This window comes from Pseudomonas sp. HMSC057H01 (assembly GCF_001836405.1).
GTDB classification, from domain to species: Bacteria; Pseudomonadota; Gammaproteobacteria; order Pseudomonadales; family Pseudomonadaceae; genus Pseudomonas; species Pseudomonas aeruginosa.
This window is the reverse complement of record NZ_KV828460.1, coordinates 27,850-138,277: the sequence shown is the minus strand read 5'-3', so window position 1 is coordinate 138,277 and position 110,428 is coordinate 27,850. Positions and strand designations below refer to the sequence as shown.

Genomic DNA, 110,428 nt, shown 5'->3' with positions numbered 1-110,428 from the left:
CCAGCCAGTTCGTCACCGAGAAGGTCACTGATGCCAAGGGCATCCCGGTACGCAAGCAACAGCAGTTCCGCAAGTTCGGCGTCGAGGTGGTGGAAGCGCGGATCACCAACGTCGATCCCAACCCGCAGTACAAGCAGCGCATGGTCAAGGTCCAGCAGGCGCTCGCCGAGCTGGCGGTGGCGCGGCAGAACCGCCTGAAGGAAGAAGAGGAAAAGCTGCTGGTCACCGCCCGCGGCGAGAAGGAAGTCGAGGCCAAGCGCCAGGAAACCCTGCGCGACCAGATCGAACGCACCACCCAGGCGGAAACCGACAAGCAATTGGCGGTGATCAACGCCGAGCGCGAGAAGCAGCGCGCCGAGATCGAGAAGCAGACCGCCGAACTGCTGCGCGACAAGGCCACGGTGACCGCCCAGGCCACCAAGATCACCGCCGACGCCGAGGCCTACGCCCGCGAAGCGGTGATCAAGGCGGACGGCGCGTTGCAGCCGAAGCTCGACGCGCTGATCGCGATCAACAAGGTCTGGGCCGAAGCCGCCGCCCAGGCCCCCGTCCCCAGCGTAATGATGGGCGCCGGCGCCAACGGCGCGGCGAGCCGCCAGGACGAGATCGGCCAGCTGATGGGCGTTCTGGCGACCAAGGCCGCCCGCGACCTGGCCCTCGACCTCAAGGTCAAGGACTGATTCAGGCAGCAAAAAAAGCGCCCCGCGGGGCGCTTTCTTGTTTCCGGCTCAGGCCACCAGGTCCACCGGGTGGCCGCTGTGGAAGCGGAATTCGTTGTCCGGACTGCTGATCAGCTCGGCCTCCTTGGCCCGCACCACCTCGATCGTCCGCTCCACGTCGGCCTCGTCGCCGTACTGGTAGGCCAGCTTCAGGTAGTCCTGGAAATGCCGCGACTCGGACTTCAGCAAACCGCCGTAGAATTTCGCCAGCTCCGCGTCCAGGTGCGGCACCAGGGCGGCGAAGCGCTCGCAGGAACGCGCCTCGATGAAGGCGCCGACCACCAGCGTATCAGTCAGCCGCTGCGGCTCCTGCTTGCGCACCAGGTCGCGCAGCGCCGAGGCGTAGCGGGAGGCGCTGACATTGACCACCGGGATGCCGCGTTTCTTCAGGATCGCCAGCACCTGCTCGAAGTGGCGCAGCTCCTCGCGCGCCAGGCGGCTCATCTTGTTCACCAGGTCCAGGCGGCCGGAGTACTTGCCGATCAGTTGCATCGCCGTCGCCGCGGCCTTCATCTCGCAGGCCTTGTGGTCCAGCAGCATGACGTCCTGGCGCTCCAGGGCCGCCTCAACCCAGGCGGCGGGAGTGGAACAGGCGAGGAATTGGTCGATCTCGGGCAACATGGCGCAGGTCACTCATTCTGGAAAGGGTCTGCCACGACGCTGGTCGGGGCAGGAAAGGCGGAGCATTATACGGAAGCTGCGGTGGTCGGGCAGGCCGACCCGTTTGATATGCATCAAGAGCAGCGGCTGGATTGCGTCTAGAGTTGTTTCAGCGATAACCACAAGCACTCAGGGAGACGATCATGCAAGCCATTCGCAGCATCCTCGTGGTGATTGAACCGGACCAGCTGGAAGGTCTCGCCCTGAAACGGGCACAACTGATCGCCGGCGTGACCCAGTCGCACCTGCACCTGCTGGTCTGCGAGAAGCGCCGCGACCACAGCGCCGCCCTCAACGACCTGGCCCAGGAACTGCGTGAGGAAGGCTACAGCGTCTCGACCAACCAGGCCTGGAAGGACTCCCTGCACCAGACCATCATCGCCGAGCAACAGGCCGAAGGCTGCGGCCTGATCATCAAGCAGCACTTTCCCGACAACCCGCTGAAAAAGGCCATCCTCACCCCGGACGACTGGAAACTGCTGCGCTTCGCGCCCTGCCCGGTACTGATGACCAAGACCGCCCGGCCCTGGACGGGCGGAAAGATCATCGCCGCGGTCGACGTCGGCAACAACGACGGCGAGCACCGCTCCCTGCACGCCGGGATCATCAGCCATGCCTACGACATCGCCGGCCTGGCCAAGGCCACGCTGCACGTGATCAGCGCCCACCCCTCGCCGATGCTCTCCTCCGCCGACCCGACCTTCCAGCTCAGCGAAACCATCGAGGCCCGCTATCGCGAGGCCTGCCGCACCTTCCAGGCCGAGTACGGTTTCAGCGACGAACAATTGCACATCGAGGAAGGTCCGGCCGACGTGCTGATCCCGCGCACCGCGCAGAAGCTCGACGCGGTGGTCACCGTGATCGGCACCGTGGCGCGCACCGGGTTGTCCGGCGCGCTGATCGGCAATACCGCGGAAGTGGTGCTGGATACCCTGGAAAGCGACGTGCTGGTGTTGAAGCCGGACGACATCATCGCCCACCTGGAGGAGCTGGCCAGCAAGGAGTGACCGCTGGTCGGACGAAAAAGCCGCCCAAGGGCGGCTTTTTCGCTGGAAACACCGCCTATCTGTCGATCGCCTGCAGGAACGAGGGCGCGATGTAGCGCTGGTAATGCGCTTCCGACAGCAGGAAGAATTCCCGGTCGATGGCATCGCGCAGGTCCGGCAGGCTCCAGTCGCGGAATTCCGGCAGCAGTGCCACGCCGTAGGCTTCGATCTGGTTGATCAGCCGGGAACCGCGGGCGATCAACTGGTAGGCCCAGCAATAGGGAGACTGCTCGGGGACGAAGCGGATCTGCCGCTGCTCCAGTTGCAGGCGCAGGCGCGCGGCGTCGAAGACTTCCAGCTTGGCGGCCATCACCTGGGCCAGCAACTGCTCAAGGCGACTCCAGACAGCCCGCTTTTCCTCGGCGTCGTAGAGGTTCCAGTTGACCACCTCATGGTGGAAACGCTTGCAGCCACGGCATACCAGGTCGCCGTATACCGTGGAGCAAAGCCCTACGCAGGGGGTTTTGATTCTTTGCGAAGACATGGCCGGGACAACGAAAACAAAGCGGCATCTTAGCCCTTTGTCTAATCAAGTTCACCCTGTGGTTCCTAGGGTTTCCGACTTAACTTTGCGTCGAGTTTCCATTAACATTGGTCCGCCTTTTTAGGCGCCAATGTCCGTTAGAAGCTGTTTTCAAAGCGTCACGAGCACAGTTTCCGGCAGGTACGCTGGCGACGGCGCCTCCCTCAAGCGTCTCGCCAGCCCCACCCCAGCCCGCCGGCGTAAAACTTTGAAAACAGCTTCTGTCTGGAACCTGCCGATGCCCTCGTAGGTTGGTGGATTACCGTCCACCTGGGCCTGACGAGCGGATCTGCGTCGGTTCCTGGATACGTGTCCCCCGGGACCACTGATGAGGGAAATACTGTGCTTGAAGCCTACCGCAAACACGTAGAAGAGCGTGCCGCCCAGGGTGTCGTGCCCCAACCGCTGAACGCCGAACAGACCGCAGGCCTGGTCGAGCTGCTGAAGAACCCGCCGGCCGGCGAAGAAGAATTCCTCCTTGACCTGATCACCAACCGCGTACCGCCGGGCGTCGACGAAGCCGCCTACGTCAAGGCCGGATTCCTTTCCGCCATCGTCAAGGGCGAAGCCACCTCCCCCCTTATCGACAAGCAACGTGCCGCCGAGCTGCTGGGCACCATGCAGGGCGGCTACAACATCGCCACCCTGGTCGAACTGCTGGACGACGCCGAACTGGCCAACACCGCCGCCGAACAGCTGAAGCACACCCTGCTGATGTTCGACGCCTTCCACGACGTCGCCGAGCGCGCCAAGAAGGGCAATGCCGCGGCCAAGTCCGTGCTGCAATCCTGGGCCGATGGCGAGTGGTTCAAGGCCAAGCCGGAAGTCCCGGAAAAGCTGACTCTCACCGTATTCAAGGTCCCCGGCGAAACCAACACCGACGACCTCTCCCCGGCCCCCGACGCCTGGTCGCGCCCGGACATCCCGCTGCACGCCCTGGCCATGCTGAAGATGGCTCGCGACGGCATCGAGCCGGTCCAGCCGGGTTCGGTCGGTCCGCTGAAGCAGATCGAAGCGGTCAAGGCCAAGGGCTTCCCGGTCGCCTACGTCGGCGACGTGGTCGGCACCGGTTCCTCGCGCAAATCCGCCACCAACTCGGTGCTGTGGTTCTTCGGCGACGACATTCCGTTCGTGCCGAACAAGCGTGCCGGCGGCTTCTGCTTCGGCACCAAGATCGCGCCGATCTTCTACAACACCATGGAAGATGCCGGCGCCCTGCCGATCGAGTTCGACTGCACCAACCTGGCCATGGGCGACGTCATCGACGTATACCCCTATGAAGGCAAGGTCGTTCGCCACGACAGCGGCGAAGTGGTCACCACCTTCGAGCTGAAGACCCCGGTCCTGCTCGACGAAGTCCGCGCCGGCGGCCGTATCCCGCTGATCGTCGGCCGTGGCCTGACCGAGAAGGCCCGCGCCGAGCTGGGCCTGGGCGCCTCCGACCTGTTCCGCAAGCCGGAAGCACCGGCCGATAGCGGCAAGGGCTTCACCCTGGCGCAGAAAATGGTCGGCCGCGCCTGCGGTCTGCCGGAAGGCCAGGGCGTGCGCCCGGGCACCTACTGCGAACCGAAGATGACCACCGTCGGTTCCCAGGACACCACCGGCCCGATGACCCGCGACGAACTGAAGGACCTCGCCTGCCTCGGCTTCTCCGCCGACCTGGTGATGCAGTCCTTCTGCCACACCGCGGCCTATCCGAAGCCGATCGACGTCAAGACCCACCACACCCTGCCCGACTTCATCATGACCCGTGGCGGCGTGTCGCTGCGCCCGGGCGACGGCATCATCCACAGCTGGCTGAACCGCATGCTGCTGCCCGATACCGTTGGTACCGGCGGCGACTCGCACACCCGCTTCCCGATCGGCATCTCGTTCCCGGCCGGCTCCGGCCTGGTGGCCTTCGCCGCCGCCACCGGCGTGATGCCGCTGGACATGCCGGAGTCGGTGCTGGTGCGCTTCAAGGGCAAGCTGCAACCGGGCATCACCCTGCGTGACCTGGTCCATGCGATCCCTTACTACGCGATCCAGCAGGGCCTGCTGACCGTCGAGAAGAAAGGCAAGAAGAACATCTTCTCCGGCCGCATCCTCGAGATCGAAGGCCTCAACGACCTGACCGTGGAACAGGCCTTCGAGCTGTCCGACGCCTCGGCCGAGCGTTCCGCCGCCGGCTGCACCATCAAGCTGCCGGAACAGGCGATCGCCGAGTACCTGAAGTCCAACATCACCCTGCTGCGCTGGATGATCGGCGAAGGCTACGGCGACCCGCGCACCCTGGAGCGTCGCGCCCAGGCGATGGAAGCCTGGCTGGCCAAGCCGGAGCTGCTGGAAGCCGACAAGGACGCCGAGTACGCCGCGGTGATCGAGATCGACCTGGCCGACGTCAAGGAGCCGGTGCTCTGCGCGCCGAACGATCCGGACGACGCGCGTCTGCTGTCGAGCGTACAGGGCCGCAAGATCGATGAAGTGTTCATCGGCTCCTGCATGACCAACATCGGTCACTTCCGCGCAGCCGGCAAGCTGCTGGACAAGGTCAAGGGCGGCATCCCGACCCGTCTGTGGCTGGCTCCGCCGACCAAGATGGACGCCCACCAGTTGACCGAGGAAGGCTACTACGGCATCTACGGCAAGGCTGGCGCGCGCATGGAAATGCCGGGCTGCTCGCTGTGCATGGGCAACCAGGCTCGCGTCCAGACCGGTTCCACCGTGGTCTCCACCTCGACCCGTAACTTCCCGAACCGTCTGGGCGATGCCACCGATGTGTTCCTGGCATCGGCCGAACTGGCGGCGGTCTCCTCGATCCTCGGCAAACTGCCGACCGTGGAGGAGTACATGGCCTACGCGAAGGACATCGACAGCATGGCTGCCGACGTCTACCGCTACCTGAGCTTCGACCAGATCGCCGAGTTCCGCGAAGCGGCTGCGAACGCCAAGATCCCGGTCGTTCAGGCCTGATCCAGCGACGCGTCGAACAAGCCCCGCCCCGTGCGGGGCTTTTTCTTGCCCGGCGAAAACCCCCGCGCCGCCTGGCATAGCGCTTGCTGTGGCAGCTATGGAAAAGCGCGCCGACGACGGCGCCTGCGCACTGGAAAACGGGACGGCCCGCGCCGCCCTCCCGCACTCGAGGTGGTGATGACAGACAGAGCGATACGCAGCCAGGCCTGGGCCGGCGGTTCCGACGCACCGGAAAAGAGCGCCCTGGACATCGGTTTCATGGCGCTGACCGATTCGGCCTCGCTGATCGTGGCCGCCACCCAGGGCTTCGCCCAGCCCTACGGCCTCACGCTCAATCTCAGGCGCCAACCGTCCTGGGCCACCTTGCGCGACAAGCTGCTCAGCGGCGAGCTGGATGCCGCGCAGTGCCTGTACGGGCTGGTCTACGGCGTCCAGCTCGGCCTCGGCGGCAGCGCGGCAAGCGAGATGGCGGTGCTCATGGGACTGTGCCAGAACGGCCAGGCGATCAATCTTTCCGAACCGCTGAAGCAGGCTGGCGTGACCAGTGCGGAGGCACTGCTCCGGCATCGGCGCCAGAATGGTGCACGCCTGACCCTGGCGCAGACCTTTCCCACCGGTACCCACGCGCTCTGGCTGAACTACTGGCTGGCGAGCATCGGTCTGCATCCGCTGCACGACGTGCACAGCGTGGTGGTTCCACCGGCGCAGATGGTCGGCCATCTCCAGGCCGGGCGCATCGACGGGTTCTGCGCCGGCGGTCCCTGGGGCGCCCTGGCCGTGGACCAGGGCCAGGGCTTCACCATCGCCACCAGCCAGGCGATCTGGCCGGACCACCCGGAAAAGGTCCTCGGCACTACCCGCGCCTTCGTCGACGCCTACCCGAACACCGCCCGCGCGCTGGTCATGGCGGTCCTCGACGCCAGCCGCTTCATCGAACAGAACGCCGAGAACCGCCTGGGCACCGCGCAACTGATCAGCGGCCGCGACTATGTCGACGCTCCGCTCGGCGCGATCCAGCCGCGCTTCTTCGGCCGCTACCAGGACGGCCTCGGCAACGCCTGGCAGGACCCGCATCCGCTGCGTTTCTACGCCGACGGCGAAGTCAACCGGCCCTGGCTCTCGGATGGCATGTGGTTCATGACCCAGTTCCGCCGCTGGGGCCTGCTGCGCGAAGACCCGGACTACCTGGGCATCGCCCGCAGGGTCCAGCAGACCGCGCTGTACCGCGATGCCGCGACGGCCCTTGGCCTGCGCCTGGACGGCGCCGACATGCGCCGCTCGACGCTGATCGACGGGCGCACCTGGGACGGCAGCGACCCCGCCGGCTACGCCCGCAGCTTCCCGATCCACGCCCTGGCCGAAACCGGCCAGGGCATCGACCTCTGACCCTGGTGCGCCCGCCATGCTGCGTATCCTGCTGATCGACGACACGCCGAAGAAAGTCGGACGCCTCAGGGCCGCCCTGCTCGAGAGCGGTTTCGAAGTGGTGGACGAGTCGGGGCTGACCATCGACCTGCCGGCGCGCGTCGAAGCGCTGCGTCCCGACGTGATCCTGATCGACACGGAGTCTCCCGGCCGCGACGTGATGGAGCAGGTCTGCCTGGTCAGCCGCGACCAGCCGCGCCCGATCGTGATGTTCACCGACGAGCACGATCCGGGAGTGATGCGCCGCGCCATCCAGTCCGGGGTCAGCGCCTACATCGTCGAAGGCATCCAGGCCAGCCGCCTGCAACCGATCCTCGACGTGGCCATGGCGCGCTTCGAGAGCGACCAGGCGCTGCGCGCTCAACTGCAGGCGCGCGAGGCGCAGCTGGCCGAGCGCAAGCGCATCGAGCTGGCCAAGGGCCTGCTGATGAAGATGAAGCATTGCGGCGAGGAGGAAGCCTACACGCTGATGCGACGCCAGGCCATGAGCCGCCAGCAGAAGCTGATCCAGGTCGCCGAGCAGATCATCGCCATGCACGACATGCTCGGCGGCTGAATCCGGCTGGGCAGCTGGCGATCATATCGCCAGCCACCCTGCTGGCCCCCGGCGCAGAGCGGCGCGGCTATGCTCGTGCGCCCGGAACGGCCCTATCCGTTCTGGGAGCTACCCCCTCGCCACCCTCGACTAGCATGACCAGGGAGGCCCGCAGTGGACGCCCAGGGCTAGGAGCCGCAGGCGTCCGCCCGAACCGCACCGCCGACTCAGCGGTCAGGAGATGCTCAGCATGATCGATCTCAGCACCTGGAACCTTACCATTCCCACCGAACCCACCCCGCAGGTGATCACCACCCAGCAACTCAACAACGGCTACCAGAGCCGGTACTTCCAGCAAGGCAACGATGGCGGCCTGGTCTTCTGGGTGCCCATCGACGGCTCGCACACCGAGGACAGCACCTATCCTCGCACCGAACTGCGCGAAACCCAGGCCGACGGCAGCCTCGACAACTGGTACTACTGGCAGGCCGACAACGAATTGCGGGTGACCATGAGCGTCGAGAAGGTCCCCTCGAAGAACAAGGTGATCATCGGCCAGATCCACAGCAAGTCGCCACAGACCGACGACGGCGAACCTCTGGTGAAGCTGCAGTACTACTACAAGCCCGAGGAAGGCCTCGGCCGGGTCGAGGCGCTGGTACGCAACCACCCGGACGATTCCTATAGCCGCAACGTGTCGATCCTCGAGCAGGTACGCCTGGGCGAGCGTTTCAACTACAGCCTGCGCGTCACCTCCAGCGGCGAGTTGGCGGTGCGCGCACGCAGCCAGGACGGCGAAGAGGACGCTTACTACCAGACCCTCGGCAGCGCCTGGAACGACCAGTTGCTCTATTTCAAGGCCGGCGCCTACGTGAACGACAACGCCGGCGACAGCGGCGAAGGCAGCCGCGTGACCATCTACCACCTGAACACCGCCCATCGCTGAACCGCCGACGGCGCACGGACGCGCCGCCCCAGCCCTGTGCAAGCCCCCGACGCCTGCCACCGCGGCGTGCACGCCGACGCCATGGTTGTCCCTGCAACCGCTCTACGCCGCGCTTTCGACAACTTGGCAAAGAGCTTGCTACGTCCTGCCTGACGGTAGCCAACGGCGGTTACCCATCCCCGACAAAGACGTCGCGCGGCCTCTCCTTCCCGGCAGAGGCCCGTGGCGTCTTCGTCGTTTCGCCCCAGCGTCGGGGCGGGTGGGTGGTCCGCTGTCGGACGCTCACCTTGTAGCGATGCAACTTCCGCCGGGCGGCCGTTCCGCCCCGATTCCGCTGGATACGAGGTGTTCGATGAACAACAGCTTCTGGAAGGCCGGCCATGCGCCGACCCTGTTCGCGGCGTTTCTCTATTTCGACCTGAGCTTCATGGTCTGGTACGTGCTCGGCCCGCTGGGGGTGCAGATTGCCGGCGACCTGCAACTGAGCACCCAACAGCGCGCGATGATGGTCGCCACGCCGATCCTCGCCGGCGCCGTACTGCGCTTCCTGCTCGGCCTGCTGGCCGATCGCTGGTCGCCGAAGAGCGCCGGCATCCTCGCCCAGGTCATCGTCATCGCCGCCCTGGCGGCCGCCTGGCTGCTGGGCGTGAACAGCTATGCGCAGGCACTGCTGCTGGGGTTGTTCCTCGGCTTCGCCGGGGCATCCTTCGCCGTGGCCCTGCCGCTCGCATCGCAATGGTACCCGCCGCAACACCAGGGCAAGGCCATGGGCATCGCCGGCGCGGGCAACTCCGGCACCGTGCTCGCCGCCCTCTTCGCCCCCGGCCTGGCCGCCGCGTTCGGCTGGAACAACGTGTTCGGCTTCGCCCTGCTGCCGCTCGTCCTGACCCTCCTGGTGTTCGCCATGGTCGCGCGCAACGCCCCGCAGCGGCCGGCGCCCAAGGCCATGGGCGATTACCTGAAAGCCCTCGGCGACCGCGACAGCTGGTGGTTCATGTTCTTCTACAGCGTCACCTTCGGCGGCTTCCTCGGCCTGGCCAGCACCCTGCCCGGCTATTTCCACGACCAGTACGGCCTGAACCCGGTGACCGCCGGCTACTACACCGCCGCCTGCGTCTTCGCCGGCAGCCTGATGCGCCCGCTCGGTGGCGCCCTCGCCGATCGCATCGGCGGCATCCGCAGCCTGCTGATGGTGTACACCCTGGCCGCCATCTGCATCGCCGCGGTCGGTTTCCACTTGCCCAGCGCGATGGCCGCCCTCGGCCTGTTCGTGGTCGCCATGCTCAGTCTCGGTGCCGGCAATGGCGCGGTGTTCCAGTTGGTACCGCAGCGCTTCCACAAGGAAATCGGCGTGATGACCGGGCTGATCGGCATGGCCGGCGGCATCGGCGGCTTCTGCCTGACTGCCGGCCTCGGCGCGATCAAGCAAAGCACCGGCGACTACCAGCTCGGCCTGTGGCTGTTCGCCAGTCTCGGCGTGCTGGCCTGGTTCGGCCTCCACGGGGTGAAGCGGCGCTGGCGCACCACCTGGGGCTCGGCCGCGGTCACCGCCGCGCGGGTCTGAGCGTGGGGCTGCGACTGAGCATCGGCGAGGCCAGCGCCTGCGGGCCTCGCACGGAAAACCAGGACGCGCTGCGGGTAGTCACCCCGGCGCCGGCCCTGGCCGCCAGCAAGGGACACCTGCTGGCCATCGCCGACGGTGTCAGCCAGTGCGCCGATGGCGGCCTGGCGGCGCGCAGCAGCCTGCAAGCGCTGGCCCTGGATTACTATGCGACTCCGGAAACCTGGGCCATCGTGCAGTCCCTGGACCGCCTGCTGCTGGCGCAGAACCGCTGGCTACAGGCCAATGGCGGCGGCCAGCCGCTGCTCACCACCCTCACCGCCCTGGTGCTGCGCGGCACCCGCTACACCCTGGCCCATGTCGGCGATTGCCGGGCCTACCTGTGGCGCGACGGCGAGTTGCTCCGGCAGACCAGCGACCACGTCTGGGAACAGCCGCACATGCAACACGTGCTGACCCGCGCCCTGGGACTGGACCAGCATCTGGTGGTCGACTATCTGGAAGGCGATCTGGAGCCCGGCAGCCAGTGGCTACTGGTCAGCGACGGCGTCTGGGCGACGCTGGGCGACAGCGGCATCCGCAGCATCCTGCGCAACGCCGAAGAGCCGCAGCGCAGCGCCGAGGCTCTGGTTCGCGCCGCCCACCTGGCAGGCAGCCAGGACAACGCCAGCGCCCTGCTGGTGCGCGTGGAAGCCGTGCCCGCAGGCAGCCTCGGCGACGCCCTCGCGCAACTGGGCCACTGGCCACTGCCGCCACCGCTGAAGCCCGACCAGCTCTTCGAAGGCTGGCGGGTCCGGCAGTTGCTCGGCGAATCCCGCCAGTCCCTGCTCTACCGGGTCGAGGATGGCCAGGGCCAACCCTGGCTGCTGAAGACCCTTCCCGCCGCACGTGCCGACGATCCGCTGGCAACCCAGGCCCTGCTGCTCGAGGAATGGTTCCTGCGCCGCGTCCAGGGCCGGCATTTCCCCGAGCTGCACGGATTGGCGCAACGCCAGCATCTGTATTACCTGATGCGCGAGCACCCCGGAGAGACTCTCGCCGAGCGCTTGCGCAACCATGGCCCGCTGTCGCTGCCGGAGTGGCTGGGGCTGGCCAACCAGCTGCTGCGCGGGCTTGGCCAGTTGCATCGACGCAACCTGCTGCACCGCGACCTCAAGCCGGAAAATCTCCACCTCGGCCGCGACGGCGAGCTGCGCCTGCTGGATTTCGGCCTGGCCTGGTGTCCGGGATTGTCGCACGAAGACCCCCATCTGCTACCGGGTACGCCCAGCTACCTGGCGCCGGAGTGCTTCTCCGGCACCTCGCCCTCGGTGCGCCAGGATCTCTACGCCACCGGCGTCTGCCTCTACCAGGCGCTGACCGGGCGCTATCCCTATGGCGAGATCGAAGCCTTCCAGCACCCGCGCTTCGGTCGCCCCGTCCCGCCCAGCCGCTATCGCCCCGACCTGCCGGCCTGGATCGACGACCTGCTGCTGCGCGCCGTCGCCTGCGACCCCGCACAGCGCTTCGAGACCGCCGAGGAATGGCTGCTCTCGCTGCAACAGGGAGAAGCGTTGCCGGCCGCGGCACCCCGCCCATTGCTGGAGCGCGAACCGCTGCAGACCTGGCGCGCCATCGCCCTGCTGTCCCTGGCCGCCAACCTGGCGCTACTCCTGGTCTGGCTGAAGGGCTGAGTGGCACCAGCCCGGTGCGATACGCCCCGGCACGGAGCAGAAAGACCGCGGGGAGCCCCCGCGTTATCCCTGCAAGGCCATGGAGATAGGCAATAGCGCAAGTTGGCACGGCGCCTGCTTGGGTTCTCCCGACAATCGACAACAAAGCGCCTGCCTCAACGACGAGGCGGCGTTTCCCGACCGAACGGGACCTGGACAAAGGCGTCCTGCTGGCAACAGCGGGACGCCTTTTTTGTTTGCGCCAACCTTATGCAGGAGCTACTCCGCATGAAGAAGATCAAGCTGGTAATGGTCGGCAACGGCATGGCCGGGGTCCGTACCCTGGAAGAACTGCTCAAGCTCAACTCGGACTTCTACGACATCACGGTGTTCGGCGCCGAGCCCCATCCCAACTACAACCGCATCCTGCTGTCCCCGGTACTGGCCGGCGAGCAGACCTTCGAGGAAATCGTCCTCAACGACCTCAACTGGTATGCGGAAAACGGCATCAAGCTCCTCCTCGACCGCAAGGTGGTGCAGATCGACCGGGTCCGCCGCAGGGTGGTCGCCGCGGACGGCAGCGAGGCCGAGTACGACCGCCTGCTGCTGGCCACCGGCTCGGTCCCCTTCATCCTGCCGATACCCGGCAATCGGCTGCAGGGCGTGATCGGCTACCGCGACATCGCCGACACCCAGGCCATGATCGACTGCGCCCGGACCCACAGCCACGCGGTGGTGATCGGCGGCGGCCTGCTCGGCCTGGAGGCGGCCAACGGCCTCAAGCAACGCGGCATGGACGTGACCGTCGTGCACCTCTCCGACTGGCTGCTTGAACGCCAACTGGACCGCACCGCCGGCAAACTCCTGCAAGGCGCGCTGGAAGCCCGCGGCATCCGCTTCCGCCTGAACACCCAGACCCAGGAACTGATGGACAACGGCAGCGGCCGGGTCTGTGCCGTGCAGTTCAACGACGGCGACGTGATTCCCGCCGACCTGGTGGTAATGGCCGCCGGTATCCGCCCCAACACCGAGCTGGCCGAAAGCGCAGGCATCCCCTGCAACCGCGGCATCCTGGTCAACGACACCCTGCAGACCTACGACCCACGCATCTATGCGGTCGGCGAATGCGCCAACCACCGTGGCATCGCCTACGGCCTGGTTGCGCCGCTGTTCGAGCAGGCCAAGGTCTGCGCCAACCACCTGGCTCATCTCGGCTACGCCCGCTACCAGGGCTCGGTGACCTCGACCAAGCTCAAGGTGACCGGTATCGACCTGTTCTCCGCCGGCGACTTCATCGGCGGCGAAGGCAGCGAGACCATCACCCTTTCCGACCCCATCGGCGGCGTCTACAAGAAACTGGTGATCAAGGACGATGTACTGGTCGGCGCCTGTCTCTACGGCGACACCGCCGACGGCGGCTGGTACTTCCGGCAGATCCGCGAGAACCACAACGTCGCGCAGATCCGCGACCACCTGATGTTCGGCGAGAACGCCCTCGGCGATGTCGGCCACCAGGGCCAGAACAGCGCCGCGAGCATGCCCGACACGGCCGAAGTATGCGGCTGCAACGGCGTCTGCAAGGGCACCATCGTCAAGGCGATACAAGAACACGGCCTGTTCAGCGTCGACGAAGTCAAGAAACACACCAAGGCCGCCAGCTCCTGCGGCTCCTGCGCGGGATTGGTGGAACAGATCCTGATCAGCACCGTCGGCGGCGCCGCCGACGTCAAGCCGAAGAGCGAGAAGGCCATCTGCGGCTGCAGCGACCTCAACCACGGGCAGATCCGCAAGGCCATTCGCGAACACCGGCTGACCAGTCTCGACGCCGTCATGCGCTTCATGGACTGGAAGACCCCGAACGGCTGTGCCACCTGCCGCCCGGCCCTGAACTATTACCTGATCTCGACCTGGCCGGGAGAAGCCAAGGACGATCCGCAGTCGCGCCTGATCAACGAACGCGCCCACGCCAACATCCAGAAGGACGGCACCTACTCGGTGGTACCGCGGATGTGGGGCGGCGTGACCAACGCCGCCGAGTTGCGGCGCATCGCCGACGTCGCCGACAAGTACCAGGTGCCGATGGTCAAGGTCACCGGTGGCCAGCGCATCGACCTGCTGGGGGTGAAGAAGGACGACCTGCCGGCCATCTGGAAAGACCTCGACATGCCCTCCGGACATGCCTACGGCAAATCCATCCGCACCGTGAAGACCTGCGTCGGCAGCGAGTTCTGCCGCTTCGGCACGCAAAACTCGACGCAGCTGGGCATCGATCTGGAACACGACCTGTTCAACATGTGGTCGCCGCACAAGGTCAAGCTGGCGGTCTCCGGCTGCCCGCGCAACTGCGCCGAGGCCGGGATCAAGGACGTCGGCATCATCGGCGTGGACTCCGGCTGGGAGATGTACATCGGCGGCAACGGCGGGATCAAGACCGAGGTCGCGGAGTTCTTCGTCAAGCTCAAGACCGCCGAAGAAGTGCGCGAATACAACGGCGCCTTCCTCCAGCTCTACCGCGAGGAAGCCTTCTACCTGGAGCGCACGGTGCATTACCTGCAGCGGGTCGGCATGGAGCACATCCGCAAGGCGGTGGTCGAGGACGCGGAAAACCGCAAGGCGCTCAACGACCGCCTGCAATTCGCCCTGTCCTTCGAGCAGGACCCATGGAAGCAGCGCATCGAACAGCCGCAATTGAAGAAGGAGTTCGAACGGATTCCGCTCAAGCAACTGGAAAACGTCTGAATCCCTTGTCCGGGCCGTCCCACGGCGGCCCTCCCCCTACCGGAGTGAACCGATGAACTGGCTGGATATCTGCGCCCTCGATGAAATCAACCCGCTGGGCTCGCGCGTGGTCGCCGGCCCGAAAGGCGACATCGCCATCTTCCGCGCCTCCGACGACCAGGTCTTCGCCCTCGATGACCGCTGCCCGCACAAGGGCGGCCCGCTGTCCCAGGGCCTGATCTACGGCAAGCGAGTGGCCTGTCCGTTGCACAACTGGCAGATCGAACTGGAGAGCGGCGAAGCCGTGGCCCCGGACCAGGGCTGCGCCCATCGCCACCCGGTGCGGGTGGAGAACGGACGGGTGCTGCTCGGCCTGGACAGCGTGGCGCTGTGCGCCTGATCTCTCGCCGATAACAGGAGCCGAGCATGTCGACAGATTCCCCGCTGCGCACCACCGCTTCGACCTGCTGCTACTGCGGCGTGGGTTGTGGCGTCCTGATCGAACACGACGGCGAACGCATCCTCGGCGTGCAAGGCGATCCGCGGCACCCGGCCAACTTCGGCAGACTCTGCAGCAAAGGCGCCAGCCTGCACCTGACCGGCGACCTCCAGGCCCGCGCGCTGTACCCCCAACTGCGCCTCGGCAAGCAACTGGCGCGGGCTCGCAGCGACTGGGAGAGTGCCCTGGAACATGCCGCCGGGCGTTTCGCCGAGACCATTCGCGAACACGGGCCGGACAGCGTGGCCTTCTATATCTCCGGCCAGTTGCTGACCGAGGACTACTACGCCTTCAACAAGCTGGCGCGGGCCCTGGTCGGCACCAACAACATCGACAGCAATTCGCGCCTGTGCATGTCCTCGGCGGTGGTCGGCTACAAGCGCAGCCTGGGCGCCGACGCACCGCCGTGCAGCTACGAAGACCTCGACTGCGCCGATTGCGTGCTGATCGCCGGCAGCAACATGGCCTTCGCCCACCCGGTCCTGTTCCGTCGCCTGGAAGCCGCCAAGGCCGCTCGGCCGGAGATGCGCATCGTGGTGATCGACCCGCGGCGCACCGACACCTGCGAGCTGGCCGACCTGCACCTGGCGCTGCTGCCCGGTACCGACGTCGCACTGTTCCACGGCATCCTGCATATCCTGCTCTGGGAGGACTGGATCGACCGTTCGTTCATCGCCGAGCATACCGAGGGTTTCGCCGACCTGAAGGAACTGGTGCGCGACTACACCCCGGCCGCCGTCGCCGACATCTGCGGCATCGACCGCGCCGACCTGCAGCGCTGCGCTGAATGGATCGGCCGTTCGCCGCGCTTCCTTTCGCTCTGGTGCATGGGGCTCAACCAGTCCAGCGCCGGCAGCGCCAAGAACAGCGCACTGATCAACCTGCACCTGGCCACCGGCAAGATCGGCCGCGCCGGATGCGGACCGTTTTCCCTCACCGGCCAGCCGAACGCCATGGGCGGTCGCGAGACCGGCAGCCTGGCCACCCTGCTGCCCGGCCACCGCGAAGCCGCCGATCCCGGCCATCGCGCCGAGGTGGCGCACTACTGGGGTGTGGAACAGTTGCCCACGTCCCCCGGTCTCAGCGCCATCGAGCTGTTCGATGCGGTCCACGACGGCCGGATCAAGGCGCTCTGGATCGCCTGTACCAACCCCGCGCAATCGCTGCCGGACCAGCGCAAGATCCACGAGGCCCTTGCCCGCTGTCCCTTCGTGGTGGTCCAGGAAGCCTTCGCCGGCACGGAAACCTGCCAATACGCCGACCTTTTGCTTCCAGCCGCATCCTGGGGAGAAAAGGAAGGCTCCGTGACCAATTCGGAACGGCGGGTCAGTCATGTCCGTCGGGCCGTTCCGCCCCCCGGGGAAGCACGCCAGGACTGGAACATCGTCTGCGACTTCGCGCGCCGCCTGGAAGGGCACCTGCGACCCGCTAAACCCGGCCTGTTCGCCTTTGCCGACAGCCGCAGCCTGTTCGACGAATACAAGCTGCTTACCGCCGGCCGCGACCTCGATCTTTCCGGCCTCAGCTACGCACTGCTCGACCGCCTGGGGCCGCAGCAATGGCCATTTCCCAGTGGCGCGGAGCACGGCACCGCACGGCTCTATGCAGACGGCCGCTTCCCTACCGCCTCGGGACGCGCGCAACTGGTCGCCGAACCCTACCGCGCCGCCCAGGAAAAACGTGACGCGCGCTACCCGCTGACCCTCAATACCGGACGCTTGCGCGACCAGTGGCACGGCATGAGCCGGACCGGCACCTGCGCACGCCTGTTCGGCCATGAAGAGGAGGCCCTGGTGCACCTGCATCCCGAGGAACTGCGCCGCCGCCAACTGCGGGACGGGCAGCTCGTGCGCCTGAAGAGCCGGCGTGGCGCCCTGATCCTGCCAGTGAGTGCAGACGACTCGGTGCGCCCCGGCCAGGCCTTCCTGCCGATGCACTGGGGCGATCGCTTCCTCAAGGGCCTGGGCTGCAATGTCCTGACCCTGCCGGCGTTCGACCCCCTGTCGAAACAACCCGAACTCAAGCACGCCGGGGTTCAGGTCGAATCCGTCGAACTGCCCTGGCGCCTGTTCGCGCTGGTGGAAACCGATATCCAGGCGCGTTTCGAGGCCCTCCGTGCGCTGTGCGAAGTCTTCGACCACGCCAGCTTCAGTCTCGCCGGACGCGAGCGCCCCGCCCTGCTGGTCAGCGCCGCACACCATGAGGCACCTGGCGCAGACCTGCTGGAGCGGATAGATCGCCAACTCGAATTGCTCGACGGGCCGATCCTCGCCTACGACGACCCACGGCGCGCCATCGGCAAGCGCGTGCGCCTCGAAGACGGGCGCATCGTCGCCGTCCGGCTCGCCGGCGAAACCCTCGCCCGCGACTGGTTGAAAGAACTCTGGCTTACCGGCCGGGCCGATAGCGAGCTACGCCGCTGGCTGCTCGCCCCACTCGGCGCGGCACCGGGACGACCCAGCCAGGGTGCGGGCGGCAAGACCCTGTGCAGTTGCCAGAACGTCAGCCAGCAAACGGTGCTCGGCGGCATCGCCCGCGGATTGGACCTGGACGGATTGAAGCGCGAGTTCGGCTGCGGCACCGGCTGCGGCTCCTGCGTACCGGAAATCAAGAGACTGCTGGCGGCCCCCCGGCCCATGGCGGCGAATGCCTGAGGAGAACGACGATGAGCGGTAAGGTCTGGCTGGTGGGTGCGGGTCCCGGCGATCCGGAACTGTTGACCCTGAAGGCAGTTCGCGCCCTGCAGGACGCGGATGTGGTGATGGTCGACGATCTGGTCAACCCGAGCATACTGGAGCACTGTCCGTCCGCCCGGCTGGTCCGGGTCGGCAAACGCGGCGGCTGCCGCTCCACACCGCAGGACTTCATCCAGCGCCTGATGCTGCGGCATGCCCGCCAGGGACGCAGCGTGGTGCGCCTGAAAGGCGGCGATCCATGCATCTTCGGCCGCGCCGGCGAAGAAGCCGAATGGCTGGCCCGGCACGGGATAGACAGCGAGATAGTGAACGGCATCACCGCCGGGCTGGCTGGCGCCACTGCCTGCGGCATACCGCTGACCTACCGCGGCATCAGCCGCGGCGTGACCCTGGTGACCGCGCATACCCAGGACGACAGCCCGCTGGCCTGGGAAGCCCTGGCACGCAGCGGTACCACGCTGGTGGTCTACATGGGCGTCGCCCGACTCGCGGAGATCCAGGCCGGGCTGCTGGCTGGAGGCATGGCCGAGGATACGCCGCTGGCGATGATCGAGAACGCCACCTTGGGCAACCAGCGCGAATGCCGCAGCAACCTCGGCGAGCTACTGCGGGACGCCGGACGTTTCGCCTTGAAAAGCCCGGCGATCCTGGTGATCGGCGAAGTAACCCGCGACATCGTGTCGCAACCGATTTCCCTGAGCGCCTGACGAGCGGTCTTTTTCCAGGCAAAGAAAAACCCGGCCTGAGCCGGGTTTTTCCTTAGAGGCTCAGCCGATTACTTGGCTTCAGCTTCTACTTCGGCTTCAACGCGACGGTTGATAGCGCGGCCTTCAGCGGTGGCGTTGTCGGCAACCGGGCGGGACTCGCCGTAACCAACAGCGTTCACGCGACCACCTTCTACACCGTACTCGTTGACCAGTACGTCACGAACGGCGTTGGCACGACGCTCGGACAGCTTCTGGTTGTAAGCGTCGGTGCCGACGGAGTCGGTGTGACCTTCAACGGTGGTGGAAGTGGACGGGTACTGCTTCATGAAGTCAGCCAGGTTCTTGATGTCAGCGTAGCTATTCTCTTTGACCTTGGACTTGTCGAAGTCGAACTTCACGTCCAGCTGTACGCGTACGACTTCGGCGACAGCCGGGCAGCCGTTGGCGTCAACGGTGACGTTGGCCGGGGTATCCGGGCACTTGTCGACGTTGTCGCAAACGCCGTCGTTGTCGGAGTCGGAGCAAACGTCGGCAACCGGTTCCGGAGCCGGAGCGGCTTTCGAACCACCGAAGTTGAAGCCGACGCCCAGGCCAGCCATCCACTCGCCCTGGTGACCGTTGTCACGCTTCTCCAGACCGTACTGGCCGTCGAGGCTGGCCTTGGCGAAGAAGTTCTCAGTGAAGTAGTACTTCAGACCAGCGCCGATGTTGGCCATGGTCATCTGCTGACGGCCTTGGCTGTCGCTGTTGATGTTGGTGATGTTCTGGTGAGCCAGACCAGCCGACACGTACGGACGCAGACCTACGCCCGGGGTACCGAAGTGGTAGATGGCGTCCAGAGAGGTCAGGTTGCCGTGGACCTTCTTGTTGCCGGTTTCGTAGGTGCCACGAACGTCATGGTACTCACCGTAGGACAGCGCCAGCTCGACGTCGTCGGTCAGGAAGTAACCGATCGAGCCGCCGTACAGGTCCGCGTTCTTCATGTTGCGAACGCTGTCGGTGAAGTAGCGCTTGCCGAAGGCTTCGATCTCTACCGAGTTCTGGCCCTGGGCAAAGGCGTTCATTGCCGAAGCGGCAACCAGCGAGCCGATGACAACGCCTAAGGTGTTCTTCAGTTTCATCCGTTAAATCCCCATCTTGATGGTCAGTTAGTTGTCCAACAATCAGCCGCACAACTTGGGTGGCAAGTTTATCAGAACTTCCCGCATAGAGAGACAATATTTACCCAACTATGTTTCGGTCGCATCTGAAAACTTTTCGCGCAGGCGGTCCAGTGCCCGCTTGTAGCGCATTTTCGTCGCACTCAGACCCATGTGCATGATATCCGCTATCTCCTGAAACTCCAGTTCCGCTACGAAGCGAAGAACCAGAATCTCCCGATCTATCGGATTGACATGGACGAGCCAACGATCCAATCCGCCCCGCTCCTCAACCTTCGGCGACTTCTCCTCGGAAGCCTCCTCCAGCGGGTCGAGGCTGAGCGCATCCATCAATCGGCGCTTGCGGCGCTCCTTGCGGTACTGCGTGATGCACTCGTTGTACGTGATGCTATATAGCCATGTTTTGAACTTCGACTTGCCCTCAAAGTTCTTCAACCCGTACAAAACTTTCAGCATCACCTCCTGGCACACGTCGTCCGCGTCGCGGTCGTTGCCCAGGTAGCGGGCACAGACGTTGAACAGCGTGCGCTGGTAACGCCGCATCAATTCTTCATAGGCGCGCGTCACGTGGAACAGCTCCGAGTGCGCACGCTCGACCAGCTCTTCATCGGAAAGCTGGCGTGGGTCATACCGCTGTGACAGGGGGTGAGGCTTATTCAAGTGAGATCAGGCCAGTCATATCGTAAGCCGGGCCGCCCTGCAGAGCAGCCACGTCCATTATCTCTCCCGGATCAGCGGCTGGTAACTCGCTGATCGAGCAGTAGACGGTTGGCCAGCGACACAAGCTCTCCCTCTTCCGTCAGCAGGATGGTCTTGACCGTACCTATCTCTTCAATAGTGCCTTCAACGTCACCCACTTTCACCTGTTGTCCGACCTGATACAGCTCGCGGACGTAGATTCCTGCAATGATCTGCCCGGCGACCTCGCGGCTGCCCAGGCCCAGGGCCAGCGCAGCGGCCAGGCCGACGGTGATCAGGACGATGGCGATGATGTAGTTGAGCAGGTCGGTCTTGACCTCGAGCTGCCCCACCGCCACCGAGATGCTGATGATGATGACCAGCCACTGGGCGATCCGCCCCAGGCCGTTCGCGTATTCGAGGCCAACGCCGTCCGCCGCGCCGCGCACGACGCTGTTCACCAGTTGCGCCAGGAGCACGCCGACGATCAGCACCAGGGCCGCGCCGAACACCTTGGGCAGGTACAGGGCGAGGACGTCCAGCGTGGCGGATACCCGCTGCAGGCCGAGCGACTCGGCGGCGGATACGAGGAAGACGAGCAGCACGAACCAGTAGACGATCTTGCCGACCAGCGTCGAGACCGGAACCTGGATGCCGACCCGGGCCAGCAGCTTGGTCAGGCCGGTGCCACCCATCAGCCGGTCCAGGCCCAGCTTGGCCAGCAGCTTGGAAAGCAGCGCATCGAGCAGCTTGGCGATGACGAAGCCGAGCAGAACGACCACCAGGGCGCCGAGCAGGTTGGGAATGAAGCCTGCCAGCTTGCCCCACAGGGTGTTCATCGCGGTCAGCAAGCTCTGGGTCCAGATATCGAATTGCATGTTCACTCAGCCTTGTCAGCAGAAGATGCGTTTTTCGCGGAAATACGGGAAACCGGCGCCAGATGCGGCGAACCGTTGTTGATGCCGATCATCAGCGCCTGCAGCCAGTGCCCCATGAGGCTGAACAGGTCACCGGCGCCAACCTGGCGATTGGCGGTCTTCAGCACCCGTCCCAGACGCGCGTCGTCGTCCGGCTGGGGAGCCGAAGCCTTGAGCAGGTCCCGCAGGGACTCTTCGAACGGATCGTGCATGCACACCTCATGTCTGTACGAGGGAGTGACGCCCTCTCCTCACCCCAGGTCACGTCAGAGCCAGCGCAGCCGACGAAATACCCACCACTGGAAGGTGGCGACCCCGCCGATCAGCAGGCAGGCCAGCCAGAACCCATGCGGTGCATCCGCCCCCGGAATGCCGCCGACATTGATTCCCAGCAGGCCGGTGACGAAGCTCATCGGCAGGAAAAAGCCGGTGATTATACCAAGGAGATACATGGTGCGGTTCATCCGTTCGGTGATTCGCCGCGACTCGGCTTCCTGCAGGACGCTGATGCGCTCCCGTATCAACTCGAGCTCTTCGAGATTCCGCGTCAGCCGGTTGTTCAGCTCGTTCCAGTAATCGGCGTCGTCCTCGACGAACCAGGACAGCTTGTAGCGCGCCAGTTGCGAGTAGATATCCCGCTGCGGCGCCAGGTAGCGCCGCAACCCCGCCGACCGGCGGCGCAGGGTACGCAACTGGTGCTGGTCGGGACTGGCGCGCTCGTCCGCCTCGACCAGTTCCTCGACAGCATCGAGCTGGTCGGCTATCCCGCTGATCAGCGTGTCGACGCGATCGGTCAGGTAGTGCGCGAGGTAGTACACGACCTCGGATGCCGTCTTCGGCCCTTTCCCCGCCTCCAGGTCCTCGAGCAGATCGGCCACCGCCTTCAGCGGCCGCAGGCGCAGCGAGATCACCCGGCGCGCGTCGGCGAATACCCGCAGCGAAACCATGTCTTCCGGCTCCGCGCCCGGATTCAGGTTCACTCCACGGAGGAACACCAGCAGGCTTTCGGCCCCGAGATCGAGCAAACGGGGGCGAGTCGCCTCCTCCAGCAGCAGATCGCAGGCGAACTCGCTGAGCCCCGCGGAATCCCGCAGCCAGGCCTGCGCTTCCGGTACGCCGCGGTCCCAGTGCAGCCAAAGGCTCTCCTCCGGCAGCAGGTCGAGCACCGCTATCTGGTTGCGTCCGACACGGCGTCCGCCGCCGCGCCCGTTGAGGACGTAGCCATAGATCAAGCCGCGCTCGTCACCCGACTCGTACGCTTGCATTGCGCTTCCCTTGGTAAAACGACCATTTCGACAGTAAAAACACAAGTCCGGTACCAGTCAATTCATGGACTTGCGGCATAACCTTAAAGCCAGTCCTGAGACCCATATGCGCGCCTCGGGTTCATTCCAGCAAAAAGCCCCGGGACGCTGCCTGCGTCACCGGGGCCGGAACGGCTGTTAAAAAGCCCTATTCGGGCATCTTCAAGGCCTGCGGAGAAACGATGATGCCGTTGTTATCGGCATACACGAACTCGCCGGGGCGGAAGGTGACGCCGCCGAAGGTCACGGCGACGTTCAGATCGCCGATGCCGCGCTTGTCGGTCTTCAGCGGATGACTGGCCAGGGCCTGGACGCCGAGGTCGGTCTGGGCGATCACGTCGACGTCACGGATGCAGCCATATACGACGATCCCTTCCCAGCCGTTCTTCGCCGCTTTCTCGGCCAGCATGTCGCCCAGCAGGGCGCGGCGCAGCGAACCACCGCCATCGACGACCAGGACCTTGCCCTTGCCGTCCTTGTCGACCTGCTCCTTGACCAGCGAATTGTCTTCGAAGCACTTGATGGTGACGATCTCGCCGCCGAAGGAGTCGCGGCCGCCGAAGTTGCTGAACATGGGTTCGACGACCTGGACCAGCTCAGGATAGGCATCGCACAGATCGGGAGTGACGTAATGCATGGGAAGCTCCTGTGGGTGAAGGGATCGGCTCGGGCAGCTCCGGAGGATCATCGGCCGCCCGCCCCGGCGGCGCCGGCGTGACCGGAGCCGCCATTTGCGTCACATGTTAGCCGCTGATTCCGGCTTCCGATACGTCTAGCGCCTCACTCCACGCGGATTCGTCGCCCGCCGGCGATCGCTGGCGCAGCCAGCGCTCCACCAAGGGCCAGACCTCTAGCTGGGCCGCCTTGCCGATCAGCATCTCGATATGCCCGTAGTCCTCGGCGTAGCCAGCCTCGCGTCCGAGCAACAGGTATTCGCGCTCGGACGAGGCGAACTGCTCGAACAACTTGCGACAGGCCCAGGACGGGTCCTGCCGGTCCCCAGCCCCGGCGACCGCCAATAGCGGCACGTCGACTGCGGCGAGCCCCTTCCACCAGTCGTTGCCCGGCTCGCCGAAGCGGCCGAACAGCCCATGCCAACGCAGGACCTCCAGCGCCACGCCGACCGGCTCGTCTTCCGGGCCCTGCCGCCAACGGCTTCCGGATAGCGCGTCGACGCGGCGCAGCAGCAGGCGCGCGAGGATGCCTGCCATGGGCAACCTGAACAGCCAGTGCGCGGTGCTGACCTGGCTACCGAACAACGCCACGGAAGCGATCCGTGCCTGGTCCAGGTAGCCCCCGCCCAGCCCCGCCGCCAGCACCACCCCACCGAGGGAGTGGCCAATCCAGTGCGCCGGCTGCCCGCACTGCTCGTGGATGAAGGAGGCCAGCGCCGGCAGGTCGTAGCGCGCGTAGTCGGCGACCCGGTTGTCCCGGTAACCATCGTTGCGAATCGACAGGCCATGGCCGCGCATTTCCGGCAGCCAGACATCGAACCCCGCCCGCGCCAGGTAAGGACCTAATCCGAGCGCACGCGGCGAGTACCAGAAGCGGCGGTTGGAAAAACTCCCGTGCAGGAGGATCACAGGCGGTCCGCGCCGCTCGCCGGCGGCCTGCTGTCCGAGCCGGGTTACGACTAGCTCGACGCTGGCATCGGGGCTGTTGCCGGGCTTCAGGCGGTAGATGTCTTCGGTAAGGTCGGCGCGCAATTCGGCGCTGACCAGGGCGACAGGAAAGAGGCGACTACTGCTTTGCATGCTTGTCTTGTACAGGAGGCACGAAAAAGGGCGGTGTTACCCGCCCTTTCCGGATACAGCGAGGACCGATCAGGCCTGGTCTTGCCCCTCGGCGAGGAAGAACCAGGTATCCAGCACCGAGTCGGGGTTCAACGAGACGCTCTCGATGCCCTGCTCCATCAGCCAGCGGGCCAGGTCCGGGTGGTCCGACGGACCCTGGCCGCAGATGCCGATGTACTTGCCGGCCTTGTTGCAGGCAGCGATGGCGTTGGCCAGCAGCTTCTTCACCGCCGGATTGCGCTCGTCGAACAGGTGGGCAACGATGCCGGAATCGCGATCCAGGCCCAGGGTCAGCTGGGTCAGGTCGTTGGAACCGATGGAGAAGCCATCGAAGAACTCGAGGAACTCGTCGGCCAGCAGGGCGTTCGACGGCAGTTCGCACATCATGATGACCTTCAGTCCGTTCTCGCCGCGCTTCAGGCCGTTCCCGGCCAGCAGCTCGACCACCTGGCTCGCCTCGCCCAGGGTGCGCACGAAGGGCACCATGATCTCGACGTTGGTCAGGCCCATTTCGTTGCGGACCTTCTTCAGCGCACGACACTCCAGCTCGAAGCAGTCGCGGAACGACTCGCTGATGTAGCGCGAGGCGCCACGGAAGCCGAGCATCGGGTTCTCTTCTTCCGGCTCGTAGAGCTTGCCGCCGATCAGGTTGGCGTACTCATTGGACTTGAAGTCGGACAGGCGCACGATGACCTTCTTCGGCCAGAACGCCGCGGCCAGGGTGCTGATGCCCTCCACCAGCTTCTCGACGTAGAAGCCGACCGGATCGGGATAGCCGGCGATGCGCTTCTCCACGCTTTCCTTGATGTCCGCCGGCAGGCCGGCGAAGTTCAGCAACGCCTTGGGGTGCACGCCGATCATGCGGTTGATGATGAATTCGAGGCGGGCCAGGCCCACGCCTTCGTTCGGCAACTGGGCGAAATCGAAAGCGCGATCGGGATTGCCGACGTTCATCATGATCTTGAACGGAAGGTCGGGCATGGCGTCGACCGAGTTCTTGCGCACATCGAAACCGAGTTCGCCTTCGAAGATGAAGCCGGTATCGCCTTCGGCACAGGAAACGGTCACCCCCTGCCCATCCTGCAGGATCTGGGTGGCGTTGCCGCAACCGACCACCGCCGGGATGCCCAGTTCGCGAGCGATGATCGCCGCGTGGCAGGTACGCCCGCCGCGGTTGGTGACGATGGCGCTGGCGCGCTTCATCACCGGCTCCCAGTCCGGGTCGGTCATGTCGGAGACCAGGACGTCACCCGGTTGGACCTTGTCCATTTCCGACACGTCGTTGATCACCTTGACCGGACCGGCACCGATGCGCTGGCCGATGGCACGTCCTTCCACCAGGACGGTCCCCTTCTCTTTCAGCAGGTAGCGCTCCATGACCGTGGCGCTGGCGCGGCTCTTCACGGTTTCCGGGCGTGCCTGGACGATGTACAGCTTGCCGTCGTCACCGTCCTTGGCCCATTCGATGTCCATCGGGCGGCCATAGTGCTTCTCGATGATCATGGCCTGCTTGGCCAGCTCGGTGACCTCGGCGTCGCTCAGGGCGAAGCGGGCGCGATCGGCGCGATCGACGTCCACTACCTTGACCGAGCGACCGGCCTTGGCTTCGTCGCCGTAGATCATCTTGATCGCCTTGCTACCCAGGTTGCGGCGCAGGATGGCCGGACGCCCGGCTTCCAAGGTCGGCTTGTGGACGTAGAACTCGTCGGGGTTCACCGCGCCCTGAACCACGGTCTCGCCCAGGCCGTAGGCACCGGTGATGAAGACCACGTCGCGGAAGCCGGATTCGGTGTCCAGGGTGAACATCACCCCGGCGGTGCCGGTTTCCGAGCGGACCATGCGCTGCACGCCGGCGGACAAGGCGACCAGCTTGTGATCGAAGCCCTGGTGCACGCGGTAGGCGATGGCGCGGTCGTTGAACAGGGAGGCAAAGACCTCTTTTGCTGCGCGGATCACATTGTCCACGCCGCGGATATTGAGGAAGGTTTCCTGCTGGCCGGCGAACGAGGCGTCCGGAAGGTCTTCGGCGGTAGCGGAGGAACGCACTGCCACGGCGAGGTTGTCGTTGCCGTTGGCCAGGGCGGCGAAGGCCTGGCGGATCTCGCTGTCGAGACGGGCCGGGAACTCGGCTTCCATCACCCACTGGCGGATCTGCGCGCCGGTCTTGGCCAGGGCGTTGACGTCGTCGACGTCCAGGGCGTCCAGGGCCGCGTGGATACGGTCGTTGAGGCCACTCTGCTCGAGGAAGTCACGGTAGGCCTGGGCGGTGGTGGCAAATCCGCCGGGTACGGAAACGCCGGCACCGGCCAGGTTGCTGATCATCTCGCCGAGGGATGCGTTCTTGCCCCCCACATGCTCTACATCATGGACGCCGAGCTTATCGAGGGAAACTACGTACTCTACCAAGGTGATCTCTCCACTATTGAATTGGAAAAGCTCAAGCGGGGCCAGGAGCAGCTCCGCTGGATTCTGGCCTGGCCCTTAGAAATAAGTGACAATGCTGCGACAGAAAGGCCTCTGACAACGCGCGGCCTATCATAGCCAAGAATCGTTCCTACCTTAAGGCTTTCGGTGCAAATGAAACGAACCGCATTCTTCATCTCGGACGGCACCGGTATCACCGCCGAAACCCTGGGCCAAAGCCTTCTGGCACAGTTCGAGAACATCAGCTTCGTCAAACTGACGAGACCGTACATCGATACCGAAGAAAAAGCGCGCGCCATGGTACAGCAAATCAATAATGCTGCCGAGTCGGACGGGGCCCGCCCGATCATCTTCGATACCATCGTGAACCGCGACATCCGGGCGGTCCTGGCGCAATCCAACGGTTTCATGATCGATATCTTCGCCACCTTTCTTTCGCCTCTGGAACAGGAGCTTTCGGCCGACTCGTCCTATTCGGTCGGCAAGTCCCACTCCATCGGCCACAACTCCAACTACATGGATCGCATCGAGGCGGTGAACTTCGCCCTCGACAACGACGACGGCGCCCGCACCCACTACTACGACAAGGCCGACCTGATCCTGGTCGGCGTCTCGCGCTGCGGCAAGACGCCCACCTGCCTGTACATGGCCCTGCAGTATGGCATCCGCGCCGCCAACTACCCGTTGACGGAAGAGGACATGGAGCGCCTGCAACTGCCGAACGCCCTCAAGCAGTACAAGCACAAGCTGTTCGGCCTGACCATCGACCCCGACCGCCTCACCGCGATCCGCAACGAACGCAAGCCCAACAGTCGCTACGCCAGCTTCGCCCAGTGCGAATTCGAGGTACGCGAGGTCGAAAGCCTGTTCCGCCGCGAAAACATCGCCTACATCAACTCCACGCATTTCTCGGTGGAGGAGATTTCCGCAAAGATCCTCGTCGAAAAAGGCGTGGAACGGCGCTTCAAATAACCGCTCCGGGGCCAGCGGCTCGGCACCGCCAAGGTCCCTTGCCCGCTTCCGGTAACGCTTCGAGCCCCTGGATGGAATTTCGTTTCATCCCAGGGGCAAAACCCCGACCAAGTGGTATAAGCGGCTGTCGCTGCCGAAAAACCGCGTGATAGAATGCGGCCCGCATGCGCCTGGCGGGGCGCCCGGCATGCCCGGCCTGCCGAGCGCAGGTCGATGACGCAGGGTTTTCCGTCACGGACTGGACAGCGATCGCAAGATCGACCCGCCGAACGCGACACCAACCAGGACTTATGAAACTCAAGCCCTTAGCTCCCCTGCTCTGCCTATTCATCGCCGTACCAGGCCTGAGCGTAGCCGCCGAAAAGACGGTCTACGGCCTGAACGAATACGCGCGCATCAACGACCCGGACATCCAGCTGGCCGCCAAGCTCGACACCGGCGCCAAGACCGCCTCCCTCAGCGCCCGCGACATCAAGCGTTTCAAGCGCGACGGCGAAACCTGGGTGCGCTTCTACCTGGCCACCGACAACGCCGACGACACCCCGATCGAGAAGCCCCTGGCGCGGATCAGCAAGATCAAGCGCCGCCACGGCGACTTCAACCCCGACGAGGGCAAGGCCTATACCGCCCGTCCGGTGATCGAGCTGCAGGTCTGCATGGGCAAGGCGATTCGCACCATCGAAGTGAACCTGACCGACCGAAGTGCATTCCAATACCCGCTTTTGATCGGCTCGGAGGCCTTGAAGAAATTCGACGCACTGGTCGATCCGAGTTTGAAATACTCGGCCGGGAAACCCGGCTGCAAACCTGATGCAAAACCTGCTGAGTAAACGACATGCGCTCTCTCAACCTGCATCTGAAAGTCCTGATCGCCATCCTGCTGACCCTGGGTGTGGCGATCACCGCCTATCAGATTTTCGTCCAGGGTATTCCCGTTACCGAAGCCGAAACCGATGACCTCTGGAACATCGATGCCAAGGTCGACTTCGTCGCCACGCCGAAAACCCCGGTCAAGGTGCAGATGTTCGTTCCGCCGTTGAGCCAGGACTACGTCAGCCTCAACGAAAGCTTCGTCTCCAACAATTACGGCGTCAGCATCAATCGCGCCGACGGCAATCGCAAGGTGACCTGGTCCGCCCGCCGCGCCAACGGCAAGCAGACCCTGTACTACCGCCTGGTGCTGACCAAGCGCTACACCGGCGAGAAGACCAAGGAGAAAGGTCCGATCTTCCGCGACAGCCTGCCCCTGGAAGGCCCGGAGAAGATCGCCGCAGAAGCCCTGCTGGCCCCCATTCGCCAGCACTCGGCCGACGTCGAGACCTTCGTCAGCGAAGCCATCAAGCGCGCCAACAACGGCAACGACGACAACGTCAAGCTGCTGATGGCCGGCGACACCAGCCTGGAAAAGAAAGCGCATATCGTCGAGACCCTGCTGTCCATCGCCCACGTGCCGATGGAGCGGGTCCACACCATCCGCCTGGTCGCCGACCTGCAACAGAGCCCGGAACTGTGGCTGCGCAGCTTCAACGGCGAGAACTGGCTTTACTTCAACGTGGTCACCGGCGAACAGGGCCTGCCCTCCGATCGCCTGATCTGGTGGCTTGGCGATGAGCCGCTGATGACCATCGACGGCGGCAAGAAGGCCCAGGTCAGCTTCAGCCTGAACAGCAGCGAGATGAATGCCATCCGCCTGGCCAAGCTGTCCGACGAGAACACCGAGGCGGCCTTCCTCGAGTACTCCCTGTACGGCCTGCCGCTGTCCACCCAGCAGACCTTCCAGATCATGATCATGATCCCGATCGGCGTGCTGGTGATCCTGATCCTGCGCAACCTGATCGGCCTGCAGACCCTCGGCACCTTCACCCCGGTGCTGATCGCCCTGGCCTTCCGCGAGACCGGCCTGCAATGGGGTATCGCCCTGTTCACCGTGATCACCGCCCTGGGCCTGTCGCTGCGCTCCTATCTCGAGCACCTGAAGCTGCAGATGCTGCCGCGCCTCTCGGTGGTGCTGACCTTCGTGGTGGTGATGATCGCGGTGATCAGCCTGTTCAGCCACAAGCTCGGCTTCGAGAGCGGCCTGTCGATCGCCCTGTTCCCGATGGTGATCCTGACCATGACCATCGAACGCCTGTCGATCACCTGGGAAGAGCGCGGCGGCGGCCATGCGATGAAGGTGGCCATCGGCACCCTGTTCGCGGCATCGCTGGCGCACATCCTCATGCGCATCCCGGAACTGGTGTACTTCATCTTCACCTTCCCGGCCGTGCTGCTGATCCTGGTCGCCTTCATGCTCGCCATGGGCCGCTACCGCGGCTACCGCCTGACCGAGCTGTTCCGCTTCAAGGCCCTGCTCAAGGACTGAACCATGTCGATCTGGAAGACCTGGAAAGACCTGACCGCGAAAGGCGTGATGGGCATCAACCGACGCAATGCCGATTACGTCCTGAAGTACAACAAGCGGCACCTGTATCCGGTGGTGGACGACAAGATCATCACCAAGGAACGCGCGCTCGAGGCCGGCATCCACGTGCCGGAGATGTACGGCATCATCGAGACCGAGAAAGGCATCGACAAGCTCAACGAGATCATCGGCGAGCACAACGATTTCGTCATCAAGCCGGCGCAGGGCGCCGGCGGCGACGGCATCATGGTGATCGCCGACCGCTTCGAGGGCCGCTACAAGACCGTATCGGGGAAGATCGTCAGCCACGAGGAGATCGAGCACCACATCTCGAGCATCCTCTCCGGCCTCTACTCCCTCGGCGGCCATCGCGACCGCGTACTGATCGAGTACCGGGTGACCCCCGACCAGATCTTCAAGAGCATCAGCTACGAAGGTGTCCCGGACATCCGCATCATCGTACTGATGGGCTACCCGGTAATGGCCATGCTGCGCCTGCCGACCCGGCAGTCGGGCGGCAAGGCCAACCTGCACCAGGGCGCCATCGGCGTGGGCGTCGACCTGGCCACCGGCGTCACCCTGCGCGGCACCTGGCTGAACAACAAGATCGCCAAGCACCCGGACACCACCAACGCGGTGGACGGCGTGCAACTGCCGAACTGGGACGGCTTCATGAAGCTGGCGGCCGGTTGCTACGAGTTGTCGGGCCTCGGCTACATCGGCGTGGACATGGTTCTCGACCAGGAGAAAGGCCCGCTGATCCTCGAACTCAACGCCCGCCCGGGCCTGAACATCCAGATCGCCAACGACAGCGGCCTGGTGCACCGCTGCCACGCCGTCGAGGCGCGACTGGAAGAACTCAAGGCGAAAGGCATCGAAGAGTCCGCGGAAGAGCGCGTACGCTTCTCCCAGCAGTTGTTCGGCCACGTCCAGCAGCACCAGGGCTGACGTGCTTCCGGTATGAAGAAGCCCGGCTCCGGCCGGGCTTTTTCATGTCTCGGATTTCAACGCACCACGGCCAGCTCGAAGCCGCCCTGCCGGGCGTGCTCATGCACCTGCATGCCCGCCTCGTTCACCGCCAGGCCCTGTAGCGGACGCTTGAACGGCTTGTTGTCGAGGGTTTGCAGCGAGCGGTCCTCGTCGGTGGTCAGCAGCAGCACGTAGCGCTCGCCGCGATTGGCCCGCACCGGCACCGTACCCTCGATGAAAGCGTAGCGATACCAGGTTTCCGGGTTCAGCTTGTACACCGCGTCGCTGACCAGCCGGGTCGGCCGCTTGTGCTCGTCGAGGAACAGCAGCGACGGGTAGACCACCTGGCGGTTGGCGAAACTGCGGATGCGCAGGCCGTAGACACCCTGGGAGCGCGGCAGCCGGATCGCCGCGTAGAAGCTCCTGCCCATGGGAAAGTCGAAGCTCGGCGAGAAGCGGTTCAACTCCTCGTAGCGCGGCTCGTCGGCATCCAGTTCGGTGAAATCGCTCTCGGCGATCTGCTCGCAGCAGCGCCGTTGCAGGTCCTGGTAGAGATCGTCGATGGTCATCTCGGTGCCCTTGAGCAAAGCCTTCAGCGCATCGCTCTGCTGGCCGGCGCCATCCAGGCCGGGCAACGCCGTCGGACGTTGCTTGAACTCGATCTGCCGGCCCTCGGTGAAGGCGATCTGCGACGAAGGCGCGGCCTCCCGCTTGAAGCGCGCCGCGCGCTCCTCGGGCGGGATCTGCGAGTTGTGCATGCGGCCCTTCTCGTCCACCCAGGTGTAGTAGGGACTGCCGTTCTCGCTGCGAACGAAACCCTTGCCCTCGAAGGCCTCGGCATCGATGTATTCGGCGGAGTGCTCGCCGTTGGGCAGGACGTAGTCGGCGCGCTGGCCGGCGACCTGGGCGCCGGCATAGAAGCTGTTCTGCACGTTGCCGTTGGCATCGATCCAGGTGTAGTAGCGACGCTTGCTCTCCCCTCCGCTGCTGTTCCCCGGCCACTGCGTGGCGTTGTCCGCCTTGTTCAGCACCCGCGCCTGGTCGCTCTGGCCGATGCGCTGCCGTGCCTGGCGCTGCTGGCGGTCGAACTGGCCGTCGACGAAGGTGTTGTGCACCCCGCCATTGTCGTCCACCCAGGTCAGGTAGCGCCCGCCGGAGGCCCAGCCCGGCGAAGATGCCGGCAGCGCCAGGGAGAAGACGCAAAGTACGATGGATGCGCGCATCATGCTCCAGCCCTCAGAAGGTCGTACGGTAGGTCATGGCGAAAATATAGGCCTTCACCGTGGTGTCCACGTCCAGTCCCGCGTAGGGGTTGTACACCAGGTTGTCGAGCCCGGTGCAGTTCAGGTTGCAGCTGGTATCGGCCTTGACGCTCTGCTTGGTTACGAAGTAGTTGAAACCGACATCGATCACCGTGTCCTTGTCCCACTGGTAGCCCAGCCCCAGGCCGTAGAGATTGGCATCGCCGATCGGCACCAGGATGTCCGCCTGGCCCTTGGGGATCGCCGAAGGCCGGTATTCGTAGCCGGCGCGTAGCTGCAAACGGTCGTTGACGTCGTACTGCACGCCCATGGCCCAGCTCCAGGTATCGCGGTAGCCGCGGTCGAGGGTGATGCTGTGGCTGGTGGCGTCCTTCGAGTCGAGGTACTTGGCGATGCGCAGCAGGTCAAGCTCGCGGTCGAACTCGATCTTGAACTCGTTCCAGTCGCTGTAGCCGTTCCATTTCAGGTCGAAGTTGAATTGCCACTTCTTGAACGGGCGCAGCTTCACGCCGGTGGAGAAGGCATCCGGGTAGACCATGTTCATCGTGGCGTTGCCATGCTCTTCATCGACGTTCCCGTAGGGGAACATCTGGCCGAGGATCGCACCACCGAGCGACTTGTGCACCCCGGTCCAGAAACCCTGCCAGCCTTGGCCGTAGTCGACCCGGTACTTGCCCTTGAGCCTCATCCGCGACTCGCTCTGGTAGGTCGCGCCCCAGGCGAACCAGTCGGTGGGCTCCCAGAGCACGCCGAGGTTGAAGCTGGGCGACAGCGACTGCTGCATGTCCAGGTCGATATTGGCCAGGTTCTGGAACGGACCGATGTTGCCGCCGCAGACGTTGAAGAACACCTCGAGGATCTCCTGCATTCCCGGCAGGCAACCGATCTCCTTGGTCTGCTGCAACAGCCCGAGCAACTGGTTCGGCGCCCGGAAATCCTCGTTCAACGCTACTGCCTGGTGGGAAAAACCCACCGACAGGCCGACCGACAGCTCGTCGTTGACCTGGTAGGCCAGGGTCGGCGAGAAGTAGGTGAGCCGCTGCAACGACACCTCGCGTCCCTGGTAGCGCGCCGGATCGCTATCGGAATCGCGGCTGTAGCCCAGCGCTTGCGGGGTGTAGACGTTGGTGGCGAAGGTGAACTTGGAACCCGGCGGGTTGATCGAGATCCCGGCCAGCGGCGCCACCAGCAACGGCACGTCGGTCATGCCGCCGAGGCCGGGCAGGTACATGGTCGGGGTCAGGGTCCGGCTGTGGCTGTTGGCGACCGGGTCGTCGCGCAGGCCGAAGGTGCCTTCGCCGTAGTTCGGCGGCGCCTTGAAGCCGGCGCGGATGTCCATTACCCCGGTGAGCAGCTTCACGGTCGCCTGGCGGCCCTTCATCTTGGTCAGCGCCGCCGGGTTGTAGTGCACCGAATCGATGCCGGTCTCGTCGGCGGTCACGGCGTTGCCGAGGGCCATGGCTTTCGGGTTGCCGATGGTCAGGTCGTTGGCCATCTGCGCGCCGGCCGGCGGAATCCAGGCCAGGCACACCCCTGCCAGCGCCAGCCAGAGCGGCGCAATGCGCATCTTCATAACAGGCCTCGCTCGCGGGTTACTGGGCCTTCAGCCCTTTGATATCGAGGGGTACGGATAACCCCAGCAGTACATCCGGCGAGTCTTCCGTGAGGCCGAAACCGGCGTTGACGTTGACGATGTAGTCCGGTGACGTCCGCAAGCCGAGCGAGAAGTTCATGATGCTACTGGTCTGTTCGGACGACTCGAACGTACCGGCAGTGGTGTGGTAGCGGTTCTTCAGCGTGTAGGCCATCTGGTACGAAGTCGCCAGCGAGACGTCGTAGGACAGCGCGTAGGCCATGCCCATGTTGAAGTTGATCGTGTTGCCGGGCGAGACCTTCTCCAGCTGGGAGTTGTCGGCCAGGGTCTGGTGCACGTCGTCCACCGGCAGGTTCCAGGTGTAGCCGAGCGAGCCGTAGAGGACCACCGGGTCGATCACATAGGACATGTTCGCGCCGAAGCCCAGGCTGTAGTAGCCGTTGCCGGTGGAGATGTCCTTGTCCAGGTTGGTCTTGTAGGGACTGTCGCCGGTCGGCAGGCCGATGGTGGTATACAGCGTGGTGACCGGCCGCCCGCGCACCGCCGCCCAGGGCTGCCAGCGCAAGGTCGCGGAAACGTCGCCGAGGCTGTAGGCGTGGGTATCCATCTCGGTGTCGTACTTGGCTACCAGCGGCAGGCGGAAACTGAAGGTGAGGTTGTCCCAGATCCCGTAGTCGAAGGTGAAGGAGTTGGTGAAGGTGTGCTGGGACTGGCTCTGCCGGCCGGCGAGGCCGTAGATCTGCGTGCCGCCGCTGGTCTTGGTCAGCGGCACCAGGGTCAGCCGCTGGTCGCGCACCAGCGCGTAGTCGAAACCGTAGGTCAGGGTCCGCTCGCCCTTCTTCAGCAAGGTGTAGCTCTTCTCGGCGGCCTGGAAGACTTCCTCCAGCGCCTTGGCGCTGTCGGCATCGTCATTCTTCTTGGCCAGCGCGTCACGGGCCTGGTCGACCGAGGCTTCCTCGGCAACGGACAAACCGCTGATAGACAGCATCAGCGCCGCCGCGCATGTGTACCCCCTGATTCTCATGGCGCTATCCCCAGAGATTGTTCTTGTTTTTGGGTATCTGCTACTTGGTGCGCAGGTGTATGACGTCGCCACCAGTGCCCAGCTCACGGACCTGGTTTTCAGTGATCTTGTTGATCTGCGGAAACTCGCGGAACGCCAGCAGGCTGACGGTGCGGTCGTCCACCAGGCGCATGTCGCGATCGTTCAGCGCCAGCGCGTTGCGGGGCTCCTGCCCACTCGGGAAGATCACGAACAGGACGTTCTGGTCCCAGATTTCCTCGAAGCGCGTCCGGGTGAAGCTGATGTTGCCCAAGGCCGGATCGGCGACGAAGACGTGATCGTTGTAGACATCGCGCACCACCACGAAATGCTTGAAGCCGGCATAGTGGATGGGGACCAGCGCCGGATGCTCGAGAGCGTCCAGGTCGCTGAACTCGGCGCGAAAACCACCGCTCTTGTAGCCCAGCGCAGCGGCGTAGCGCTTCATGTCGAGCAGCGAGAAACCGCGGCGCTGCACGATCTTATCGGCCTCGCCATAGCGCAGCAGCCCTTCCATGACCTGGCGTTCCTCGAGGTTGCGCCCGAGGTAGTAGTCCAGCAGCGTGGTAAGCGCCGCCGAGCCGCAGCTGTAGTCATAGGCCTGGCGGATGACGTTGCGGAACTGCAACTGGCTCATCGGCTCCAGTTGCACCGATTCGCGGTAGGGTCCATTGGGGGTCAGAGGCTGGCTGAGGTTGACCGTGCCCTGCGGTTGCGGCTTGGTATCGACCGTCTGGGTGAACCCGAACAGTCCGATCAGACTTCCCAGCAAAATCTCGAACATCGCCCCGTCGTACCTCTTTCGGAGAAAGACCCCGCCGATGCCTCGGCGAGGTCTTCGCGTCTCGACTCGGTTCCTGGATCAGTGACCCCAGACCTTGATGGTGGAACCGGCCATGTTCAGCCCGGAGACGGTCAGCGAGCCGATGCTGGCGGCGCTGGTGTCGCCCACCTTGATGGCGCCAACGGTCACGTCGCCGGTGATGGCCGGCAGGCCGATGGCCAATTGCTGGGTCGACTTGCCGCCGATATCGGTGGTGACGACGTCGATGGTCAGCGGCTTGGTATCGTCGATGGTCAGCGCCGGCAGGCTGATGTTCTCCAGCCGCAGGGAGCCGCCGTTGGTGTCGGTATCGGTGTAGGTCACGGCCCCGACGGAGCCCTGGAAAGTACCGGAAATGCTGATGCCTGCCTGGCCGGTCACGTCGGACAGCGCGCCATCGTCCATGGCTTTCAGGTCGGCATGCGCCAGCAAGGGAGCAGCCAGAACAGCAGTTGCAAGGAACAGGTGCTTTTTCATTGTTATTTCTCCAGTGTTCAGGTGTGGTTTGCCCCAGGGCACTGCCGTTTGCATCCTGTCCCCGGCAGATCGACCGGCATCTCGCCGGTCTCCAGGTCCGGTACTGCTTCCCTAGGTGTCCCGGACATGGATTCGGTAGAGCCTCATGCTCTCTCGTCCTGGATTCCAAGCTACTGGGCCACCCCTTCCGCCGCCAGCCCATCCAAGGGATGGAGCGATGGCGGCTGCCGCTCACGCCTCGCTCAGCAGTCCCAGGCTTTTACCCTTTAGTACGGCTTGCGTTCTGCTCTTCACACCCAGCTTGGCGAACAGGTTGTGCAGGTGCCACTTGATGGTGGCTTCCGACAGGTGCACCGCCTGCGCGATATCGCGGTTCGACAAGCCCGCCGCCACCAGCCGCAGGATTTCCCGTTCGCGATGGCTAACATCCTGATTTTCATCGAAACTTTCCGGGTCCACGGAGAGCTTCCGGCACTGCTCGCGGAGCAGGTCGGCCAGCCCCTGCCAGGCCGCGGCACGCTTGGGCTCCGCTTCCCTCCAGCTTTCCCACATCGGCAACAGCCACAACGCGTCGTCCTGGAACAGCCGGCGATAGCCGAGATTCCAGGCTTCCTCGAGCGTGGCGAGGAACAGGCCGATGGCTTTTTCGCTGTTACCTTTCTGCCAATACGCCACAGAAAGTAACAAGGACAAACGCAGCCGCCGATCCCTCTGGTAAGCGGAAGAGTAGCCGGCCAGACAGCTTTCCAGCTTGCTCTGCGCGCGTTCCGCGTGACGCTCGGACAATGCCAGCCGAGCCTCCGCCAGGACCAGGGCGGTCTGTGCGTCGGCGTGCCGCTCGCCGGAGAGCCCGGCAAGATGCCGCTCCAGTTGCAGGCAGACCCGTTCGGCTTCGTTCGGACGGCGCAGCCACAGCAGGAACTGCACCTTGCAGCTCATGGCGTGAGCATAGACACGCTCGTAGCCGGGCGAGAGCAGACCGCTCAGCCATTCGTCGAGTTGCGCCAGCCCCTGCTCGGCGGCGCCGGAGAAGAAGCGCGCCTTGGCCATGACCAACTGGCCGCGACTGAGCAGTTCCACCGGCGTCGCGACATCCCGCCAGACCGTCGCCAGCGGTAGTTCGGCGAGCACGCCGGCATGCCGGTCCTGCTCGTAGAGCAGGTCGGCATAGGCCAGCGACAAGGGCCCGCCGACCCGGCTGCGCCGGCCGAATACCTGCTCGACCCGGTTGCGCGCCGACTCGGCGATCGCCCTGCCCCGCTCCAGGTCGCCACTCTCCTTGCAGATCAGGGATTCGATCAGGCTGGTCACCACCTGCAGGTACTCGCTGTCGGCGACTTTCAAGTCCTCCCGCGCGGAACCGATGGCGCCGGCGGCCTCGGCGTAGTCGCCGAGCAGCGCATGCGCCGAAGCCTGCACGCAGAGCAGGCTGGCGCGGAACACCGGCTGGTTGCTCGGAACCATGGACAGCCAGTGGCGGGCGACCTTCAGGCAGGCTTCGAGCTTGTCCTGGTAGAGCAACACCAGGGCCTTGAGCACCTGGGCGGCGGCGAGCAACTCGCCGAGCCCGAAGTGCATGACCTTGCCGCGCCCCTGCAAGAGGCGGTGGCTGACCTCCTCGATCAACGCCTCGGCCTCGGCGAAGCGTTGCTCGAACGCCAGTTGCCAGGCGTAGAAGATCTGGAACACCGGATGCTCGCGGATCACCTCGGCGGGAATGCCGTTGAGCATGCCGAGGATGCCGTACACCCGGTTACCGGCGATCAGGCGCGCGCCCTGGCGCTCCAGCAACTCGGCGGCGAACAGGTAGTCGCGGGCGCGAAGGGCGTACTTGATCGCCCGGTCGGCCAGGTCGCGCCCCTCGCACCAGCGCGCCGCCGCATGCAGCAACGGGGTCGGATCGGCATGCCGGGACAGCCGCCCCTGGAGGAACTCGGCGAACAGATGGTGGTAGCGGAACCATTCGCGCTGGTCGTCCAGGGCGATGACGAACAACTGCTCGTTCTGCAGGCGCATGAGCATGTCCAGGCCGTCGCGACGTCCGGTCAGCGCATTGCACAGTTCCGCATTGAACTCGTCGAGCACCGAGGTCTGGTCGAGGAACAGCTGCAGGTCGGCGGGCAGGCTGGCCAGCACGTCTTCCGCCAGGTAGTCGGCGATGTTCCGTTCGGTCCCGGAGAGCCCGCGGAGGAAACCTTCCCGGTCGGTATTGCGACTGAGGGCCAGGGCCGCCAGGTGCAACGCCGTGATCCAGCCTTCGGTGCGCTTGAACAGCAGCTTCAGCTCACGCTCGCCCAGCTCCAGCCCCTTGAGATCGAGGAGAAACGCATCGCTCTCCTCGCGCGAAAGTCGCAGGTCTTCCGCGCTCAGGCAGAAGGTCCAGGGCTTGAGGGTCGGCTCGTCGACCAGGAAGCGCGGGCGGAAGCGGGTCGAGGCCACCACCCGCACGTGATCGGGCAGGTTCTCGATCAGGTAGCGAACCCCATGCGGCAAGGCGGCGTGGCGGATGCGGTGGAAATCGTCGAGGAACAGGTACAAGGGGCCTTCCAGGCGACGCAGGTCGGCGAGGAAGGCATCCAGGATACCCTCCAGCGGCACCGCGACGTCGGTGCCGAGCAGATTGGCGGTATTGCCGCCGAATGCCGGGACCACTCGCTGGATGCTCGCCAGCAGGTACTGGATCAGACGCTGCGGTTCGCTGTCGGTCTCGTCGCAGGACAGCCATGCCACCGCCGCGCCCTGCTCCAGCAGGCGCAGGCGCAACTGGCAGAGGATGGTGCTCTTGCCGAAGCCGGCCGGCGCGCTGAGCACCATCGCGCGTCGCCCGCGGGCCTCGTACAGGCGGTCGATCAGCGCCTGGCGGGGCAGCAGCGGCAGCCCTCCGGCGCTTGGCGGGAACAGCTTGGTCTGCAACAGCGGAATGGTGCTGGCGGGAACCCCGTCGCGATGGCCCATGGTCAGAGCAGGCTCAGCTCGCGGGCTCGCCGGATCGCCTGGGTGCGATTGCGCACCTTGAGCTTTTCGTAGATGTTGTGCAGATGCCATTTGACGGTCCCCAGGGCCAGCGACAGGCGCTGGCCGATTTCTTCGTTGGATAGGCCCTGTGCGGCCAGGCAGACCACTTCGCGCTCGCGCTCCGTCAGGCCTTCCTCGAGCGCATCCTGGGGCTTGCGCACGCCCTGCCCGGGCCAGATGCCGAGCAGGCCGCGAATGAAGGTCTGTAGCGCCGGCTGGCGCTCGGTGGATTCGAGTTGCTGGAGCAACTGGCGAATGCCGTCGCCTTCCTCGATGAAGAGGCTGCGCACCCCTTCCCGTTCGGCATTGATCAGGCATTCGCCGAGCAGGCTGTTGGCCCGTTCCTGGTAGCCCAGGCGCTGATAGCTGAGCGCCGCCAGGATATCCAGGCGCAGGCGCTGCAGGCCGTGCCAACCGGGCTGCAAGGTGCCGCGCAACTGAGTGATCTCGTGCAGCGCCTCGCTGAAATGTCCTCGCCCCTGCAACAGGCGCACGCGGCTCACGCCCAGCGACCAGTTGACCGGGTTGAAGGCCATGTTGCGGTAGTGTGCCGCCATCTTGTTCCAGTCCACGCTCTTCAACCGCTGCTCGGCGCGCTTCAGGCGGTCGGGGCCGCTGTCCTGGAGGATCAGGTTGATCTCTTCGGCCATGGCCTGGGCGAAGAAGCGCCACGACTGATTGCGCGAGGCCAGGGCCTGCATCGCCGCCAGGCTGGCCAGCGCCTCCTTCGGCCGTCCCAGCAGGCGCTGGGTGCGCGCCAGGCAGATCTGCCCCTGGGCATAGAAATCGATCGGATTGATCACATCCACATGCCCGAGCGCCCAGCCCAGGCGCTCTTCCAGCCCGTCCAGCTCGATCCTGTAGTAGGCGGTCAGGGCCTCGGTGATGGTCGGCAGCGCCAGCGCGCTCCTGGACTTCTCGAACAGCGGCCGGGCACGCTGGCGGAGCCGCTCGATGAGCAGTTGCGCCTGCTTCACCTGGCCCTGCTCAAGTGCGAGGATCACCTCGACGTTGGCCAGTTGCATGTCCAGGTAGCGCCCTTCGAGGAAATGATTGCGCTGCTGCGCCAATCCCAGCAGGCGCCGCGCCTGGTCGCCCTGGCCACGGACCACCTGGGCCAGCGCGGCGGTGATCAACACCGCCACTTCGAGGAAGGCAGCGTTCTGCCCGAGCTGGACCTCGACCCGGCGAGCCAGGGCGATGCACAGTTCCAGATCGTCCTTCTGCAACGCCACCACCGCCTTCACCGCCAGCGCGGAGAGGTACTGGTCGCCCATCGGCCCGTCGCCGCGGCTCTCCCCCCAGCGCGCCAGCAGTTCGTCGATGATCCGGTTGGCCTCGCCCAGGCTGAGGTCGCTGGCCCGCGACCAGACATCGGTAAGGACCAGGATCGGATAGCGCTCGGCGATTTCGTCCGGCACATGCTTGCGCCAACGGTAGATCAGGCTGAGCTGGCCGCGGTTGATCAGCTCCAGTCCGCATCCGTCGACCAGCGCGGCGATCATCTCCGGGTCTTCCGCCGCACAGGCATGCTCGATGGCGAACGTCGGCATGTGGTGGTTGGTGAACCACAGGCTGGCGTTGAAATGCAGTTGCTTGAAACGGTCCGGATCGGAGTCGCGCAGGCGGTTGCGGAGGAAGTCGGCGAACAGCAGGTGGAAGCGATACCACTGGCGTTCGCGATCCAGCGGCAGGAGGAACAATTGCATGGACTCCAGGCGCTCCAGCAGCGCCTGGCCGTCCTGGCGCCCGGTCAGGGCGTTGGCCAGGTCGCCGCTCAATTGGCTGGCAACGCCAAGGGCCAGCAGCGCTTCCTGCAGGTCGCCAGGCAAGCGTTCGAAGACCGCCGCCAGCAGATAGGCGCTGACCGCCTGCTTGTCGCCGTCGAGCAGGGCCATTTCCTGCACCTGCGGTTGCTGGCGCAGCCACAGGCTGACGAGATGCACGCCCACCACCCAGCCTTCGGTCTGGCCATAGAGCGCCTTCAGGCAGGGCTCGTCCAGATAGAGACCGCTGCGTTCGAGGTATTCGCGGGTTTCCTCGAAGCCGAGGCGCAGCTCCTCGAGGCCGATTTCCAGCAACAGTCCCTTGGCCCGCCAGGTAGCCAGGCTCAGCGCCGGCTGCGAACGCGTGCCCAGGGCCAGGACCAGCCCGGGCGGTGCGTACTGCACCAGGCGGTTGAGGCCGGTGAAGATGTCCGGGTTGCTAACCAGGTGCAGGTCGTCCAGCACCAGCAGCAACGGCCGCGCATAGCGATCGAGATCGCCGAGCAGGCTTTCGATCACCGCCACCACCGGGACCCGCATGGTGTTCTGCAGGTAGGTCTGGGCGTCGTCGCCAAGCTGCGGCACGGCTTCGCCCAACGCCTCGATCAGCTGCCGGCAGAAACGGGCGGGGTCGTCGTCTTCTTCGGCCAGCGACAGCCAGGCCACCGCCTGGTCTGCTACAGTGCGCTCCCTGGCCAGGGCGGCGAGCGCGCAGGTCTTGCCGAAGCCGGCAGGTGCGGAAAACATCAGAACGCGTGAATGGGGATTGCGATCCAGCAGGTTGCGGATCGCGGGGCGAAGAGAATATTCGGCTGGCACCTGAGGCGGCACTATTCTGGAGCGCGAAAGGCTGCCGGCTGCTGGATCCTGTACTGCATCCACGGCCTGTATCCCTGTGTCATTATCATTGTGGTACGGAGCCAAATCTCCGTGGGATATTTCCATAATTAGCAGATCACCCTTCTTACGTAAACTGAAGAAATGGCTCTAGGATCGACGATTCCGGCGAACTAGAATTCCTGACTGTCCCACTACCCCCACTTTCCATGCCCAGTTGTCATGTTCACCCCCTGCCCTACCATAGCGACCCAAGCTGTCTCTTTGCCATCATCCATGAGGCGCCCGGTGCGGTGATGCTCGATTCGGGTCGCCCCATCGCTACCCGTGGACGCTATGACCTTATGAGCGCCTGGCCATTGGCAGAACTGGCGCCGCTGCCCGACGAATCGGCCAACCGCTTCTTCGCCCGCCTACGCGAAGCGGCCGGAAGCCTGGGCCCCGCGCAGCTGCCAGCGCCGTACGAACTGCCCTTCGCCGGCGGTCTGCTGGGCTATTTATCCTACGACCTGGGTCGGCGCATCGAGCGCATCGGCGAACACGCCCGCGATGACCTGGGCCTGCCGCTGGCCTCCGTCGGCCTGTATGCCTGGGCGCTGATCAGCGACCACCAGGCCGGCACCAGCCAACTGGTATTCCACCCGCGATTGGACGAGCGCGAACGCCAGCGCCTGATCGCCCTGTTCAGCGAGGAAACGCAAGGCACGGCCGGCAACTTCAAGCTTCTGGGAAAATTCCGACGGAGCATCAGCGCATCCGACTATCGGCAGGCGATCCGCCGCATCCAGGACTACATCCAGGCAGGCGACTGCTACCAGGTGAACTATAGCCAGCGCTTCCAGGCCGCTTGCAGCGGCTCGCCGTGGCCGGCCTATCGCGCCCTGCGCGAGGCCTGCCCGACGCCGTTCTCCGGCTACCTGCGACTGGCCGACGGCGCGATCCTCAGCCTGTCGCCGGAGCGCTTCCTCAAGCTCGGCAAGGGCAAGGTGGAAACCCGGCCGATCAAGGGCACCCGCCCGCGCGGCAAGACGCCCGAGGAGGACATGGCGCTGGCGGCGTCGCTGCTGGCCAGCCCCAAGGACCGCGCGGAAAACCTGATGATCGTCGACCTGCTGCGCAACGACATCGGACGCAGTTGCCAACCTGGCAGCGTACGGGTACCGGAGCTGTTTGCCCTGGAAAGCTATCCCAACGTGCATCACCTGGTGAGCAGCGTCACCGGCGAACTGGCGCCGGGCAAGGACGCCCTCGACCTGCTGGAAGGCAGCTTCCCCGGCGGCTCGATCACCGGCGCGCCGAAGATTCGCGCCATGCAGATCATCGACGAGCTGGAACCGAGCCGACGCGGCATCTACTGCGGCAGCCTGTTCTACCTCGACGTGCGCGGCGAGATGGACAGCTCGATCGCCATCCGCACCCTGCTGGTCAGGGACGGCCAGGTCAGTTGCTGGGGCGGCGGCGGCATCGTCGCCGACTCGCACTGGGAGGACGAGTACCAGGAAACCCTGGACAAGGTCCGGGTGCTGCTGGAAACCCTGGAAGGAATGGCCGGGACAGCGTCCCCGGAATAGAAAAGAGCCCGCGTTCCGCGGGCTCTTTCATCGGCGGCGCGGCTACAGGCTCAGCGAACGGCTGGAAGCCTTGAGGAACTCGCGCTTGAGGTCTTCGTAGGTATGCACCGCGGGGAACTGGGGAAACTCGCGGATCACGTTTTCCGGGGCATGGAACAGGATGCCGGCGTGGGCCTCGGAAAGCATGGTGGTGTCGTTGTAGGAGTCGCCTGCGGCGATCACCCGGTAGTAGAGGCTCTTGAAGGCGATCACCGACTGCCGCTTGGGATCCTTCTGGCGCAATCGATAGCCGACCACCCGGTCGCTGTCGTCGATCTCCAGCTTGTGGCACAACAGGGTCGGGAAGCCCAGCTGGCGCATCAGCGGCTGGGAGAACTCGTAGAAGGTGTCGGAGAGGATCACCACCTGGAAGCGCTCGCGCAGCCAGTCGACGAATTCCACCGCCCCCTCCAGCGGCTTCAGGGTGGCGATCACCTCCTGGATATCGCCCAGCTTCAGGCCATGTTCGTCGAGAATGCGCAGGCGCTGCTTCATCAGCACGTCGTAGTCCGGAATGTCCCGGGTGGTCGCCTTCAAGGCGTCGATACCGGTTTTTTCCGCGAACGCGATCCAGATTTCCGGAACCAGCACGCCTTCCAGGTCAAGACAGGCAATTTCCACAGGACTCTCCTCGAAATTCTCTGAACGATGGGGTGACGACGGACGCGGCACTCTAGCCCCTCGCCGAGGGCAAGGCAACGCCGGCTTATTCCTGGAATCAAGGTCGACAGGGGTAAATGGTTATTTAGGGCCATATGCCGCCCTTTGCTACCATTCCCGCCACAGAGCGCAACAGCGCCGCCCAGCACCAGGACCCCAGCCCGATGAGCCAGCCTTTCGACCTTCCCGCCCTCGCTTCCAGCCTTGCCGACAAATCCCCCCAGGACATCCTGAAAGCCGCCTTCGAGCACTTCGGCGACGAGCTGTGGATCTCCTTCAGCGGCGCCGAGGACGTCGTCCTGGTAGACATGGCCTGGAAGCTCAACCGCAACGTGAAGGTGTTCAGCCTCGACACCGGTCGCCTGCACCCGGAAACCTATCGTTTCATCGACCAGGTCCGCGAACACTACGGCATCGCCATCGACGTGCTTTCCCCCGACCCGCGCCTGCTCGAACCCCTGGTGAAGGAAAAGGGCCTGTTCAGCTTCTACCGGGACGGCCACGGCGAGTGCTGCGGCATCCGCAAGATCGAACCGCTCAAGCGCAAGCTCGCCGGCGTGCGCGCCTGGGCCACCGGCCAACGCCGCGACCAGAGCCCCGGCACGCGCAGCCAGGTGGCGGTGCTGGAAATCGACGGTGCCTTTTCCACGCCAGAAAAGCCGCTGTACAAGTTCAACCCGCTGTCGTCCATGACCAGCGAGGAAGTCTGGGGCTATATCCGCATGCTCGAACTGCCCTACAACAGCCTGCACGAACGCGGCTATATCAGCATCGGCTGCGAACCCTGCACCCGTCCGGTGCTGCCCAACCAGCACGAGCGCGAGGGCCGCTGGTGGTGGGAGGAAGCCACCCACAAGGAGTGCGGGCTGCACGCCGGCAACCTGATCAGCAAGGCCTGAAACCGTCGATAGAGCGTATGCAATCGGGGTAAAGTGCGGGTCGAACCCCGAGCGGAGACCCAGCATGCGCATCACCATGGTCAAGAAAGTCCTCGCCACCGGCGAGGACTGCCGCAAGTGCAAGGAAGTCCGGCAACGCCTGGAACAAGGCGGCTACCTGCCGCGCATCCATCGCACCCTGGTGGCCGACGAACGCGACCCGAACAGCGCAGGCTGGATGGTCGCCGCCCAATATGGCGTAGAGACCGCGCCGTTCTTCGTGGTTCGCCACGACGACGGGCGCGAACAGGTCTACACCGTGTTCATGAGCTTCCTCCATGAAGTCCTCGAACCGCGAGCCGAGCAGGCCGCGGACGCTGATCGTGAAGCGCTGGCCAGGCTGGCCGGACGCGACAATCTCGACATGCTCTGAGGGCCAGCCATGAAAAAGCCCGGCACCAGGCCGGGCTTTTTCATGGGCCGAGGCGATCAATAGACCGGCAGTTCGATGCCGTCGAACAACTCGTCCAGCTCGGCCTTGTTGTGGCATTGCACGGCCTTGGCCAGCAGCTCGCGGGTCAGGTGCGGAGCGAATTTCTCGATGAAGTCGCACATGAAGCCGCGCAGGAAGGTGCCGCGGCGGAAGCCGATCTTGGTCACGCTGGACTCGAACAGGTGGCTGGCGTCGAGGATCACCAGGTCGTTGTCGAGCTTCGGATCGACCGCCATGTGCGCCACGATGCCGACCCCCAGGCCCAACCGCACGTAGGTCTTGATCACGTCGGCATCGGCCGCGGTGAATACCACCTTGGGCACCAGGCCGCGCTGGCTGAAGGCTTCGTCGAGCTTGGAACGGCCAGTGAAGCCGAACACGTAGGTGACGATCGGCTGCTCGGCCAGGGCTTCCAGGGTCAGTTTCGGCAGCTTGGTCAGCGGATGCCCGTGGGGCACGATGACGCAGCGATTCCAGCGGTAGCAGGGCATCATGATCAGGTCGCCGAACAACTCCAGCGCCTCGGTGGCGATGGCGAAGTCGACGGTGCCGTCGGCCGCCATTTCGGCGATCTGCATCGGCGTGCCCTGGTGCATGTGCAGGGAGACGTCCGGGTACTGCTTGATGAAGCCGCTGATCACGTTGGGCAGCGCATAGCGCGCCTGGGTGTGGGTAGTGGCGATGGACAGCGTGCCCTTCTTCTCGTTGGAGAATTCCTGGGCGATCTGCTTGATGCTCTCGACCTTGCGCAGGATCTCGCCGGCGGTATGGATGATCCGCTCCCCCGCCGGCGTCACCCGGGTCAGGTGCTTGCCGCTGCGAGCGAACACCTCGACGCCCAGTTCGTCCTCCAGCAGGCGGATCTGCTTGCTGATGCCCGGCTGCGAAGTATAGAGGCTCTGCGCCGTGGCGGAGACGTTGAGGTCGTGGTGCGCAACCTCCCAGATATAGCGCAATTGCTGAAGCTTCATGGAGATTCCTCGAAAAGGTTGTCGCGACCGGCGATCAAGAACCGAAGGTATATAACCATATTAATGGTTTGAGGAATAAAATTAGACGTTTTTTTTGATTTTGCACGCTTTTTCACCAGCCGACCGCTGGCCTACAGGTCGCGACTACGGTGCTGCAACATCGGCACCAGGTACACCGGTACCTCCGCCAGTTGCACCAGACGCGCGGCAGTCCGGCCCAGCGGCGTGTCGAGCTGGGTGCCGTGGCTATGGCTGCCGGCGACGATCAGGTCCACGGCCAGCTTTTCCGCCTCATCGAGGATCATCTGCGGCGGGTCGCCCTGCACCACCCGCACGCTCTTGACCAGCGCCGCATCCTGGGGCAACTCGCCGAGTTCATCGCGAAACCCTTCCAGGACCCGCTTCTCGATGCTTTCCATGACGTTGTCCAGCCCTTGCGCCCGCAGGTCCTGGAGACGCTCGGTGTCAAGGTAGGTCTGCAGGACCGACTCGGCGAACAGCCCGAGGGGCTCCACCACATGGACGACATAGAGCTCGGCGTTGTAGGCGCGGGTCAGCGACAGGGCGTGTTGCAGGACATAGGGAGCATAGAGCCCCAGATCGGTGGCATAGAGAATCGAACGAATCATGCGGCCTCCTCGACAGCCTGCGCGGCGGGCCTCATTAGCAGATTAGCAGCAAGCATCCATTCTCCTAGCGTTCCCTGCTGTTTCGGGCTTTTTCCGGCCCGTTGGGGTAAATCCCTTTTCTCCCTGCGAGCGCGGCGCCGGCTGGTCGCCGCGCTCGGCCCTTCAGCGCGGTTGCGCTTCGAGGAAGCGCAACGCCTGGTGCAGCGCCTCGACCCTGGGCATCCGGTAGCCCGCAGCAGCAGCGCGGGCCAGGGGCGCGGCATAGATCGCCGCCAGCTCCAGTGGCCGCCCATGGGCGAAGTCGTGGTACATGCTCGGCCGATAGTCGGGCATCCGCTCGGTCGCCGCCAACAGTTGGTCCGCATAGCCCTCAGGCAGGATGAAGCCGCAGGCGCCGGCAGCACCGATGACTTCCTCCATGATCGCCTCGATCAGCGACCGACTGTCCGCGTTGGCCATCAGCGGCGCGGTGCTGCTCTTCAGCAATACCGACAGCCCGTTGTAGGGGATGTTCCAGACCAGCTTCTGCCAGCGCGCCTGCTCCAGGTCGGGCATCGCCGTGGACTCCAGCCCGGACTCGCGGAACAGCGCGGCACCCTCCTCGACGATCTCGCGCCGGCGTCGCTCGTCGGCCGGTCCGGAATGATAGCCGAGATTCACTCCGCCGTAGGCCTGGTGCTCGATCACGCCCGGTTCGCCGCGATGCACACAGATGAAGCAGAGGCCGCCCAGCAGATGCAGGCTTTCCGGCAGCAACGGCCGCAGCCGCTCCTCCACGCCCAGACCGTTCTGCAGCAGCAGAACCTTGGCACCCGGCGCCGCCGCTGCGCGGATCAGGGGTGCCAGTTCGTGATTGCCGGTGGTCTTGGCGCCCACCAGCAACCAGTCGCAGGGCGGCATGTCCTGCGCCGAATGGTAGGCCTGGACCGGCGCCAGGCGCCGGAAGCCATGCACCGCACTATTCAGGCTGAGTCCGGCGCGATTGACCGCCTCGAACTCGCTGCGCAGGAGAAAATGCACGTCGTGACCGGCATGCGCCAGCATCAATCCATAGAAGCCGCCGATGGCTCCCGTACCGATGACGCCGATCCGTTGCTGCTTTGAATCCATCAGGGCAACTCCTCAGGTAAAGCGGTCGACCCCGCCAGCACCGCACCCCGCAAGGCTTCCTGGTGCAGCGGAACGTTCAGTGCGCCATGGAGGCGGCCGTCGCGGACCATGAACAGGGCCGGCAGGTGAAAGACGCCGTAGCGTTCCACCAGGCCGCCATTGCGGCCGGCGTCCACCCAGCACAGGCGCTCGATGGGCAGGTCCATCGCGGGGAGATGGCGCCGGGCCCAGCGGCACGACGCGCAGCCTTCGCTGGTGAATACCAACAGCGAAACCCCTTCCAGGGCAAGCAACTGCCGGTCGGCGTCCAGATCGGTGAGTTCCAGGGACGGCACGCTGCTGACCTCGATAGAAAGGAAGAAATGGGGCCCGACCATCATCCGTATGCTTCGGCTCCTGCGATAGCGCTGGCGCCCTCCTCGGCCAGCGGATACGCGCAAGGCGCGCCCCTCCGCAGCACCTGCACAATATCGTCCGCGGCGGCCTCGCCTGCAACTCCGCTGGCAGCCTTGGCCCGGAGCAACGAAGAAAACGTGCGCAGAGCGGGGAAAACACCGGCGAACCGCGTCCCGCCCATTGTCTAGGCCCGGCCCGACACGTTAAGGTTCGTCTCCCCGTTTGCGAACTTCATGCCTGCGCCCTTTCGCAGGGGGCCTCCCGGCGGCCGGCGCCCGTGACCTGATTGAGTACCACGATGGCTGATTTACAGATCGACGACCTTAACGTTGCCTCCAACGAGACCCTGATCACGCCGGAGCAGCTCAAGCGTGAAATTCCCCTGACCGACAAGGCCCTGCAGACCGTGGCCCATGGTCGCCAGGTGGTGCGCGACATCCTGGATGGCAAGGACCACCGTCTGTTCGTGGTGATCGGCCCCTGCTCCATCCACGACATCAAGGCCGCCCACGAATACGCCGACCGCCTCAAGGCGCTCGCGGCCGAAGTGGCGGATACGCTGTTCCTGGTGATGCGCGTGTACTTCGAGAAGCCGCGTACCACGGTGGGCTGGAAAGGCCTGATCAACGATCCGTACCTGGACGACTCGTTCAAGATCCAGGATGGCCTGCACATCGGTCGCCAACTGCTCCGCGACCTCGCCGAGAAAGGCTTGCCCACCGCCACCGAAGCGCTCGACCCGATTTCCCCGCAGTACCTGCAGGACCTGATCAGCTGGTCGGCGATCGGCGCCCGTACCACCGAATCGCAGACCCACCGCGAGATGGCCTCCGGCCTGTCTTCCGCGGTCGGCTTCAAGAACGGCACCGATGGCAGCCTGACCGTGGCGATCAATGCCCTGCAGTCGGTCTCCAGCCCGCATCGCTTCCTCGGCATCAACCAGCAGGGCGGCGTATCCATCGTCACCACCAAGGGCAACCGCTACGGTCACGTGGTGTTGCGCGGCGGCAACGGCAAGCCGAACTACGATTCGGTCAGCGTCGCGCTCTGCGAGCAGGACCTGAACAAGGCGAAAATCCCGCTGAACATCATGGTCGACTGCAGCCACGCCAACTCCAACAAGGACCCGGCCCTGCAACCGCTGGTGATGGACAACGTCAGCAACCAGATCGTCGAAGGCAACAACTCGATCGTCGGCCTGATGGTGGAAAGCCACCTGGGCTGGGGCAGCCAGCCGATTCCGAAGGATCTCGACCAACTTCAGTACGGCGTCTCCATCACCGACGCCTGCATCGACTGGGCGACCACCGAGAAGAGCATCCGCAGCATGCACGCCAAGCTCAAGGACGTGCTGCCGAAACGCCAGCGCGGCTGAGCGAGGCGGAAACGAAAACGCCGGGCTGATGCCCGGCGTTTTTCATTGCGCGCCTGCTCAGGCGGCCGGATCGGCCTGACGCTGGCGACGCTCGATGTAACGCTCCACGTAGGAGCAGGACGGGATCACGCTGTAGCCCATGCGGTCGGCGTACTGCAGGGCGTGCTCGGTCAACGCGGCGGCGATACCGCGACCACGCAGCGAATCCGGTACGAAGGTCCGGTAGATATCCAGCGTCTGCTTGCCCAGGTCCATATAGGCCAGATAGGCACGATGGCCATCCACCGTTGTCTCGAATTGATGGCCGCCCACGTCATGATGGATGGACAGGGACTCGCTCACTTTGGATCTCCTCAACGGGTTCGTAACCCGACCCGCGCCTGATTGATAGGTTCCTCGCGAGGACGCCCCCGCGTACCGGCCTCCAGCGGACCGCCGGAGACCTTCGTCCGTTCTCGTCCCGGTGGCGGATCGCGCCTGGCGGACATCCTCGAAACGGCTGGCCTGCACCGCATGCAAGGCCGGACTAACGATAGGGCCCATATTGCTGTCTTCCCCGGTCAGACTCAACCGTTTCTTCTGGCAGGAACGCGCAGGCGTCGCTAGAGCCCTGGCCGGGAGGCCGCGCAAGCGCAATCGCGCATGACCCGCGGGTCAGCCAAAGCGCTTTACGCCGACGGCGGCCATCAGTAAGGTCTGCGCCACTCCACCAAAAGGAATCCTGCCATGAGCGAGTTGATCAGCTACCAGTTCGAAGACGGCATCGCCACCCTGACCCTCAACAACGGCAAGGTGAACGCCATCTCCCCGGCGGTGATCGACGCCTTCAACCAGGCTCTCGACCAGGCCTTGCAGGACAAGGCCGTGGTCATCGTCACCGGCCAGCCGGGCATCCTCTCCGGTGGCTACGACCTGAAGGTCATGACCTCCGGCCCGGAGAATGCCGTCAACCTGGTCGCTGCCGGCTCGACCCTGGCTCGCCGCCTGCTCTCCCATCCCTACCCGGTGATCGTCGCCTGCCCCGGGCACGCGGTAGCCAAGGGCGCCTTCCTGCTGCTCTCGGCCGACTACCGGATCGGCGTCGACGGGCCGTTCCAGATCGGCCTGAACGAAGTCGCCATCGGCATGACCATGCACCATGTCGGCATCGAACTGGCCCGCGATCGCCTGCGCAAGTCGGCGTTCACCCGCTCGGTCATCAATGCCGAGATGTTCAGTCCGGCCGCTGCGGTGGATGCCGGCTTCCTCGACACCCTGGTCAGCGCCGACCAGTTGCAGGAAAGCGCGCGTGCAGCGGCCCAGCAGTTGAAGAAACTCAACATGACCGCGCACCGCAATACCAAGCTCAAGGTGCGCAAGGCACTGCTGGAAACCCTCGACCAGGCGATCGAGCTGGACAAGAAGCACCTGGGCTAAGGCCCGCTCCAGCGAAAGCCCGGTTGATACCGGGCTTTTTTGCGCCCAATAATTACTTATTACGCAAAGGTAACTCTCCAGAACTGCTATTTTTAAAAAATTATTACGAATTATCCTGATGACATTCCCAAGGAAAACCGGAGGTCATCATGAAACGCAATGTCTTCGCCGCCATTCTCCTCGGCATGGCTACCACCCTCGCAGTGCAAGCCAGCTTCGCCGACGAATCCAGCCTGATGGAAAACCGCATGGTCCAACTGAACCAGCACGCCATCGAGCAGGCCCAGCAGCAACAGGCCACGGCGCCAACCGCGAGCGACACCGATGCGCAGGGTTGAACGCCGCCTGCCAGGAACGTTTTTCTTTTCCCCGCAACCCTGAAAAGCCCGGCTCACGCCGGGCTTTTCGTTCAGGCCAGCTTTTCCTCGGCCGCCACGCCCTTGCGATAGACCTCGTAGAGAATCACCGGGATCTCCAGGTCGCCCAGGTGGCGAACCACCAGCGGCTTGACCTCGGACCAGTCCAGCCCGCCCACTCCCGTCGCCACGCAGGGCAGAGCCAGGCTGCTCACCCCTTCGCTGCGCACATAGCGGGCCAGCTCGCGCAGGGCATGGCCGACATCCTCCAGGCTCGCCTTGCCCGGCTTGGCGCTACGACCGCTGTGCAGCATGCCCTGGGTGATCAGGTTGACGATGCACTGGGTCTTGCCCTGCTCGTCGACCCCGGCCCAGACCCAGATGCCGCCCGGCTCGGGCGCCCTGGCATGGGCGGCATGCCGGTAGTCGCGAACCATCGACGGCCAGCGTTCGCGCAAGGCGAGGGCCAGGCCGCTGTCGAAATGGTCCTGGGGCGCGATGCCGTGGGCGATCACCTGGGCCCCGGAAAGCAGAATGTCACCTTCAACTTCACGAATCATGAGCGTTTCCTTCTTGGCTTCGGGACAGGCGCTTCGTGCGCCGCCCTGCATCTTTCACCGTACGCCTTGCCCGCCGGCGCCAGTTGATGCGTATCAAGAACGGCCGGTCCCATCCGCTACGGGCCGACTAGACTGCATGCGAGGGAACCTTGGAGGCGCCTCGCCTCTCCATTGGATTCCAGCCTCGTGCCGTCTCATCCATGACAAGGAAACAACCGCCATGCCGAAATGGATTGCACTTTGCCTGATCCCGCTGTTGGCAAGCTGCGCCACCTGCCGCCAGGACAGCGACAGGGAAAAACTGCTGTACGAGAACGACATGCTGCAGGCGAAACTGATCATCGTCGCCAACGACCGCGATCGCCTGCCGCTGGCCCAGGCCCTGCTGGAGCGCGCGGCGCGCGACGACCGCAGCGGCGAGGCGGACTTCTACCAGGCCGTGCTGATCGCTCGCCGCGACGGCCAGGCCAGCGATTGCGAGCGCATCACCCGCCTCCTCGAACGTTCCGCCGAGCGACGCTACCCGCTGGCCAACGCGATGCTCTACAAGATCTACGCCGAGCCCTTCCTGTTGCCGCGCGCCGATATTCCCAAGGCCGAGACCTATCGCCAGGCCTACGCCGAGCTGCCGGTCGCGCGCAGCGGCTACCCCTCCTTCGAGCGAGCCCGGCAGGTGGTCGATCGCCTGCTCGCGCCGACTTCGTCCTGATCCATCGGGCCCGAACCCGGGCCCCGCAACCCGTACCGGTCGTTCGGCCAAAGCATCATTTCTGTCGATAGTTAATAGCGCGACAATTCGTTATCCAATCGAATTCTTCTCCGCGATCCTATGCCCATCCGAGGTATCGATCACGGAAGCCGCCATGAAACGTCGCAGCCCACGCCATTACGCCCGCAACACCGCCCTGGCCACCCTGGGTCTGTACGCCATCCTCATGCTGGTCGTGCTGAGCCTCGTCGCCGGCGCCGAAAGCGCCAGGAACGCCACACCGGACAACGACACCGCCACGACCTTCTCCAACCAGATCGGCCAGGCCCTGCCAGGCCTGCTCTCGGGGTTGAACAGTCGACGCGCCGGTTGAACGCCGGCTTCTTTCCCGGGAAACAGCATGAGAAGGCAAACACGGAAATTCTGGATCGTCGCCGCCCTGGCGATATTGACCAATGGCTACTCGCTACTCGGCCTCGCCCAAGGCTCGGCAGGCGCACTGGCGCGCACCATCGAATGCAACCAGGCGATGGTCCGCGCGCTGGCGGCCAACCTGGCGCTGAAGCTGCAGAGCGGCACCCCGCCGGCACGCCCGCAGCGCTGGATCCCGGAGCGCTTCATCCTCGACTGCCCGGCCTGAAACGAAAACGCCGCCAACCCCGGGAGGCTGGCGGCGCTCGCATGGCGCGGGGCCGGCTCAGGCGCCGGTCGGCTGGCGCGCGACGAAACGCATCATCCATTCGGCGACGACGGTGCCCTGGTGATCCCTCGCCAGGCTATCGACCCCCTTGCGATAGAGTTCCTCGCCCAGGTGCTGCTGGCGCAGTTCGAGCAGTTCGCGGGAATAGTCGTGGACGAACTCGGGATGCCCCTGGAAGCACAGCACCTGGTCGCCGATGGCGTAGGCGGCATAGGGACAGAAGTCGCTGGAAGCGATCACCCGCGCGTTTTCCGGCAGCCGGGTGACCTGGTCCTGGTGGCTGATCAACAGGGTCAGGTCCGGCAGCGCCGGGCTCATCCAGTCGGCCCGTTCGTTCAACTGGTACTGGTGGATGCCCATGCCCCAGCCCTGGCTGGCGCGCTCGGCCTTGCCACCGAGCAGCAGGGCCAGCAACTGGTGGCCGAAACACACGCCGAGGAGCTTGTCGCCGCGCTCGTAGCGGTCCAGGAGGAAGGTCTTCAGGGTCTGGATCCACGGGTCGGGACCGAAGGAGTCGGCCTTGCTGCCGGTCACCAGGTAGGCGTCGAAGCGCTCGTCGTCCGCCGGATAGCGCCCCTCCACCACGTTGTAGATGACGAATTCGGCGGCGATCGGTTGCTTGGCGAACAGTTGCTGGAACATCCGGCCGTAGCCTTCGTAGCGCTCGATCAGCTCGGGACGAAGGATATCGGTTTCCAGGATACAGATGCGGAGCGACATAAAGACTCTCTGAAGAAGTGGGGTTATTGTCGTTTTCGTTTGATTTAATTAACACAGGAGCGCGGGCAAGGGAACCGTCGCCCTGGCCTCGAAAGGAATATCCGGACGATTCGCCAAAAAACAAGCAGCCGGCAGAAAGATTCCCGAGACGCCCAGCCGTAAAGAAATCTGCACAGGAGACGGAAGGACTCCCCATGCCCGGAACCGCCACGTAAACTGGCGATTTTCCGCGAGGCACACGCCATGTTGCTCAAGGCAGTACGTAACGGACTGGGTCAGGCGATTATCCTCGCCGACTTCGTCAGCCGCCCCCGCAAGCTGCAGCGCAGCGCCGAGGCCCAGGCCGAGGTCGAGCGGGCGCTGCGGAACCTGTCGCTCTACCAGTTCCGCGCCTGTCCGTTCTGCGTGAAGACACGCCGCGCCATGCACCGGCTGAACCTGCCGATGCAACTCAAGGACGCCATGAACGATCCGCAGGCCCGCCAGGCTTTGCTGGAAGGCGGCGGCAAGGTCAAGGTGCCGTGCCTGCGCATCGAGGAAAACGGCCAGGTGCGCTGGATGTACGAATCCAGCGAGATCATCGCCTATCTGGAAGGCCGTTTCGCCAACGCCTGAGCGGCCGATCAACGGCCCCCGGCCGCATCCAGGGGCAGCCGATGGATCAGGAAATGCGCCGGCACCTCGCCCTCGCGCCCCGGCAACAGGCGGTGGCGAATGCGTGACTCGCTGACATAGGCGCAGCCCTGTCCGGTGACGGTCAGGTTGACCGGCGACTCCAGGCCCTCGCGTATCACTTCGATGCCGCGCCGCCCGGCGGCGAGCGGCTCGGCGATCCGCAGCACCTTGCCGGCGCCGCTGCGGATGGCGTTCTCCAGCACGATCAGCGAGCCGTCCGGAGCCAGCGCCATGCCGTCCGGATTCTCCAGCGTTCGGGGCAGCTCCATCTCGCGCAGCCGCGGACGCGTGGCGACCCCTTCGACGACATGGATCGCCCCGCTACCGAAGTTGCCGACCAGCAGGGTGTCGTCGTCCACCCGGACGATGCCCGCCGCGCCCAGCCCGCCGGGGCCGGCCAGGCGGCTGTCGCGCAGCAACACCTGGAACGCCGGTTCCCCGGGCCGCAGCCGCATCAGGCTGCCATCCCGGGTTTCGCTCAGGTAGACCGTTCCGTCCGGCGCCACCGCGAGATCGTTACCCATCCCGTCGCCGGGCAGGGTCAGATATCGGCGCACGGCACCGGTCGCGAGATCCAGGGCGAACACCCCATGCGGCCGGCGCCGGCCAGCGGGTAGGAAGTCCGGCGAATTGCCCCAGAGCAGGCCACGCGACTCGTCCAGCCGCAGCGCGGTGGCAGCGAAGATCGCCGGGCTGCCGGCGAAGAAGGTTTCCCACTCGCCCCCGGGAGGCTTGCGCAGGATGCGCCCGCTGGTGACCAGGCCGACGTACAGCGTTCCATCGGCGGCATGGGCGATGCCGTTGGGATACCGGGCCCCCGCTGGCAGAACGATGCTCGTCGCGGCGCAGGACGGTTCGCGCTCGCCCGGCGCACGGGCGAAAACCGGCAAGACGGTCGCCGATACCATGGATACCAGCAGCAACACGGAAGCCTGTCGTCTCATCATGCTTTCTCCGTCGATGTGCGCCCTACCAGCGCGGGGTCCGGGCGCGCACCGTGAGCGGCGCCTCCAGCGTGGCGCACTCCTCTTCGGCGAGGTCCAGCGTCAGCGCCGCGAGGGCATCCTCGAGGTGATGCGGCCTGGACAGGCCGACGATCGGCGCGGCGACACCGTTCCGGCCAAGCAGCCAGGCCAGGGCGAGTTGCGCCGGTGGAAGCCCGCGGGCTGCGGCGAGTTTCTCCAACGCGCCGAGGGTCGACTCGACTTCCTCCCTGCCGCCGTACCAGCGCGGGGCCTGTTCGTCCGTCCGGGTCCGCAGCGTGCCGGCGCTTCGCGCTCCGGCCAGCAGCCCACGCGCCAGCGGCGACCAGGGCGTCAACGCGATCCCCTCTTCCCGGCACAGCGGCATGAGGTCCTCCTCGTCCTCGCGAACGATCAGGTTGTACTGGCTCTGCATCGAGATGAATTGCGCCAGGCCGTGGTGGCGCTGGAAGGCGAGCATCTTCATGAAGCGCCAGGCCGGCATCGACGAGGCGCCGAGGTAACGGACCTTGCCGACACGCACCAGGCTGTCGAGGGTTTCGCAGGTTTCCGCGATCGGGGTGTCCGGATCGAAGCGATGGATCACGAAGAGATCCAGGTAGTCCGTACCCAACCGCCGCAGCGAGGCATCCACGCTGGCAAGCAGGTGCTTACGCGACAAGCCGCAGGCGTTGGGCCTGTCGCTCATGGGAAAGAACGCCTTGGTGGCGATTACCAGGTCCTCGCGCTGCGCGAAGTCCCTGAGCGCGCGCCCGAGGATCCGCTCGCTCTCGCCGGTGGAATAGATATCGGCACTGTCGAAGAAGTCGATCCCGGCTTCCAGCGCCTCGCGAATGAACGGACGCGCCCGTTCCTCGTCCAGCACCCACGGACGCCACGCCGGATCGCCATAGGTCATGCACCCCAGGCAGAGCCGGGAGACTTTCAGGCCGCTATTGCCAAGACGGACATGCTGCATCGTACGACCTCGTCGGAAGGCTCTGAAAAGAGCGGTTTCCCCGGTCCAGCCTGTTCATGAGCCAGGTTTCCCGACGATGCTATATTGCTGCCGAATAGCTAACTATCCTGGAAAAATCTCTTTCATTGATCGAGTTATCTTAATAATCCAATGAAAAAGCCCGATCTCGCCGGTCTCGCCGCCTTCGTCGCCATCGCTCGCGAACGCAGTTTCCGCCGCGCCGCCGCCACCCTCGGCGTAACCCCGCCGACGCTCAGCCACACCCTGCGCGAACTGGAAACCCAGCTCGGCATCCGCCTGCTCAACCGCACCACTCGCAACGTCTCGCCGACCGAGGCCGGCGAGCACCTGCTGGCACACCTGGACCCGGCGTTCGAAGACATCGCCGCCGCGCTGGACAGCCTTAACCGCTTTCGCGAAACGCCTCACGGCCTGGTACGAATCAACGCACCGCGAAACGCCATCGGTCTCGTCCTCGCGCCACGTTTCGGCGAACTGGCCCGCGACTATCCCGGCATCACCCTGGAAGTGGTGGCGGACGAGGGTTTCGCCAATATCGTCGAAGCCGGTTTCGACGCCGGCATCCGCCTCGGCGAAGACCTCCAGCACGGCATGCGCGCCGTGCGGGTCGGCCCGGACCTGCGCTTGGCCATCGTCGCGACCCCGGCTTACTTCCGACGGCAAGGCAGGCCGGGTAGCCCGGAGGAATTGCTCGGCCACCGTTGCATCGGCTGGCGCAAGGTGTCTTCCGGAGAGCTGTACAAATGGCAATTCAGCAAGGGCACGAAAGCGCTTTCGGTGGCCGTGAGCGGACCGCTGGTCCTCGACGACCCGCGCCTGATGCTACAGGCGGCGCTGGCCGATGTCGGGATTGCCTTCGCCATCGAGGAGGAAGTCGCCGAGCACCTCGCCGCCGGCCGCCTGGAACGGGTCCTGGCGGATTGGTGCGCCCCCTTTCCCGGTTTCCATCTCTATTATCCAAACCGCCGCAACCACCCGGCGGCGTTGAGCGCCGTGATCGACCTGCTGCGCTACCCCGGCGAGGAACACCCAGGTCCCGCGTAGGCACATCGGCGGAAGCGCCCGTGGCAGCCTGGAGGCAAGCATGGAGGCTGGCCCGTACCGACGCACGGCGTAGGGCGCATAACCGCATCGCGGTTATCCGCCGAATCTCGGCATATCGGCGGATAGCGCCTGTGGCGCTATTCGCCCTACCAATGGCGGCTGGAGGCAAGGGCCTGTACCGACGCGCGGCGTAGGGCGCATAACCGCATCGCGGTTATCCGCCAAACCTCGGCATATCGGCGGATAGCGCCCATGGCGCTATTCGCCCTACCCGTGGCGGCCTGGCTGGCAAGAACCAGGGGATACCGGGGTGGCGTCATCCGCCGCGGTACGCGACCACGAGAAAGCCGGCCCGAAGGCCGGCTCTCCATGCGACGTCAGGACTCAGAACAGCTCGCCCTTCGCCGCCTTCTCCAGCAACAGCGCCGGCGGCTCGAAGCGCTCGCCGTACTGTTCGACCAGGTATTGGGCGCGGGCGATGAAGTCCTTCAGGCCGTACTGGTTGATGAACTGCAAGGCGCCCCCGCTCCAGGCGGCGAAACCGATACCGAAGATCGAGCCGATGTTCGCGTCGGCGGTGGAGTGCAATACCCCCTCCTCCACGCAACGAACGGTCTCGATGGCCTGGATGAACAGCAGGCGGTCGCGTACGTCCTCGGCGGATATTTGCGCATCGGGCTTCTCGAAGCGGCTCTTGAGTTCCGCCCAGAGATGTTTCCTGCCGTTCGCCGGGTAGTCGTAGAAGCCGGCGCCGGCCGCCTTGCCCGGGCGCTTGTACTCATTGACCATCAGGTCGATCACGGCGAACGCGGGGTGCGTCGGCAGAGCCTTGCCCTCGGCCTCGAGGTCGCGGGCGGTCTGGTTGCGGATGTGGGTCATCAGGCTCAGCGAGACTTCGTCGGAAATCGCCAGCGGCCCCACCGGCATACCGGCCTGGCGCGCCTGGTTGTCGATCATCGCGGCGCTCACGCCTTCGCCGAGCATGGCGATGCCTTCGTTGGTGAAGGTGCCGAATACCCGCGAGGTGAAGAAGCCGCGGCTGTCGTTGACCACGATCGGCGTTTTCTTGATCTGCAGCACGTAGTCGAAACCGCGTGCCAGGGTTTCGTCGCTGGTCTTTTCGCCGCGGATGATCTCCACCAGCGGCATCTTGTCCACCGGGCTGAAGAAGTGCAGGCCGATGAACTTCTCCGGCCGCGCCACCGCCTGGGCCAGCCCGGTGATCGGCAGGGTCGAGGTATTGGACGCCACCACCGCATCGGCCAGGGCATGCTTCTCGGCCTCGGCGGTGACCTTGCCTTTCAGCGCGCGGTCCTCGAAGACCGCCTCGATGATCAGGTCGCAGCCTTCGAAATCGGCTTCGCTGACGCTCGGCACGATCCGCGCGAGGAAGGCGTCGCGCTTCTCGGCGGACAGGTGCCCGCGCGCAACTTTCTTGTCCAGCAGCCTGGCCGAATAGGCCTTGCCCTTCTCCGCCGCTTCCAGCGAGACGTCCTTGAGCACCACCTCGATGCCGGCCGCCGCCGATACGTAGGCGATGCCCGCGCCCATCATCCCGGCGCCGAGCACGCCGACCTTTTTCGTCGCCCGCACCGGATACCCCTGCGGCCGCGACTTGCCGGCGTTGATCTCGTTGAGCTGGAACCAGAAGGTGCCGATCATGTTCTTCGCCACCTGGCCGGTGGTCAGCTCGGTGAAATAGCGCGCCTCGATCAGTTGCGCGGTGTCGAAATCGACCTGGGCGCCCTCCACCGCCGCGCACATGATCTTCTCGGGCGCCGGGAAGCAACCCTTGGTCTTGTCGCGCAGCACCGACGGTGCGATGGCCAGCATCTGCGCCACGTTGGGACTGGCAGGCGTACCGCCGGGAATCTTGTAGCCGGCGCTGTCCCAGGGCTGCTTCGCCGCCGGGTTGGCGAGGATCCAGGCGCGGGCCTTCTCCAGCATTTCCTCGGGGCTGTCGGCCAGTTCGTGGATCAGCCCGGCCTTGAGCGCTTCCGCCGGACGCACCTTCTTGCCTTCGGCGAGGTACGGCAGGGCTTTCTCCAGACCAAGCAGGCGCACCATACGTACCACCCCGCCGCCGCCCGGCAACAGGCCGAGAGTCACCTCCGGCAGGCCGAGCTGCACGCCGGGATTGTCCAGGGCGATGCGGTGGTGGCAGGCCAGGCAGATCTCCCAGCCGCCGCCCAGCGCAGCGCCGTTGATCGCGGCGACCACCGGCTTGCCGAGGGTCTCCAGGCGCCGCAGTTGGCCCTTGAGTTCGAGGATGCCCTGGTAGAAGGCCGGGGCGTCGGCCTTGGTGACCTTGATCAGCTCGTTGAGATCGCCGCCGGCGAAGAAGGTCTTCTTCGCCGAGGTCAGCACCACGCCGGCGATCCCCTCTTTCTCCGCCTCCAGCCGCGCGATGGTCTTCGCCATCGCCTCGCGGTAGACACCGTTCATGGTGTTGGCGCTCTGCCCGGGCATGTCCATGGTCAGGACGACGACGTTGTCCTGGCCTTTTTCGTAACGGATAGCGTCAGTCATTCCGGTTCTCCCTTCACACGCGCTCGATGATGGTGGCGATGCCCATGCCGCCACCTACGCAGAGGGTGGCCAGGCCGTAGCGCAGGTTGCGCCGCTCCAGTTCGTCGAGCAGCGTGCCGAGGATGATGCAGCCGGTGGCGCCGAGCGGGTGGCCCATGGCGATGGCGCCGCCGTTGACGTTGACCTTGCTTTCCGCCACGCCCATGTCCTTCATGAATTTCATCACCACCGAAGCGAACGCCTCGTTGACTTCGAACAGGTCGATGTCTTCCACCTTCAGGCCGGCCTTGGCCAGGGCCTTGCGGGTCGCCGGCGCGGGGCCGGTAAGCATGATGGTGGGGTCGGTGGAGGTCACCGCGGTAGCGACGATCCGCGCCCGCGCCTTCAGGCCCAGTTCGCGGCCCTTGGCCTCGGAGCCGATGAGCATGGCGCTGGCGCCGTCGACGATCCCCGAGCTGTTGCCCGGCGTATGCACGTGCTCGATGCGCTCGACCTGGCTGTACTTGCGCAGCGCGGTGGCGTCGAAGCCCATCTGCCCCATCATCTCGAAACTCGGTTTGAGCGCGGCGAGCCCTTCCAGGGTGGAGTCGGCGCGAATGAACTCATCGTGGTCGAGCAGGACGATGCCGTTCTGGTCGGCGACCGGCACCAGCGACTTGCCGAACAGCCCTTCGGCGCGGGCCTTGGCAGCCTTCTGCTGGGAGCGCAGGGCGAAGGCATCGACATCGGCGCGACTGAAGCCTTCCAGAGTGGCGATCAGGTCGGCGCCGATCCCTTGCGGGACGAAGCTGGTGTGCAGGTTGGTTTCCGGATCCAGTGCCCAGGCGCCGCCGTCGGAGCCCATCGGCACGCGTGACATGGACTCGACGCCACCGACCAGGACCAGGTCCTCGAAGCCGGAGCGTACCTTCATCGCCCCCAGGTTCACCGCCTCCAGGCCGGAGGCGCAGAAACGGTTGATCTGCACGCCGGCAACCTGTTCGTCCCAGTCGGCCACCAGCGCCGCGGTCTTGGCGATATCGGCGCCCTGGTCGCCCACCGGCGTCACGCAGCCGAGCACGATATCGTCGACCTGGGCGGTATCCAGGTCGTTGCGCCGCTGGACCGCGCGCAACAGCCCGGCCATCAGGTTCACCGGCTTGACGCTGTGCAGCGCGCCATCCTTCTTGCCCTTGCCGCGGGGAGTACGCACGGCGTCGTAAATGAATGCGTCGGTCATGGCGGTCTCTCTTATCCTGTTCTCGTCCGGCCGAGCGGGCCTCCGCCTACCTTAAACAGGCTCGCCGGCGGGACAATGACCGAACCGCTCAGGCTGATTGACCGCCCAGCTCAGCCTGCAACGCCGGGAAGATAGCACCATGCCATCTTTCGACCGGAAACCCGGACACCGGACGAACGGTCGAGACGCACGCCAGAGCCGTCACCACGCTGTCATATAGAGGGAATATGTCTAGACCGGAGCAGCTTGTATCCAAGTGGTCTAAGCCCGCGCAGGCCGGGGCTTAGACTGATTCATGCAAGCGTTCGAAAGGGAGGTCGACGCCGGGGATGCCGGGCCGACCGAAGAGTACGCCACTGCGTGGCAAGCCGTTCCGCCGGGCCGTAGCGCGGAGCAGGCAGCCACCCGACAACAAGAAAGGCAGACAGGCCATGTTGAACGAGCAGCCAAAAAGATGGCGGCAAGCGAGCCTCATCGTCTTCGCCACCACAGTCATCCTGATCCTTCCCAACCTTAACAGTCTGATCCGCTAGGGCACCTGCTGCCTGCACGCTGCGCACCGCCTCGCGGTCAGCGCAGCGCAGGCAGCCACCAGGTCAGCAGCAGCGGAATGAAGGCGAACGACAGCAGGGTCGAACACAGCACCAGGCTGGCGACCTGATCCGGCGAACGATTGCCGCGCAAGGCGTAGAGATAGTTGAACACCGCCACCGGCATCGACGATTGCACCACCAGCACCCCCTGCGCCAGCGGCGGCAATTGCAACGCCAGCGCCACCGACCAGCCCACCAGCGCGCCCAGCAGAAGACGCAGGCCGCCATAGAAGAAGCCATTGCCCAGTTGCCGCGGACGGATGCTGGCCAGGGACACGCCGAGGGTGATCAGCATCAGCGGAATGGTCAGCCCGGCCATCAGGTCGACGGTATTCGCCATCCAGCGCGGCAGTTGCAGGTCGAGCCCCATCAACAACAAGGCCAGCAACACGCTGAGCAGGATCGGATTGCCCAGCAGCGAGCGCCAGGAGCGCTCGCCGCTCATCCAGAACACGCCGAGGCTGAAGTTGCCGATCGACATGATCAGGTAGAACGCCACCGCCAGGGTCATCCCCGCCTCGCCGAACGCATACAGGCACACCGGCAGGCCCATGTTGCCGACATTCGGGAAGCTGTAGGCCGGCACCAGCACCTGCCACTCCTGGCGCCCGAGGCGCGCCGCCGCCCAGCCCAGCGCAGCCATGCAGACGCAGATCAGCGCGCTGGCCAGGGCCATCCGGCCGAAGCTGTGCAGGTCCACCCGGGTATGCGCCAGGGTGGCGAGGATCAGGCATGGCGAACCGATGTTGAACACGATGCGCGAAACGAACTCGGTCGGATAGGCGTGTCCGAGACGGACCCAGACATAACCGACACCGGCGCCGAACAGCACGGGCGCCATCACGGCGAACAACTCGGCGAGCACGGGAACCCCTTGGTTAGCCAGCTATGCAATGGCCCGCATGCTACCGCGAGGCCCCCGTTCCGTGCCAATCTCTCGCTCCATGTCATAACCGGCGGATGCACGAGGAACCCGCATGCCTGTCACTCTCCCGCGCCTGGCGTTGCTAGGTGCCCTGCTCTTCCCTGTGGCTGCCGCCTGGGCCGCCGAGCTCCGCCTGGAACTGCCGGGGGGCACGCAGACCTGGAGCAGCGAAGAACTGCTCAGGCATCCGCAGGCCCGCGACCTGGACATCCCGGCCGACGTCGCCTACCGCCGGAACATGCGCTACCGCGCCGTGCCACTGGCGGCCTTGTTGAAAGGCGTGCATCCCGAAGACCATTTGCAGGCCGTGGCCAGCGATGGCTTCGCCGCCGAATTGCCGGCCGCCCCGCTGCTCGCCGAACAGGGCTCGCAAGCCTGGCTGGCGATAGAGGATCCGCAGCGCCCCTGGCCGCCGTTGGGCGCCGGCAAGCCGTCCGCCGGGCCGTTCTATCTGGTCTGGAGCAAACCCGAGGAAAAACGCATCGGTCCGGAGCAATGGCCCTTCCAGGTCGTCCGCATCCGCTATCAGCCCCCTCTGGCCGAACGCTTCCCGGCCCTGCTGCCGGCCGCCGACGCCAGCGCGGAAGTGCGCGCCGGCTTCGCCGTGTTCCAGAAGAACTGCCTGGCCTGCCACCGTCTCAACGGTGCCGGCGACGCCCAGTTCGGCCCGGACCTGAACCTGCCGTACAACCCCACCGAGTACTTCCAGCCGCAATTCCTCTCCCGCTACATCCGCGACCCGCAGGCGCTGCGGCAATGGCCACAGGCGAAAATGCCGGCGTTCCCGGAACGGGTGATCGACGACCAGGAGTTGCGCCAGCTGATCGGCTACCTGCGCCACATGGCCGGCCGCAAAGCGGGCGCGGCCGGCTGAAGCGGCGTCAGATGTTGTACGCCGAGGGCGGCGACGGCAGGCGCTCCAGCAAGTCGTGCAGGCCGGCGCTCCACTGGCGGCGGATGGCGCTGAAATAGGCGTCGTCCTCGGTGACCCGGTAGCCCTCCGGCAGGATCAGGCTGTCGCGGTGGTAGACCAGCAGGTCCAGCGGCATGCCCACCGAGAGGTTGCTGCGGATGGTCGAGTCGAACGACACCAGCGCGCAGCGCAGGGCCTGCTCCAGCGGCGTGTCGAAAGTCAGGTTGCGGTCGAGGATCGGCTTGCCGTACTTGCTTTCGCCCAGTTGCAGGAAAGGCGTGTCCGGCGTGGCCTGGATGAAGTTGCCCTGGGGGTAGATGCTGTACAGCGCCGGCGGTCCGCCGGCGATCTGCCCGCCGACCAGGAAGGAGCAGCTCAGGTCGGTATTGCCGGCCAGATTGCCGCCGTCGCGGGCCATCACCTCGCGGGTGGTCTCGGCGATCAGCGCCGTGGCGTCGTAGACCGAGGGCACGTTGAGCAGGCTGGCGCCGTCCCGGCGGATGCGCTGCTGCAGCAGGTTGATCACCGATTGCGAGGTCGCCAGGTTGCCGGCCGTCTGCACCACCAGCAGGCGCTCTCCGGGCGTGCCGAAGGTGAACAGCTTGCGGAAGGTGGCGATATGGTCGATCCCGGCGTTGGTCCGCGAATCGGAGGCGAACACCAAGCCGTCGGCCAGGTGCATCGCGACACAGTAGGTCATCTCGAATCTTCCTTATTCCGTCCGTCCCCGCCCCTCAAGCGTAAAGGCAATCGCCGATAACGCCAGGCGCGCAATGGATCGTCACTGTTGCTGCACCTGCAGCAGCGGCGCGCTGACCAGCACCCGCGCATGCATCTGCTCGCAACCGCCGCCACGGCGCAAGCCACGCACCGGGCAGGCATCCAGGTAGTCGAGGCCGACGGCCAGCTTGAGATGGCGCTCCGGACGGCCGAGCCGGTTGGTCACGTCGAAGCTGTACCAGCCGTCGCCGAGCCAGGCCTCGGCCCAGGCATGGCTGGCCAGGTGCGTGTCGTCCTCGGTGTAGAGGTAGCCGGAGACATAGCGCCCCGGCACACCCTGGCTGCGGATGCAGGCGAGGAAGGCATGGGCATGGTCCTGGCAGACCCCGGCGCGTGCGCCGAAGGCCTCGATGGCGGTGCTGTCGACGCGGGTCGCCCCCGGCTGGTAGAGGATATGCTCGTGCAGCGCATGCATCAGGTCGAGCAGGCCGCCGCGGTCCTTGCGGCCGCCCATGGCGCGTTCGGCGAAGGCGCGCATCTCGGCATCGGCGCCGGTCAGGCGGGTGCTGCGCAGGAACGGCAACGGCGACTGGCGATCGTGCTCCACCTCGCGCTCCTCGTCGATCTCGACCAGGCCGTGGGCGGCGATCAGGACCGACTCATGCGGTTCGTCCAGGGTCAGGACGTGCAGGATGTTGCCGTACGGATCGCGCAGCGGCCGCGCCGGGCGCGGCAGGTCCAGGCGCCAATCGACCACGTGCTGGCGCTCGCTGTCCTGCGGGGTCAGGCGCAGGTACTGGATGCTGGCGCGCACCCGGTCTTCGTAGCGATAGGTGGTGTCGTGGGTGATCGAGAGTCTCATGCGGCCTCCAGGTAGGAGCTGTGAATGGCGTTGGCCAACTGGCGAACCAGCAGGATGTAGTCGGTGATCCAGGTATGCAGGCCCTGTTCCAGCACCTCGTCGATGCCGGTGTAGCGCACCCGCGCCTCCAGCTCGGCGGCCAGGCGCTGCGCCGGCCGGCCGTTGACGCCGGGCAGGCCGGAAAGGATCTCGCTCAGTTCCTCGATGCAGGACAGCAGCGAACGTGGCACGTCCTCGCGCAACAGCAGCAATTCGGCGATGTTGCGCGCGTTGGGCGAGGCGCGGTACAGCTCGGTGTAGCCCTCGAAGGCGGATAGCGCCCGCAGCAGCGCGCTCCACTGGTAGTAGCCGCGCGCGGTGCCCTCGTCCGCCCCGGCGAGCGCCGCTTCGCCCTGGGTCTGGTAGCGCGCATCGAGCAGGCGCAAGGTATTGTCGGCGCGTTCGATGAAGGTTCCGAGACGGATGAAGCGGAACGCATCGTTGCGCATGCTGGTGGCGAAGGTCGCGCCGCGGAACAGGTGCGAGCGGTCCTTCACCCATTCGCAGAAACGACTGATGCCATAGCGCAGGATGCCCTCGGCGGCGATGCCGCGCATTTCCAGCCAGGTGGCGTTGATGTTCTCCCACATGTCCAGGGTGATCCGCCCGCGTACCGCATGGGCACTGGCGCGCGCTGCAGCCAGGCAGCTGTAGATGCTCGCCGGGTTGTCCGGGTCGAGGGCGAAGAAACTCAGCAGGCGCTCGGCGGCCAGTTCGCCGTGGCGCTCCAGGTAGGCGTCGAGGGTGCCGGTGATCAGCAGCGGCATGGCCAGTTCGTCCAGGCCGCCGCCGTTGCGGTCCTGCGGCAACAGCGACAGCGAGTAGCTGACGTCGAGCATGCGGGCGAGGTTCTCCGCGCGTTCCAGGTAGCGCGACATCCAGTACAGGTCGGAAGCGGTCCGGCTGAGCATGCTTATTCCTCCACCACCCAGGTGTCCTTGGTGCCGCCGCCCTGGGACGAATTGACCACCAGCGAGCCTTCGCGCAACGCCACCCGGGTCAGCCCGCCAGGCACCAGGCGAACCCGATCCGGCGCCGACAGGACGAACGGCCGCAGGTCGATATGGCGTGGCGCGACGCCGCTCTCGACGAAAGTCGGACAGGTCGACAGGGACAGCGTCGGTTGCGCGATATAGGCCTCCGGGCGAGCCTTCAGGCGCTCGCGGAACAGCTCGATTTCCTCCCGGCTGGCCGCCGGTCCGACCAGCATGCCGTAGCCGCCGGAACCCTGGGTCTCCTTCACCACCAGCTCCGGCAGGTGCGCCAGGACGTGCGCCAGTTCCTTCGGCTTGCGACATTGCCAGGTCGGCACGTTGTGCAGCAGCGGGTCTTCGCCGAGGTAGAAGCGGATCATGTCCGGCACGTAGGGGTAGATCGACTTGTCGTCGGCCACCCCGGTACCGATCGCGTTGGCCAGCACCAGGTTGCCGGCCCGGTAGGCGGCCAGCAGGCCGGGCACGCCGAGCAGCGAATCCGGGTTGAACGCCAGCGGGTCGAGGAAGGCGTCGTCGATCCTTCGGTAGATCACGTCCACCGGTTGCGGTCCGGCCGTCGTGCGCATGTAGACCCGCTCGTCGCGGACGAACAGATCGGCGCCTTCGACCAGTTCCACGCCCATCTCGCGGGCGAGGAAGGCGTGTTCGAAGTAGGCGCTGTTGAAACGTCCCGGCGTCAATACCACCACGCTCGGCGATTCGACGTCACTGGCCCGCTTGAGGGTGTCGAGCAGCAGGTCCGGGTAGTGGTCGATCGGCGCCACGCGCTGGCGGACGAACAGCTCGGGGAACAGGCGCATCATCATCTTGCGGTTTTCCAGCATGTAGGAAACACCGCTGGGCGTGCGCAGGTTGTCCTCCAGCACGTAGTAGTTGCCGCTGCCGTCGCGGACCAGGTCAACCCCGGCAATGTGCGCGTAGACGTTGCCCGGCAGGTCCAGTCCCTGCATCGCCAGTTGGTACTGGTCGTTGGCCAGGACCTGCTCGGCAGGAATCACGCCGGCCTTGAGGATGCGCTGTTCGTGGTAGAGATCGGCGAGGAACAGGTTCAGCGCCTGGACGCGCTGGATGCAGCCGGCCTCGATGTGCGCCCACTCCGCCGCGGGAATGCTGCGCGGGATGGTGTCGAAGGGGATCAGGCGCTCGGTGCCCTGCTCGTCGCCGTACAGGGTGAAGGTGATGCCGGCGCGGTGGAACAGCAGGTCGGCTTCGCGCCGGCGTTGCAGCAATTGCTCTTCAGGGGTGTCGGCCAGCCAGCGAGCGAATTCCCGATAATGCGAGCGGCATTCGCCGCCAGCATCGTGCATCTCGTCGTAAAACATGCGTGCCATGCCGGACTCCTTGTCGTCACGAACGATGGGGAACTCGCAAAGCCCGTGCCAGCGCGCGGATCACGGCTCGTCGGCGATTCGCAGGGTCGGCGCGGCGGGTTCGCCCCAGTCTGGTGCATCCTGCCCACAGGGAGAGGAAGGGCGCCCCGTTCGACGGCATGCGCGCCCCGCGGCCACGGACCGGCATCGACCTGCCGATCGCGAAGCGACCTGTGGGACCGATAAGTCTAGAACAGACCCGGAAGGGAGACGGCTTCTCCCCTCCCTTCCATGCAGACAGCCGTCTCGCTCGAACGAGCGATAAAGCGGACCGGCGGTAGTGCCAGGGAGGCGCCCGCGGCCGGGAAGGTCAATCGATCAGCGACAGCCAATGACGGTAGAAACCCTCGGCCACCCGATTCAGCCCGGCAACCTTGGCAGGCAACCCGGCCAGCATGTCCTCGGCGGATTGCTGGCTGGGCTGGGAGGGATCGAGCAGGTGCGGCCAGCCGGCGATCCAGCGCCGCACCAGTTCCTCGGTCATTTCCGGATGGCCTTGCAGGCCGAGTACGTGATCGCCCCAGGAAAACCCCTGGTTCTCGCACCACGGGCTGGACAGCAGGCGCTCGGCGCCCTGCGGCAGGTCGAAGGCATCGCCGTGCCACTGGAAGATCGAGAAGCGCTCCGGCAGCCCGGCCAGCCATGGACTGTCGCGGCTTTCCCGCTGCATGGGCTGCCAGCCCATTTCGGTGTAGGGCTGGTGCCGCACCGTCGCGCCCAGGGCGCGGGCCAGCAACTGGCCGCCGAGGCAATGGCCGATCAGCGGGATGCGCCGCTCGATGAAGCGACGCAGCAGCGCCAGTTCGTCGCGCAACCAGGGCAGGTCGTCGTTGACGCTCATCGGCCCACCCATGATCGCCACCGCTCGCGGGCGTTCGGCGTCGAGACCGGCGAGTTCGCCGAGGTCGGCGCGGATCACGCGGAAGTCCAGGCCGCGCGCCGCCAGCACGGCACCCAGATGGCCTGGCGGACAGAACTCGGCATGGGTCAGGATCAGAATATCGCTCATGGCTTACCTCCTTCCCCAGTCTGAAGGAAAGCCTTCGAGGAAGGAAAGCCCGACGCAGGAGCCCCGGCCCAGGATCGCGGCCGGGGTCCCGCCGCCGTCACGGACGCAGCGAAGTGACCTCCTGGGTCACGCCCCACCCGTCCAGCACGCCGCCCAGCGGCACCACGACTTCCTCCAGGTCGTGTTCGAAGGCACCGATGGCGGCATGGGTGGCGTACATCACCTTGCTGACCTGCAGGTTCCAGGAGCCATCGTCGCGAGCGACGACCTGGGCCCTGAGGGATTCGCCGCGAAACTGGCCCGCTGCCTGGCGGGCCTCCCGCTCACTGGGAAAGATGGCGAAGAAGTCGATGGGATGGATGCGCGCGAAGTCGAAGCCGCCTTCTTTCATGCGACGCAGGACATTCACGCTGACATCATCCGAGAAGGGCTTTTCCATGAGACGCACCTCCTGTCGAGACATTCAGAAAGTTCACCGATTCCCCATTCAGCTGAAGCCATCGTCGGCGATCATGAGAGTTTTTTGATCAAGCCAGAGGAAGATCGGACGACCATGGCTTCTTTCAGGGTAGCGTCAACCTGCCAGCGCTGCCGAGCTTTCCGCCGCCTGCCCCGGCGGGCGGCGACCGGCGGCAGACAAAGCGCTGTACAAAAGGCCCGGCCGTTGAGCAAGATTCCGCCTGCGCCGGCGACCGTTGGTCCTGCCCGATGGCATTGGCGAAAGCGACTCGTGCAATAATATCAGGTTGATATCAACCACTTCTCTCCCGCTATCCCGTTCGGACGCTTTCATGCTTATCAGCAGCTACAACCAGGTTCTTGTCGCCTTTTCCCTGATTGTGGCCATCCTGGCGTCCTACACCGCTCTCGACATGGCCGGCCGGGTGACCCTGGCGAAAGGCCGCGAGGCGCTCTCCTGGCTGATCGGCGGCGCTTTCGCCATGGGCTTCGGCATCTGGTCGATGCATTTCGTCGGCATGCTCGCCTTCAGCCTGCCGATCCCGCTCGGCTACGACCTGGGCCTGACCCTGCTGTCGCTGCTGCTGGCCGTCGGCAGTTCGGCCTTCGCCCTCTGGCTGGTGTGCCAGGCGGAACTCCCCTGGCAACGCCTGGCGCTGGGCGCCCTGCTGATGGGCAGCGGCATCGCCGCCATGCACTACACCGGGATGGCCGCCCTGCTGATGATGCCGGGGATCGTCTACGACCCGCTGTGGCTCGGCCTCTCCATCCTGATCGCGGTGATCGCCTCCGGCGCCGCGCTGTGGATCGCCTTCCGCCTGCGCCATGGCAGCCGGCGCATCGTCCTGGTCCGGGCCGGCGCCGCCCTGGTGATGGGCTGCGCCATCGTCGGCATGCACTACACCGGGATGGCCGCCGCGCAGTTCCCCCTGGGCAGCTTCTGCGGCGCCGCCGGCCGAGGCATCGACAACGGCTGGCTGGCGGTGCTGGTCATCGTGATCACCCTGGCGGTGATCGCCATCGCCCTGATCGTCTCGGTGCTGGACTCGCGCCTGGAGGCGCGTACCTCGGTGCTCGCCACCTCCCTCGCACGAGCCAACCGCGAGCTGATCCAGTTGGCCCTGCACGACAACCTGACCAAGCTGCCCAACCGCATGCTCCTCGACGACCGCCTGGAGCAGGCGATCCAGCAGGCGATCCGCGACGATCGCCGGTTCGCCGTGCTGTTCATGGACCTGGACGGCTTCAAGGCGGTCAACGATGCCTACGGCCATCACCTCGGCGACCTGTTGCTGATCGAAGTCGCCGAGCGTATCCGCGCCAACGTCCGCGCCCAGGACACCATCGCCCGCCTCGGCGGCGACGAGTTCGTCCTGCTGATCGAGGCCCGCGAGCCCGCCGACGCCGCGACCCTGGCCGAGAAGCTGGTGAAGCGGATCAGCCAGCCGTACCAGATATCCCGCCACGAGGTGCGGATCTCGGCGAGCATCGGCATCGCGCTCTACCCCGGCGACGGGCAGACCCGCCACGAACTGATGATCAATGCCGACGCGGCGATGTATCACGCCAAGGACCAGGGACGGAACGGCTACTGCTTCTTCGAGAGTTCGATGAACGCCAACGCCCAGGAACAGTTGCAACTGCTCCATGACCTGCGCCAGGCCCTGGAGCGCCGGCAGTTGGTCTTGCACTACCAACCCAAGGTACTGGCGCCGAACGGACCGATGGTCGGCGTGGAAGCGCTGCTGCGCTGGGAGCATCCGCAACACGGACTGATCCCCCCCGACCAGTTCCTGCCGCTGGCGGAAAAAACCGGCCTGATCGTGCAGATCGGCGAGTGGGTGCTCGACGAAGCCTGCCGGCAGATGCGCCTCTGGCTGGACGGCGGGCATGCGGAGTGGAACATCGCGGTGAACCTTTCGGCCCTGCAGTTCGCCCATGCCGGCCTGGTCGACTCGGTGCGCAACGCACTCCTGCGCCACAGCCTGGAGCCCAGCCACCTGATCCTCGAGGTGACCGAATCGACCGCCATGCGCGATGCCGATGCCAGCCTGGTGATCCTCGAGCAGTTGTCGGCGATGGGCGTCGGCATCTCCATCGACGACTTCGGCACCGGCTACTCCAGCCTGCTCTATCTCAAGCGCCTGCCGGCGAGCGAACTGAAGATCGACCGTGGCTTCATCAACGAGCTGGCCCACGACAGCGACGACGCCGCGATCGTCTCGGCGATCGTCGCCCTCGGCCGCACGCTGAACCTGAAGATCGTCGCCGAGGGCGTGGAAACCGAGGCCCAGCAGGAGTTCCTGACCCGCCTCGGCTGCAATTCGCTGCAAGGCTTCCTGCTCGGCAGGCCGATGCCGGCCGAGCAGTTGCTCGCCAGCGTCGCCTGAGCGCCGCCAGCGGCGCGCCACGTGACCTGTCAGAACCGGCAGATTCGCCCATCGCCGTCTCGTTGACTTCCGCCCGCGCTGCGAACACCTTATGTCGCGCCCGCCGGGCGGCATGCCGCGACATGTCACGCCGCCACGACGAGCGTCTATCCAATAACGAGAAAACATGCATGAACAGGCTGTGTGTACTGGGGCTTCTCATCGGGCTGAGCGGGAGCCCGGCACTGGCGGCTGGCCAGGGCGAATCCGGCAATCCACCGGCTACCGACAAGGAGCGTTTCATCGCCAGCCTGATGGCTCGCATGAGCAACGCGGAAAAGATCGGCCAGCTACGCCTGGTCAGCGTCGGCGCCGACCATCCCAAGGAAGCGCTGATGGCGGACATCCGCGCCGGCAAGGTCGGCGCCATCTTCAATACCGTGACCCGCCCGGACATTCGCGCCATGCAGGATCAGGTCCGCCATAGCCGCCTGAAGATCCCGCTGTTCCATGCCTACGACGTGGCCCACGGCCACCGCACCATCTTCCCCATCAGCCTCGGCCTCGCCGCCAGCTGGGACCCCGAGGTGGTCGCCCGCAGCGCGCGGATCTCCGCCCTCGAAGCCAGCGCCGACGGGCTCGACATGAGCTTCTCGCCGATGGTCGACATCACCCGCGACGCGCGCTGGGGGCGGGTCTCGGAAGGCTTCGGCGAAGATACCTACCTGACCTCGCTGCTGTCCGGCGTGATGGTCCGTGCCTACCAGGGCTCCAACCTGGCCGCCCCGGACAGCATCATGGCGGCGGTCAAGCACTTCGCCCTGTACGGCGCGGCCGAAGGCGGCCGCGACTACAACACCGTGGACATGAGCCTGCCGCGCATGTTCCAGGACTACCTGCCGCCCTACAAGGCCGCGGTGGACGCCGGCGCCGGCGCGGTGATGGTCTCGCTGAACACCATCAACGGCGTGCCCGCCACCGCCAACCGCTGGCTGCTGACCGACCTGCTGCGCCAGCAGTGGGGCTTCAAGGGGCTGACCATCAGCGACCATGGCGCGGTGAAGGAACTGATCAAGCACGGCCTCGCCGGCAACGAGCGGGACGCCACGCGCCTGGCGATCCAGGCCGGTGTCGACATGAACATGAACGACGATCTCTACTCGACCTGGCTGCCGAAGCTGCTGGCGGCCGGCGAGATCGACCAGGCCGACATCGATCGTGCCTGCCGCGACGTGCTGGCGGCGAAGTACGACCTCGGCCTGTTCGCCGATCCCTACCGGCGCCTGGGCAAGCCGGACGACCCGCCGTTCGACACCAACGCCGAGAGCCGCCTGCACCGCCAGGCCGCCCGCGAGGTGGCTCGCGAAGGACTGGTCCTGCTGAAGAACCGCGACGGTCTGCTGCCGCTGAAGAAACAGGGGCGGATCGCGGTGATCGGCCCCCTGGCCAAGAGCCAGCGCGACGTCATCGGCAGTTGGTCGGCAGCCGGCGTGCCACGCCAGGCGGTAACCGTCTACCAGGGCCTGGCCAATGCTGTCGGCGAGCGTGCCACCCTGCTCTACGCCAAGGGTGCCAACGTCAGTGGCGACCAGGCGATCCTCGACTACCTGAACAGCTACAACCCGGAAGTCGAGGTCGATCCGCGCTCCGCCGAGGCGATGCTCGAGGAGGCCTTGCGCACCGCGCGCGACGCCGACCTGGTGGTCGCCGTGGTCGGCGAATCGCAGGGCATGGCCCACGAGGCCTCCAGTCGCACCGACCTGCGCATCCCGGCCAGCCAGCGGCGGCTGCTGAAGGCACTGAAGGCCACCGGCAAGCCGCTGGTGCTGGTGCTGATGAACGGCCGACCGCTGTCGCTGGGCTGGGAGCAGGAAAACGCCGACGCGATCCTGGAAACCTGGTTCAGTGGCACCGAAGGCGGCAACGCCATCGCCGACGTGCTGTTCGGCGAGCACAACCCCAGCGGCAAGCTGACCATGTCCTTCCCGCGCTCGGTGGGCCAGGTACCGGTCTACTACAACCACCTGAACACCGGCCGGCCGATGGACCACGACAACCCCGGCAAATACACCTCGCGCTATTTCGACGAAGCCAACGGCCCGCTCTACCCGTTCGGCTACGGCCTCAGCTACACCGAGTTCAGTCTCTCGCCCCTGCGCCTGTCCAGCGAACGGCTGGCCCGCGGCGACACCCTGGAAGCGCGGGTCACGCTCAGCAACAGCGGCAAGCGCGCCGGCGCCACGGTGGTCCAGCTTTATCTGCAGGACCCGGTGGCCAGCCTCAGCCGTCCAGTGAAGGAACTGCGCGGGTTCCGCAAGGTGATGCTGGAGCCCGGCGAATCGCGGGAGATCGTCTTCCGCCTCGGCGAGGCGGACCTGAAGTTCTACGACAGCCAGCTCAGGCACACGGCCGAGCCAGGCGAGTTCAAGGTCTTCGTCGGCCTGGACTCGGCGCAAACCGAAAGCCGCAGCTTCACCCTGCTCTGAAGGCGCCGACCGCACCGCCAGCGTCGCCGCCGCGGGCGAACGGCAGCGCCTCAGCCCTCGGCCCGGAACCAACGCCCGGGCCGGGGGCGGCGCCTGGTTCCCTCAACCGGCGTCCCCTTCCTCCTCGCCGCTCCGCGCCACGCCCTCCGTCAATGCGGCCTGCAACGCCGCCAACTGGCTGTCGAGCGATGCGTCGATGATCCCGATCTCGGTTTCCAGGATGCAACCGCCCTGGTCCAGCCGGGCATCGCCGACCACTTCCAGGTAGCCCACCTCGGGGAAATCCTTGAGCACCCGGGCGACCTGCTCGCGCACCGCGACCAGCTGTTCCGGCTGGACGTGCAGGATCACCTGCTTCTGGTTGCTCACCAATGCCAGTGCCTCGCGCGTGGCCGCCAGGGTCAGCTCGACAGCGTCGTAGTGGCGCAACACCTTGCGCACCGCCTGCAGCACCACTTCGCCAAGCTGGCGATCGACCTGCCGGTAGTAGCGATTGCAGCGCAGTAGCGTTTCCTGGATCAGCCCGGCCTGGCGCAGACGCGCCTCCTCCAGTCCGGCCTCCCAGCCCAGGCGCTTCTGCTCCTGGTAAACCTCGTGGGCCTCGCGCTCGATTTCGGCGGCACGCTCGCGTGCCGCTTCCACCAGGCGGTTGGCGCTGAGGTAGTCCTGGTAGTCGCGGGCGCGCAACAGGGCCTGCCCGGGGGCCAGCCGTACGCGACTGGCGTCTAGTTCAACAAATGGAAGCATTCATCGCTCGCTTGTCGGGCGACCTTCAGGCACAGGGTCCGCGCCAGGGATCGCCGTTGTTCGTCGAAAGTCCAGTCCGCCGGGGCCGGCATGGCCTCCAGGCGCAGGCGCAGGCGCCGCGAGAAACCGCAGTCGGCATCGCTACAGGCGGCCAGCCAGAAAGCCAGGCCGCAGCGCCGGAAATAGCCGTCTTCCGGGTTTTCCGGCAAGGCCCGCTGCCAGCCGGGCGGCCAGCGACCGATGAGCAGGTCGAGCTGCTCCAGGCAGAAACGCTGGCCCTGTTCGCCGATCTGCGCGCGGATGCGCCGTACCCGCGCACCGTCCAGCACCTGCCGCAAGGCCTGGCCGTGCAGCAGCGCACCGAGCCAGCCCAGGGTCCGTTCCAGCGCCGCCTGCGGGTAAAGGGCCAGCCCGCCCAGTTGCGCGGGCATGCGGAACGCGCAGTCCAATTCCAGTTGCTCCAGCAGCCAGGCGTTGAGAACGCTCTGTCGCCGCCAGTCCGGCAGCGCCGGCAGCAACCGCAGCAATACCGCGGGCAGGTGCGACTCGTGGATGTAGCGGGCCGGGCAGAAGCGCAACTGGTAGGCCGTCAATGGCATCGCGCCGCTCAGCCCCGTTGCCGGTGCCAGAAGAACTGCGCCAGGTTGCTCGCCAGCAGCAACGCCAGCAGCAGGCCGAACAGACCGAGCAGGCGTCCGCGCGAGTGCTCCGCCACCTGGATCGAGAAGACACTCTCGAAGCGTGGCGCCAGCGGGACCTGGCGGACCCCGGCCGACGGCACCAGCACCACGCTGATGCGGTCGTAGCTGAGTCCTTCGATGCCGTTGTTCACCAGTTGCTTGATCTGCGGCACGTAGGCATCCAGTTGCACGTCGGCGGCGTGCTTGATGAACACCGAGGCCGATGCCGGCGAGGACTTCCTGCCCAGTCCGTCGCGCTCCTCGGGCAGCACCACATGGACCCGCGCCACCAGCACGCCATCGATCTCGGAAAGGGTATGGGAAATCTCCTGGGCCTTGGCGTAGTTGAGCCGCGCGCGCTCTTCGATGGGCGAGGAAATCAGCCCGTCCTTGGGAAACACATCCTTCAGCGTGGAGAAGTTCTCCCGCGGATAGCCCTTGCGCTTGAGCACCTCCACCGCCTCGGCGATATCCGACTCCTCCACCAGCAGGCGCACGGTGCCATCCTTGTCCGCCTGCTTGTCCGCGGAAACGCCCTCCGAACGCAACAGCGCCAGCATCTCGTTGCCTTCCTTCTGGCTGATCCCGGTATAGAGTTCGACCTTGCACCCGCCCAACGCCAGGACCAGCGCCAGGAGCGCCATGCGCGACAGACCTTTCACCGTTCGCCTCATTGGGTCTTCATCAGGGTTTCGACGTTCTGGCTCATGCGCCCGACGGTCTTGGCGATCAGCTCTTCCTGCATGGTGATGCGCATCAGCGACCACTGCATCTGCATCAGGCTGTTGGGATCGTCGCCGGGCGTCGACAGCTCCACCTGCAACTCCTGCTTGGCCTGGCTGAAACGCTCCCTGATCTGCCCCAGTTCGCTGAGCAGGTCGCCGCCCAGGCTGCCGGCACCGCCCATCGCCCGTTCGAACTCGGCGACGTGGGCCGCGCCGGCCGGGCCGCCGGAGAGTTCTTCGAGACTGGTGATCTGCGCCTGGGCGCCCATCCGAGAGATATCCATCATGACTCCAGGTCGAGTTTGTGGCTGTTGCGCACGAGGTTGTCGAGCATGCCGTTGAGCGGGATCAGCACCTGCAATTCGCGACGCGCCAGTTGCGCCAGGTATTCGCCGCCCGGCGCATGCTCGACTGCACCGAGCAACTGGAGGAGAAAGGTTTGCTGCTGGCGCCCCAGCGGCAGTTCCGCACGGAGCATCGCCTTCAGCTCCAGGCGGTCCGCCTCCAACCCTTGCAGCGGCTGGGCAAAGCGCTGCAGCAGGCGCTCGCCGAGAGCGCCGTTCTCCAACCCGGCCAGGCGGCGTCCGGCCGCCGGCGGCTCGCCGCCGAGGGCCTGCTCGAAAGCCAGCACCTGATCGACAGCCGGCAGGTTCGCCGCCTTTGGACTGGCCGACGGATAGACGGCGAATCCCGGCGGCGTGTCGATGCGGCTCATGTCCGCACCTGGGCGCGCATGCCGGCGGCGAAGTCGGCCAGGGCAGGATCGCTGCTGCCGCCCAGCCCGGCCAGCCTGCGGTCCAGCGCGGCGCCCAGCCCCAGGTGCCACTCGCACAAGGCGAACCAGGGCTCCAGCGCCGGCCAGGGATTGCCATGGGCGAAGACCAGGGCCTCCTGATAGCGCCCCTGGTTGGCCAGGCTGGAAATCCGGATCAGCCGTGCCGCTTCGTCCTGTCCGAGGCGCTCCAGCCACTCGGCGATGCACAGCGCCTCTTCGTGGCAGTGCTGCCCGCTGCCGGCCAGCGCCAGTTCCGCCAATTCGCGTATCAGTGGAGTGTCCATGTTCAGATCTTCTGCAGGATGCCTTGCATCAGGTCGCGCAGCGCCCGGGTCACCGTCGAGTTGATGTTGTAGATGACCGACCACTTGTTGATCTTGTGTTGCAGCTCGGCCAGCAGCGCCGGGTTGTCGGCATTGTCGGTCCCCTGCAAGGCCTTGATCGCGTCGTTGACGTCCTTGTTCGCTGCGTTGGCCTGCTCCTTCAGGGCATTGGCCACGGTATCGAGGGTATTCCCCGGGTTGGGGTTGAATATCTGCGCCATGCTTAGTCCTCTGTGAGCTGCGAAAGAATGCCGAGACCGCCTTCGAGGGCCCGGGCCTGCTGTTGCAGGAATTGAAAGCGCTCCGGGCCGGCGCCTCTGGCCAGTTCCCGGCGACACTCCGCCAGCGCCGCCTGCAGACGCTGCCGGAGCGCTGCGGCATGCGTGCCGTCAGCGACCGACAGTCGCGTTTCCAAGGCTGTCATCATGGAGCACCTCCCCTTTGAGATTGATGATGAAACGCTGCTTGCCGCGGGCCACCAGGATCGACTCCGGCTCGATGGCGAGGATTCGCACACCACGGGATGTCGAGGCGCCCACCGGGTATTTCTGGCCGTCGCCGAGCACTACATAGGGCACCCGCCCCAGCGACACCGAGCGCACCGTGAACTCCAGTTCGTCGCCGCTGGCGCGCTTGCCGCGACTGAGCAGCTCCAGGCTCGGGCGGTTGCCGAACTCCTGCTGGAACTCGCGCTGCAGGCGGTAGAAGGCGCTGAGCTGGACCTCGTCGAGCGTACCGCTCAACTCGATGCGCTCGCCGCGCTCGCGGAAACTCAGTTGCCGGTCGAGGCCGGCGTCCGCCAGCAGGCGTTCGAGGCGGCGCAGGTGCGAGCCGGCCACCCGGACCTGGTTTTCCACCCCGAGCAGGCCCGGCACCTCGGACTCCAGCAATGCGTCGATCCGCGCCCAGCGTTCGTCCTGTTCCGCCAGTTCGCCGTTGAGCCGGACCCAGCCAGGCTTGTCCGCGTTGCTGCTGAGGATCTGCCGATAGCCGAATTTCTGCAGGATGAAATCCACGCCCTGGCGAATGTCTTCCATGCTCCGTGCTTCCAGTCGGTAGTCCACGCCGCTGCCATCGAGGTAGCGCTGCAGCGCCAGGCGCCGGGCGTTGTCCTCCAGGTAGCCGCCGAGCAGGAGACTGTCGCCCTGGCGCTGCACATCCACCTCGCTCATGCCCTGCTCGCGCAGGTAGGCGCGCACCCTCGCCAGGGGCTCCTCGCCGGCCATGCCGTGCTGGCGGGCCGACCAGGGTTCGACGAGCATGCCCAGCAGGCACAGGGCCAGCGCCAGGCTGATGCCGAGCAGCCAGGCCCCGCCGGCACGGGCGGACGGCTTGCGGCGCACTGGCGCGGTCTGCGCCTCGACTTCGGGGAAACGCTCGGGAAAACTCCGCTGCGGGTCGCAGAATGCCCAGCGCAGCGGGCCGCAGGTCTGCCCGGCAAGCGCCTGCAGGATCGCTCCGGCGACTTGCGCCTGGCCGTCCTGGCGAGGCTCGCAGCCCTCCGCCCACTCCAGCAGGCGCACGCCCTGGGCATCGACCTCGAGCACCAGGTGGACTGCCGCGATGCCCTCGTCGAGCAACACCAGGTCGGCCTGCAACGGATCGCTGCCAAGCGCCACCCGGCCCTCTCCGAGCGAGACTTCGGCGCCCTGGTTCAGCCCGCTGTAGAAGCGGATCTTCCAGGCCATGCTAATTCCCGCGCTCCGCGCCGACGCACCAGGCGCCGTCCTTGGGACAGGCGCTGTCGGTCACCCGCCAGCCCTCCTGCGCACCCATCCGGCAGGGCGTGAGGAACGAACCCTGGCCGGCCTGGCGCAAGCGCTCCTGTTCGGCCCTGGCCGGCGCCAGCGCCTGGCAACGGGCGCTACCGAGCAGCTTGCGCAACGACAGGCTCTGGTTCGACAACTCGTCGACTTCAAGCAGGCCACCGCGCAGGTCGCGACGGTTGTTCAGCGCCAGGTAATGGCCGACGCCATCGTCGATCAGCCGCGGCTCGATGAGGAACAGCCGCACCGAGCGGCGCACGGTGTCCGCGGTAGTGCGGAACAGCGCGCCGAGATAGGGAATGTCGCCGAGCCAGGGTACCTTGCGCTGGCTCTGGCTCAGTTCGTCGCGGTAGATGCCGCCGATCAGCAGGCTCTGGCCATGGCCCACGCGGGCGATGGTATCGATCACCGTGCGGTTGATCGTGGGGATCTTGTCCAGGCCGGCGCTGTTGGGTTTCTGGCTGCCGTCCTCGATGTGCAGGCTGAGGCTGATCTCCGGCGTATCGCCGAGAGTCACCACTCGCGGCGTCATTTTCAGCATGGTGCCGTAGGTGATCGCCTTCAGCTCGGCCACCCGCTCGCCCGTGACCCGCACATAGTAGGTTTCGCTCTGGTCGAGCACCGCCTGGGTATTCTCCTGGGTCAGCAGGGTCGGCCGGGATCCGATCTGCGCCTGCCCCTGGCTCTGCAACAGGGTGACCTTGGCCAGCAGGAAATCCAGCCCGCGACTGTCCACCAGGCTGCCGACCGCGCCGTTACCGGCGCCGCCGCCCTCCTCGCTATCCTGGCCGGTGGTGCGGATCTGGATCGACTTGTTGTTGCCCAGGCGAATCCCGGCGCTCCAGTCGACGCCCAGCTGGGCGAGGTTCTCGGCATTGATGTCGATGATCGACAAGCCGACCTCGATCCGCGCCGAGGGCCGGTCGAGGGCTTCGATCAGGCGGCGATACATGGGCAACCGGTCCTTGTGGTCGCGCACCACCACCGCGTTCAGCGACGGTTCCGCCTGGACCACCGCATGGCTCGATTGCGGTCCCGGGCGCAGCTTGCCCGGCTCGTCGCCCACCGCAACCACGTTGGCATCGCTGAGCACCCGCGAGAGGATGCTGGCGATGCCCGGCGCCTCGATCTCGTCGTCGCGGTACTCGATCTTGCGGTCCTCGGCGACCGCATAGCGCAGCGGGAAGATCTCCACGCTGAGGTCGCCGGTCTTTTCGCTGCGCAGGGTGTATTGCTGCTCCAGCACCTGGGCGGTCTGCTCGACCAGTTCGAGATAGCGCCCCGGACCGGACACGTGCACCAGCCGCCCGGAAGGGTCGGCACGCCAGCCGAAGCGCGGTTCCCAGATGCCGGCGGCGGTCAGCGCGCGCTTCAGCTCGGCCTCGCCGACCTGCTCCAGCCTCACCAGCCGCGACTGCATCTCGGTGGTCTTGAATACGTACAGCACGGTGCCGTCGTAGTACCAGCCGAGGTTGTAGAGGGAGGCCATCAACTGCAGGAAGGCCTGCGGGCTTTCCAGGTCGAAGCGACCGCTGACCTGGTCGTTGACCTTGTCGCTGACGATCACCGAGGCATCGTAGTTGGCGCCGAAGTTGGCCAGCACGTCGCGCAGGCTTTCGCCCTGCGCCACATAGTCGTAAGGCAGGCTGGGCCAGTCCAGCGGCTGCGCGCGCAAGACCGCGCCAGGCAGCAGCGCCAGCAGTCCGCCGATCAGCAGGCGGCGCATCAGGGACGCCACACCGGAACCTGCGGCGGCAACCCGCGGGGCAGCGGCTCCAGCTCCGGCGCCAGCGCCTCGAGCAGCCCCACCTGGGCGGCCAGGGCCCGTTCGAGTCGCTCGGGATCGAGGCCGTCGAGGCCCAGCCGCGCCTGCAACAGCAGGCGCCCGTCCGCGTCCAGGACGATGGCCTGGGGATAGCGCCGGCTCCAACTGGCGACCCGCGACAACAGCGCCCGCAGCAACCCCTGCTGGTCGCGCTGCGGGTCCAGGGGGGCGTGCTCCAGCGGGCTTTCCAGCAGCAGGTCGTCGCCCTGGCGCAGCAACAGGACGCTCTGTCCGTCGATGCGCAGGTGGTACGAACCCGTCCGATCGGCAACAAAGGGCCCTTGGCCCAGGCGAGTGGCCAATCCGCTCAACAGATGATCCATGATTCCTCGGTAGGGCCGGCTTTCGCCGGCCGCTCAGCTCTGCCAGTAGAAGTGATCCTGTGCCTGGCACAGGTTGCGTTCGTGCAGCCAGGCCTGGACGGCGTCCGCCGCGCCGACGTCGTCGTCCAGCCGGCAGAGAGGTTGCCAGAGGCATTCGAGGACCTCGGGGATCGGCTCGAAGCCGGCCAGCCCGCCGCTGGCGAGCAGCGTCGCCATTCCCCGCTGCCAGTTCGGCCAGGCGCTCTTCGCCAATGCCGAAGCCGTCTCCAGCTTGCCGGCCAGTTCGGCCACCTGTTCCTGGGTGCGCGCCTGGCACTTGGCGACCCTGGCCAGTTCCTCGCGGGCCTGCTCCGGCTCCAGCTCGGCCACGCGGGACCAGAATTCGGACTTGATTCGCAGTTGCCGGGACTGGGTCTCCAGCTCCACCAGCGACAGGCGCCAGCCGGGGATCGCCTGGTCGAGCAGGCTTTCCCACCAGCCATAGACCGGCAGCAGGACCCAATCGATCATCGACTGCGGCACGGCGAGGTTGACCCGATCGCCCAGTTCGGCGCACCAGCCGTCGTCGTCCTGCGCCGCGCAGAGGAGAATCTGCCGCACCTCTTCGCGCCCCAGTGCCAGGCCGCGCGCCAGGCGCTGCTGCAACCATTCGCAGCGGAACAGTTGCTCCAGCCGCAGGCGCGGCAGCATCCGCTGCAGCAACGCCAGTTGCCGCGCACTGATGATTCCGGACTCACGATACAAACTGCTCGATGCGTAACCCGGCACCCGACCCCGCGAGCGGGCGTCCGAGCCCACCACGGATACCCGCCTGCCGGCGAACACCGCTTCTCGGGAGTACTGCTTATCGTCTTCCTGCTCCATTCTCTGCCTTGGCTTCCTCACTACATTGCGCGCTCGTCAGAGCCTGCAATTTGGGCCGATTCTACTCATGCAGCCGCTACCGGGCTTTCAAAAAACGTCAGTTATTTTTAGCCCGGCATTCGTCCTTCCCCTGCCGCGAGCGGCTCGGTGTGCAGCCGAAACGGCGGCGATAGCTCTGGGTGAAATAGGACTGACTGGAAAAGCCCGCCTCCATGGCGATGTCGACGATGCTCATGTCGCTGTTGAGCAGCAACTGATGGGCATAGAGGATTCTCCGCTCGCTGATCCAGGCGCGCGGCGAAACCCCGTAGACACTGCCGAACAGCTCCTTGAAGGTGGTCAGCCCCATGCCGAACTCGCGGGAGAAGTCGGACAGCTTCCACTCGTTGAGGTAGTGCTTCTCCATGAATAGCTGCAGACGCTCGACATGCCGGTTGCTCAGTTGCCGCAGGACCGACATCAGCAGCGGCCCCTGCGGACTGAACGCGAAGAGCATCAGCAACTCCTCGATCTTCAGGCAGGCGAGCATCGGCGGATGCTCATGCACAAGCAATTCCTTCAACCCCTTGACGCAACCGGCCAACAGAGGCGTGGCAGCGAACGCGATGATGCCCGGCACGGGCTCGTCGCAACGCTCGACTTCGCTCAACAGCGCGCCGAAGCGCTGGACGAAGCCTTGTAGAAACTGGGCAGATAATGGAATCCAGAGTATTCGGCTGTCCTTTCCCTTGGTACTTACGACATAGCTTCCGCGGCGGACGAAAAGCAACTCGCCAGGCGCCAGGCAAAAAGTGGAATCGATGTCCTGGACGGTCAGTTCGCCCTCGAGCAGAACATATACGCCCTCTTCCTTGTTTACCCTGTATTCGAAAGTTGGAATGTTCCAATGACAAGACGTTATCTGCTTTCGGCCAAGAGATTTGGCTCCTTGCATATTATAAGAACCCCAACACTTCCCGTCGTACCTTGAATGCCCCGCCTAGCGGAGAGGCATGAATACGCTCCGTTTTATTGATTTTCAAAGCCATGAGCACGGAGTCGATTTTATAATAATCAGGATTATCCGACGTGCGCTGATTCGCAGAGCGAGTCGGCTTCCGCCAATTAATCCAGCCTTCTTTAGAAGCGGAACAAAAGTACCAGTTTTATTATTCGAGGCCTTCCCTGACAACGAACGAGACTTGCACTTCTTTAATCTCCATACGCACTTTCCGAAACAGCAGGCAATGTATCAATCGTTGCCAGATCTTTCTTCCGGGCGAGCGGTCGTACAATTCGGAAAACAGTCGCGCCGAACCAGCCGGACCCGCTCATCGACGCCCGCCGCCACCCGCTGCCAGGCGCTCGCCTGGACCGCCGCGACGCCCACCCAGGAAAGCTCGGTGCGTAGGTACAATGCCTCGCCCTCCAACCTGTCGACCTCCAGATCGAACGCATAGCGCAACGGCAACCCGGACACCCGGTAGCGCCGCTCGGCAATCGTTTGCATCCCTCCCTGAACGACGGCATACAGGCGCAGCCTGAGTTGCGCCTGGCGCGCCTGCAGGGAAACGCCGCCCACCGAACCGCCCACCGTCACCTTCGGCGACATCGGCGCGGGCTGGCTGACGCAACCGCCGAGCAGCAACGCCAGCGGCAACAGCATCCAGCACCTCACCTGCGCCGGACCGTGCGCGCCTCCAGCGGCGTGCCGTCGCCGTCGGCGAGGCGCTGCAAGGCCTGCTCGCTGCGCGGATCGCCAGCCACGTTGCGCGCCAGCCAGCGCGCCAGCCCGGCCACGCTGGAACGGTCGTCGCCGCGAACGGCCGCGCGGGTCACCGAACGCCCCTCGAAATGCCCCACCGCCTCGGCTCCTGCGTCTTGGGACGGCTGCACCGGCGGAATCGATTCGATTTTCATGGAACCGCTCAAACCCTCATGCCGACCGCAGCGACCGCCTCGCGATCGCTGCCGCACGGCAGCAGGCGTTGCCAGAACTCGGCGTGGTCGAGCAGGTTGGCCAGGGTCGCCTCGAAGCATTCGAGGGTCAGTTGCGCTGCGAGAATCTGCGCATACAACTGGACCTTGCCGGTCAGCTCGTCGAAGCCGAAATGCAGATCGAAACGGTGCCAATGGCGGTTGAAGCTGGCGAGCTGGCGAAAGATCCCCTCGCCCAGCACATCGATGCCCGCCACATCGGCCTCCAGCAACAGACGCTCGCGCTCGGCGAGCAGCAACAGGGTGACGCCCACCTGTTCGTCGAACAGCAGGCTCGCCATGCCCTCTTCGTCGAGGGACAGGGAAGGCAAACCGATACGGCCTGCGAACTCGGCAAGCAGTCGGTTGACCTTGCTCGTTAAATCCATGGGGGCGCCTCCTAAAGCTCAGCGCATGCTAGCACCGGGCTATGCATCGCTTTTGTCACTGAGAGACTTTTCTTTTAAGAAAAAAGCCACATCGCTGTGGCCTTTTTCCTCCCGCGCGGAGACGGCTCAGACCACTCCGGCCGCCGCACGCCAGGCCTGGTTATGGCTCTGGGTGTACTGCTGGATGAGCTGCAGGACGTCCTTCATGAAGCCGGCATCGAAGCTCATCTGGTCCTCGACCTTCTGCTTCTGGCTCTGCCCGATGGTGGCGTTGACCTCCTCTTCCCGGGCGCTCGCCTGCGACTCGCCCTGGCGCACCTGGACCGAGGCGTTGGCCATCTGGACGAAGGACTGGATCACCGTGTTGGCCACCTGCAGGGCGCCGTTGCGGCTCTCGAAGGCACGGCCCGCCGCGCGCAACGCCACACTGTCCTGCGCCTGGTCCGCCGCCCAGACCTTGCCGACGATCTTGCGATCCTCATCGGAGGTCTTGCCCAGCGCCTGCATCTTCGCGTCGATCAGTTCGTTGCGCCCATCGATGTTCTTCTGCAGGGTCTTCTCCTGGCTGATGGCCTTGCCGTTCTTCAACGCGCCGAGACTGCCGACCACTGCCGAGGCCAACGCGCCGACGCCGGCGATCACCGCCATGGCGATCATCAGCGTGGCGCCGCTGCGCATCTCGTCCACCTGCGCCTTCTGCGCGTGGATGATCGCCTGGTTCTCGTTGTCGCGCTGGAGCACGCCCAGCTCGCGCGCCTTCTGCGCGATGCGGAAGAGAATCAGCAGAAGCTCGACGCTGCTGTCCAGCTCGCTGCCGGCCGCTTCCATGCGCACCGGGTCGAGCACCTGGCGCGGAGCGTTCAGTTCGACCCGGTCGGCCCGCGCGGCCGGCACCTGCGGCAGCTCCGCAGCCGCTTGCGGCGTGCCGACGGAACGCCCGGCGGCGCCGGGAGCGATCGGCTCGGAGGGGATCGCGGCCTGGGTAGCCGCCAGGGAATATTGCGTATCGATCATGTGACGTCTCCTCAGATCGCTGCCGGTCGGCTGGACAGGTTGTGCAGGGTTTCACCCTTGGCCTGGAGCATGGCGAAGATCCGCTCCATGATTTCCTGGAATGCTTCCAGCATGCGGCTCAGCTCTTCCTTCAGGCGCTCGATCACGCCCTGCAGGGTGGTCAGGTCGGCACGCGATTCCTGCACGTCGGCCTGGCGGTTCGCGGCCTTCGCCTGGAATCCCGAATGAGTGGCCTGGGCCGCGCCGTTGGCGACGTCCAGGGTCAGGTCGGAAACCTGCACGCCGAGTTTCAGCGAGTGCGACAGCGATTGGCCGGCCAAACTGCCGAACTTGCCGCCCAGGTCGGCGACCTTGCTCGCCAGGCTGGCGGTCATCTCGGCCGCCTTGCCGCCGATCTTCGCGCCCAGCTTGGCCAGCCCGCCGACCGCTGAGCCGCCGAAGCTGACCACCGCCGCCAGCAGCGCGACGGCGATCTCGATACCCATCAGTGCCGGGCCGAGCTTTTCCATCACTTCCTTGCTGATCAATCCGTCCGCGGCTGCCTGCTGTACCGACTGGGAGACCACTCCCATGACACCGCCCGCGATCATCAGTGCACCCGCGGCCGCGCCGACGCCGGTTGCCACCATGATTGCGCCGACGATGATCGAAGCTATTGCACTGATCCAACCAAAGATTTTGGCTGCCAGACCGGACTTCTGGGCTTCTTTCGCGGCTTCTTCCGATTCCCTGATCTTCTGCTGGTTGTCCTCCATCTTCTGCAGGTTCTGCTTTCGCGCCTGCTCGATTTCGGTCAGCTTGAGTTTCTTCTGCTGGTTCTCGACTTCGCCGGTGATTTTCGCCAGCTCGATCTCGAACGCCTGCGGCGACATCAGGCCAGCGGACAACAGCGTCGAAGCGCCGGCCAGCACAACCTGCCGCGCCAGTCCGGCATCCTCGCCCACTGCTTGCACCAGGCTGGCGATCTCCGCACGATTGGCGACCTCCAGGCGCTGCTGGCTGGCTGCGGACGGCGGCGTCAGCGCCACCCCCGTGCCGCTCGCGGAAGCCGCGGCCGGCGCCGCCAGGCGCTCCACCCGCAGACTCTCGACATCCCTCGCGACCGGCCTGCCGAGCGCCGGGATATCCCCGGCGTCGGCCACCCCGTAGGGCAGTCCGGCGCGTTCAAGCGTTATCGGATTCATATGTTCGATCCTTTCTCGCGGTTACGGCTTCCAACATGGCGCCGGCACGCGCGGCCAGGGCCTCGTGCGCCGGCTGTGCCGCGGCCAGGGCCCGGGCCGAGTAGAAGCCACTCTCGGCTCCGTCGAGATCACCCAGTTGCAGGTGGCACTCGGCGGCATGGAAGGGAAAGCGCGGCTCGTTGATGTCCATCAGCGCGCCGTAGCTGTAGCTCTGCAGGGCCTGTTCATAGAGACCGAGGGACTGGCGGCAGGCGCCCAGGCCGAGAAAGTAGCGGGCGTCGTAGTGGTCGAGCATGCACAGTGCCTGGAAGATCTTCTGCGCGTCGTCCCACTTGCCCGCCTGGTACTGGTTGAAGCCCAGCGCATAGAGCTGCTCCAGGGTGTCCTCGCTGAGTCCGCGAAGCATCGCCAGGGTGCCGCCGTCGCGCAGGAAGGCCTCCAGCGCCTGTTGCTGGTCGGTGTCGGAAGGGGTCGCTTGCTGGTTCATGGATACCTCTAGATCGCGCTGAGAATGTCGCGCAGGACGCTGTCGTATTTCTGGATGAAGCGGTTGAGCGCCTCGACCGCCGAGTTGTAGCGGGAGCTGGTGTCGTTGAGCAGGGTGGTCTTCTCGTTGACCTTGTCGTTCAGCGGACGCGAGCGGTCGCTCACCGTGGTGGCGAAATTGCCGACCGGGTTGTTGTCCTTCTCGAAGGGGTACTCATCCTTGAGGCCCTTGAGTTCCCCGCTCTGCTTCGGCGAGCCGCTGAGAAAATCCTTGATCGACAGCTTGCCGCTGAAGGTATCCAGATTGCTCAGCAGCGCATACTCGGGGCTGTCCTTCCACCTGGGATCGCCGACGGCATAGCCATAGAGCGTGGGGTCGACCAGATCGATACCGCCAGCGTCGATCCTGATGCCCTGCTTGGCCGACAGCGCGGCGTTGATCTGCGACTGGATCACGCTGTAGACCTTCAACTCCGCGGTCAGCGCCTTGAGCTCGTCGAGCAGCGCCTTGCGCTTGCCGTCCTGGGTCTGCAGGACATCCTTGTAGACACCGATGACATCCTCGTCGAGACGGCCGTGCAGGCTGAAATAGGCCGACACCAGGAACTCGCGCAAATCCCACTGCGCACCGGGCTGCCGACGTGCCTGCAGGACTTCGCGGAGTACCTCGAGGCCCTGCCCCGGAGGCGCGGACGGATTGGCCGCGAGCAACCAGGCGAGCGCCTTGAGCACTTGCGCCTCGCTCAGCGGCTGGCCGGCGTGGGCCAGCACGATCCGCTCGCTGCGCAACAAGGCCAGCAGTTCCTCCTGCTCGGCACTGGCAGGCGCCGCCGGCGCGGCCAGGAGTTCGTCCAGGAACAGCTCGCGAGCGGCATTAAAGTTTCTGACTTCCATCGTGATTCCTCAGATCAACAAGCCACGCATCGGCGTCGGACGCCGCGGCCGGGTACCCTGCTCGCCCTGCGTCGGCTGGGAACTGCGCATGCGCCGCAGTTCGGCCAGCAGCTCCTCTTCGGCGGCTCGCGCCAGCTCTCGCTCCGGCGCCAGGAACAGCAGCTCGCCGGCGTCCGCGGCAAGCCCCAGGCCTTGCCACATTTCCGCCAGCAGGCGGCCGCGTTCCTCGCTGTCGCGAATCGCCAGTTCGGCGGCCTGGACGGTCGCCCGCAGGGTGTCTTCGGTGTATTCGTTCATGTCGCCCATGGTAGGGATCGACGTCGCCGGAGCCTGTCAGGCACGGTCGGGTTTTTGTCGTTTTCGCAGGCTTCGCTGCGTCACCACCCGCCCGGCCTCCAGCTCGAACCAGCCGTCGGCGGGCTCGGCGGCGCCGGTCCAGCGGCGATAGAAGCGCGCCATGCGCTCGCCAGGCAGCGGGCTGCCGGCCAGCGCCAGGACCTTGCCGTAGAGACGCTGGCGCGGCCCCAGCGTATCGAGCGTGGCCTCCGCCAGCAGGTACAGCGCGGCGAATGGATTGGCCAATCCGCTGCGCGCCTGCCGCCGACGCAACATCACGATCCAGACCCGCTCGCCGTCGCAGCGCCAGGCCAGTTCGCAGCCATGGGCCAGGACCTGCCAACCGAGCGCGATCGAGGTGTCGCGCAGGCAATGCGGACGCACCGCCAGGCCGCGGGCGAGAAACCAGGGAATCAGCGGATCGGCGCTCACAACACGATCCTGCCAAGCGGCTGGATGTTGATCTGCTGGGTCAGCTCCTGGTAGGACAGCACCGGCAGCCCGGCATAGTCGCTCTCCACCAGCTTGCGCACGTAGCGGCGGATATCCATGGAAACGATCAGCACCGGCCGGTTCTGCATCTGCGCGAGATCGCCGACGGTCTGCCGCACGCGCTCGAGGAAGGCCTGGGTTATCGCCGGGTCGAGGGCCAGGTAGCTGCCGGCGCTGGTCTGGCGGATGCCACCGCGGATCTGCTCCTCCACCGCCTGGTCCAGCAGATAGGCGGGAAGGATGTTGTTGCCGCTGGAGTACTTGTAGCAGATGTAGCGCTTGAGGCTGCTGCGGATGTACTCGGTGAGCTGCACCACGTCCTTCTCCTTCTGCCCCCACTCCACCATCGCCTCGAGGATCGCCCGCATGTTGCGGATCGAGATGTCCTCGCCGACCAGGCGCTGGAGAATCTCGGTCATCCGCTGCAGGGGAACGATCCGCTGTGCCTCCTTCACCAGCTCGCCGTAACCCTGCTCCATCTGCTCCAGCAGGTAGCGCGTCTCCTGGATGCCGATGAAATCCTCGGCGTACTCCCGCAGCACATGGGACAGGTGCCAGGTGAGCACCTGCTCCAGGCCCAGGCAGGCACAGCCGGAACGCTCCAGGCGATCCTGATGCGCCTGCTCCACCCAGCTCGCTTCCTCTCCCGGCACCTGCAGCTCCGCCGGCTCGTGGGGGACCGCGAGCAATTCCAGCTGCGCGGCGCGTTCGCGCACCAGCAACCAGCCCGGCCGCAGGCATCCGCGCGCGACCGGGACCTCCTGTAGCTGCACCAGGTATTCGCCATCGCCCATCGCTTCGTTGAAGCGCAAGTGGATACCCGGGAACGGCACGCCGAAATCCAGGTACAGCGCGCGTCGTACCCGCACCAGTTCCTCGTTCAGCGACATCGCCTCCAGACGTTCCTGGAGGCTGGCATCGACGTCGATCAGCAACGGCACGGTGAGGGCGAATTCTTCCTGCTCGGCGAGACGCCCGGCCTTCGGCTTGCCGCCGCCAGCCTTGCCGCGCGCCTTGGCCGATGGCGCTCCGGCGCCCTGCGCGAGCAGCGCCGGCAGGTCGCGGGAACCGGCGCTGGCCTGGAGCCGCTGGCGCCAGAGCATGAAGTAGCCGCCGCCGCCGACCAGCAGCGCGAGAGCCAGGAAGGTCAGGGTCGGGAAACCGGGAATCAGGCCGAACAGCACCAGCAACAGGCCGCCGATCAGCAGCGCCTTGGGCTGCGCCACCACCTGTTCGCCGATGTCGCTGCCGAGGTCCGCCGATTCGTCGGAAGACACCCGCGTGACGATGATCCCGGCGGTGATGGCGATCAGCAACGCCGGCACCTGCGAGACCATGCCATCGCCGACGGTCAGCACCGCGTACAGTTGCAGCGCGTCGGCGGTGCTCAGGCCCTTCTGCGTGACGCCGATGGCGATGCCGCCGAGGATGTTGACGACGATAATGATCAGCCCGGCGATGGCGTCGCCCTTGACGAATTTCATCGCGCCGTCCATAGAGCCGAACATCTGGCTTTCCTTTTCGATCACCGCGCGCCGCGCCCGCGCCTCGTTGACATCGATCACGCCGGCACGCATGTCGCCGTCGATGCTCATCTGCTTGCCCGGCATGGCATCCAGGGAAAAGCGCGCGCTGACCTCGGCGACCCGCTCGGCACCCTTGGTGATCACCAGGAACTGCACGATGGTGATGATCAGGAAGATGATGATGCCCACCACCAGGTTGCCGCCGACCACGAAGCTGCCGAAGGTGTTGACGATCTGCCCCGCGTCGGCCTGCAGCAGGATCATCCGCGTGGTGCTCACCGACAGCGCCAGGCGGAACAGCGTGGTGATCAGCAGCACTGCCGGGAACACCGAGAACTGCAACGGCGAGCCGATGTACACCGACATCATCAGCAGGACCACGGAGATGGTGATGTTGACGGCGATGAGGATGTCCAGCAGCAGCGGTGGCAACGGCAGCACCATCATGAACACCACCGCCAGCAGCAACACCACCAGCAGGATGTCCTTGCGCTCGCCGACCCGGCCGAGAAGCCCGCTCAGGTCGTTCATTCCCGCGCCTCCAGCTCCAGCGCCCGGGCGTGCGCGGCACGCGCCGCGTCGAGACGCCCGGCGAGCTGTTCGGCACGGCTCAGGCAACGCCACAGACCGGGCTCCTCCTCGCCATCCTCCTGCAACTGCCGGCACAGGCGCACGGCGGGCTCGCCGAGGCCTTGCTGGAGCAACGCCAGGAGCAAGGCGCGGCGCCCGTCGCGGCGCTCCGGCGCAACGCTCAGCAAGGCCTCCAGCAACACCTGGGCGCGTCGCGGCTGGCCGCATTGCAGGTGCAGCCAGCCCAGCATCAGCAACAGGCGCTGTTGCGTCGGTTTCAACGTCATCGATTCATACCTTGTGCAACAGGTTCAGGGCCATTTGCAGCAGTCGCTCGTCTTCGTCGCGCTCGCCGAGCAGGCAGGCCGCAGCCTGCAGGGCTGGCTGGCCGGGCAGCGTGAGGGCCAGGCGGAGATCGCGCAGCGCCTGGCGGAAGTCGCCGGGGCGCAGCAGGCCGTGGAACTCCAGCTGGGGCCGGGCGTAGTCGAACAGGCGCTGTTGCGCCTGCTGCGCGGGATACAGGCTGGCGACGTGGGTCTCGACCGGCCGGCCGTCGGGCGCCAGTAGATGGCGCTCCGGCAGGGGCGGCGCGAACGGCTCGGCATGCGCCAGGTCGAGTCGTTCGATGCCGATGTGCCAGGCACCGACCCGGCTCATGCGGCGAGCACTTCGCTGCGCGCCGAGCGCAGCGCCTGCAAGGCCTGGTGCAGCGTCGGGATGCCGACCTGCCGGGCTTCCAGGGTGATGCACAGCAGCAGGCGCGATTCGCCGCTCCAGGCGCAACGCAGCGGCAGGCTCCCGGCCGCGCGCGCATGGCACAGGCGCAACGCCCGCAGCGTTCCGCGATAGGCCTGGTGCCAGGCCAGGTCACAGGCCAGCCAGAGCGACAACTGTTCGCCATGGCGTTCCAGCTGCAAGGTGCCGCTGTCCTCGAAATCCAGTTGCACCACGCGCGCCAGCGGCGCCGGTACGCTCACCCGCAGGTCCTGGCAGAACTGCGCGACGGCCAGCTCAACCCAGTCCATGCTGCTGCTCCTCTTCGCGCTCGATCGCCAGGTCGAGTGCCATCTGGCAGGCATTCAAAAGATTCTGGCGCTGCTCGTCGTCGCCGAACACTTCGACCGGCAACAGGCGGTAGAGACGCTTCAGTTCGCGGAAGAAATGGATCTGCCGGGCGACGTCGGCCAGCGGCAACGGCTCGAGCAACGCCTGCACCTCGGCGACGCCGACCCAGCGCTTCTCGAGCAAGGCGATGACTGCGCCGGTCAATTCAGAAGGCCCGTATGCCATGGCCCCGCTCCCCTGTCACCAGCACCTGCCAGAGCGCCCCCACCTGCTCCGCCAGGCCGCCGAGCACGCGCAGCTTGTGCATGTCGCTCATGACCCGCTCCAGCTTCACCGGATCGAGCCGGCTCGACTGACTGTCCAGGTCGGCGCTCAGGGCTTTCTGCAGGAAGGCCACGACCCGCTCCAGCGGCGTCGCGGCGAAGCGCGCCTGGATGTCCTGCCAGGCCGCCGACAGGCCCCGGTAGTCGAGTACCGCGTCACGGTAGGTATCGCGCAGCGCCTGGATATCGCCGACACCGGCGGCGGAAGCCTCGGCGGCCAGCGGCTCGATGCGCAGGCCGAGTTCGATCTCCAGGCCCTGCTCGTCGGCCATCCGCAGCAACGCCTGGTCGACCAGCGCCAGCATCGCCCGCGCCTCCGGCCGCCCGGCCAGGACGTCGCGCGCCCGCGACAGCGCCAGGAAGCGCTGGCTGATCTCGCTGGAGAAGCCCTCCAGGTAAGCACTGAGCTGCGCCAGGCTGCTCAGTTGGCCGCTGCCCAGGTGGGCGATCAGCGCCTCGAGCTTCTGCTGGCTTTCCAGGTCCGGAATGCGCTTCCAGTACTCCTGCAGCATGGCCTGGACTTCGCTCAGGCGCGCATGGGCGTCGCTCAGGCGGCGCTTGGCCAGGGATTTCTCGGCGCGCTCAGAAAAGGCGAAGGTCAGCTCTTCCGCGGCATCGGCCAGCGACTGCGAAACGGAAACGTAGTGGACGCGCTCGCCCTGAAAGCTGCCGCCAGCCTGCTGCGCGGGGGCGTTGGCCGCTTCCCGCGGCGCGAGGGGCGCGGCGGAGGAACTCTGGAGGATGTCCATCGTGGCTGTGGTTCCTGGTCTGCAAAGGCGGCGCAGTATAGGAACCGGCCCGGTGCCGCCGATGCCAATATCGGCCGGTTTTTTTTAGCCGCGGCGGCAACCGATTTCTAAAAACTCCCGGCTGGCACTGAAATTCGTCGCGCGAGGCTTTCTCTATAGTGCGCGCCGACTCCAGCCGAACCGATCCGCCATGCCCGCGCCTCTCTCTCCTCTCATCGTCCGGATGCGCCACGCCATCGAAGGCTGCCGGCCGATCCAGATCCGCGGGCGGGTCACCCAGGTCACCGGAACCCTGCTCAAGGCCGTGGTGCCCGGCGTGCGCATCGGCGAACTCTGCCAGTTGCGCAATCCCGACCAGAGCCTGGCGCTGCTCGCCGAGGTCATCGGCTTCCAGCAGCACCAGGCGCTGCTCACCCCGCTCGGCGAGATGCTCGGGGTTTCCTCCAACACCGAAGTCAGCCCTACCGGCGGCATGCATCGCGTGGCGGTTGGCGAGCACCTGCTCGGGCAGGTGCTCGACGGCCTCGGCCGCCCCTTCGACGGCAGCCCGCCGGCCGAGCCGGCGGCCTGGTATCCGGTCTACCGGGATGCCCCGCAACCGATGAGCCGGCGCCTGATAGAGCGGCCGCTATCGCTGGGTGTGCGCGCCATCGACGGCCTGCTGACCTGCGGCGAAGGCCAGCGCATGGGCATCTTCGCTGCCGCCGGCGGCGGCAAGAGCACCCTGCTGGCCAGCCTGGTGCGCAATGCCGAGGTGGATGTGACGGTACTCGCCCTGGTCGGCGAACGCGGTCGCGAAGTCCGCGAGTTCATCGAAAGCGACCTCGGCGAACAGGGGCTGCGCCGCTCGGTGCTGGTGGTCGCCACTTCCGACCGACCGGCGATGGAGCGCGCCAAGGCCGGTTTCGTCGCCACCAGCATCGCCGAGTATTTCCGCGACCAGGGACGCCGCGTCCTGCTGCTGATGGACTCGCTGACCCGCTTCGCCAGGGCCCAGCGCGAAATCGGCCTGGCGGCCGGTGAACCGCCCACACGCCGCGGCTATCCGCCATCGGTGTTCGCCGCGCTGCCACGCCTGATGGAGCGTGCCGGGCAATCCGAGCGGGGCTCGATCACCGCGCTCTACACCGTGCTGGTGGAAGGCGACGACATGAGCGAGCCGGTGGCCGACGAGACCCGCTCGATTCTCGACGGGCACATCGTGCTGTCGCGCAAGCTGGCCGCCGCCAACCACTATCCGGCCATCGACGTGCTGCACTCGGTGAGCCGGGTCATGAACCAGATCGTCGACGACGATCAGCGCCATGCGGCCGGACGCTTGCGCGAATGGCTGGCGAAGTACGAGGAAGTCGAGTTGCTGCTGAAGATCGGCGAATACCAGAAAGGCCAGGACAGCGAAGCCGACCAGGCCATCGAGAAGATCGGGGCGATCCGCCAGTGGCTGCGCCAGGGTACCCACGAAACCAGCGATTACGCACAGGCCTGTGCGCAGTTGCGGAGCCTCTGCGCATGAGCCTGGCGCTGCTGTTGCGCGTCCGACGCCTGCGCCTGGACCGGGCCGAGCGCGCCCAGGGCCGCCAATTGCTACGGGTTCGCGCCGCGGCGCAGGAACACACCGAGCGCCAGGCGGCGCAACGGGACTACCGCGACTGGCGACTGGCCGAAGAGCAACGGCTGTTTCTCGCCTGCCAGGCGGCCATGCTCGACCGCCGACGCCTGGAAGCCTGGCAGCAGCAGGTAGGGCTGCTGCGGGAAAAGGAAGCCGGCCTGGAACAGGACTGCGCCGAGACCGCGCAGCGCCTCGAAGGGGAGCGCGAGCGCCTGCGGCAGTGCCGGCGAGAACTGCTGGAACGCCAGCGGCAACTGGAGAAGTTCGCCGAACTGGAGCGCCACGTCGACGCCGAGCGCCAGGGGCTGCGCGAACGCAGCGAGGAAGGCGACCTGGAAGAATTCACCCGCCACGAGACCTGGCCATGCTCAAGCTGAACGCCGTGGATACGGCTCCGCTCGTGTCGTCCGACACCCCTGCCCCCCTTCCACCGCTGCGCGCGCAGCAGATCGCCTTCGAACAGGCCCTGCCCGCGCACCGACCGCCGGCGCCCAGGCCACCGTTCGACAAGGGCGACGAAACGACAGAGGCCGAAGAGCCCGCCGCGACAGCCGACGCGCCGACCTCGACGCCTCTCGCCGACCAGCCCGCGGCGCCTGCCGCCGACCGGCCGCCGACCACTCGGCAAGCCCCCGTGCCAGTTGCCGCGGACGCAACGCCAACGCCAACGCCAACGCCAACGCCAACGCCAACAGTGTCGCCGTCCGGATCGGTAGCACGGCAAGCGCCGGCGGTCTCCGCGCGCGTCGCGGCGTCCACGCAAGCCCGGGAGCCGGCCAGCGTTTCGGCGCCTCCGGTCGACGAACCGCCGCTGGTGCCGGTGTCCTCCCACCCGCAAATCGCAGGTCGGACGCATGAGCGGCCGCAGCCCGGCCCCGGCTTCCCGGCGAAAGCCGCAGCCGAGGTCGCGCCCACGGCGCAGGCCAGTGCCCAGGCTTCGCCGCCCGCGCCGACAGCGGGCGGCGAAGGCCGCGGAGAGGAGCGTCGGCAACCCGGAGAAACCGATCCATCCGCACTGCCCCCCGACGACCAAGCGCCTGTGCCACTGCCTGCCATGCAAACCCCCGGCGACCGCCTGCTGGCACGCCTGCTGGCATCGAGCGGGAGCCGGCCACTGCCGCTGGCCGATCTCGCGCGCCTGCTCGATGCCGTGCAGGGGCGCATCCAGGTCGCCAGCGCAGCCGAAAGCCATGCGGCGCGCCTGCAGGTGCAACTGCCCCAGCTCGGCGCCGTGGAGGTGCAGGTCCTGCATGGCCATGGCCAGTTGCAGATCGAGATCAGTGCCAGCCCCGGCAGCCTGGCGTTGCTCCAGCAAGCCCGTGGCGAGTTGCTCGAACGCCTGCAACGGCTGCATCCGGAACAACCGGTGCAACTCACCTTCAATCAGCAGCAGGACAGCGGTCAGCGCTCGCGGCAACGTCGCTACCTGCATGAAGAGTGGCAAGCCGAATGAACGGTGCGGACCTCGACCTGCCGCTCGCCAGCCGCGCCGAACTGGATCTCCAGCGACGTCTCGCACGTTGCCGTCGCCACTATGTCGGCAACGCTTTGCAAGCGCGCCTGGACATCGCCCAGGCCGCCCCCGACGTCGATCTCGAACTGAGCCTGGCGTGGGACGGCCTGCCCCTGCGCTTTCTCTGCCAGGCCCCGGCGCTGGCCCGCTGGCTCGCGCCGAACCTGCAGGAGGCAGCCTTCGCCAGCCTGCCGGCGGCCCTGCAACTGGCCTTGCTGGAGCGCGAAGGCAACGTCTTTCCCGGCCTGGTCTGGTACGGCCTGAGCCCGGCGCAACCACGCGCTGCGATGGGCCTGCGCCTGAGCCTGGAACGCGACGACCAGCGCCTGGCGCTCTGGCTCGACGGCGATCCCGCGACGCTGCTGGCACGCCTGCCGCCGCGCCCCTCGGCGCAACGCCTGGCCATACCGCTGCGCCTGTCGCTGCAATGGCCCGGCCTGCCGCTGGAGGCCGGCGAGCTGCGCACCCTGGAGCCCGGCGACCTGTTGCTGCTGCCTGCCGGCCATCGCCCCGACGCAGCGCTGCTGGGGGTTCTCGAAGGACGCCCCTGGGCGCGCTGCCAACTCCACTCCACGCAACTGGAACTGCTCGACATGCACGACACCCCCTCCCTCGCCGACAGCGAGGACCTGCACGAACTCGACCAACTGCCGATCCCGGTCAGCTTCGAGGTCGGCCGCCGCACCCTGGACCTGCATACCCTCTCGACCCTGCAGCCAGGCTCGCTGCTCGATCTCGACTGTGCCCTGGACGGCGAAGTGCGCATCCTCGCCAACCAGCGCTGCCTCGGTATCGGCGAACTGGTGAGGCTCCAGGACCGGCTCGGGGTGCGCGTAACCCGTCTGTTCGGACACGACGAAGCATGATCCAGTTGCCCGACGAGCTCGGCCTGATCCTCGGCCTGGCCCTGCTCGCGCTGGTCCCGTTCATCGCGGTGATGGCGACCTCCTTCATCAAGATGACCGTGGTCTTCTCGCTGCTGCGCAACGCCCTGGGCGTCCAGCAGATTCCGCCGAACATGGCGATGTACGGGCTGGCGATCATCCTCAGCCTGTACGTGATGGCACCGGTCGGCTTCGCCACCCGCGATTACCTGCGCAACCACGACGTCAGCCTGAGCGACTCGGCATCGGTGGAACGCTTTCTCGACGAGGGCATGGCGCCCTACCGGAACTTCCTCAAGCGGCAGATCCAGGAGCGCGAACACACCTTCTTCATGGAAAGCACCCGCCAGGTCTGGCCCAGCGAATACGCCGAGCGGCTCGACCCGGACAGCCTGCTGATCCTGCTGCCGGCCTTCACCGTCAGCGAACTGACCCGTGCGTTCGAGATCGGCTTCCTGATCTACCTGCCCTTCATCGCCATCGACCTGATCATCTCCAACATCCTCCTGGCGATGGGCATGATGATGGTGTCGCCGATGACCATTTCCCTGCCGTTCAAGCTGCTCCTGTTCGTCCTCCTCGACGGCTGGGCGCGGCTGACCCACGGCCTGGTCATCAGCTACGGAGGCTGACCATGAGCAGCGCCGACATCCTCCACTTCACCAACCAGACCCTGTGGCTGGTGCTGGTCCTGTCGCTGCCGCCGGTACTGGTCGCGGCCCTGATCGGCACCCTGGTATCGCTGGTCCAGGCACTCACCCAGATCCAGGAGCAGACCCTCGGCTTCGTCGCCAAGCTGGTGGCCGTGGTGGTGGTACTGTTCGCCACCAGCGGCTGGCTGGGCGGCGAGCTGTACCGTTTCGCCGAAATGACCCTGCTGAAGGTGCCGCTGGTGCGATGAGCGTCCAGGACCTGCAGCAACTGCTGCTGACCTACAGCCTGCTGCTGCCGCGGATCATCAGTTGCTTCGTGGTCCTGCCGGTGCTGGCCAAGCAGACCCTGGGCGGCGGCCTGGTGCGCAACGGCGTGGCCTGCTCGCTGGCGCTGTTCGCCTACCCGATCGTCGCCGGCAGCCTGCCGCCGGCCCTCGGCGCGCTGGACATCGCCCTGCTGATCGGCAAGGAAGTGCTGCTCGGCCTGCTCATCGGCTTCGTCGCCACCATTCCCTTCTGGGCCATGGAAGCGACCGGCTTCATCATCGACAACCAGCGTGGCGCGGCACTCGCCTCGACCCTCAACCCCAGCCTGGGCAGCCAGACCAGCCCCACCGGGCTGTTGCTGACGCAGACGCTGATCACCCTGTTCTTCTCCGGCGGCGCCTTCCTCGCGCTGGTCGGCTCGCTGTTCAGGAGCTATGCCAGTTGGCCGGTGAGCAGTTTCTTCCCGCAGTTCGGCAGCCAATGGGTGGCATTCTTCTACGCGCAGTTCTCGCAGATGCTGATGCTCTGCGCGCTGTTCGCCGCGCCGCTGCTGATCGCCATGTTCCTCGCCGAGTTCGGCCTGGCGCTGGTCAGCCGCTTCGCCCCGTCGCTGAACGTGTTCATCCTCGCCATGCCGATCAAGAGCCTGGTCGCCAGCCTGCTGCTGGTGCTCTACCTGGGCATCCTCATGGAGCACGCCTACGATGCCCTGCTGCTCGCCGTCGACCCGCTGCGCCTGCTGCGTCCCGTGCTGGAGACGCCATGAGCGCCGAGAAGACCGAGCAGCCCACGGCGAAGAAGCTGCGCGACGCCCGCAGGCAGGGCCAGGTGGTGAAGAGCAAGGAAATTGTCTCCAGCGCGTTGATCCTGTCGCTGGTGGCGCTGCTGATGGGCTTTTCCGACTACTACCTGGAGCATCTCGGCAAGCTGCTCCTGCTGCCCGCCGAGTACATCGACCTGCCGTTTCGCCAGGCGCTGGAGACCATCCTGGAGAACCTTCTCCAGGAACTCCTCTACCTGCTGGCGCCGGTCCTGCTGGTCGCGGCGCTGGTGGTGGTGCTCAGCCATGTCGGCCAGTACGGCTTCCTGCTCAGCCTCGACAGCGTCAAGCCGGACCTGAAGAAGATCAACCCGGTGGAGGGCGCGAAGAAGATCTTCTCGATCCGGAGCCTGGTGGAGTTCCTCAAGTCGACACTGAAGGTCGCCCTGCTCTCCCTGCTGGTCTGGCTGACCTTGCAGGGCAACCTGGCCAGCCTCCTGCGGATTCCCGCCTGCGGGCTGGACTGCGTGGCACCGGTGAGCGGGCTGATGCTCAGGCAACTGATGCTGGTCTGCGCGGTCGGCTTCCTGGCGATTGCCGTCGCCGACTACGCCTTCGAACGCCACCAGCACTACAAGCAGTTGCGCATGAGCAAGGACGAAGTGAAGCGCGAGTACAAGGAGATGGAGGGCAGCCCGGAGATCAAGAGCAAGCGTCGGCAATTCCATCAGGAACTGCAATCGAGCAACCTGCGCGCGGATGTCCGGCGTTCCTCGGTGATCGTCGCCAACCCGACCCACGTCGCCATCGGCATACGCTATCGACGCGGCGAAACACCCCTGCCGCTGATCACCCTGAAGCACACCGACGCCCTGGCCCTGCGGGTCCGGCGCATCGCCGAGGAAGAAGGAATCCCGGTGCTGCAACGAGTTCCGCTGGCACGGGCGCTGCTGCGCGACGGCAATGTCGACCAGTACATACCGGCGGACCTGATCCAGGCCACCGCCGAAGTCCTGCGCTGGCTGGAAAGCCAGCAGACGGATACACCCTGAACGCTATCGGGCAGGGTGGCCGCCTCGGCACCGGCAACGCAAGACGCTGCGACCTGGCGCCGAAAAAAAGGGGCCCGAAGGCCCCTTTCTCATGCTTGCTACGGGTCAGTCCTTGTCCGGGATCCCGTGTACCACGCCCGCGGTATTGTCCAGCAGGCTCTTGGTCGCGGTCTGGATGAACGACTCCAGCTTCTTCTGTAGCTCGGCCTGGTCCGGTACGTCCTTGGTGATCACCGCCTTGGCATCGCCGCCCAGCTGGTAATCGTAGACGCGCACGTCACCGTCCTTCGGCCGCACCAGGATGCGGTTGCCGGAGACGATGGCGACGTTCTGCTCGCTGCCCGACGGCTTGATCACGCCGAAGCCCTTGTCGCCTTCCGGCAGGTTCAGCAGGTCGCGGCCCCAGCACTGGTGGACGGTCTCGCCGCCGAGCAGGCCCATGATGGTCGGCACGATGTCGACCTGGGTACCGACGGTCGGCAGGTGGGTACCGAACTTCTCCTGGATGCCGGGGGCGATCAGCAGCAGCGGCACGTTGAAGCGGTGCAGGTCCATCTCGGTGAGCTGCTCGGGGCTGCCGAAGCCATGGTCGCCGACCACCACGAAAAGGGTGTCCTTGTAGTACGGCGACTTCTTCGCCTTCTCGAAGAACTGGCCCAGCGCCCAGTCGGAATAGCGCATGGCGGTCAGGTGCTCGTCGAGCGAACCGTAGCCGGTCACGCGCTCCACCGGCAGGTCCTTCGGCAACGCGTAGGGCACGTGGTTGGAGAGGCTCTGCAACAGCGCATAGAACGGCTTGCCGGTGCTCGCCAGCTTGTCCAGCTCCTCGTTGCCACGGGCGAACATGTCCTGGTCGGAGACGCCCCAGGTCGGATCGGAGAACACCGGGTCGACATAGTCGTTGCGGCCGATGAAGGTGGTCATGCCCTGGTTGCTGAAGAAGCCGGACTGGTTGTCCCAGGCGAAATCGCCGTTGTAGACGTAGACGTCCTCGTACTGGCGGGCGCTGAGCAACTGCGGCAGGCCGGAGAACTTGTGGCCGCCCTCCGGAGTTTGCATCAGGTATTCGAAGCCCGGCAGGTTGGGGAAGCAGGCCATGGTGGCGAACATGCCCTGGTGGGTATGGGTGCCGTTGGAGAAGAACTGGGTGAACAGCAGGCCTTCCTTCGACAGCTTGTCGAAATACGGCGTGATGTTGCCCGGCGCGCCCAGGGCGCCGACATAGTGGCCGGCGAAGCTTTCCAGCAGGACCACCACCACGTTGCGGATCGGCAGGGTATTCGCCGCCGGCGGGGTGAACTCACGGCGCACCGCGGCCTCATCGGCGTCCACCAGCTTGTCGTTGGGGGTCAGCAACATCTGCCGGGTGGTCTCCAGGGCGACCTTGTCGTCCAGGGTGGCCTTCCAGATGTTCGCGCGGTCTTCGGAGAAGCGCTCCTTGGCCGCCTTGACCAGGGTCAGGGTGCCGTTCAGGCCCAGTTGGTTGGCGAACATGGATTCGGTGGTGAAGGCATCGCCCCAGCGCAGCGGCGGGCCCTGGCGCAGGGTGCCGCGGGCGGCGAGGACGCAGACCAGCACGCAGAGGAACAGCACCACGCCGCGCACGTACCAGGGCGCGGCAGCGCCCGGCCGGGCGATCACGCTGTCTTCGCGCGGCTTGCGCTGGCTCGGGCGGGTCGCCAGGTCGATGGCCTTGAACACCCGGTACAGCACCCAGGTGGCGAAGGCCCAGGCCAGCAGGTAGCGGACCACCGGGAAGCCGTACCAGAGCATGCTCATGACGGTCTTCGGGTCTTCCGACATGTACTGGAAGACCAGGCTGTTCAGGCGCTGGTGGAACTCGCGGTAGAAGTCCAGTTCGAGTACGCCGAGGAACAGGGTGATGCTGGCGAACAGCGTCAACCATGTACGGAACAGGCCGCGAGCGGCCATCGCGCGTACCGCGAACAGCGACAGCACCAGCGGCGCCACGGCATAGACGACGACCCGCAGGTCGAAACGCACGCCGTTGCCGAACGCCTCGAGGAAGGTGCTCGCCGAGGTCGCGCCGATCAGTTCGCGGTTGTAGATCAGCAAGGCCAGGCGCAGCAGGCTGAACATGACCAGCAGCACCAGCGCGCTGAGCGCGGTGAACGCCAGGTGGCTGCGGATGGTGGGCTGGAACAGCCGTGGGGGCGATTGGGTGGTTCGGACTTCCGTTTGGTCCATGTTTACAATTCGCTCTTCTGTCGTTCGATTTCGAGAATGCGGTCCCGCCCCTGCTCGGCCAGCAGGTAGCGGCCGGGCCCGATGGGCAGTAGGGACTGTGCGGAACGCAGGCGCCGTACGATCACCTGCAGCGGCCCGTCGGGCGGCAGCAGCAAGGCTCGCGCGTTATGCGTCGAGTCCTCGGTGATCCACAGGCCTTCGCTGTCGCACAGCAAAAAGCTCGGTGCATTCAGTCCGTTCAGCACCACCTCGTCCTCGGCCCCCTCATGCAGACGCATGACGTGGCCACGTTTCTTTTCCGTGTAGAAGACGTTTCCGTCCGGGCAGGCGGCCACCCCTTCGGAGCGCTGCAATCCCTCGCGCAGTACCGTCAGTCCGCCGGTCTCCGGGTCGTAGCGGAGAATCCGCCCGTCCAGGTCGCGATCCTCGGCGGCGTACAGGTAGCGGCCGTCGCTGGCGACGCCCTCCACCTGGATGCCGTCGAACAGCGGCCGGGCCTGCTGGGCATGCCACCAGAACACCGGCGAGGCGCCCTGCTCCTGGCTGATCGCGATGCCGTCGCGGAAGCTGGCCATGCCGTCGGGCTTGGACAGCCCGTCGAGCACCGTATCGCGGCTGCCATCGGCGGCGATGCGGAACACCAGGCCCTTGCCGTCCTGCAACTCTTGGCTCACGTAAAGCAGGCCGTCCGGGTCGCGGGCCAGGGCGCTGACGTGGGGAATGTCCTCGAGCACTACCCGGTAGGTCCAGCCGGACACGGTGGCTGCCGGGGCGAAACGCTGCCAGCCGAGGAAGGCCAGGGCGATGAAGAGGACGCTACCGAGCAGGCAGGAGACTACTACGCCGCTCTGGCGCAATCGTTTGGTCAGCATTCGATGCACTCAAGGACAAAACTGCCATTTATAGCCATGGCAACGGAAAAAAGCGCGCAGATTTTCCCGGATCGATTGTGAAAAAAATGTTAGCTGGCAGTAACAGGGGATGTCGGAGCGACGCATGAAAAAGGGCCTTGCGGCCCTTCCCGGTGAAGCGTCAGTCGTTGTCCTGCTTGCCGATGGCCTGCAGCACGTACTGCGGCAGAGCAAACGCGCCCAGGTGGATATCGGCGTTGTAGTAGCGGGTGGCGATGCCGCTGTCGCGGAAGCGCTGGCGCAGCGTTTCCAGCGGAAGGCGACGCAGGCCTTCGCGAGTCGAACCCCAGGCGAAGGTCATGGCGCCGCCGATATAGGTCGGCACCGCCGCCTGGTAGAAATGCCAGTCGGCGAACAGCCCGTCGGTACGCGCGGCGGTGGTGCGCACTTCCTCCAGTTGCATGAACGGCGTGCCGTTCTGGGTGACCAGGATGCCGCCCTCGTTCAGGCAGCGCCGGCAGGCCTGGTAGAAGTTCTCGGAGAACAGCACCTCGCCAGGGCCGATCGGGTCGGTGGAGTCGGAGATGATCACGTCGAAGCGTTCTTCCGTGGTAGCCACGAAGCGCATGCCGTCGTCGATCACCAGGTTCAGCCGCGGGTCGTCGAAGGCGCCCTGGGAGTGGTTGGGCAGGAACTCCTTACACATGTCAACCACGGTGCCGTCGATCTCGACCATGGTGATCCGCTCGACGCTCTTGTGCTTGGCCACCTCGCGCAGCATGCCGCCGTCGCCACCGCCGATGATCAACACGCGCCGGGCCGCGCCGTGGGCGAGGATCGGCACGTGGGTGAGCATCTCGTGGTAGATGAACTCGTCGGCCTCGGTGGTCTGGATCACTCCGTCGAGCGCCATCACCCGGCCCATCCGGGCGTTTTCGAAAATCACCAGGTGCTGGTGCTCGGTGCGCACCTCATGCAGCATGTTGTCGATGCTGAAGCGCTGGCCGTAGCCCTGGTACAAAGTTTCCTGATAATCGCTCATGGGCCGGGATCTCCCTGGTAAGGCTGCAATCTGGCAGCGGGACTTGCCCGCGCCGCGAAGAACGGCGCGCATTCTACGCTGGCGGCAATGACAGGTCGAACCCCGCCGGCGGATGGCGCCGGCTGCGCCGGACAGGTATCGTCTGCCCATGAGCCAGCCTACCTCTCCCCTCGTCCTGCACCTGCCCTACCAGTCACCCTGGGAATGGCGCCAGTTCCACCAGCATTTCGCCCTGCGCCTGCTCGCCGGTGTCGAAAGCCTGGGCGACGACCACTATGCCCGCAGCTTCCGGGCCAACGGCCGCCCGGCCTGGTTCGAGGTGCGACCGCTGGCGGAACGCCAGGTCCTGGCGCTGAGCCTCAGCCCGTCCGCCCATGCCCTGGCCGCCGAACTCGAGGCACGGGTCCGCCGGATGTTCGACCTGGACAGCGACCCGGCCGCCATCGCCCGGCATTTCGCCGGGGATCCCCTGCTCGGCCCGCTGGTGGCCGCCAATCCGGGGCTGCGCCTGCCGGTGGCCTTCGACCCCTTCGAACAGGCGGTGCGCGCCATCGTCGGCCAGCAGGTCACGGTGAAGGCCGCGGTGACCATCACCGGGCGCCTGATCCAGCGCCTCGGCGAGCCGCTGGAAAATCTCGGCTACGACGGCATCAGCCACCTGTTCCCGACACCCGCCGCGCTGGCGCAAGCCAACCTCGACGGCATCGGCATGCCCGGCAAGCGGGTACAGACGCTGCAACGCTTCGCCGCGGCGATCGCCTCGGGAGAGCTGAGCCTGGACCTGGCGGACGGCCCCGAGGCGCTGGTGGAGCGCCTCTGCGCGTTGCCCGGCATCGGCCCCTGGACCGCCGAATACATAGCCCTGCGTGCCATGGGCGAAGCCGACGCCTTCCCCGCCGCCGACCTCGGCCTGCTGAAATCCACGGTCTGGGGCCGCAAGGCATCGATGCGCGCAGCCTCAAGGCCCGCGCCGAGGCCTGGCGGCCTTGGCGCGCCTACGCCGCCATCCACCTGTGGCACCACTACGCCGCAGGCGGCTAGCGCCGCGGCGGGAGGCTACAGCCTGACGTTGCCGCGCGGGCCGGCGATGGCCCAGATGATCAGGCCGAGCACCGGCAGGACGATGATCACCAGGACCCAGATGATCTTCATCGCGGTTTCCGCAGTGCTTTTCAGGATGTTGACGATGGCCCAGATATCCAGGGCCAGGATGACCAGGCTGATCAGCCCGCTGAGGGTGGAACCCATGGCGCGATGCTCCCGAGCAAGAGTGTTCCCTCAGGATAGCCGGCGCGCTCACTCCACGACGATGTCGGCGAAGCTGGCCACCGTCGGATGGCCGTCCAGGCTGCCGCCTTCGCGGGCCAGGCCGAGCGTGCGCATGCCCGCGTCGCGCGCGGCATCCAGCTCCTGCACCACGTCGGAAAGGAAAAGGATTTCCGCGGCCGGCAGGCCGATGGCCCCGGCGATCCGCGCATAGGAGGCGCTTTCCCGCTTCGGCCCGCTGGTAGTGTCGAAGTAGCCGGAAAACAGCGGGCCCAGGTCGCCGGCCTCGGAACAGCCGAAGATCAGCTTCTGCGCCTGGATCGAGCCGGAGGAATAGACGTACAGGTCCAGCCCACGGGCCTTCCACTCGCGCAGCGCCTGCACCGCGTCCGGGTAGACGTGGCCCTTCAATTGACCGTCGCGGTAGCCCTGGGCCCAGACCATGCCTTGCAGGGCCTTCAGCGGCGTCGCCTTGCGGTCCTCGGCGATCCATTGCAGGAGGATCGCGATCGCCCGCTCGACATCGGCGTCCGCCTCACCGCTCTCGGCACGCACCGCCGCCAGTTGCGCGGCTACCTCGGGCTCCCCGGCGTGTTCGCGGACGAAGTCCGGCAGGTGCCGGGCGGCATAGGGAAACAGCACGTCGAAAACGAAGCTGACCGCGCTGGTGGTGCCTTCGATGTCGGTGAGGATGGCTTTGATGGTCATGCGGACTCCGGATGAAACCGCCCCCGGCAGGACCGGGGGCGCGGATGGTGACGGGATGGGACGGTGCCTCGCTCAGTCTTCCAGCAGGGGGAAGCGGCTGGCGATGTCGTCGCCGGTGAACTGGGCGACCCAGCCCTCCGGGTTGTTGAACAGGCGCACGGCGACGAAATGCGGGTGCTCGCCCATGTCGAACCAGTGGCGGGTGCCGGCCGGCACCGAGATCAGGTCGTTGCGCTCGCAGAGCACGGCGTAGACATGCTCCTCGATATGCAGGACGAACAGGCCGCGCCCGGCGACGAAGAAGCGCACCTCGTCTTCGCCATGGCGGTGCTCGTCGAGGAACTTGGCGCGCAATTCGGCCTTCTGCGGGTGGTCGCTGTTCAGGCTGACCACGTCCACGGTGATGTAGCCGCGCTCGCGCTTGAGCCGCTCGATCTCGTGGGCGTAGGCGGCGATCACCTCGTCCTGGCTGGCGCCGGCGGCGATCGGCGCGGCGGCTTCCCAGCGTTCGAAACGGACGCCGACCTCGGCCAGGGTCGAAGCGATGTCCTCGGCATGGGTCAGCAGCTTCAGCGGCTGCTCCGGCTGGTTCTCGTGATAGACGGTAAGGCTGCTCATCGGCTCAGACTCAGTACTTTCAGTTCACACTCGAACAGAAACTCGAAAGCTTCCACCTGACGCAGGGCATCGCTCATGCGCGCACCCCAAGTGTACAGCCCGTGGCCGCGGATCAAATACCCCGGGCAGTACGGATGCGCCTCCAGCCAGGGCTGCACACGGCTGGCCAGGCGAGCGATGTCCTGGTCGTTGTCGAAGATCGGCACCTCGACCTGGCCTTCGTGGGTGGTGACCCCGGCGAAGGCTTTCTGCAGTTCGTAGTCCTGCAGCACCAGGCGGTCGCCGCGAACCAGGCGGGAAAGCACGGTGGCATTCACCGAGTGGGTATGCAGCACTGCGCCGATCGCCGGGTTCCAGGCATACAGCTGGGTGTGCAGGAGGGTCTCCGCCGAGGGTTTCTTGCCCGGTTCCAGGCTGTTGCCGGCCAGGTCGGTGGCCAGCACGTCGTCGAAGCCCAACTGGCCCTTGTGCTTGCCCGAGACGGTGAGCAGCGCGCGCTGTTCGTCCAGGCGCGCGGAGTAGTTGCTGCTGGTCGCCGGCGACCAGCCGCGGCCGTAGAGGAACCGGCCGGCGTCGATGATCTGCTGGGTCAGCTGTTCACGGTTGTCGTTCATGCCCGCACCTCTTGCAAACGGGTACTGATGATAGCGGCTGCCAGCAAGGCTGCCAGGCTGGCGATGGCGAAGGTCCAGGCAGGGCCCAGGCTGTTCCAGCTATAGCCGGAATACAGCGCGCCCAGGGCTCCGCCGGTACCGGCCAGCGCAGCATACAGGGCCTGGCCCTGGCCCTGCTGGCGCGGGCCGAAGCTACGCTGCACGAAATGGATGGCAGCCGCATGAAAACTGCCGAAGGTGGCGGCATGCAGCGTCTGAGCAAAGACCAGCAGCGCCAGGCTGTCGGCCAGGTTGCCGAGAAGCAGCCAGCGCAACGACGCCAGCAGGAAGCTCGCGGCCAGCACCTGGCGCAGGCTGAAACGTTGCAGCAGGCGTGGCATGGCGAGGAACAACATGACCTCGGCGACCACCCCCAGCGCCCAGAGCAGACCGATCAGCGCCCGGCTGTAGCCCAGCGATTCCAGGTGCAGGGTCAGGAAGGTGTAGTACGGCCCATGGGACAGCTGCATCAGGCACACGCACAGGTAGAACGCCAGCACGCCCGGCCGGCGCAACTGGGAGAGGAAGCCGCCCTCGCCTTCGCGCGGTTCGCGATGGGCCGGCTGGGCATTGGGCACCCACCAGCTGCACAGCACGATGCCGAGCATGATACCCAGCAGCGTCGCCGGGTAGACATCCAGGCTCAGGCGCTCGAACAGCGCGCCGAGACCGACCACGGTGCAGATGAAACCGATCGAGCCCCACAGGCGAATCCGGCTGTAGCTGGCGCTGCGCTCGCGCAGGTGGGCCAGGGTGATGACCTCGAACTGCGGTAGCACGGCATGCCAGAAGAACGCATGCAACGCCATCACCAAGGCCAGCCAGGCGTAGCTGTGGCTGACGAAGATCAGCGAGAAGCCCAGCGCCGTGCATACCGCGCCGAAGCGCACGATGGCCAGGCGCTGGCCGCTGCGGTCGCCCAGCCAGCCCCACAGGTTGGGCGCGACGCAACGCATCAGCATGGGAATCGCCACCAGCTCGCCGATGCGCGGGCTGGGGAAGCCCAGGTGATGGAAATACAGGGCGAGGAACGGCGCCGTGGCGCCGAGCAGGCTGAAATAGAAGAAATAGAAGCTGGACAGGCGCCAGTAGGGAACCGCGCTGGTCACGATCCGCCGTTCACCCGTCCCGCACCGCGGCCTGCCACAGCCCTCACAGCTGCGGCAGGACCGGCGTGTCGACGCGCACGTCGGCGTTCTGCCCACGCTGGCGCAGCAACTGGTCGAGCAGGACGATGGCCATCATCGCCTCGGCGATCGGCGTGGCGCGGATGCCGACGCACGGGTCGTGACGGCCCTTGGTGATCATGTCCACCGGCTCGCCGGCGGTATCGATCGAGCGCCCGGGAGTGGTGATGCTGGAGGTCGGCTTCAGCGCCAGGTGGGCGACGATCGGCTGGCCAGAGGAGATCCCGCCGAGGATGCCGCCGGCATTGTTCGACAGGAAGCCTTGCGGGGTCAGTTCGTCGCGGTGCTCGGTGCCGCGCTGGGCGATGCTGGCGAAGCCGGCGCCGATCTCCACGCCCTTCACCGCGTTGATGCTCATCAGCGCATGCGCCAGTTCGGCGTCCAGGCGGTCGAAGATCGGCTCGCCCAGGCCCGGCGGCACGCCTTCGGCAACCACGGTGATCTTCGCCCCGACCGAATCCTGGTCGCGGCGCAATTGGTCCATGTAGGCCTCCAGCTCCGGCACCTTGTCCGGGTCGGGGCTGAAGAAGGCATTCTGCTCGACGCTGTCCCAGCTCCTGAACGGAATCTCGATCGGCCCGAGCTGGCTCATGTAGCCGCGCACCTGGATGCCCAGGCCCGCCAGGTATTTCTTGGCAATAGCCCCGGCGGCCACGCGCATGGCGGTCTCGCGCGCCGAAGAACGGCCGCCGCCGCGGTAGTCGCGCACGCCGTACTTGTGGTGGTAGGTGTAGTCGGCGTGGGCCGGGCGGAACAGGTCCTTGATCGCCGAGTAGTCCTTGGACTTCTGGTCGGTGTTGCGGATCAGCAGGCCGATCGGCGTGCCGGTGGTCTTGCCCTCGAACACCCCGGAAAGAATCTCCACCTCGTCGGCTTCCTGGCGCTGGGTGGTGTGCCGGCTGGTGCCGGGCTTGCGCCGGTCGAGGTCGCGTTGCAGGTCCCGGGCGGACAGTTCCAGCCCCGGGGGGCACCCATCGACGATGGCGACCAGCGCCGGGCCGTGGCTTTCGCCTGCGGTGGTGACGGTGAAGAGCTTGCCGTAGGTGTTGCCGGACATGCGAGGCTCCGCGTGAGGACGAGAGGGAAAGACATCGGAGTATACCCGTCAAGGACGGGCCTGCGAACCTTCCCCGGAGGACGCGATCAAAGCGCTATCATCGGCCCATGAAGACCTCCATGCCGCGCGCCCTCCTCGCCCTGTTCTGCCTGCTCGCCAGCCTGGCCCACGCCGCTCCCAACAGCATCCTGCACCGCCCCTACGACCTGGACACCGGGCACGGCGTGCTGCGCGGCTCCTTGCTGCTGCCGCGCAGCGCCGTG

111 protein-coding genes and 2 pseudogenes (1 of these 113 cut by a window edge) are annotated in these 110,428 nt (G+C 65.9%); 40 read left to right on the top strand and 73 right to left on the bottom strand.

Annotation, left to right across the window (positions count from 1 at the left end; all coding sequences use genetic code 11):
* Positions 1-680, top strand: partial view of an SPFH domain-containing protein gene (locus HMPREF2581_RS13825; protein ID WP_003087885.1) — the 3' portion only. It extends 652 nt beyond the left edge of the window; only the last 680 of its 1,332 coding nucleotides appear in the window; its start codon lies off the left edge, out of view; it ends in the stop codon at positions 678-680.
* Positions 681-728: 48 nt separating this feature from the next.
* Here the strand turns inward: HMPREF2581_RS13825 and HMPREF2581_RS13820 are convergent, their stop codons facing one another.
* Positions 729-1,352, bottom strand: a complete 624-nt coding sequence (locus HMPREF2581_RS13820; protein ID WP_003139946.1) for a tRNA isopentenyl-2-thiomethyl-A-37 hydroxylase MiaE — start codon at positions 1,350-1,352, stop codon at positions 729-731.
* Between the two features lie 170 nt (positions 1,353-1,522).
* Between HMPREF2581_RS13820 and HMPREF2581_RS13815 the strand changes: the two genes are divergently transcribed.
* The gene (locus HMPREF2581_RS13815; RefSeq protein ID WP_003139947.1) at positions 1,523-2,386 is read left to right on the top strand and encodes a universal stress protein; all 864 of its coding nucleotides are present in this window, start codon (positions 1,523-1,525) and stop codon (positions 2,384-2,386) included.
* A gap of 55 nt (positions 2,387-2,441) precedes the next feature.
* Here the strand turns inward: HMPREF2581_RS13815 and HMPREF2581_RS13810 are convergent, their stop codons facing one another.
* Entirely contained in the window at positions 2,442-2,909 is a 468-nt protein-coding gene (locus HMPREF2581_RS13810) for a DUF1289 domain-containing protein (RefSeq protein WP_003098041.1), read from the bottom strand.
* 381 nt (positions 2,910-3,290) lie between these two features.
* Between HMPREF2581_RS13810 and acnB the strand changes: the two genes are divergently transcribed.
* From acnB to cobA, 10 genes are all read left to right on the top strand, one after another.
* Positions 3,291-5,900 (top strand): bifunctional aconitate hydratase 2/2-methylisocitrate dehydratase, encoded by a 2,610-nt coding sequence (gene acnB, locus HMPREF2581_RS13805; protein ID WP_003087875.1) that lies wholly within the window; start codon positions 3,291-3,293, stop codon positions 5,898-5,900.
* 177 nt (positions 5,901-6,077) lie between these two features.
* Positions 6,078-7,286 carry a CmpA/NrtA family ABC transporter substrate-binding protein gene (locus HMPREF2581_RS13800; protein WP_003139948.1) on the top strand — a complete coding sequence of 403 codons (1,209 nt, stop codon included), beginning with the start codon at positions 6,078-6,080 and terminating at the stop codon, positions 7,284-7,286.
* 16 nt (positions 7,287-7,302) lie between these two features.
* Entirely contained in the window at positions 7,303-7,881 is a 579-nt protein-coding gene (locus tag HMPREF2581_RS13795; RefSeq protein WP_003087868.1) for an ANTAR domain-containing response regulator, read from the top strand.
* 229 nt (positions 7,882-8,110) lie between these two features.
* Entirely contained in the window at positions 8,111-8,806 is a 696-nt protein-coding gene (locus HMPREF2581_RS13790) for a polysaccharide lyase family 7 protein (protein ID WP_003087865.1), read from the top strand.
* A gap of 352 nt (positions 8,807-9,158) precedes the next feature.
* Positions 9,159-10,370, top strand: a complete 1,212-nt coding sequence (locus HMPREF2581_RS13785) for a NarK family nitrate/nitrite MFS transporter (protein ID WP_003087861.1) — start codon at positions 9,159-9,161, stop codon at positions 10,368-10,370.
* 68 nt (positions 10,371-10,438) lie between these two features.
* Entirely contained in the window at positions 10,439-12,040 is a 1,602-nt protein-coding gene (locus HMPREF2581_RS13780; RefSeq protein ID WP_011666704.1) for a bifunctional protein-serine/threonine kinase/phosphatase, read from the top strand.
* A 267-nt stretch (positions 12,041-12,307) separates the two neighbouring features.
* Entirely contained in the window at positions 12,308-14,758 is a 2,451-nt protein-coding gene (nirB, locus tag HMPREF2581_RS13775; protein WP_003139951.1) for a nitrite reductase large subunit NirB, read from the top strand.
* 52 nt (positions 14,759-14,810) lie between these two features.
* Entirely contained in the window at positions 14,811-15,137 is a 327-nt protein-coding gene (nirD, locus tag HMPREF2581_RS13770) for a nitrite reductase small subunit NirD (protein ID WP_003139953.1), read from the top strand.
* Positions 15,138-15,163: 26 nt separating this feature from the next.
* Complete coding sequence (locus tag HMPREF2581_RS13765) at positions 15,164-17,890, top strand: nitrate reductase (protein ID WP_003139955.1); 2,727 nt, start codon at positions 15,164-15,166, stop codon at positions 17,888-17,890.
* An 11-nt stretch (positions 17,891-17,901) separates the two neighbouring features.
* Entirely contained in the window at positions 17,902-18,639 is a 738-nt protein-coding gene (cobA, locus tag HMPREF2581_RS13760) for a uroporphyrinogen-III C-methyltransferase (protein ID WP_003087845.1), read from the top strand.
* A gap of 68 nt (positions 18,640-18,707) precedes the next feature.
* Here cobA and oprF read toward each other — a convergent pair whose 3' ends face one another.
* From oprF to ppsA, 8 genes are all read right to left on the bottom strand, one after another.
* Positions 18,708-19,760 carry an outer membrane porin OprF gene (oprF, locus tag HMPREF2581_RS13755; RefSeq protein WP_003087843.1) on the bottom strand — a complete coding sequence of 351 codons (1,053 nt, stop codon included), beginning with the start codon at positions 19,758-19,760 and terminating at the stop codon, positions 18,708-18,710.
* 108 nt (positions 19,761-19,868) lie between these two features.
* Entirely contained in the window at positions 19,869-20,459 is a 591-nt protein-coding gene (sigX, locus tag HMPREF2581_RS13750) for an RNA polymerase sigma factor SigX (RefSeq protein ID WP_003098059.1), read from the bottom strand.
* 71 nt (positions 20,460-20,530) lie between these two features.
* Complete coding sequence (locus HMPREF2581_RS13745) at positions 20,531-21,355, bottom strand: mechanosensitive ion channel family protein (RefSeq protein WP_003087830.1); 825 nt, start codon at positions 21,353-21,355, stop codon at positions 20,531-20,533.
* A 2-nt stretch (positions 21,356-21,357) separates the two neighbouring features.
* Positions 21,358-21,612: a hypothetical protein gene (locus tag HMPREF2581_RS13740; protein ID WP_003122844.1), complete on the bottom strand. Its 255-nt coding sequence runs from the start codon at positions 21,610-21,612 to the stop codon at positions 21,358-21,360.
* Positions 21,613-21,660: 48 nt separating this feature from the next.
* Positions 21,661-22,659, bottom strand: a complete 999-nt coding sequence (locus tag HMPREF2581_RS13735; RefSeq protein ID WP_003098062.1) for a zinc transporter ZntB — start codon at positions 22,657-22,659, stop codon at positions 21,661-21,663.
* 187 nt (positions 22,660-22,846) lie between these two features.
* Positions 22,847-23,335 carry a ribonuclease E activity regulator RraA gene (gene rraA, locus HMPREF2581_RS13730; RefSeq protein WP_003087823.1) on the bottom strand — a complete coding sequence of 163 codons (489 nt, stop codon included), beginning with the start codon at positions 23,333-23,335 and terminating at the stop codon, positions 22,847-22,849.
* A gap of 106 nt (positions 23,336-23,441) precedes the next feature.
* Positions 23,442-24,452 carry an alpha/beta fold hydrolase gene (locus HMPREF2581_RS13725; RefSeq protein ID WP_003087820.1) on the bottom strand — a complete coding sequence of 337 codons (1,011 nt, stop codon included), beginning with the start codon at positions 24,450-24,452 and terminating at the stop codon, positions 23,442-23,444.
* 69 nt (positions 24,453-24,521) lie between these two features.
* Positions 24,522-26,897: a phosphoenolpyruvate synthase gene (gene ppsA / locus HMPREF2581_RS13720; RefSeq protein WP_003098065.1), complete on the bottom strand. Its 2,376-nt coding sequence runs from the start codon at positions 26,895-26,897 to the stop codon at positions 24,522-24,524.
* Between the two features lie 171 nt (positions 26,898-27,068).
* On the opposite strand from ppsA, the gene HMPREF2581_RS13710 reads away from it, so the two are divergent.
* From HMPREF2581_RS13710 to HMPREF2581_RS13695, 4 genes are all read left to right on the top strand, one after another.
* A complete protein-coding gene (locus HMPREF2581_RS13710; RefSeq protein ID WP_003087813.1) occupies positions 27,069-27,887 on the top strand; it encodes a posphoenolpyruvate synthetase regulatory kinase/phosphorylase PpsR in 819 nt (272 codons plus the stop codon).
* Between the two features lie 290 nt (positions 27,888-28,177).
* The gene (locus HMPREF2581_RS13705; protein ID WP_003087811.1) at positions 28,178-28,717 is read left to right on the top strand and encodes a retropepsin-like aspartic peptidase RloA; all 540 of its coding nucleotides are present in this window, start codon (positions 28,178-28,180) and stop codon (positions 28,715-28,717) included.
* 5 nt (positions 28,718-28,722) lie between these two features.
* Positions 28,723-30,249 carry an osmotic stress tolerance membrane protein RloB gene (locus tag HMPREF2581_RS13700; protein WP_003087809.1) on the top strand — a complete coding sequence of 509 codons (1,527 nt, stop codon included), beginning with the start codon at positions 28,723-28,725 and terminating at the stop codon, positions 30,247-30,249.
* 3 nt (positions 30,250-30,252) lie between these two features.
* Complete coding sequence (locus HMPREF2581_RS13695) at positions 30,253-31,236, top strand: alpha-L-glutamate ligase-like protein (RefSeq protein WP_003087807.1); 984 nt, start codon at positions 30,253-30,255, stop codon at positions 31,234-31,236.
* 56 nt (positions 31,237-31,292) lie between these two features.
* On the opposite strand, the gene HMPREF2581_RS13690 is transcribed toward HMPREF2581_RS13695, so the two are convergent.
* The 7 genes from HMPREF2581_RS13690 to HMPREF2581_RS13660 all read right to left on the bottom strand — a co-directional run bounded on the left by HMPREF2581_RS13690 (position 31,293) and on the right by HMPREF2581_RS13660 (position 42,118).
* Positions 31,293-32,480, bottom strand: coding sequence for a MalM family protein (locus HMPREF2581_RS13690; protein ID WP_003132833.1), 1,188 nt, complete (start codon positions 32,478-32,480; stop codon positions 31,293-31,295).
* Between the two features lie 13 nt (positions 32,481-32,493).
* A complete protein-coding gene (locus HMPREF2581_RS13685) occupies positions 32,494-34,092 on the bottom strand; it encodes an outer membrane protein transport protein (protein ID WP_003132834.1) in 1,599 nt (532 codons plus the stop codon).
* 19 nt (positions 34,093-34,111) lie between these two features.
* Complete coding sequence (locus tag HMPREF2581_RS13680; protein ID WP_003120313.1) at positions 34,112-35,137, bottom strand: transporter; 1,026 nt, start codon at positions 35,135-35,137, stop codon at positions 34,112-34,114.
* Positions 35,138-35,177: 40 nt separating this feature from the next.
* A complete protein-coding gene (locus HMPREF2581_RS13675; RefSeq protein ID WP_003098072.1) occupies positions 35,178-35,939 on the bottom strand; it encodes a C39 family peptidase in 762 nt (253 codons plus the stop codon).
* Between the two features lie 78 nt (positions 35,940-36,017).
* Entirely contained in the window at positions 36,018-36,455 is a 438-nt protein-coding gene (locus HMPREF2581_RS13670; protein WP_003098074.1) for a DUF6160 family protein, read from the bottom strand.
* 231 nt (positions 36,456-36,686) lie between these two features.
* Positions 36,687-39,410 (bottom strand): winged helix-turn-helix domain-containing protein, encoded by a 2,724-nt coding sequence (locus HMPREF2581_RS13665; RefSeq protein ID WP_004355294.1) that lies wholly within the window; start codon positions 39,408-39,410, stop codon positions 36,687-36,689.
* A gap of 2 nt (positions 39,411-39,412) precedes the next feature.
* Positions 39,413-42,118 (bottom strand): winged helix-turn-helix domain-containing protein, encoded by a 2,706-nt coding sequence (locus tag HMPREF2581_RS13660; RefSeq protein WP_003120314.1) that lies wholly within the window; start codon positions 42,116-42,118, stop codon positions 39,413-39,415.
* A gap of 164 nt (positions 42,119-42,282) precedes the next feature.
* Between HMPREF2581_RS13660 and pabB the strand changes: the two genes are divergently transcribed.
* The gene (pabB, locus tag HMPREF2581_RS13655; protein WP_003140013.1) at positions 42,283-43,644 is read left to right on the top strand and encodes an aminodeoxychorismate synthase component I; all 1,362 of its coding nucleotides are present in this window, start codon (positions 42,283-42,285) and stop codon (positions 43,642-43,644) included.
* A gap of 42 nt (positions 43,645-43,686) precedes the next feature.
* On the opposite strand, the gene thrH is transcribed toward pabB, so the two are convergent.
* Positions 43,687-44,304, bottom strand: coding sequence for a bifunctional phosphoserine phosphatase/homoserine phosphotransferase ThrH (gene thrH / locus HMPREF2581_RS13650; RefSeq protein ID WP_003140014.1), 618 nt, complete (start codon positions 44,302-44,304; stop codon positions 43,687-43,689).
* Between the two features lie 134 nt (positions 44,305-44,438).
* Between thrH and HMPREF2581_RS13645 the strand changes: the two genes are divergently transcribed.
* Entirely contained in the window at positions 44,439-45,242 is an 804-nt protein-coding gene (locus tag HMPREF2581_RS13645; protein ID WP_003120317.1) for a phosphoadenylyl-sulfate reductase, read from the top strand.
* Between the two features lie 64 nt (positions 45,243-45,306).
* Complete coding sequence (locus HMPREF2581_RS13640) at positions 45,307-45,654, top strand: hypothetical protein (protein ID WP_003140016.1); 348 nt, start codon at positions 45,307-45,309, stop codon at positions 45,652-45,654.
* A gap of 56 nt (positions 45,655-45,710) precedes the next feature.
* Here the strand turns inward: HMPREF2581_RS13640 and cysB are convergent, their stop codons facing one another.
* From cysB to HMPREF2581_RS13620, 4 genes are all read right to left on the bottom strand, one after another.
* Complete coding sequence (cysB, locus tag HMPREF2581_RS13635; protein WP_003087775.1) at positions 45,711-46,685, bottom strand: HTH-type transcriptional regulator CysB; 975 nt, start codon at positions 46,683-46,685, stop codon at positions 45,711-45,713.
* A 131-nt stretch (positions 46,686-46,816) separates the two neighbouring features.
* Entirely contained in the window at positions 46,817-47,314 is a 498-nt protein-coding gene (locus tag HMPREF2581_RS13630; protein ID WP_003087770.1) for a universal stress protein, read from the bottom strand.
* A 162-nt stretch (positions 47,315-47,476) separates the two neighbouring features.
* Positions 47,477-48,424, bottom strand: coding sequence for a putative 2-dehydropantoate 2-reductase (locus HMPREF2581_RS13625; RefSeq protein ID WP_003140019.1), 948 nt, complete (start codon positions 48,422-48,424; stop codon positions 47,477-47,479).
* On the bottom strand, positions 48,424-48,801 hold the full coding sequence (locus HMPREF2581_RS13620; RefSeq protein WP_003140021.1) for a thioredoxin family protein: 378 nt from the start codon (positions 48,799-48,801) through the stop codon (positions 48,424-48,426). Before HMPREF2581_RS13620 ends, HMPREF2581_RS13625 begins: the two co-directional genes overlap by 1 nt.
* A 317-nt stretch (positions 48,802-49,118) precedes the next feature.
* Between HMPREF2581_RS13620 and HMPREF2581_RS13610 the strand changes: the two genes are divergently transcribed.
* On the top strand, positions 49,119-50,195 hold the full coding sequence (locus HMPREF2581_RS13610) for a 3-deoxy-7-phosphoheptulonate synthase (RefSeq protein WP_003087765.1): 1,077 nt from the start codon (positions 49,119-49,121) through the stop codon (positions 50,193-50,195).
* A gap of 57 nt (positions 50,196-50,252) precedes the next feature.
* Here the strand turns inward: HMPREF2581_RS13610 and HMPREF2581_RS33330 are convergent, their stop codons facing one another.
* A complete protein-coding gene (locus HMPREF2581_RS33330; protein ID WP_003087762.1) occupies positions 50,253-50,537 on the bottom strand; it encodes a GNAT family N-acetyltransferase in 285 nt (94 codons plus the stop codon).
* A 384-nt stretch (positions 50,538-50,921) separates the two neighbouring features.
* On the opposite strand from HMPREF2581_RS33330, the gene HMPREF2581_RS13600 reads away from it, so the two are divergent.
* A complete protein-coding gene (locus HMPREF2581_RS13600) occupies positions 50,922-51,611 on the top strand; it encodes a crotonase/enoyl-CoA hydratase family protein (protein ID WP_003087759.1) in 690 nt (229 codons plus the stop codon).
* A 149-nt stretch (positions 51,612-51,760) separates the two neighbouring features.
* Positions 51,761-51,949 carry a hypothetical protein gene (locus HMPREF2581_RS13595; RefSeq protein ID WP_003087758.1) on the top strand — a complete coding sequence of 63 codons (189 nt, stop codon included), beginning with the start codon at positions 51,761-51,763 and terminating at the stop codon, positions 51,947-51,949.
* A gap of 71 nt (positions 51,950-52,020) precedes the next feature.
* Here the strand turns inward: HMPREF2581_RS13595 and HMPREF2581_RS13590 are convergent, their stop codons facing one another.
* Entirely contained in the window at positions 52,021-52,527 is a 507-nt protein-coding gene (locus HMPREF2581_RS13590) for a macro domain-containing protein (protein WP_003087757.1), read from the bottom strand.
* 220 nt (positions 52,528-52,747) lie between these two features.
* Between HMPREF2581_RS13590 and HMPREF2581_RS13585 the strand changes: the two genes are divergently transcribed.
* The 3 genes from HMPREF2581_RS13585 to HMPREF2581_RS13575 all read left to right on the top strand — a co-directional run bounded on the left by HMPREF2581_RS13585 (position 52,748) and on the right by HMPREF2581_RS13575 (position 53,876).
* Complete coding sequence (locus HMPREF2581_RS13585; protein WP_003087756.1) at positions 52,748-53,236, top strand: hypothetical protein; 489 nt, start codon at positions 52,748-52,750, stop codon at positions 53,234-53,236.
* Positions 53,237-53,390: 154 nt separating this feature from the next.
* The gene (locus tag HMPREF2581_RS13580; protein WP_003098091.1) at positions 53,391-53,609 is read left to right on the top strand and encodes a hypothetical protein; all 219 of its coding nucleotides are present in this window, start codon (positions 53,391-53,393) and stop codon (positions 53,607-53,609) included.
* Positions 53,610-53,636: 27 nt separating this feature from the next.
* Complete coding sequence (locus HMPREF2581_RS13575; protein ID WP_003087754.1) at positions 53,637-53,876, top strand: hypothetical protein; 240 nt, start codon at positions 53,637-53,639, stop codon at positions 53,874-53,876.
* 57 nt (positions 53,877-53,933) lie between these two features.
* On the opposite strand, the gene HMPREF2581_RS13570 is transcribed toward HMPREF2581_RS13575, so the two are convergent.
* Entirely contained in the window at positions 53,934-54,656 is a 723-nt protein-coding gene (locus tag HMPREF2581_RS13570; protein ID WP_003087753.1) for an amidotransferase, read from the bottom strand.
* Positions 54,657-54,899: 243 nt separating this feature from the next.
* Here HMPREF2581_RS13570 and HMPREF2581_RS13565 point away from each other — a divergent pair, with 243 nt between their 5' ends.
* Positions 54,900-55,271, top strand: a complete 372-nt coding sequence (locus HMPREF2581_RS13565) for a glutaredoxin family protein (RefSeq protein WP_003087752.1) — start codon at positions 54,900-54,902, stop codon at positions 55,269-55,271.
* Positions 55,272-55,279: 8 nt separating this feature from the next.
* Here HMPREF2581_RS13565 and HMPREF2581_RS13560 read toward each other — a convergent pair whose 3' ends face one another.
* Together HMPREF2581_RS13560 and HMPREF2581_RS13555 are read right to left on the bottom strand one after the other, a co-directional pair.
* Complete coding sequence (locus HMPREF2581_RS13560; RefSeq protein WP_003140024.1) at positions 55,280-56,278, bottom strand: SMP-30/gluconolactonase/LRE family protein; 999 nt, start codon at positions 56,276-56,278, stop codon at positions 55,280-55,282.
* 22 nt (positions 56,279-56,300) lie between these two features.
* Positions 56,301-57,272, bottom strand: coding sequence for an aldo/keto reductase (locus HMPREF2581_RS13555; RefSeq protein ID WP_003140026.1), 972 nt, complete (start codon positions 57,270-57,272; stop codon positions 56,301-56,303).
* Positions 57,273-57,422: 150 nt separating this feature from the next.
* On the opposite strand from HMPREF2581_RS13555, the gene HMPREF2581_RS13550 reads away from it, so the two are divergent.
* Entirely contained in the window at positions 57,423-58,337 is a 915-nt protein-coding gene (locus HMPREF2581_RS13550; RefSeq protein WP_003087749.1) for a LysR family transcriptional regulator, read from the top strand.
* Positions 58,338-58,721: 384 nt separating this feature from the next.
* On the opposite strand, the gene HMPREF2581_RS13545 is transcribed toward HMPREF2581_RS13550, so the two are convergent.
* The 3 genes from HMPREF2581_RS13545 to HMPREF2581_RS13535 all read right to left on the bottom strand — a co-directional run bounded on the left by HMPREF2581_RS13545 (position 58,722) and on the right by HMPREF2581_RS13535 (position 63,543).
* The gene (locus HMPREF2581_RS13545) at positions 58,722-60,866 is read right to left on the bottom strand and encodes a 3-hydroxyacyl-CoA dehydrogenase NAD-binding domain-containing protein (RefSeq protein ID WP_003140029.1); all 2,145 of its coding nucleotides are present in this window, start codon (positions 60,864-60,866) and stop codon (positions 58,722-58,724) included.
* A gap of 13 nt (positions 60,867-60,879) precedes the next feature.
* Complete coding sequence (locus tag HMPREF2581_RS13540) at positions 60,880-62,085, bottom strand: acetyl-CoA C-acetyltransferase (RefSeq protein WP_003087747.1); 1,206 nt, start codon at positions 62,083-62,085, stop codon at positions 60,880-60,882.
* Between the two features lie 570 nt (positions 62,086-62,655).
* Positions 62,656-63,543: an AEC family transporter gene (locus tag HMPREF2581_RS13535; RefSeq protein WP_003087746.1), complete on the bottom strand. Its 888-nt coding sequence runs from the start codon at positions 63,541-63,543 to the stop codon at positions 62,656-62,658.
* 112 nt (positions 63,544-63,655) lie between these two features.
* Between HMPREF2581_RS13535 and HMPREF2581_RS13530 the strand changes: the two genes are divergently transcribed.
* The gene (locus HMPREF2581_RS13530) at positions 63,656-64,477 is read left to right on the top strand and encodes a cytochrome c (protein WP_003109519.1); all 822 of its coding nucleotides are present in this window, start codon (positions 63,656-63,658) and stop codon (positions 64,475-64,477) included.
* A gap of 7 nt (positions 64,478-64,484) precedes the next feature.
* On the opposite strand, the gene HMPREF2581_RS13525 is transcribed toward HMPREF2581_RS13530, so the two are convergent.
* The 6 genes from HMPREF2581_RS13525 to HMPREF2581_RS13500 all read right to left on the bottom strand — a co-directional run bounded on the left by HMPREF2581_RS13525 (position 64,485) and on the right by HMPREF2581_RS13500 (position 69,950).
* On the bottom strand, positions 64,485-65,216 hold the full coding sequence (locus HMPREF2581_RS13525) for a proteasome-type protease (RefSeq protein WP_003100716.1): 732 nt from the start codon (positions 65,214-65,216) through the stop codon (positions 64,485-64,487).
* Positions 65,217-65,297: 81 nt separating this feature from the next.
* A complete protein-coding gene (locus HMPREF2581_RS13520) occupies positions 65,298-66,098 on the bottom strand; it encodes a transglutaminase family protein (protein WP_003087743.1) in 801 nt (266 codons plus the stop codon).
* Positions 66,095-67,048 carry an alpha-E domain-containing protein gene (locus HMPREF2581_RS13515; RefSeq protein ID WP_003087742.1) on the bottom strand — a complete coding sequence of 318 codons (954 nt, stop codon included), beginning with the start codon at positions 67,046-67,048 and terminating at the stop codon, positions 66,095-66,097. Before HMPREF2581_RS13515 ends, HMPREF2581_RS13520 begins: the two co-directional genes overlap by 4 nt.
* Positions 67,049-67,050: 2 nt before the next feature.
* Positions 67,051-68,463 carry a circularly permuted type 2 ATP-grasp protein gene (locus tag HMPREF2581_RS13510; protein ID WP_003087741.1) on the bottom strand — a complete coding sequence of 471 codons (1,413 nt, stop codon included), beginning with the start codon at positions 68,461-68,463 and terminating at the stop codon, positions 67,051-67,053.
* 349 nt (positions 68,464-68,812) lie between these two features.
* Complete coding sequence (locus tag HMPREF2581_RS13505) at positions 68,813-69,511, bottom strand: type 1 glutamine amidotransferase (RefSeq protein ID WP_003087739.1); 699 nt, start codon at positions 69,509-69,511, stop codon at positions 68,813-68,815.
* Positions 69,512-69,608: 97 nt separating this feature from the next.
* Positions 69,609-69,950 (bottom strand): ribonuclease E inhibitor RraB, encoded by a 342-nt coding sequence (locus HMPREF2581_RS13500; protein ID WP_003087738.1) that lies wholly within the window; start codon positions 69,948-69,950, stop codon positions 69,609-69,611.
* Positions 69,951-70,302: 352 nt separating this feature from the next.
* Here HMPREF2581_RS13500 and HMPREF2581_RS13495 point away from each other — a divergent pair, with 352 nt between their 5' ends.
* Together HMPREF2581_RS13495 and bglX are read left to right on the top strand one after the other, a co-directional pair.
* A complete protein-coding gene (locus tag HMPREF2581_RS13495) occupies positions 70,303-72,360 on the top strand; it encodes a putative bifunctional diguanylate cyclase/phosphodiesterase (protein WP_003087737.1) in 2,058 nt (685 codons plus the stop codon).
* 170 nt (positions 72,361-72,530) lie between these two features.
* On the top strand, positions 72,531-74,825 hold the full coding sequence (bglX, locus tag HMPREF2581_RS13490; RefSeq protein ID WP_003087736.1) for a beta-glucosidase BglX: 2,295 nt from the start codon (positions 72,531-72,533) through the stop codon (positions 74,823-74,825).
* A gap of 102 nt (positions 74,826-74,927) precedes the next feature.
* Here the strand turns inward: bglX and pscL are convergent, their stop codons facing one another.
* From pscL to popN, 28 genes are all read right to left on the bottom strand, one after another.
* Positions 74,928-75,572, bottom strand: coding sequence for a SctL family type III secretion system stator protein PscL (gene pscL / locus HMPREF2581_RS13485; protein ID WP_003087735.1), 645 nt, complete (start codon positions 75,570-75,572; stop codon positions 74,928-74,930).
* Entirely contained in the window at positions 75,551-76,171 is a 621-nt protein-coding gene (gene pscK, locus HMPREF2581_RS13480; protein ID WP_003087734.1) for a SctK family type III secretion system sorting platform protein PscK, read from the bottom strand. The genes pscL and pscK overlap by 22 nt, the downstream gene beginning before the upstream one ends.
* Positions 76,172-76,179: 8 nt before the next feature.
* Positions 76,180-76,926, bottom strand: a complete 747-nt coding sequence (pscJ, locus tag HMPREF2581_RS13475) for a SctJ family type III secretion inner membrane ring lipoprotein Psc (protein WP_003120329.1) — start codon at positions 76,924-76,926, stop codon at positions 76,180-76,182.
* Positions 76,923-77,261, bottom strand: a complete 339-nt coding sequence (gene pscI / locus HMPREF2581_RS13470) for a SctI family type III secretion system inner rod subunit PscI (protein ID WP_003120330.1) — start codon at positions 77,259-77,261, stop codon at positions 76,923-76,925. Before pscI ends, pscJ begins: the two co-directional genes overlap by 4 nt.
* Positions 77,261-77,692 (bottom strand): YopR family T3SS polymerization control protein PscH, encoded by a 432-nt coding sequence (gene pscH / locus HMPREF2581_RS13465; RefSeq protein ID WP_003100725.1) that lies wholly within the window; start codon positions 77,690-77,692, stop codon positions 77,261-77,263. Before pscH ends, pscI begins: the two co-directional genes overlap by 1 nt.
* Positions 77,689-78,036: a YscG family type III secretion system chaperone PscG gene (gene pscG, locus HMPREF2581_RS13460; protein WP_003140037.1), complete on the bottom strand. Its 348-nt coding sequence runs from the start codon at positions 78,034-78,036 to the stop codon at positions 77,689-77,691. The genes pscH and pscG overlap by 4 nt, the downstream gene beginning before the upstream one ends.
* 2 nt (positions 78,037-78,038) lie before the next feature.
* Positions 78,039-78,296: a type III secretion system needle filament protein PscF gene (gene pscF, locus HMPREF2581_RS13455; RefSeq protein ID WP_003087729.1), complete on the bottom strand. Its 258-nt coding sequence runs from the start codon at positions 78,294-78,296 to the stop codon at positions 78,039-78,041.
* A 2-nt stretch (positions 78,297-78,298) separates the two neighbouring features.
* Positions 78,299-78,502 carry a YscE family type III secretion system co-chaperone PscE gene (gene pscE / locus HMPREF2581_RS13450; protein WP_003100751.1) on the bottom strand — a complete coding sequence of 68 codons (204 nt, stop codon included), beginning with the start codon at positions 78,500-78,502 and terminating at the stop codon, positions 78,299-78,301.
* Positions 78,465-79,763, bottom strand: a complete 1,299-nt coding sequence (gene pscD / locus HMPREF2581_RS13445) for a SctD family type III secretion system inner membrane ring subunit PscD (RefSeq protein ID WP_003132859.1) — start codon at positions 79,761-79,763, stop codon at positions 78,465-78,467. Before pscD ends, pscE begins: the two co-directional genes overlap by 38 nt.
* Before the next feature lies 1 nt (position 79,764).
* On the bottom strand, positions 79,765-81,567 hold the full coding sequence (gene pscC / locus HMPREF2581_RS13440; protein WP_003140040.1) for a SctC family type III secretion system outer membrane ring subunit PscC: 1,803 nt from the start codon (positions 81,565-81,567) through the stop codon (positions 79,765-79,767).
* Positions 81,567-81,989 carry a YscB family type III secretion system chaperone PscB gene (gene pscB, locus HMPREF2581_RS13435; protein WP_003109510.1) on the bottom strand — a complete coding sequence of 141 codons (423 nt, stop codon included), beginning with the start codon at positions 81,987-81,989 and terminating at the stop codon, positions 81,567-81,569. The genes pscC and pscB overlap by 1 nt, the downstream gene beginning before the upstream one ends.
* Positions 81,990-82,022: 33 nt before the next feature.
* Positions 82,023-82,853 (bottom strand): T3SS regulon anti-activator ExsD, encoded by an 831-nt coding sequence (gene exsD, locus HMPREF2581_RS13430; protein WP_003109509.1) that lies wholly within the window; start codon positions 82,851-82,853, stop codon positions 82,023-82,025.
* A gap of 97 nt (positions 82,854-82,950) precedes the next feature.
* Positions 82,951-83,787 carry a T3SS regulon transcriptional activator ExsA gene (exsA, locus tag HMPREF2581_RS13425; RefSeq protein ID WP_003120334.1) on the bottom strand — a complete coding sequence of 279 codons (837 nt, stop codon included), beginning with the start codon at positions 83,785-83,787 and terminating at the stop codon, positions 82,951-82,953.
* A 297-nt stretch (positions 83,788-84,084) separates the two neighbouring features.
* Positions 84,085-84,498 carry a YscW family type III secretion system pilotin ExsB gene (gene exsB / locus HMPREF2581_RS13420; protein ID WP_003117721.1) on the bottom strand — a complete coding sequence of 138 codons (414 nt, stop codon included), beginning with the start codon at positions 84,496-84,498 and terminating at the stop codon, positions 84,085-84,087.
* 8 nt (positions 84,499-84,506) lie between these two features.
* On the bottom strand, positions 84,507-84,752 hold the full coding sequence (gene exsE / locus HMPREF2581_RS13415; RefSeq protein ID WP_003109506.1) for a T3SS regulon translocated regulator ExsE: 246 nt from the start codon (positions 84,750-84,752) through the stop codon (positions 84,507-84,509).
* 8 nt (positions 84,753-84,760) lie between these two features.
* Complete coding sequence (gene exsC / locus HMPREF2581_RS13410) at positions 84,761-85,198, bottom strand: type III secretion system regulatory chaperone ExsC (RefSeq protein ID WP_003109505.1); 438 nt, start codon at positions 85,196-85,198, stop codon at positions 84,761-84,763.
* A gap of 126 nt (positions 85,199-85,324) precedes the next feature.
* Positions 85,325-86,212, bottom strand: coding sequence for a type III secretion system translocon subunit PopD (gene popD / locus HMPREF2581_RS13405; protein WP_003109504.1), 888 nt, complete (start codon positions 86,210-86,212; stop codon positions 85,325-85,327).
* A gap of 11 nt (positions 86,213-86,223) precedes the next feature.
* Positions 86,224-87,396: a type III secretion system translocon subunit PopB gene (gene popB / locus HMPREF2581_RS13400; protein WP_003087710.1), complete on the bottom strand. Its 1,173-nt coding sequence runs from the start codon at positions 87,394-87,396 to the stop codon at positions 86,224-86,226.
* Positions 87,377-87,883 carry a SycD/LcrH family type III secretion system chaperone PcrH gene (pcrH, locus tag HMPREF2581_RS13395; protein WP_003087708.1) on the bottom strand — a complete coding sequence of 169 codons (507 nt, stop codon included), beginning with the start codon at positions 87,881-87,883 and terminating at the stop codon, positions 87,377-87,379. Before pcrH ends, popB begins: the two co-directional genes overlap by 20 nt.
* Positions 87,884-87,891: 8 nt before the next feature.
* Complete coding sequence (gene pcrV / locus HMPREF2581_RS13390) at positions 87,892-88,776, bottom strand: type III secretion system needle tip protein PcrV (protein WP_003109502.1); 885 nt, start codon at positions 88,774-88,776, stop codon at positions 87,892-87,894.
* Between the two features lie 9 nt (positions 88,777-88,785).
* Positions 88,786-89,082, bottom strand: coding sequence for an LcrG family type III secretion system chaperone PcrG (pcrG, locus tag HMPREF2581_RS13385; protein WP_003109501.1), 297 nt, complete (start codon positions 89,080-89,082; stop codon positions 88,786-88,788).
* Between the two features lie 27 nt (positions 89,083-89,109).
* The gene (gene pcrR, locus HMPREF2581_RS13380) at positions 89,110-89,544 is read right to left on the bottom strand and encodes an LcrR family type III secretion system chaperone PcrR (protein ID WP_003100791.1); all 435 of its coding nucleotides are present in this window, start codon (positions 89,542-89,544) and stop codon (positions 89,110-89,112) included.
* Complete coding sequence (gene pcrD, locus HMPREF2581_RS13375; RefSeq protein ID WP_003087696.1) at positions 89,541-91,661, bottom strand: SctV family type III secretion system export apparatus subunit PcrD; 2,121 nt, start codon at positions 91,659-91,661, stop codon at positions 89,541-89,543. Before pcrD ends, pcrR begins: the two co-directional genes overlap by 4 nt.
* The gene (gene pscY / locus HMPREF2581_RS13370) at positions 91,658-91,987 is read right to left on the bottom strand and encodes a type III secretion system chaperone PscY (RefSeq protein WP_003113547.1); all 330 of its coding nucleotides are present in this window, start codon (positions 91,985-91,987) and stop codon (positions 91,658-91,660) included. Before pscY ends, pcrD begins: the two co-directional genes overlap by 4 nt.
* A 4-nt stretch (positions 91,988-91,991) precedes the next feature.
* Positions 91,992-92,357 (bottom strand): type III secretion system protein PscX, encoded by a 366-nt coding sequence (gene pscX / locus HMPREF2581_RS13365; RefSeq protein ID WP_003140044.1) that lies wholly within the window; start codon positions 92,355-92,357, stop codon positions 91,992-91,994.
* A complete protein-coding gene (gene sycN / locus HMPREF2581_RS13360; protein WP_003087694.1) occupies positions 92,354-92,725 on the bottom strand; it encodes a type III secretion chaperone SycN in 372 nt (123 codons plus the stop codon). Before sycN ends, pscX begins: the two co-directional genes overlap by 4 nt.
* Positions 92,712-92,990, bottom strand: coding sequence for an Acr1 family type III secretion system gatekeeper subunit Pcr1 (gene pcr1 / locus HMPREF2581_RS13355; RefSeq protein ID WP_003087693.1), 279 nt, complete (start codon positions 92,988-92,990; stop codon positions 92,712-92,714). The genes sycN and pcr1 overlap by 14 nt, the downstream gene beginning before the upstream one ends.
* Positions 92,971-93,837 carry a SctW family type III secretion system gatekeeper subunit PopN gene (popN, locus tag HMPREF2581_RS13350; RefSeq protein ID WP_003087692.1) on the bottom strand — a complete coding sequence of 289 codons (867 nt, stop codon included), beginning with the start codon at positions 93,835-93,837 and terminating at the stop codon, positions 92,971-92,973. Before popN ends, pcr1 begins: the two co-directional genes overlap by 20 nt.
* A 190-nt stretch (positions 93,838-94,027) precedes the next feature.
* Here popN and pscN point away from each other — a divergent pair, with 190 nt between their 5' ends.
* From pscN to pscU, 8 genes are read left to right on the top strand one after another with little or no spacing between them, the layout of a single operon-like run.
* Complete coding sequence (gene pscN / locus HMPREF2581_RS13345; RefSeq protein WP_003100796.1) at positions 94,028-95,350, top strand: SctN family type III secretion system ATPase PscN; 1,323 nt, start codon at positions 94,028-94,030, stop codon at positions 95,348-95,350.
* The gene (gene pscO, locus HMPREF2581_RS13340) at positions 95,347-95,823 is read left to right on the top strand and encodes a type III secretion system central stalk protein PscO (protein ID WP_003140046.1); all 477 of its coding nucleotides are present in this window, start codon (positions 95,347-95,349) and stop codon (positions 95,821-95,823) included. Before pscN ends, pscO begins: the two co-directional genes overlap by 4 nt.
* The gene (pscP, locus tag HMPREF2581_RS32065; protein WP_079381388.1) at positions 95,811-96,899 is read left to right on the top strand and encodes a type III secretion system needle length determinant PscP; all 1,089 of its coding nucleotides are present in this window, start codon (positions 95,811-95,813) and stop codon (positions 96,897-96,899) included. The genes pscO and pscP overlap by 13 nt, the downstream gene beginning before the upstream one ends.
* Positions 96,896-97,825, top strand: a complete 930-nt coding sequence (gene pscQ / locus HMPREF2581_RS13330; protein WP_003140061.1) for a SctQ family type III secretion system cytoplasmic ring protein PscQ — start codon at positions 96,896-96,898, stop codon at positions 97,823-97,825. Before pscP ends, pscQ begins: the two co-directional genes overlap by 4 nt.
* Positions 97,822-98,475 carry a SctR family type III secretion system export apparatus subunit PscR gene (pscR, locus tag HMPREF2581_RS13325; protein ID WP_003087674.1) on the top strand — a complete coding sequence of 218 codons (654 nt, stop codon included), beginning with the start codon at positions 97,822-97,824 and terminating at the stop codon, positions 98,473-98,475. Before pscQ ends, pscR begins: the two co-directional genes overlap by 4 nt.
* Positions 98,476-98,477: 2 nt before the next feature.
* Positions 98,478-98,744, top strand: a complete 267-nt coding sequence (gene pscS, locus HMPREF2581_RS13320) for a SctS family type III secretion system export apparatus subunit PscS (protein ID WP_003087672.1) — start codon at positions 98,478-98,480, stop codon at positions 98,742-98,744.
* Positions 98,741-99,529, top strand: coding sequence for a SctT family type III secretion system export apparatus subunit PscT (pscT, locus tag HMPREF2581_RS13315; protein WP_003132884.1), 789 nt, complete (start codon positions 98,741-98,743; stop codon positions 99,527-99,529). Before pscS ends, pscT begins: the two co-directional genes overlap by 4 nt.
* Positions 99,526-100,575, top strand: a complete 1,050-nt coding sequence (gene pscU, locus HMPREF2581_RS13310) for a SctU family type III secretion system export apparatus subunit PscU (RefSeq protein ID WP_003087668.1) — start codon at positions 99,526-99,528, stop codon at positions 100,573-100,575. The genes pscT and pscU overlap by 4 nt, the downstream gene beginning before the upstream one ends.
* Positions 100,576-100,680: 105 nt before the next feature.
* On the opposite strand, the gene HMPREF2581_RS13305 is transcribed toward pscU, so the two are convergent.
* The 3 genes from HMPREF2581_RS13305 to speE all read right to left on the bottom strand — a co-directional run bounded on the left by HMPREF2581_RS13305 (position 100,681) and on the right by speE (position 104,676).
* A complete protein-coding gene (locus HMPREF2581_RS13305) occupies positions 100,681-102,783 on the bottom strand; it encodes an LTA synthase family protein (protein ID WP_003140063.1) in 2,103 nt (700 codons plus the stop codon).
* A 2-nt stretch (positions 102,784-102,785) separates the two neighbouring features.
* On the bottom strand, positions 102,786-103,655 hold the full coding sequence (locus tag HMPREF2581_RS13300) for an NHL repeat-containing protein (RefSeq protein ID WP_003140065.1): 870 nt from the start codon (positions 103,653-103,655) through the stop codon (positions 102,786-102,788).
* A gap of 160 nt (positions 103,656-103,815) precedes the next feature.
* A complete protein-coding gene (gene speE, locus HMPREF2581_RS13295; protein WP_003103196.1) occupies positions 103,816-104,676 on the bottom strand; it encodes a polyamine aminopropyltransferase in 861 nt (286 codons plus the stop codon).
* 148 nt (positions 104,677-104,824) lie between these two features.
* On the opposite strand from speE, the pseudogene HMPREF2581_RS13290 reads away from it, so the two are divergent.
* Positions 104,825-105,717 (top strand): annotated as a pseudogene (locus HMPREF2581_RS13290) (DNA-3-methyladenine glycosylase).
* Positions 105,718-105,732: 15 nt separating this feature from the next.
* On the opposite strand, the gene HMPREF2581_RS13285 reads toward HMPREF2581_RS13290, so the two are convergent.
* From HMPREF2581_RS13285 to aroC, 6 genes are all read right to left on the bottom strand, one after another.
* Positions 105,733-105,924 carry a PLDc N-terminal domain-containing protein gene (locus HMPREF2581_RS13285; protein WP_003140068.1) on the bottom strand — a complete coding sequence of 64 codons (192 nt, stop codon included), beginning with the start codon at positions 105,922-105,924 and terminating at the stop codon, positions 105,733-105,735.
* A gap of 48 nt (positions 105,925-105,972) precedes the next feature.
* Entirely contained in the window at positions 105,973-106,650 is a 678-nt protein-coding gene (mtnC, locus tag HMPREF2581_RS13280) for an acireductone synthase (RefSeq protein ID WP_003087657.1), read from the bottom strand.
* Between the two features lie 72 nt (positions 106,651-106,722).
* Positions 106,723-107,268 carry a 1,2-dihydroxy-3-keto-5-methylthiopentene dioxygenase gene (locus tag HMPREF2581_RS13275; RefSeq protein ID WP_003087656.1) on the bottom strand — a complete coding sequence of 182 codons (546 nt, stop codon included), beginning with the start codon at positions 107,266-107,268 and terminating at the stop codon, positions 106,723-106,725.
* Positions 107,265-107,882 carry a methylthioribulose 1-phosphate dehydratase gene (locus HMPREF2581_RS13270; protein ID WP_003110430.1) on the bottom strand — a complete coding sequence of 206 codons (618 nt, stop codon included), beginning with the start codon at positions 107,880-107,882 and terminating at the stop codon, positions 107,265-107,267. The genes HMPREF2581_RS13275 and HMPREF2581_RS13270 overlap by 4 nt, the downstream gene beginning before the upstream one ends.
* Positions 107,879-109,030 (bottom strand): MFS transporter, encoded by a 1,152-nt coding sequence (locus HMPREF2581_RS13265; protein WP_003140070.1) that lies wholly within the window; start codon positions 109,028-109,030, stop codon positions 107,879-107,881. Before HMPREF2581_RS13265 ends, HMPREF2581_RS13270 begins: the two co-directional genes overlap by 4 nt.
* Positions 109,031-109,073: 43 nt before the next feature.
* Positions 109,074-110,165 (bottom strand): chorismate synthase, encoded by a 1,092-nt coding sequence (gene aroC, locus HMPREF2581_RS13260; RefSeq protein WP_003087653.1) that lies wholly within the window; start codon positions 110,163-110,165, stop codon positions 109,074-109,076.
* 107 nt (positions 110,166-110,272) lie between these two features.
* On the opposite strand from aroC, the pseudogene HMPREF2581_RS32965 reads away from it, so the two are divergent.
* Positions 110,273-110,428, top strand: a pseudogene (locus tag HMPREF2581_RS32965) (alpha/beta hydrolase); the annotation flags it as partial.

Coding starts and splice junctions, on each gene's coding strand:
- HMPREF2581_RS13300 (WP_003140065.1), bottom strand. CDS start 103,655: ATGCTGACCAAACGATTGCGCCAGAGCGGCGTAGTAGTCTCCTGCCTG.
- exsE (WP_003109506.1), bottom strand. CDS start 84,752: ATGAAAATCGAATCGATTCCGCCGGTGCAGCCGTCCCAAGACGCAGGA.
- HMPREF2581_RS13510 (WP_003087741.1), bottom strand. CDS start 68,463: ATGGCACGCATGTTTTACGACGAGATGCACGATGCTGGCGGCGAATGC.
- HMPREF2581_RS13815 (WP_003139947.1), top strand. CDS start 1,523: ATGCAAGCCATTCGCAGCATCCTCGTGGTGATTGAACCGGACCAGCTG.
- HMPREF2581_RS13540 (WP_003087747.1), bottom strand. CDS start 62,085: ATGACCGACGCATTCATTTACGACGCCGTGCGTACTCCCCGCGGCAAG.
- HMPREF2581_RS13545 (WP_003140029.1), bottom strand. CDS start 60,866: ATGACTGACGCTATCCGTTACGAAAAAGGCCAGGACAACGTCGTCGTC.
- HMPREF2581_RS13710 (WP_003087813.1), top strand. CDS start 27,069: ATGAAACGAACCGCATTCTTCATCTCGGACGGCACCGGTATCACCGCC.
- HMPREF2581_RS13525 (WP_003100716.1), bottom strand. CDS start 65,216: ATGACCTACTGTGTCGCGATGCACCTGGCCGACGGCTTGGTGTTCGCC.
- nirD (WP_003139953.1), top strand. CDS start 14,811: ATGAACTGGCTGGATATCTGCGCCCTCGATGAAATCAACCCGCTGGGC.
- speE (WP_003103196.1), bottom strand. CDS start 104,676: ATGAGCGATTATCAGGAAACTTTGTACCAGGGCTACGGCCAGCGCTTC.
- HMPREF2581_RS13640 (WP_003140016.1), top strand. CDS start 45,307: ATGCGCATCACCATGGTCAAGAAAGTCCTCGCCACCGGCGAGGACTGC.
- pscK (WP_003087734.1), bottom strand. CDS start 76,171: ATGCCATTGACGGCCTACCAGTTGCGCTTCTGCCCGGCCCGCTACATC.
- aroC (WP_003087653.1), bottom strand. CDS start 110,165: ATGTCCGGCAACACCTACGGCAAGCTCTTCACCGTCACCACCGCAGGC.
- pscT (WP_003132884.1), top strand. CDS start 98,741: ATGAGCGTCCAGGACCTGCAGCAACTGCTGCTGACCTACAGCCTGCTG.
- exsD (WP_003109509.1), bottom strand. CDS start 82,853: ATGGAGCAGGAAGACGATAAGCAGTACTCCCGAGAAGCGGTGTTCGCC.
- popN (WP_003087692.1), bottom strand. CDS start 93,837: ATGGACATCCTCCAGAGTTCCTCCGCCGCGCCCCTCGCGCCGCGGGAA.
- pscG (WP_003140037.1), bottom strand. CDS start 78,036: ATGGACACTCCACTGATACGCGAATTGGCGGAACTGGCGCTGGCCGGC.
- pcrH (WP_003087708.1), bottom strand. CDS start 87,883: ATGAACCAGCAAGCGACCCCTTCCGACACCGACCAGCAACAGGCGCTG.
- HMPREF2581_RS13735 (WP_003098062.1), bottom strand. CDS start 22,659: ATGCAAGCGTACGAGTCGGGTGACGAGCGCGGCTTGATCTATGGCTAC.
- HMPREF2581_RS13575 (WP_003087754.1), top strand. CDS start 53,637: ATGAGAAGGCAAACACGGAAATTCTGGATCGTCGCCGCCCTGGCGATA.
- HMPREF2581_RS13690 (WP_003132833.1), bottom strand. CDS start 32,480: ATGCGCGCATCCATCGTACTTTGCGTCTTCTCCCTGGCGCTGCCGGCA.
- HMPREF2581_RS13705 (WP_003087811.1), top strand. CDS start 28,178: ATGAAACTCAAGCCCTTAGCTCCCCTGCTCTGCCTATTCATCGCCGTA.
- HMPREF2581_RS13725 (WP_003087820.1), bottom strand. CDS start 24,452: ATGCAAAGCAGTAGTCGCCTCTTTCCTGTCGCCCTGGTCAGCGCCGAA.
- HMPREF2581_RS13665 (WP_004355294.1), bottom strand. CDS start 39,410: ATGGGCCATCGCGACGGGGTTCCCGCCAGCACCATTCCGCTGTTGCAG.
- pscC (WP_003140040.1), bottom strand. CDS start 81,567: ATGCGCCGCCTGCTGATCGGCGGACTGCTGGCGCTGCTGCCTGGCGCG.
- pscE (WP_003100751.1), bottom strand. CDS start 78,502: ATGATGACAGCCTTGGAAACGCGACTGTCGGTCGCTGACGGCACGCAT.
- HMPREF2581_RS13745 (WP_003087830.1), bottom strand. CDS start 21,355: ATGCAATTCGATATCTGGACCCAGAGCTTGCTGACCGCGATGAACACC.
- HMPREF2581_RS13610 (WP_003087765.1), top strand. CDS start 49,119: ATGGCTGATTTACAGATCGACGACCTTAACGTTGCCTCCAACGAGACC.
- HMPREF2581_RS13505 (WP_003087739.1), bottom strand. CDS start 69,511: ATGAGCGATATTCTGATCCTGACCCATGCCGAGTTCTGTCCGCCAGGC.
- HMPREF2581_RS13620 (WP_003140021.1), bottom strand. CDS start 48,801: ATGGTCGGGCCCCATTTCTTCCTTTCTATCGAGGTCAGCAGCGTGCCG.
- HMPREF2581_RS13695 (WP_003087807.1), top strand. CDS start 30,253: ATGTCGATCTGGAAGACCTGGAAAGACCTGACCGCGAAAGGCGTGATG.
- pscX (WP_003140044.1), bottom strand. CDS start 92,357: ATGAGCCGGGTCGGTGCCTGGCACATCGGCATCGAACGACTCGACCTG.
- HMPREF2581_RS13530 (WP_003109519.1), top strand. CDS start 63,656: ATGCCTGTCACTCTCCCGCGCCTGGCGTTGCTAGGTGCCCTGCTCTTC.
- pscS (WP_003087672.1), top strand. CDS start 98,478: ATGAGCAGCGCCGACATCCTCCACTTCACCAACCAGACCCTGTGGCTG.
- HMPREF2581_RS13550 (WP_003087749.1), top strand. CDS start 57,423: ATGAAAAAGCCCGATCTCGCCGGTCTCGCCGCCTTCGTCGCCATCGCT.
- pscY (WP_003113547.1), bottom strand. CDS start 91,987: ATGACGTTGAAACCGACGCAACAGCGCCTGTTGCTGATGCTGGGCTGG.
- HMPREF2581_RS13765 (WP_003139955.1), top strand. CDS start 15,164: ATGTCGACAGATTCCCCGCTGCGCACCACCGCTTCGACCTGCTGCTAC.
- bglX (WP_003087736.1), top strand. CDS start 72,531: ATGAACAGGCTGTGTGTACTGGGGCTTCTCATCGGGCTGAGCGGGAGC.
- exsA (WP_003120334.1), bottom strand. CDS start 83,787: ATGCAAGGAGCCAAATCTCTTGGCCGAAAGCAGATAACGTCTTGTCAT.
- HMPREF2581_RS13305 (WP_003140063.1), bottom strand. CDS start 102,783: ATGGACCAAACGGAAGTCCGAACCACCCAATCGCCCCCACGGCTGTTC.
- sycN (WP_003087694.1), bottom strand. CDS start 92,725: ATGGACTGGGTTGAGCTGGCCGTCGCGCAGTTCTGCCAGGACCTGCGG.
- HMPREF2581_RS13570 (WP_003087753.1), bottom strand. CDS start 54,656: ATGTCGCTCCGCATCTGTATCCTGGAAACCGATATCCTTCGTCCCGAG.
- pscB (WP_003109510.1), bottom strand. CDS start 81,989: ATGGATCATCTGTTGAGCGGATTGGCCACTCGCCTGGGCCAAGGGCCC.
- pcrD (WP_003087696.1), bottom strand. CDS start 91,661: ATGAACGACCTGAGCGGGCTTCTCGGCCGGGTCGGCGAGCGCAAGGAC.
- popD (WP_003109504.1), bottom strand. CDS start 86,212: ATGATCGATACGCAATATTCCCTGGCGGCTACCCAGGCCGCGATCCCC.
- HMPREF2581_RS13790 (WP_003087865.1), top strand. CDS start 8,111: ATGATCGATCTCAGCACCTGGAACCTTACCATTCCCACCGAACCCACC.
- HMPREF2581_RS13285 (WP_003140068.1), bottom strand. CDS start 105,924: ATGGGTTCCACCCTCAGCGGGCTGATCAGCCTGGTCATCCTGGCCCTG.
- pscD (WP_003132859.1), bottom strand. CDS start 79,763: ATGGCCTGGAAGATCCGCTTCTACAGCGGGCTGAACCAGGGCGCCGAA.
- HMPREF2581_RS13495 (WP_003087737.1), top strand. CDS start 70,303: ATGCTTATCAGCAGCTACAACCAGGTTCTTGTCGCCTTTTCCCTGATT.
- pabB (WP_003140013.1), top strand. CDS start 42,283: ATGCCCAGTTGTCATGTTCACCCCCTGCCCTACCATAGCGACCCAAGC.
- HMPREF2581_RS13590 (WP_003087757.1), bottom strand. CDS start 52,527: ATGATTCGTGAAGTTGAAGGTGACATTCTGCTTTCCGGGGCCCAGGTG.
- HMPREF2581_RS13520 (WP_003087743.1), bottom strand. CDS start 66,098: ATGAGACTCTCGATCACCCACGACACCACCTATCGCTACGAAGACCGG.
- popB (WP_003087710.1), bottom strand. CDS start 87,396: ATGAATCCGATAACGCTTGAACGCGCCGGACTGCCCTACGGGGTGGCC.
- HMPREF2581_RS13270 (WP_003110430.1), bottom strand. CDS start 107,882: ATGAACGACAACCGTGAACAGCTGACCCAGCAGATCATCGACGCCGGC.
- HMPREF2581_RS13500 (WP_003087738.1), bottom strand. CDS start 69,950: ATGGAAAAGCCCTTCTCGGATGATGTCAGCGTGAATGTCCTGCGTCGC.
- pscR (WP_003087674.1), top strand. CDS start 97,822: ATGATCCAGTTGCCCGACGAGCTCGGCCTGATCCTCGGCCTGGCCCTG.
- exsC (WP_003109505.1), bottom strand. CDS start 85,198: ATGGATTTAACGAGCAAGGTCAACCGACTGCTTGCCGAGTTCGCAGGC.
- HMPREF2581_RS13680 (WP_003120313.1), bottom strand. CDS start 35,137: ATGAGAATCAGGGGGTACACATGCGCGGCGGCGCTGATGCTGTCTATC.
- HMPREF2581_RS13580 (WP_003098091.1), top strand. CDS start 53,391: ATGAAACGTCGCAGCCCACGCCATTACGCCCGCAACACCGCCCTGGCC.
- pcr1 (WP_003087693.1), bottom strand. CDS start 92,990: ATGGCATACGGGCCTTCTGAATTGACCGGCGCAGTCATCGCCTTGCTC.
- pscQ (WP_003140061.1), top strand. CDS start 96,896: ATGAACGGTGCGGACCTCGACCTGCCGCTCGCCAGCCGCGCCGAACTG.
- HMPREF2581_RS13625 (WP_003140019.1), bottom strand. CDS start 48,424: ATGGATTCAAAGCAGCAACGGATCGGCGTCATCGGTACGGGAGCCATC.
- pscF (WP_003087729.1), bottom strand. CDS start 78,296: ATGGCGCAGATATTCAACCCCAACCCGGGGAATACCCTCGATACCGTG.
- pscP (WP_079381388.1), top strand. CDS start 95,811: ATGCTCAAGCTGAACGCCGTGGATACGGCTCCGCTCGTGTCGTCCGAC.
- HMPREF2581_RS13700 (WP_003087809.1), top strand. CDS start 28,723: ATGCGCTCTCTCAACCTGCATCTGAAAGTCCTGATCGCCATCCTGCTG.
- mtnC (WP_003087657.1), bottom strand. CDS start 106,650: ATGACCATCAAAGCCATCCTCACCGACATCGAAGGCACCACCAGCGCG.
- pscI (WP_003120330.1), bottom strand. CDS start 77,261: ATGGATATCTCTCGGATGGGCGCCCAGGCGCAGATCACCAGTCTCGAA.
- HMPREF2581_RS13555 (WP_003140026.1), bottom strand. CDS start 57,272: ATGCAGCATGTCCGTCTTGGCAATAGCGGCCTGAAAGTCTCCCGGCTC.
- pcrG (WP_003109501.1), bottom strand. CDS start 89,082: ATGGGCGACATGAACGAATACACCGAAGACACCCTGCGGGCGACCGTC.
- HMPREF2581_RS13785 (WP_003087861.1), top strand. CDS start 9,159: ATGAACAACAGCTTCTGGAAGGCCGGCCATGCGCCGACCCTGTTCGCG.
- pscO (WP_003140046.1), top strand. CDS start 95,347: ATGAGCCTGGCGCTGCTGTTGCGCGTCCGACGCCTGCGCCTGGACCGG.
- exsB (WP_003117721.1), bottom strand. CDS start 84,498: ATGCTGTTGCCGCTGGCGTTGCTGCTCGGCGGTTGCGTCAGCCAGCCC.
- HMPREF2581_RS13675 (WP_003098072.1), bottom strand. CDS start 35,939: ATGTTCGAGATTTTGCTGGGAAGTCTGATCGGACTGTTCGGGTTCACC.
- HMPREF2581_RS13585 (WP_003087756.1), top strand. CDS start 52,748: ATGCCGAAATGGATTGCACTTTGCCTGATCCCGCTGTTGGCAAGCTGC.
- nirB (WP_003139951.1), top strand. CDS start 12,308: ATGAAGAAGATCAAGCTGGTAATGGTCGGCAACGGCATGGCCGGGGTC.
- HMPREF2581_RS13560 (WP_003140024.1), bottom strand. CDS start 56,278: ATGATGAGACGACAGGCTTCCGTGTTGCTGCTGGTATCCATGGTATCG.
- HMPREF2581_RS13800 (WP_003139948.1), top strand. CDS start 6,078: ATGACAGACAGAGCGATACGCAGCCAGGCCTGGGCCGGCGGTTCCGAC.
- HMPREF2581_RS13565 (WP_003087752.1), top strand. CDS start 54,900: ATGTTGCTCAAGGCAGTACGTAACGGACTGGGTCAGGCGATTATCCTC.
- cysB (WP_003087775.1), bottom strand. CDS start 46,685: ATGAAGCTTCAGCAATTGCGCTATATCTGGGAGGTTGCGCACCACGAC.
- HMPREF2581_RS13795 (WP_003087868.1), top strand. CDS start 7,303: ATGCTGCGTATCCTGCTGATCGACGACACGCCGAAGAAAGTCGGACGC.
- oprF (WP_003087843.1), bottom strand. CDS start 19,760: ATGAAACTGAAGAACACCTTAGGCGTTGTCATCGGCTCGCTGGTTGCC.
- pscN (WP_003100796.1), top strand. CDS start 94,028: ATGCCCGCGCCTCTCTCTCCTCTCATCGTCCGGATGCGCCACGCCATC.
- pscH (WP_003100725.1), bottom strand. CDS start 77,692: ATGAGCCGCATCGACACGCCGCCGGGATTCGCCGTCTATCCGTCGGCC.
- HMPREF2581_RS13670 (WP_003098074.1), bottom strand. CDS start 36,455: ATGAAAAAGCACCTGTTCCTTGCAACTGCTGTTCTGGCTGCTCCCTTG.
- pcrV (WP_003109502.1), bottom strand. CDS start 88,776: ATGGAAGTCAGAAACTTTAATGCCGCTCGCGAGCTGTTCCTGGACGAA.
- HMPREF2581_RS13600 (WP_003087759.1), top strand. CDS start 50,922: ATGAGCGAGTTGATCAGCTACCAGTTCGAAGACGGCATCGCCACCCTG.
- HMPREF2581_RS13810 (WP_003098041.1), bottom strand. CDS start 2,909: ATGTCTTCGCAAAGAATCAAAACCCCCTGCGTAGGGCTTTGCTCCACG.
- rraA (WP_003087823.1), bottom strand. CDS start 23,335: ATGCATTACGTCACTCCCGATCTGTGCGATGCCTATCCTGAGCTGGTC.
- HMPREF2581_RS13275 (WP_003087656.1), bottom strand. CDS start 107,268: ATGAGCAGCCTTACCGTCTATCACGAGAACCAGCCGGAGCAGCCGCTG.
- HMPREF2581_RS13630 (WP_003087770.1), bottom strand. CDS start 47,314: ATGATTCGTTCGATTCTCTATGCCACCGATCTGGGGCTCTATGCTCCC.
- HMPREF2581_RS13595 (WP_003087758.1), top strand. CDS start 51,761: ATGAAACGCAATGTCTTCGCCGCCATTCTCCTCGGCATGGCTACCACC.
- HMPREF2581_RS13515 (WP_003087742.1), bottom strand. CDS start 67,048: ATGCTCAGCCGGACCGCTTCCGACCTGTACTGGATGTCGCGCTACCTG.
- pscJ (WP_003120329.1), bottom strand. CDS start 76,926: ATGAGGCGAACGGTGAAAGGTCTGTCGCGCATGGCGCTCCTGGCGCTG.
- HMPREF2581_RS13645 (WP_003120317.1), top strand. CDS start 44,439: ATGCCGCCCTTTGCTACCATTCCCGCCACAGAGCGCAACAGCGCCGCC.
- cobA (WP_003087845.1), top strand. CDS start 17,902: ATGAGCGGTAAGGTCTGGCTGGTGGGTGCGGGTCCCGGCGATCCGGAA.
- pscU (WP_003087668.1), top strand. CDS start 99,526: ATGAGCGCCGAGAAGACCGAGCAGCCCACGGCGAAGAAGCTGCGCGAC.
- HMPREF2581_RS13685 (WP_003132834.1), bottom strand. CDS start 34,092: ATGAAGATGCGCATTGCGCCGCTCTGGCTGGCGCTGGCAGGGGTGTGC.
- pscL (WP_003087735.1), bottom strand. CDS start 75,572: ATGCTTCCATTTGTTGAACTAGACGCCAGTCGCGTACGGCTGGCCCCC.